Genomic DNA, 114553 nt, shown 5'->3' with positions numbered 1-114553 from the left:
CCTGAGAACATTGGGAGGCCGCAGGTTTATATCCTGCACGGATGCGCATATCGGCGAAATGCGCCGCCTGGTGATCAATTCCCGCACGGTTGAGGAAATCGGCTATATCGAGGATGGTGCTCTCAAATGCACGTCCTGGGGGAGCGAAAGCCGGGTCGTCAAGGAATTGACGCCGGATTTCGTCATAGACAAGGATATCAAGGCCTGGGTCGATGTGGTGCCGCTCGTCACCGGTGCCAATCCGATGAGTGTTGTGCAGGTCGGACCCTATAATGCTTTGGTTGACGCTGGCCGTCTGGTAGAGGTGCTGGCCGATCAGAGCGCCTCGGTTGTGATTACCGCCCCCAATGGCGCGGTTACCGCCACCCTGAATACACCGGATACGGATTTTACCGACAAGCTGGGCCGCGAGACAGCCAAAGGCACCGAGGGTGAAAGCATCTATGCTGTTCACAGCAAGGATGGCTGGACCGCTGTCGCCGTCAGTTCCACCAATGGTCTGTTCGGCCTGTTTACCCAGGAGCACTGGCTATTCCTGGCATTCGGCTCATTTGCAACAATTGTCATCATCGCCCTGGTCATCCGTATGTCGCGCAAGCGCCTGTCGCCATTGGGCGAGTTGGCGATTGCCGTGCGCAAACGTGAGTTTGTCGTTCACTATCAGCCGATCATCGAGCTTTCATCCGGTCTTTGCGTCGGTGCGGAAGCACTTGTACGCTGGCAGCGGCCTGATGGCACGCTTGTGCGCCCCGATCTTTTCATTCCGCTCGCCGAGCAAAGCGGCCTCATTCGTCCGATCACCGATCAGGTTATCGACGCGATTGGTCGGGAACTGGGACCGCTGTTTCGCAAGCACCGTTCCCTGCATGTTGCCATCAATTTTGCGGCCGACGATTTCAAGACCGGTCGCGTACTTGAAACGGTCGGGCATCGTCTTGGAAACCACGGTTTCGCCAATGATCAGATCTGGCTGGAAGCGACCGAGCGTGGCCTGATGGATATCGACGAAGCCCGCAAGACAATCGCCGAGGCGCGTACCCGCGGTTATTCGGTGGCGATCGACGATTTCGGCACCGGTTATTCCAGCCTGCAATATCTGCAGAGCCTGCCGCTCGATGCGCTGAAGATCGACAAATCCTTCGTCGATGCGATCAATCGCCAGACCGCTACCAGCGCGGTGATTGCGCATATCATCGAAATGGCGAAATCGCTCAGCCTGTCGATCATTGCAGAAGGCGTCGAGACCCGCGAGCAGGCCGAATACCTGCTCGATCATGGTGTCGAATTCTGCCAGGGCTGGTTCTATGCCAAGCCGATGCCGGCCGCCGATTTTATCGACTATGTCGAGACCAGCCTGCAGCGCCATGATAGCGGCGTGGTGATGCTGAGCCGCGCCAAGGCCTGAAATCGCGCACTTATCCCTGCCAAAAGGGGCGCAGCGCCAGTTCCGCGCCAAGCAGGCCTATACATATCAGAAAACCGCGGCGGAAGGCGACGGGACTGATGCGGTGTCGCAGTGTCTGCCCGGCCCACATGCCGACAAGTGCGGGTGCGATCGCCACCGCCGACAGGGCAAGATTGCCAAAACCAATGCTTCCATGCGCGGCAAGCCCAATGGACAGCCCAATGGTCGAGACGGTGAAGGACAGACCAAGTGCCTGCACGAGATCATCACGGGAAAGACCGAGCGACTGCAGATACGGCACTGCCGGCACCACGAAAACGCCGGTTGCGCCGGTGACAAGGCCGGTTAACAGGCCGACCATCGGCGACGCCCAGCGCTCGCTGGCGGGTGAGACCGAAAGCTGGCGACCGAACAGGGTATAGAGTGCATAGGCGATCAGCACGCAGCCGAGCGCACTGCCCGTCCAGGCGGTGTCGGCGCTGAGCAATTCGCTGGTCGGGATCGTGCCAATCAGGATAGCGACCATCATCGGCCAAAGGCGCCGTATGACAGTCGAAAGGTTTGGTCCAGAAACCAGTTGCCAGACATTGGTGACGAACGAGGGGATGAGCAGCAATCCGGCTGCCGCCACCGGCGAAATCAGCGCGCCCAGCAGGCCCATTGCAACCGTCGGCAGCCCCATGCCGGTGACACCCTTGACTAGGCCGGCGATCAGGAATGTGCCGGTGAAGGCGGCGAGAAAGGCAAGGGTCAGGTCGCTCATGCCTACTTATCTCACGCTGGCGCATCAGGGCTCAAGCCCGCTTAGCCATCCAACAGTTTGAGAAGGATCGAAGCATGTCGGTTTTCATGACCATCACGCCCGAAACCGTTTCACGCGGCTCTAGCGCCTTTGTGATCCGATGTTGACGTGATGTGTGCGCTGAAACCTTATTGCCGTCCGTTTCGTCTTCCAAATGTGGCGCATTGAAATTCATCGCGCGCCCCATGGAGAGGCACATGCTCGTGTTACGTCGAGTGTTAGATCAATTCTGCGAACAGAACCAGGTGTCGCTGGATGACCCTCTGGCGATCGTCGCTGCGCAGGAACTGCTGCGCATGTGGCAGGCCGGAGATCCGAGCGAAGCGGAGCTGGCGTCAGATCTGGCGCATCTGGTTGCTGCCCGCCATGCTGGTTCCATGCGGACATCAGCTGAAATGCAGTTCTAAAATGCCGATCCGGAACAAATATGCTTTGAGATCATTGTCTATTTAAGCACTTCGGTCGGCAAACAACATCAGTCAACGAAGGCTCCGGCACCCTGACCGAATTTACGGGGTTTTCACTTCAGCACAATTCTTTCGGCCCGCTTCTGGCGGGCCATTTCTTTTTGCACTCGTCTTTCATGGCTGGCTGGAAGTGCCTCTTGATGACAATCGCGTCACTTGCTAATTTGCGGAAAAATACCCTCGTTCCTTGGGGGCGTGTTTCGCGGAGGAGGACCCGATGCACGGTTTGAAGGCCATTTTTGGCCAGAACAGGGTGCGCCTATGACGTTGCAACCGATGGCGCATGCCGACCACGTCTATTCCAGTGCCGCCGGCAACGCGGCCGCTGCAAGTTCTCCCGTTGTCGCCTCATGGCGGCGCTGCATGGTCATGCACCATCTGGCACCGGAGGATGACCGTCGGCCGGTGCGACTAACCGAAACGCAGTTCCTGCGTGCCCGGCAGGCATCAGAGCGGCTGATTGCCGAGGCAACTGATGAACTCGACCGGCTGTTTTCCACGGTCGGCCGATCCGGCTGCTGCCTCCTTCTGACCGACAGAAACGGTGTGGCGTTGGAACGCCGGGGTGCCGCCGGTGACGACAAGGCTTTTCACGATCTCGGCCTGTGGACCTCTTCCGTTTGGACCGAAGCCAGTATCGGCACCAATGGCATCGGCACGGCGCTCGCCGACGAACGTGCCGTTTCGATTTTTCGCGACCAGCATTTCTTCTCGTCGAACATTCGCCTGAGTTGCACCACGGCGCCGATCCGCGATCATCGCGGGGAACTGGCCGCCGCACTCGATATTTCCACCTGCCGCGAAGACGTCAACGAAACGGTGTTGTCGATCATTTCGCAAACAGTGCGCGATGCGGCTTTACGGATCGAGCTCAATCTTTTTCGCTCCGCGTTTCCCGGCGCCCGTTTTCTTATGGTGCCGCAGGCCGCCCACAATGCCGCAGCGCTCATCGCGGTCGATCGCAACGACATGGTGATCGGCGCCACGCGCGCCGCGCGGATTGCGCTGAAGCTTGACGATATCCGCATCGCCGCCGGCATCCCGGCCGCCGATGCGCTGGACGAGAATGCGGCTGATGGCGCGCGCGACCTCGTGGAGGCAGAACGTGCCGCTCTCACGCGTGCGCTTTCGCGTGCCAACGGCAACGTCTCGCAGGCCGCCATAGCACTCGGCATGAGCCGCGCGACCCTTCACCGCAAGATGAAGCGTTTCGGCCTGCATTGACCTGAACGCCAATTGCCGCATTGCGGCAGGGTTTGTGCGGAGCGACTGTCGCAGGCGTGCGACACTGTGCGCCGCCATATCGGTTTGCCTTGCTTTTCGTCAGGCATGACGGAGCGCAAGTTTCCTCCCAAGCGCGGCCCTTGTGGTCGGTCGCGATTGTGAAGCTGGATATCAGGGAGGATAATTCCATGCTGCATCAGAAAATCGTAGAGTCGCCGTTCAAGCTGAAATACGGCAATTATATCGGCGGTGAATGGAAAGAGCCGATTGGCGGCAAATATTTCGACAACATTACCCCGGTGACCGGTGGCAAATTGTGCGAAATCCCGCGCTCCGACGAAAAGGACATCAACGCCGCGCTCGACGCTGCCCATGCGGCGAAGGACAAATGGGGCCGCACCGCGCCGGCGGAACGCTCCAACATCCTGATGAAAATCGCGCAGCGGATGGAGGACAAGCTTGAGGTTCTGGCGCAGGCTGAAACCTGGGACAACGGTAAGCCAATCCGCGAAACGATGGCGGCCGACATTCCTCTCGCCATCGACCATTTCCGTTATTTTGCCTCCTGCATTCGCGCTCAGGAAGGTTCGATCGGTGAGATCGACAACGACACTGTCGCCTATCATTTCCATGAGCCGCTCGGCGTCGTTGGCCAGATCATTCCGTGGAATTTTCCGATCCTGATGGCTGCCTGGAAACTGGCGCCCGCCCTTGCCGCCGGCAATTGCGTCGTCATCAAGCCGGCCGAACAGACACCGGCCTCGCTGCTGGTCTGGGCTGAAATCATCGGTGATCTCCTGCCGCCGGGCGTCTTGAACATCGTCAACGGTTTTGGTCTTGAGGCCGGTAAGCCGCTGGCATCCAGCCCGCGCATCGCCAAGATTGCCTTTACCGGTGAGACGACGACAGGCCGGCTGATCATGCAATATGCCAGCCAGAACCTCATTCCCGTCACGCTGGAACTGGGCGGCAAGTCGCCGAACATCTTTTTTGCCGATGTGGCCAACGAGGACGACGACTTCTTCGACAAGGCGCTGGAAGGCTTTGCGATGTTCGCGCTCAACCAGGGCGAGGTCTGCACATGCCCGAGCCGCGCGCTGGTGCATGAAAGCATTTACGACCGCTTTATGGAGCGGGCAGTGAAACGCGTCGAAGCCATCGTGCAGGGTAATCCGCTGGATAGCGCCACCATGATCGGTGCTCAGGCATCCACCGAACAGATGGAAAAGATCCTCGCCTATCTCGACATCGGCAAACAGGAAGGCGCGGAAGTGCTGACCGGCGGCACGCGCAACGATCTCGGTGGCGAACTTGCCAATGGTTATTACATCAAGCCGACCGTATTTGCCGGTCACAACAAGATGCGCGTCTTCCAGGAAGAAATTTTCGGGCCGGTCGTTTCCGTGGCCAAGTTCAAGGACGATGCGGAAGCGCTCTCCATCGCCAATGACACGCTTTATGGCCTCGGTGCCGGTGTGTGGACGCGTGATGGCAACCGCGCCTATCGCTTCGGCCGCGAGATACAGGCCGGCCGCGTGTGGACCAATTGCTATCATGCCTATCCGGCGCATGCGGCGTTTGGCGGCTACAAGCAGTCTGGTATCGGTCGCGAGACCCACAAGATGATGCTCGACCATTACCAGCAGACCAAGAATATGCTGGTGAGCTACAGCCCGAAAAAGCTCGGCTTCTTCTGACGATCGGCCTGAATTTGTCCTGCCGGGCTGCAAATGGCGTCTTCTGCGCTTCCGGTGCTCATGGACTTCAAGTCCACTCCGCTCCGGTTCTCGAAGCCACCATTTTCGCCACGGCGGGGCAAATTCCGGGCTCGATCGTCGGCGATCTGCTCCGACCCAGAGCCGCTGGCGGGGAAAAGGTGGCGGAGCGAAAGCGAGCCAGATGAGGTGCTGCGGCACCCGAAAGGCCTGTTGCCGCCCCGTCATCCAGAAAGGATTCTTATGGAAACCACCATCAACGGCGAACCGCGCGTCACCGCCACGCATGCAGCACTTGCTTTCATTACCGAAATCCAGGCGGATTACCCGGAGATCCTGTTTCACCAGTCTGGTGGCTGTTGCGACGGGTCTTCACCCATGTGTTATCCGGCGGATGATTTCATCGTAGGCGATCATGACGTGAAGCTGGGCGAGATCGGTGGCGTGCCGGTCTTCATTAGCGCCAGCCAATTCGAAGCCTGGAAACACACACAGCTGATCATCGACGTGGTGCCGGGCAGAGGTGGCATGTTTTCGCTGGATAACGGTCGCGAAAAACGGTTCCTCACCCGCTCGCGCATGTTCGGCGGTGGGGAGGCATGTACTGTGCCGGCCTTCCGGGCTTGATCGATACGACGACCCGGGGCGCCTCCTGACCCGGGCGGGACGACCGCAACGGAAAAGACAGCGGTTGATCGACATGCGGCTTCAGCGGGGGCCGTGTGGATGGCCCCGCTTATACCCGTTGCCGGTCGTCCCACGGCGTTCTAGTGCCCTGGATCGGGGTAGGGCTCAGCGCTTTCCCGCTGACAGGCAGAAGAATGCGCCTTGCGGATCAAGGGCCTGCACGATCCAGCTGCCGCCGGGCACTTCCACCGGTCCATTGACGATCTGGCCGCCGCCGGCCGTCACGCGCTCGATTGCCGCGTCGATCGCATCGACGATGAAATAATAACACCAGCAGGACATCGGCACGCCTTCCGGCTTCGTCATCATGCCGCCGGTCATATCACCGCCATGGGCGAACACACGATAAGTACCCATCGGGCCCATGTCGTAGTCGTTGTCCTTCGTCCAGCCGAAGATTTTTGAGTAGAATTCAAACGCCTCCTCACCGTTTCCGGCATAAAGCTCGCGCCAGCCAACATTGCCGGGATCGTAGGGGCCGAGTTCACGCGGCGGGTTTTCCGGCGGGATCGGTTTCATGATGCACAGAACCGCGCAGGACGGGTCCGCCACCACGGCAAAACGGCCAATGCCGGGAATATCTTCCGGTTCGCGCTGCACGCGTCCACCATTGGCGAGATAATCGCGGCAGGTCTCGTCAACATCATCGACAGCGACGTAACCCGTCCAGTTCGGAGGAATCTGGCCCTCCAGTTCCGGCGGGAAATGCATCATGCCGCCAATGCCGGGGCAATTGTCGCCCTCCCCCATCTCGAACAGGAAATAGGAAGGCAGATCGGGCATGGGAACCTGCGTCACCTTCCAGCCGATGACGGCGGAATAAAATTCACCGGCAGCACTCGTGTCCGATGTCATCAGTTCGGTCCAGATGAACTTGCCGTGCGTCTCGGATCTTGTCTTGGTAGCGGTCTGCAACATTGATCTCTCCTCCCGTCTGTCTGCGGGTCATCTTCGGTTCAAGCTCAGCGTATGCGCGTGTAATCCAGATTCTGAAATGTCTTCCAGCTGCCGTCCGGCTGTTTTGTTGCCGAGGTGAAAAGGCGGTGGTCGTCGTCCTGAAACACGATCTGCTCGCGATAATCGGCGGTTTTGCCTTCGATCTCGCAATCCGGGCCGGTCGTGTAGAGGCTGAGCGTCTTGCCGTCGGCTGAAAACTCGCCTTCATAGGTCCACAACATGCCCATCATCGAACCGAGCCATGTGCCGACATATTTTCCCTTGTCCGGGTCATAACCGACGGTGAGGATGGTCTTGGCGGTGCCGCCTGGCACATCACCTTCGCCTTCGGCAATATACCACATGCCATCCAGCGAACGGCATGTCTCGGTCCAGCGCGCATCGGGACCCGTGACCGATGATTTGACATCCCAGATGCCGACCATGCGGGCGAGTGCCAGATGTTCGGCCTGCGGTTTATACATGTAGGTTTCGCTCATCGTTCTCTCCTTTTTGTGGTTCGAGCAGGTGGGCGGTGTATCGGTGGGTTTTCAGGCCTTGCGGTGATAATGGGCTTCCATGAAATATTTCCAGGTGCCATCGGGTTGCTTTGCACTGGAGGTGAAGGTGCGGTGATCATCGGTCAGAAAAGTGATCTGCTCGCGATAGTCGGCCAAACCTTCGCCGCTCATCGACGGGCCGGTGGTGTAAAGGCTGAGCGTCCGGCCATCCGGCTCGACCTCGCCGTCATAGACCCAAAGATTGTCCATCATCGATCCCAGCCATGTGCCGACATATCTGTCCTTGGTGGCATCAAAGCCGAGGGTGAGCACTGTGGTGGCCGGGCCTCCGCCGCCCGGCATGTCGCCACGGCCTTCTGCAATTACCCAAATTCCGGAGAGTGAGCGGACAGTCTCCACCGACGGCGTATCGCCACTCATTTCCGAAGTGACGTCCCAGGTGCCGACCAGTCTTTCCAGAAACGCGTGTTCGGCGCGGGGCTTTGCCATGATCATGGTCATGTTTCTTCTCCCTTTTGTCCAGACTTTAAGCCGCCTCAATGGCAGCAGGATGAAGCCGTCGTGTCGGGTTTCTGCTCGTATTCGTCGTGGCGTTTGACGAAATTCATCGTCTGCGCTTCGTTGCGCCCGAGCGGGGCGCGGTCGAGCAGCATCAGCGTGCCGATTGTTTCTTCTGAACCACGGGCATAGGTGGAATAGGTGTGGAAGACGTCGCCGTTTTCGTTTTTGTAGAATGCCGACAGCCCCGGCAATTCTTCGTAACCTTCGCTCGGGGGGATTTCACGGAAATTATAGGTGATCTTATCCCCCTTCATGTCGTCTTCGGTGAAGGAGACATGATAGTCGAAATTGAAGTCGCTTCCGTTGGACGACAGCCAGGGAAAATGCCAGCCCATGCGTTTCTTGTAGTTTTCGATCTCGGCAAGCGTGCCGCGCGAGATCGCCACCAATGTGACATCGTGATTGCTGAGATGTGGCAGGGTGCCGTCAAAATGGTCGGCCATGAAGGAGCAGCCGACGCAGCCTTCTTTCCAGCCCGGACCAAACATGAAGTGATAAACGAGCAGCTGGCTGCGCCCATCGAACAGATCCGCAAGGTTTCGTTTTCCTGAAGGCGTATCGAAGGTGTAATCCTTGTCCACCTTCACCCAGGGCAGGGCCTGACGAGCGGCGCGTACCTTGTCACGCAGGTGTGTTTCTTCCTTTTCCAGTTCCAGCAGTTTCAGCCGCGCATCGTGCCATTCGTCGCGTGTCACCACGGCATTGTCGGGTTCGGTCTTTACGGAAACGGTCGCATCCATCATCGGGCCTCCTCTTCCTTGACAGATTACGTTGATATCAACATGATTATGCCATGCTGTCAAATATCGATTCGATCCCGTTCTCCACCACGCTGCATGTGCGCGACACCTGCCTGTGTCTTCATGTGCAAAGAGCGGCGCGGGCGCTGGCCCGCCGTTTCGATGTGGCGATGAAGCCGATCGGGCTGAACAACGGCCAGTTTTCGCTGATGATGTCGCTCAACCGGCCGGTGCCGGCGACGATGAAATCCGTCTGCGACCTGCTGGCGATGGACCGTACGACGCTGACGGCGGCGCTGAAAATTCTCGAACGGCGTGGGCTGGTGAAAAGCGAGGCCGATCCGAAGGACAGGCGCGGGCGGCTTCTCACCCTCACCGATAACGGCATGGCGATGCTGACGGCGGCGCTGCCGATCTGGACGCGGGTGCATGGTGAAATCGATTTGGAACTGGGAGAAGGCGGCGCCGATACGATCCGCCGTACACTTCTGCCAATCCGCTGAAAACACTGAAATAGCAGCATGTTCGCAGGTTCGCAGAAACTGTGAACAGTTTGTGTACGAAATAGTACATACATTCTCTTGCAATTTTGTCGCAGGCGGCATTATACCGCATGCGCGGGCTTCAATCTGCTCGCCGTTATTTGCGCAGGGGAGGGTGCAATTGGCGTCCACGAAGTCCTCGCAAGGACGCTCCCGACCCGCCGCTCGCTCAGTGAGCCGGCAAGCCGCCGGCGCTCCTTCGACTGAAGCAACGGTTAAGTGCAATTGATCCTGTTTCCCGCTCCTGATGCCGCCGAGGGCTTCGTTTGTAGACTCTGTCCTATCCAAAACTGGAGCTAGAGATAAAATGAAAGCCTCTCAGGGCGCCCTGTCCGCGATAGCCAAGGTCTGGCTGTTCGTGCTCGGTGCCGTTCTCGTTCTTGCGGGCCTGTTTTTCGCCGTTGGCGGAACTAAGCTCCTTTCACTCGGCGGCAGCTGGTATTTTCTGCTGGCCGGCCTCGGCCTCATCCTTTCCGGTGCGCTGACCATTTTGCGCAAGCCATCCGGCGCGCTTCTGTTCGGTGTCGTCACCATCGCCACGGTAATCTGGGCGGTCTGGGATGCCGGGCTTGATTTCTGGCCGCTGATCTCGCGCCTTCTCGCCTTCGGTGTCGGTGCAACCGTGATCGCGCTGTCCTTCCCGCTGCTGCGCAAGGCGGCCGGCAAGACACCCGCCACTCTGCCGTCCTTCGCCCTCGCGGCCGTCCTCGCTGTTGCGTCCGCTGCCGGTTTTGCCAGCATGATGGTGCCGCATCCGACCGTCGCCTTCACCGGCACGCCGGCCGCGCTGACGCCCGTCGATCCGGCGAAAGAGCAGAAGAACTGGGAAGCCTATGGCAATACGCCCGGTGGTTCGCGTTTTGCGGCACTTGATCAAATCACCCGCGACAATGTCGCCAATCTTCAGGTCGCCTGGACCTACAATACCGGTGATACGCCGATCAGCCCCGGCGGTAATGGCGCCGAAGATCAGCTGACACCGCTTCAGGTAGGCGACCGCGTGTTCCTGTGCACGCCGCACAACAATGTCATCGCCATCGATGCCGATACTGGCAAGGAAATCTGGAAAAACGAGATCAACGCCAAGTCGTCGGTGTGGATGCGTTGCCGTGGCCTTGCCTATTTCGATGCCACGCAGCCGCTCGTCCAGCCGACCGCTGACGGCTCGACACCGGTCACCCCGGCGATCGTTGCCGAAGGTGCGCTTTGCCAGCGCCGCATCCTGATGAACACAATCACTGCAGAGCTGATCGCGCTCGATGCCGACACCGGCGCTTTCTGCCCGGATTTCGGTATCAATGGCCGTGCCGATCTGAAGGTTGGTCTGGGGGAAGCCGCTGATCCGAGCTACGTTCTGACATCCGCGCCGACACTTGCCGGCACAACGGTTGTCGTTGGCGGTCGTATTGCCGATAACGTCCAGGTCGACATGCCGGGCGGTGTCATGCGCGGTTTCGACGTCATTACCGGCCAGCTGCGCTGGGCCTTTGATCCGGGCAACCCGGACATCACCAGCCTGCCGCCGGAAGGCCAGACCTATACGCGTTCGACGCCGAATGTCTGGGCCGCGATGTCCTATGATGCCGCGTCCAACACCGTGTTCATGCCGGTCGGCAGCCCGTCGGTGGATCTTTACGGCAAGACCCGCAGTGATCTCGACCACAAATATGGTGCGTCCATGCTGGCGCTCGATGCCACGACCGGTCGCGAAAAATGGGTCTACCAGACCGTTCACAACGATCTGCAGGACTTTGACGTGCCGATGCAGCCGTCCTTCATCGATTTTTCGAAACCGGATGGCACGACGGTTGCGGCACTGGTGTTCGGCACCAAGGCCGGCCAGATCTTTGTTCTCGACCGCGCCACCGGCAAGCCGCTGACGCAGGTGGATGAGGTTCCGGTCAAGCCGGCTAACATTCCGAGCGAAAAATACTCCCCGACCCAGCCGATGTCGGTCGGCATGCCGCAGATCGGCGCGCAGACGCTGACCGAAAGCGACATGTGGGGTGCAACGCCCTTCGACCAGCTTCTGTGCCGCATTGCCTTCAAGGGCATGCGTTATGATGGCGTCTTCACCGCGCCGGGTACCGATCTGGCACTGAACTTTCCTGGCTCGCTCGGCGGCTTGAACTGGGGCGGTATCTCCACCGATCCGACCACCAACACCATTTTCCTCAACGACATGCGCCTCGGCCTGTGGGTGCAGATGACGGAAGCAGCACCGACTAACGCCGTTTCCAACGGTGGCGAAGCGGTCAATACCGGCATGGGCGTGGTGCCGATGAAGGGCACGCCTTATGCGGTCAACAAGAACCGTTTCCTGTCGGCGCTGGGCATTCCCTGCCAGGAACCGCCTTTCGGCTCGCTGACCGCCGTCGACATGAAGACGCAGAAGATCAAGTGGCAGGTGCCGCTCGGCACGGTGCAGGATACCGGCCCGTTCGGAATCAAGATGGGCGTTCCGATCCCGATCGGCATGCCGACCATCGGCGGTTCGCTGGCCACCCAGGGCGGTCTCGTGTTCTTCGCGGCCACCCAGGATTATTACCTGCGTGCCTTCGACAGTGCGACAGGCAAGGAAGTCTGGAAAGCCCGCATGCCGGTCGGCAGCCAGGGCACGCCGATGACCTACAAGTCGCCGAAGACCGGCAAGCAATATGTGGTCATCTCGGCCGGCGGTGCCCGCCAGTCGCCGGATCGCGGCGATTACGTGATCGCCTACGCTCTGCCGAACTAAGTCTCGGTCGAAGTCGTGAAAAACAGATGCCCGGTGATGAGCCGGGCATTTTTCGTTGGGCGCTTACCGGGCCGGTGTCGCCACCTTGTGAACATCCTCGAATTTCAGCCCGAAACGCGCCAGATACTTTTTGAGCCGATCGGCATCGTTGGAGCTTTTTTTCTCCAGCCGGGAAATGGCAAAAAGCGCACGTCCGGCAGCGCTTGCGGAGGAGTGCTCCCGGCAGGTTTTCAGAACGGATGCCAGTTGCGCCATCTCGAACAGATCGAGATTGGCCACACGGTCGGACCCAAGAATGTCGAGCAGCAATGCGTCTGACGCTTCTTGTGGCATATCGAGCCCCCAGGCTGTTTTCAGGCGCAAAACCTCGTCACTGACCACGTCGACAGTGATGCGGCCCTGCGGCGCAAGCGTCGCCATGCGGGTGACGGAGGCGGAAAGATCGCGGAAATTGGCGCTCCATGCCGCTTCCGGTCCGGTGGCGAAGGTGAGGTAACGCTCGCGGGCCTCCTTGTTGAACGTCACATTCTGGCCCTCGCGTTCAAGAAAACGCTTCAGTTCGAAATCGAGATTGGGCTCGAGGTCTTCCTTGCGTTCACGAAGGGCGGGCAGCTGAAAGGTCCAGAGGTTTAGGCGCGCGTAGAGGTCCTCGCGAAAACGGCCCTTTTGCACTTCCACACGCAGGTCCCGGTTGGTGCCGGCGATCAGCTGAAAGTCGGCGGATGCCTCCCTGTCGGCGCCGACGGGTAGGAAGCGCTTTTCCTCGATGGCGCGCAGGCACATGGCCTGTTCGTCAAGGCCGAGTTCGCCGATCTCGTCGAGGAAAAGCACGCCCTTGTCGGCGGATTTCAACAATCCTGCTCGTTCGCCCGAGGAGCCGGTAAAGGCGCCCTTCACATGGCCGAATAAAGCCGACATGGCCTGATCGCCGCGTAACGTGGCGCAGTTCACTTCCACGAAGGGGCCGGTGACCTTTCGCTGCGCCTTTTTTAGCTCGTAAATCCGTTTAGCCAGTTGCGATTTTCCGGCACCCGTCGGACCGGTCAGGAAGACGGGGGCGGTGGAGCGCATCGCCACGCGTTCGATCTCGTCGATCATGCGGTTGAAGGCCGGATTGCGGGTGGAGATGCCGGATTTCAGGAAGGATGTTGCTTCGTCGCGCTCGGAGGCAAAACGGGTGGCGATCTCGTCGTATCGCGACAGGTCGAGATCGATGATGGCATGCGTGCCGGCATAATCCTGACCCGGCTCGCGATCCCGCGGCGGCGACAGCTGCAGCAGCCGCCCGGGGATGATGCGGGCTTCCGTCAGCAGAAACCAGCAGATCTGCGCCACATGCGTGCCGGTGGTGATGTTGACGAGATAATCTTCCGCATCCGGATCGAAATCATAGGCACGGGCGAAATCGCGTAGTTTTGTATAGACCTCGGAGAAATCCCAGGGGTCGGAAAAATCGATAGTGTTCAGGCGCACCTCGGTGGCGGGAGAAATGGTTTCGATATCGCCGACGACCGTTTGCGCCAGTCGATCGAAATTTGTGTCGTGGATCAGTTCGACGCGATCGAAAAACAGGCCTGGCTGTTGGGTAAGGCCGACATTCGGCCGCCAGCGGTTCCAGCGATCCTCGCGTTTGCCGATATCGAGGTTGCTTCCGAGAATGCTGATGGCGACACGGCGCTTCATGACTTATCCAAATTTATAAAATGTATATTCAGAGATAAGATACGGTGCATTGTGGAAATTGGCAATTTTTGTATATGTCGATAATGTCGATTTTTTATTCGATTTAAAATCAATGGGATAATAAGAATTTTTGGCTTGTTTCTCTGCTCTGACATCAAACTGGCACGCGTCTTGAAATGTATCTGGCAGAACCGAAACAAAGAGGTGCTGCCATGGTCAACAAGGCAATCTTCAAATCCTATCTCGGCAAGCTCTTGCCTGTCGCGAACACCGTCAACCACGAAGCTGCACCGGCCTATGCGCTGAGCGCTCGTGAGGCGCTCGCTCAGTACGCCGTCACCGGCACGTTCAACGACACCTTTTATGCCGGTGCCGGCGAGCAGTTGGATGGCGTGGTGAAGCTGGCAGCCGAAGTCGAGCCGGAGTTTCTGGCAAAGCTTGCGATCTATGCCGCCGAAAAGGGTCATATGAAGGACATGCCGGTCATGCTGCTGGCCATGCTTTCCGGCCTTGAAAGCGATGCCTTTGCCCGCGCCTTCCCGCGTGTGGTGAAGAGCGGCAAGATGCTGCGCGGCTTCGTGGCTGTCATGCGGTCCGGCACGACCGGGCGTAAATCGCTCGGGACGCGGCCGAAAAAGATGGTGCAGGCATGGCTGGAAAGCCGCACGGTGGGACAGCTTTTGCAGGCCATGGTCGGTAACGACCCGTCTTTGGCCGATGTGATCCGCATGGTGCACCCGAAGCCGAAGGATGTTGAGCGCGCGGCGTTTTACGCCTGGGCGATCGGCAAGCCTTATGACGTGGCGGCGTTGCCGGCCGAGGTGAAGGCGTTCGAAGCGTTCAAGCGGGATACGACATTGGCCTTGCCGCCGGTGCCGTTCCAGATGCTGACCTCGCTCGACCTGAGCAAGGAACAGTGGGCCGAGGTTGCGCTGAAAGGCTCGTGGCAGATGGTGCGCCAGAACCTCAACACATTTGCCCGAAAGGGCGTGTTCGAGGTGCCGGGTGTGGCTGAAAAGCTGGCGGCAAAGCTTTCCGACCCGGAAACGGTGCGGAAGGCCCGCGTGTTTCCCTATCAGTTGCTGGTCGCCTGGCAGATGACGGGGCACACGATCCCGTCGGTCGTTGCCGATGCGCTGCAGGATGCGATGGAGGCCGCAATCTCTACCGTGCCGACCTTCGGCGGCAATGTCGTGGTCTGCCCGGACGTCTCCGGCTCCATGGGTTCGCCCGTGACCGGTTATCGTCCAGGCGCGACCTCGATGGTGCGATGCATCGATGTTGCGGCACTCGTGGCCGCCTCCTTCCTGCGGCGCAACCGTTTTGCGCGGGTGTTGCCGTTCGAGAACCACGTGGTGCGCGTGCAGCTTAACGGTCGCGACAGCGTCATGACCAATGCCGCAAAGCTGGCAGCCGTCGGTGGCGGTGGAACGAATTGTTCCGCTCCGCTGAAGCTGTTGGCCGATGAAAAGGCCAAGGTCGATCTCGTCGTTTTCGTCTCGGACAACCAGTCCTGGATGGATGCGCGGGGCGGTGGCCAAGCCACCGGCATGATGAGCGAATGGGCGCGGATCAAGAGGCTGAACCCGGCTGCAAAGCTGGTCTGCCTTGATATCCAGCCCTATGTCCAGACCCCTGCAAAGGGCGCGGATGTGCTCAACATCGGCGGTTTCTCCGATGCCGTTTATGGTGCGATCACCAGCTTCGCGGCCGGAAAATCCGGCCCGGACGAGTGGCTGCGCCGGATCGAGGCGATCGATCTTTAAAAACGTCCTGCGCCTTTGTGAAAGGCGCAGGACACCGTGACGAATGCCGGATGGAACTACAGACTCCTAATCTCCATGTCGCGGGTTCGAATCCCGCCGGGTCCTCCAATTCATGGTCCCGTAGCTCAGCGGTAGAGCAGGCGTTCCACCACCTTTCGTCGTCACGGACGAATCTGAAATCGCATGGCGAATGCCGGAAGAAACTACATCGCTTTGATCCGAAAATGTTTCTTCTGATTTTTTAGTCGCCATGACCGGAATGAAAGAAATGAAGCGGCGAATGCCTGCGAAACTACAGCCCGTTACGCTTGGGCGGAGACATCCGCCTCACGTTTCGCAAAACCTCGTCGCCGCACTGATAAGGACAGAAATGGAAATGCATGGCGAATGCCTTGGGAACTACAGTCAATCCATAGGTCGCGGGTTCAAATCCCGCCCGGTTCGACATGATCGGCCGGTAGCTCAGCGGATAGAGCGGTGGAAAATGTTTCCAAAACACCTTGTCGCCATGACCTGATTTGAAAATACCGTGGCGAATGCCGGGGAAACTACAGTGGTAACCCGTAAGGGTCGCGGGTTCGAGGCCCGCACCGCAGATGCGCCGCAAGGCGTAGACGCGGAAGTTTCCTCAACACTGGTCGCCACGACCGGAATGCAGCGGCGAATGCCGGACGAAATTACAGCCGTCTACTCTACCGGGGTGGTCTGATGGGTTCGACTCCCTCATTGGCAGCGCTCTCTGGCACGAGCGGGGCCCCCCAACTTTTCGTCCAAACTCGTCGCCGCTGCTGGTTTTTTGAAGAAAAGTGTCGGGCGGAATATCCCGCCCGACAACGATGAATGAGATGAACAGAAGGACTGCAAACGCAGAAAAGAAGATGATTGAGATCGTAAGCGGACAGGATTTGATCGATGCAGGCATGCCGCAGGGCAAGTGGTTTCGCCCGGCGCTCGATGCCGCCAACAAGGTGCTGAGTGAAGGTGGTTCGATGGATGTGGCGATCGCCGCAGCACGCGCTTTCCAGCCGGCGCCAACTGTGCCGCTGCGACGGGAAGGCGATATCAAGATCTATTCGAACATCCGTGCCGAAAATGCCTTCGAGCACGAGAATGTCGAGAAGGTGAATGCGACTATGCGCGCGCTTGCTCGCACGCCTGTGGTGCGCGCCGCCGCCATCATGCCCGATGCCTGCCCGGCCGGTCCGGTCGGGACCATTCCGGTCGGCGGTGTCGTCGCCTCGGAAGCCATCCATCCGGGCATGCATTCGGCCGATATCTGCTGCTCGATGGCGATTTCCGTGTTTCCGGGTGTCGACCCGAAGGCACTACTCGACGCCATCCATTCCGTGACCCACTTTGGGCCGGGCGGACGCGCAGTTGGTCAGCAGATCAAGCCGTCGGAAGCGACGCTCGCTGCCTTCCATCAGAACCCGTATCTCACCGGTGCGGCGCTGAATGTCGGGATCGAGCATTTTGGAACGCAGGGTGACGGCAACCATTTCGCCTATGTCGGCACGATGAAATCGACCGGCGAGACGGCGCTTGTGACCCATCACGGTTCGCGTGCGCCGGGTGCCCGGCTTTATGAGCGTGGCATGAAGGTGGCGAACAAGTTCCGCGAGCTGCTTTCGCCGGAAACGCATCGCGAGAACGCCTGGATCCCGGCGGATACCGAGGAAGGCGACCAGTATTGGTCGGCTCTGCAGACCATCCGCCAGTGGACCAAGGAGAACCACTATATTCTGCACGACATGGCGGCGGAAAAACTGTCGGCGAAAGTGTCGGACCGTTTCTGGAACGAGCATAATTTCGTGTTCCGGAAGTCGGATGGTCTCTTCTATCACGGCAAGGGTGCCACACCGGCCTTCGATGGCTGGGCGGACGATGCGACCGATCTGACGATCATTCCGCTCAACATGGCGGAACCGATCCTGATCGTTCGTGGTTCGAATGCCGCACATGGCCTCGGCTTCTCGCCGCATGGGGCGGGCCGCAATTTTTCGCGTAGCGCCCATATGCGTCGCCTTGGTGAGGAATATGGTGCGGACCAGCGTGGATTGAGCCCGAACAACATGGCCGACATCATGGCGAAGGAAACCGCGGGTCTCGATGCGCGCTTCTTCTCCGGCAATGCGGACATGTCGGAACTGCCGAGCGCCTATAAGTCGGCTGCCAATGTGCGGGCGCAGATCGAACATTACGGCTTGGCCGAAGTGGTCGATGAGGTGATCCCGTTCGGCAGCATCATGGCCGGCGATTGGCAGCGTGATGCACCGTGGCGCAAGAAGAAGCGCCGTTGAAAGACAGGGCAGGGGGCTTACGCTCCCTGCTTTCCGTTTTGCGTATTTTAGAATTTGGAATTCTTCTAAAACATCCGCGTTGACCCTTTCATACCCCGTTCATTAAGTGGACTTGTTTTGTCATATTAATGTCGGGGGACATGATGCAGTATATCGTTGAGCCGGGGCCCCAGCTCGATCGTCACGCCGTGACGCGCAACGCAAAAGCCAGCATTTCACGTCGCACTATCGCTCTGGCCCTTGCCGGAACGGCCATCGGTTTTTCTCCTGCCGCCCATGCGCAGGAAGAGGAAGGAACCGTTCTTGAACAGATCGTTGTCACGGCCTCCGGCTTTGCCCAGAACGTCAAGGAAGCACCGGCCAGCATTACCGTCGTTTCGCGTGAGGATCTCGAAAAGGGCGCCTATCGCGACCTGACAGATGCGCTGCGCGAAGTTCAGGGTGTTGCCGTGACCGGCGTTGCCAATGAAAAGGATATCTTTATCCGTGGCTTGCCGGGCTCCTACACGCTGATCCTCGTCGATGGAAAACGGCAAAGCACGCGTGACGCTCGCACCAACGGCAATTCCGGCTATGAGCAGAATTTCATGCCGCCAGCCGCCGCCATCGAGCGCATCGAAGTCGTGCGCGGACCGATGTCATCGCTTTACGGCTCCGATGCCATGGGCGGTGTCATCAACATCATCACCCGCAAGGTTTCCGATGTCTGGTCGGGCAGTGTTTCGACCGATGCAACGATCCAGCAGCATTCGAAATTCGGCAATTCCGGCCAGGCGTCGTTTTATGCCAATGGTCCGGTCATTCAGGATACGCTGGGCCTGCAGATCTGGGGACGCGGCCTGACCCGCTCCGAAGACAGGTTCCTGAGCGGCACGACGTCGGCCAAGGAATTCGATCTCACCGGTCGCCTGTCACTGACGCCCAACGAATATCACGACATTATCCTCGAAGCCGGTCGCCAGAACGTGCGCCGCGAGGCCTCCGCTCCCAACACGCTGGCCGCCGGAGCGAATGGCACCTATAACCAGAACGGTCGCGATCACTGGTCGCTGTCGCATACCGGCCGCTGGGGACCGACGACCTCGGAATTCTCCATCCTGCAGGAATGGGCACAGCGCGAAAACTACACATTCAATCCTTCTCGTGATGCCTTCGTTCGCAATGCACGTGCGCCGGAAATTCGCAACACCGTCATCGACGGCAAGTTCACCACGCCGTTCGAAATGCTTGGTTCGCACACGCTGGTGACAGGTGGGCAGTATTTCGAAGCGCATCTACGTGACCAGAATCCCGGTCGTCGCACCGGCATGACGGAATCATTCTCCGCGACGCAATGGGCGATCTTTGCCGAAGACGAATGGCGCATCTGGGATGATTTTGCGCTGACGGCGGGCTTGAGAAGCGACCATCATGAGGAATACGGTTATCACCTCAGCCCGCGTCTTTACGGTGTCTGGAACGCCACCAACGACCTGACTATCAAGGGCGGCATTTCCACCGGTTTCCGGGCACCGGATATCCGCAGCATCGCACCGGGTTATGCCTATACGACAGGTGGCGGCGGTTGCTCCTATGGTCCGACCGGCACATGCGGCGTCATCATCGCCGACCCGAGCCTGAAGGCCGAAACCAGCACGAGTTATGAGATCGGTGCGCTTTGGGAGAATGGCGATATCAGCCTCGGTGCCACCTATTTCTACACCGATTTCAAGGACAAGATCGCCAATGCTCTCGTCACCGATGGCGCCGGCAATCCGGTGCGCTGGAGCGAGGATCCGAATTATCGCCTCTGGTATAACTACAATATCGATGACGCGATCATTCAGGGGCTGGAGCTGACCGCCACCTGGCATGCGACTGGAGATCTCTCCTTCCGCGGCAGCTATACCTATACCCATTCGGAACAGCAGACCGGTGCCTATGCCGGTTTCCCGCTGGCCCGCACACCGGAACATATCGCCAATGTCCGCGCCGACTGGATCACCCCGGTCGAAGGACTGGAGGCTTGGGTTTCGGTCAATTATCACGGCGAGGAAATCGCTTCGGGCGCGCGTATCGGCAGCAACGGCACGCCGGTGACCATCAATGGTGCTGCCGGCCGCAAATACGATCCTTACACGATGGTCGATTTCGGCGCGAAATACGCGGTCAACGACAGTGTCACGGTGAATGGCGCCATCTACAACGTCTTCGACAAGAAGGTGGAGCAGACCGACTTCAACACCACGATGGAAGGTCGCCGTTTCTGGTTGAGCGTCACCAAGACGTTCTGATTTTTCAAGTCAAAGCAAACGCGGAAAATGCTCCGCGTTTGCTTTTCCTGTAAGGCGTGCCGTTATCGCTGGCGGGCCGCCCAAAGTTCGACCGCCTGCGGCAGGCAATCTTCGAACTTCGCCTGCGGGTCACCCGTAAGCGCCAGGAACGCCACTGCCGCCGTCTTCTGAATGACGGCTTCGGCCCATTCGTCACGCGCTGCGCCGGACCAGATCGCCTGCCAATATTCACGCTGGGTCAGCATGCCGCTCGTGCCGGGCCTAAGCTTTTTTCCGGCCGGCACGGTAATGTCCGCATCGACGCCGGATGCCATGCGAAAAATCTTGACCATGCGACCGGGCGTATACTCCGCCACATCACGCACCGAACCGATCAGCGCAATATTGGGCAGGTCGAGATGCCGCGCCACATCGCGGTAGAGATCGCGGCGGGATGATTGCGAGGCGCCAAGGATCGAAGCCTTTGCGCCCAGCGGATTGATCAGGTGAATGGCGGAATGCAGCGGATTGCGCATTTCGAACATGGCATGCAGTCCAAGCAGGCTGCGCGTCTGCGGCGCCAGTGAACCGAGCGGCGTGAAGGCAATACCGCCTGCGGTCAGCGCCGCACTTGCGTCTGCAAGCGTCAGGCAAACCGGAATGCCCGCATCCTCTGCCGCCATTTCCATCTTTCCGCTTTCCGGACCGCTGCCGTAATGGCCATGCAGAAGCACTTTATGGCCGGCCATCGCCACCAGTCGCGCCGCGTGCAGAAACCATGGCGCGGTGCGCACCTTTGGCGAAACATAGGCCGGCCAGTCCAGGTCCGGTCGCGTGAATTTTGCGGGGATTGCCATCGTGTTGCGGATGGCCTCGGCAAAACCGGCCAGTTCGCTGGCGCTGGCGCCGCGATAGTGGATCGTCATCAGCAGCGCACCGACCTGCAAGGGATCAGCCTGACCATCAAGGATGAGGGCAAGCGCATCGCGCGCCTCATCCTGTGTCAGCGGTCGGCTGCGTCCGGGGCCGGGTGCCGTCGTGGCAATGTAACGCGCCAAACGCCGGTGCGGATCGGCGTTGTCGCCAATCGTCGCGATACGGACAGCAAAGTGGCGGGGGGTCGGTGCCGCTTCGAGCTGATCGGCGGGCGTAACGGACAGAGGCACGATGTTTGCTCGGGTTTCGACTGCCCATTCATCAGGGGAGGGCGGAGACGCTACTGTCGCAGGCTCGGGCGGGGTCGCAGCAAGGTTGAACGCTGGCTCCAATGGCGTGCTGCCGTTCGCGGCCAGCAATAATTCCGTTTCGGATGCGTGGCCTCTCACACGCAGGCGCAGGGATTCGGCAAAAGGTGTCGGGCGCATGCCCTGGCCGGTGCGGATGAAGATCGGATCGTCATACAGCTTGCGCAGTTCCGCAAGCATGCGGCTGACGGCAGAGACCTGCAATTTCAGGCTTGCGGCGGCACGGCTGACACTGCCCTCTCGCAGCAATGCATCAAAGGCGACCAGCAGCTTGACCTGGTTGAATGCGCCCGCGCCGCTGTCATCCACTTTTCTACCGAGGCTGCGCTTGTCGCCTGCCATGCCTTTTGCCCCGCCATGCCTGCCGTTTTGCACGATGCGCAATTTAGACCGTTTCTAAATGACATCGATTGACCCGTCAGCTCTCCCTACATAAGTGTACATAATTACTCAACTTAGATTTTAACCGATAACAGAGCCTTGATCCGCACTGACATCGGCCACGACAGGGGAACCTTGATGACGACGATGAAGCGGCCTTTCCGGCTTGCCATGGCCTTGATGGCCACGGCCATTTCCTTCGGATTTGCAGGCGAAAGCGCCAGAGCTGCCGACGTCACCATCAAACATGCCAAGGGCGAGGCGACATTTTCCGAAGTGCCCAAGAAGGTTCTGACCTTCGATCTTGCGGCACTCGATACGCTGACGGCTTTAGGCATCGAGGTGTCCGGCGTGCCGGCGGGCAACAAGCCGGCTTATCTTTCGAAATATGCCAGTGAGAATGTTGCCAAGATCGGTACCTTCTTCGAACCGGATTATGAGGCCGTCAACGCCGCCGAGCCGGATCTGATCATCGTCGCCGGTCGCTCCAGCGCCAAGTTCGACGATCTTGCCAAGATCGCCCCGACGATCGACCTGACCGTCAGCGCAGAACAGTTCTTGCCGCAGGCACAGGAGAATGTTCGCACTCTCGGCAAGATTTTTGGCAAGGAAAAGGAAGCCGAAGCCCTGCTTGAAAAGCTGGCTTCTTCGACGGCTGACCTCAAGGCAAAGGCCGGCCAGCAGGGCAAGGCGCTGCTGGTGCTGACCACCGGCGGCAAGATGAGCAGTTATGGCCCCGGCTCGCGTTTCGGCATGCTGTTTTCCGATTACGGTTTCGTGCCGGCCGAGGAAACCGGAGCCAAGGGCACGCACGGCAATCCGAGCTCCTATGAATACATTTTGGAAAAGAACCCGGACTGGCTGTTCGTGATTGATCGCGATGCCGCCATCGGTCGCGACGGCGCTGCCAGGAAGATGCTCGATAACGAAGTTGTCGGCCAGACGACAGCCTCGAAGAACAATCACGTCGTTTATCTGGATCCGGTTGCCTGGTATCTCGTTGGCGGCGGCATCACGGCGATGCAAAACACCGTCGATGACCTTTCAAAGGCAATCAGCACCAACTGACGTTTCATCCATCCACGCCAGCCGCTGAGTGAACCGCGCTGCCCCGCGCGGTTCAACCTTTTCCGGATTGCTCGATTTGCCGCCAAAACTGTTTCTGCCCGCTCTGCTTCTGACTGTCCTTCTGGCCTTGGTGAGCCTTTTCGTCGGCGTGCGTGATGTTTCGCCGTTCGACCTGTTCTCCGGCGCCGCGGATCAGCGGGACCTGATGGTGCTTCTGGCAAGCCGGGTACCGCGCACCATTGCTTTGGTGCTTGCCGGTTCCGGCATGGCCATTGCCGGCACGATCATGCAGATGCTGGCCCGCAACCGTTTTGTCGAACCGTCCACCGCCGGTACCGTGGAATCCGCAGGCCTCGGCATGCTGACGGTTCTGCTGATCGCACCGGATATGCCGGTGATCGCAAAAATGCTGGTGGCGGCGGCCTTTTCCATGGCCGGCACTGCGCTGTTTCTTTCCATCCTGCGTGCCATTCCGCTGCGCTCGATCCTGATGGTGCCGCTGGTCGGCATCATGCTCGGTGGCATGATCAGCGCGGTCACCACCTTCTTCGCCTACCGTTTCGATCTCCTGCAATCCATGGGCGCCTGGGCAAGCGGCGATTTTTCCGTCGTTCTGCGCGGGCGTTATGAAATCCTCTGGGTCGCGTTTGCCCTGACCATCGCCGCCTATGTCGCGGCCGATCGCTTCACGGTTGCCGGCATGGGCGAGGCTTTTTCCAGCAATCTCGGCCTCAACTATCGCAAGGTGATGACCTTGGGCCTGATCATCGTGTCGATGGTGACCGCCTGTGTCGTCGTCACCGCCGGTGTCGTGCCGTTTCTGGGCCTGATCGTCCCCAACGTCGTCAGCATGATCATGGGCGACAACCTGCGTCGCAGCCTGCCGTGGATCGGCCTGTGCGGTGCGGCGCTGGTGCTCGTCTGCGACATCATCGGCCGGGTCATCAATGCGCCTTTCGAAATCCCGGTCGGCGCGGTGCTCGGTATCGTCGGTAGCCTGTTCTTCCTCTATCTGCTGATCGGGAGGCGCAATCGTGTCGCCTGAAGCCTTGCGTAAAACCTCACTGGTCACGCTGGCCGTTCTTGCGGCGCTTTCGCTTGTCGCCGCGATTGCCTTCATGACATGGGGTGCGCGCGGAAGCTGGTCATTCGTGCTGAGTTTCCGCGGTACGCGCCTGATGGCCATCCTTGTCGTTGCTTATGCGATCTCGGTTTCGACAGTGCTGTTCCAGACCATTACCGGCAACCGCATCCTGACGCCGTCGATCATGGGTTTTGACGCGCTTTACGTCCTGCTCCAAACTGTGCTGGTTTTCACGCTCGGCGCGGCCGCCACCTCCGCCATCGATCCGCGTTTGATGTTCATCATAGAAGTCGCCGCCATGGTCGGCTTTTCACTTCTGCTGTTTCGTTCTCTTTTCTCAGGCCACGCGCAGAACCTGCATCTTCTGGTTCTGGTGGGCATCGTGCTCGGCGTGCTGTTTCGCAGCCTGTCCGGTTTCCTGCAGCGGATCATCAATCCGGATGATTTCGTGGTGCTGCAGGACCGGATGTTTGCCAGTTTCAACGTCACCGATGGCACGCTCGTCGGCGTTTCGGCGGCGCTGGTTGCCGTCGTGACGGTCTTCATCTGGCGCATGCGCGATACGTTCGATGTCGTGGCGCTCGGCCGGGACATGGCGATTTCGCTGGGGCTCGATTATCAGGCGGCCACAACAAGAATCCTGATCCTTGTCGCCATCCTGATCTCGGTCTCGACGGCACTTGTCGGGCCGGTGACCTTCTTCGGCCTTCTCGTCGCCAATCTCGCCTATCTGATCATTCCGGCCAGCCGGCACCGCTACACGTTACCGGCGGCGGTTCTGATTTCCGTCCTTTGTCTGGTCGGCGGCCAGACCGTTCTGGAACGGCTCTTTGCCTTCGACACGGCGCTGTCGATCATCATCGAATTTGCCGGTGGCCTGTTCTTCATCCTCTTCCTTCTGAAAGGACGCAACCGATGATCGAGGTTTCCGGCGTCAGCAAATCCTATGGCAAGACTCTTGTGGTCGATGGCGTCACGCTCGCTTTGCCGAAAGGCGGGCTGACGTCGATCATTGGTCCCAACGGCGCCGGCAAATCGACGCTGATGTCGATGATTGCCCGCCTGCTGCCGATGGATGCGGGCACGGTGATAGTGGACGGTCTGGATGTCACCAAGGTGTCGGGGGACGTGCTGGCAAAGCGGCTTTCCATCCTGCGCCAGGACAATCATCTGACCGCCCGCCTGACGGTGACCGATCTCGTGACCTTTGGACGTTACCCTTACAGCAAGGGCCGCCCGACGCTGCAAGATCGGGAGCATGTCGAGCGGGCCATCGATTATCTGGGGCTTGGCGATTTCCGCCACCGTTTTCTGGATGAGCTGTCCGGCGGCCAACGCCAGCGCGCCTTTGTCGCCATGGTCCTGTGTCAGGACACGGATTACATGCTGTTCGACGAACCGCTCAACAATCTCGATATCAGCCATTCGGTGGCGATGATGAAACTGATGCGCAAGTCGGCCCGCGAACTCGGCAAGACCGTCGTTGTGGTCCTGCACGATATCAATTTCGCGTCCTGTTATTCCGACCACATCGTCGTCATGCGCGATGGCAGGCTTTTCCTGCAAGGGTCGCCGACGGATATCGTCCGACAGGAAGTCCTGTCGGAGATATATGCCACCGAGTTTCGGGTGCACGAACTCGACGGCAATCGCATCGCCACATTTTATTAGGGTCGCTCAGCTTTCCTCATCGGATTTGCGAGCCTGCATCAGTCTTGCCTGTCGCAGCTTTTCGGTCTTCTGCTCGCGTGCAGTTGCTTCCGCCTCGATGATTCCGAATGCGACCTGGTTGGTCTGTTCGAATTTGGCAAGTCTATCAGCCAGTGCCATTTCCATACCTCATTTTTGCCGCCCACTCATTAACTAGGGCAGATATGCGGCAGGCCAACCCAAAATTTTCGATGGTACGGTACCGTGCAGCTGCTGAAATGGGGCGCGGGTCAATCCATAGCGCCCGAAACGCTCCACTATTCTCCGATGCGGCACTCGAGGCTGCGCCGCTTGAGCGAATGGTCTTGCTTAAGCCGATGCCAGTCCATATTCCAAATGCTGGCTTTTCAGACCGGATAACAAGTACGCATGAAAGTTCTGATCGTTGATGACGAAGCGCTGGCGCGCGACGAGTTGAAATCCGTCCTCGCAGATCAGGCCGATATCGAAATCGTCGGCGAGTGTGCCAATGCCATCGAAGGCATCGCCGCCATTAACCGCCTGTCGCCAACCGTCATGTTCCTCGATATCCAGATGCCGCAGGTCAGCGGTCTGGAAATGGTCGGCATGATCGACCCGGAAAAGATGCCGCAGATCGTTTTCCTCACGGCTTACGAGGAATATGCGGTTCGGGCATTTGAGGAAAACGCCTTCGATTATCTGCTGAAGCCCATTCAGGAGGAGCGGCTGCAAAAGACGCTTGACCGGTTGCGCAAGGCAAAAGCGGTGCACCAGGATCGGTTGCTCGAAATCGTGCCGCCACTGCGCCACATTCCCTGCACCGGCCTCAACCGCATTCGTCTGATGAAGATCGAGGATGTCGAGGCAATCTTTTCGCGGCCGGGCGGCATCTATGTCATCGGTAATGACGGCGCCGAGCATTTCACCGAACTGACTTTGCGCACGCTCGAGGAACGCACACGGTTGATCCGCTGCCATCGGCAATACATGATCAATCCCGAGCATATTCAGGATATCGCGCTGGCCGAAAACGGTGCCGCCAATATCCTAACCATCGGTGGGCGCTCCATTCCCGTCAGCCGCCGTTTTCTCGGGCCATTGAAAGAACAACTCGGCATTCTCTGACATTGCCAAAAACGAAACCCGGCGCATGTGTGAAACATGCGCCGGGTTTTGAGGCTTAGGGAGGAATGTCAGCCTCAGGGAAGCTGGTTACTCCGCGGGTGAAAGTGCGAGCCTTTCAGCCTCGCCGTTCCGGCCCGTGCGCAGCATGTCCTTCCATTTGAACATTGCGGCAACCAGAACGATCACACCGAGAACCATCATGATGATCGACAGGATGGCGTTGACCGGGTTGTAGCCCTTGGCTGCTTCGTTGAGGTAGACGTTGGCGATCATCCAGTAGCCGGCATAGTTCACCGTGACGAACAGGTAGGCGAGCGGGATGAGGCAGGTCAGCATGTAGATGCGCTTGGCCGAGATGCGCAGGATGATCGTTGCGCCGATGGTGAGGCCAAGCGAGGCCATCATCTGGTTCGAGACACCGAACAGGGCCCAGACCGAGTTGATATCGCCCGAGTTGAGGAGATAACCCCAGAGAAGGCAGGCGACGATGCTGGCGAAGATCGAGCCGGGTAGCCAGTTGATCTGCTTCATCGGAGCCCAGAGGTCACCAAGAATGTCCTGGATCAGGTAACGGGCAACACGGGTTCCCGAGTCGATGGCGGTCAGAATGAAGACGGCCTCGAACATGATGACGAACTGGAAGAAGTAGGCGGCCAGCGTCTTGAACCAGGGAATGCTGGTGAAGATCTCGGTCATGCCGACGGCGAGCGTTACGGCGCCACCGGTGCGGCCTGCGAGATCCATGCCGATTGCCTGTTCGAGACGCGGCAGATCCTGAACCGTCATGCCGAGCGTGGCAAAAACCTCCGGCGATGCGTTGATGGCAAAATAGTCGGCCATCGGAAGTGCCGTTGCGGCGATAAGGGCTAGCACGGCGACGAGGCATTCGACCAGCATCATGCCGAAGGCGACGGGGCGGATATCGCTCCACTTGTCGACCAGCTTTGGCGTGGTGCCCGAGCCGATGAAGGCGTGGAAACCCGAGATAGCACCACAGGCGATCGTGATCGAGATGAACGGCCAGACAGGGCCGGCCAGAACCGGGCCGCCGCCATGGATGAAGTCGGTGAGGGCCGGCATCTTGATTTCGGGGTTGATGATGACGACGCCGACGACGAGAGCGGCAAACACGCCGATCTTGAGGAAGCTCGACAGATAACCGCGCGGGGTGAGCAGCAGCCAGACGGGCAGGGCGCTGGCGAGAAAAGCGTAGATCGGCAGCATGATGCCGAGCGAGCTATACTGGAAGGTAAACCACTGGCCGAGCGCCGATTCCTGCACGTAAGGGCCGGCGAAAACCGAGGCGAGGATGGCGAAGAGGCCGACATAGGTGCCGATCTTCGCATTGCCGCCCATCTTTTCATACAGGCCGACAGCCATGGCGATCGGGATCGTCATGAAGACGGCGAATGTGCCCCAGGGGTTGCGTTCCAGCGCATGCACCACGACCATCGACAGGCCTGCCATGGTGATGGTGATGATGAACAGCATGGCAAGGCCGGTGCACCAGCCGGCGACGGGCCCAAGCTCTGCCTTGGCGACTTCCGACAGCGACGAACCCTTGTGTTTCATCGAGGCGAACAGCACGACCGTGTCATGCACCGCGCCGCCGATGACGCAACCGACCAGCAGCCAGATCAGGCCGGGCAGGTAACCGTATTGGGCGGCGAGAACCGGGCCGACCAGCGGGCCGGCGGCGGCGATGGCCGCAAAATGCTGGCCGGCATTCACCCACTTCTTGGTGGGCACGTAATTACGTCCGTCGGCAAGCGTGTGCGACGGGGTGACTTCGGTATCGCTGACGCCGAGAACCTTGCGAACGAAGAAGATACCGTAGAACCGGTAGCAGATCGCGAGGATGCAGGCGGTGCCGATGACCATTGTCAGGGCGTTTGCCATGGTCTTGTCCCTCCTTAGGATGAGAGGAGGCTACTCTCGAGGCGAAAAGGCGGGAGGGGGTGTTTGGCTGAGTGGCGCTATCACGGCGTGAGCGGTCGATAATCCGGGGTGAGCGGTGGAGCGTTTTTGCAGCCGGCCGGGCTATCCCCAACCGGACATGACACAGGTCAAATTTCGCTGGAAACGCAGGGCATTAAACGATTAGATTTTTGTCAATTCCAGCACGGATTCGTAGGGCGTATGATGGTGCGTATCGACCATTGGCACGCGCAGGCTGATGCGGGTGAATACATCGCGCTCCACATCGACATGCATGCCATAGGCATCGCCGAAATAACCCTTGGTGCGCCGGTGGACGATATTCATGCCAAGCCCGCCATCGCCGCCCGGCTTGCGCTTAAACAGGCCGGCATTGTCGGTAACGGAAACCAGCATGTCGTCGCCTTCGCGCCGCGCCGAAATGGTGATCCGTCCTTCGCCGATCAGCTGCGATGTGCCGTGCTTGATGGCGTTTTCGACAAGTGGCTGCAGCGAAAAGGCCTGCAGATGCACCTGGGCCAGCTCATCCGGCACATCGATCTCTATCTGCAGGCGCTCCTGAAAGCGCGCCTTTTCGATCTGCAGATAGGCGTTGACGTGTTCGATCTCGTCGGAAAGCGCCACCACGTCGCTGGTGCGCTTCAGGTTCTTGCGGAAGAACGTGGAGAGGTTCTGCACCAGTTTGCGCGCCTCGGCCGGATCGATGCGGATGATGGCTGACAGGGTGTTCAGCGTGTTGAACAGGAAATGCGGATTGACCTGCGCATGCAGGAGCTTGATTTCCGACTGCGACAGCATTTGTTTCTGGCGCTCATAGCGACCTGCGAGAATCTGCGCCGACAGCAGCCGCGCGACACCTTCGCCGAGCGCGCGATTGAAGGTGGAAAACAGTTTTGTCTTCGGCTCGTAGAGCTTGATCGTGCCGATCACGGTGTCGTCCTCTCCCTTCAGCGGAATGACCAGCGAGGCACCCAGCCGGCAGTTCGGATCGATCGAGCATTGATAGCTGACCTCATTGCCATCGGCATACATGACCTTGTTTTCGGCAATCGCCTCAAGCGTCTGAGCCGAGGTGATCTCGCGGCCGGGCAGGTGGTGATCGGCGCCGATGCCGATGAAGGCGAGGATCTTTTCGCGGTCGGTGATGGCGACGGCCCCGACATTCGCTTCCTCATACAGAATGCGGGCCACTTTGGTGCTGTTTTCGGCGTTGAAGCCGTTGCGCAAGACACCTTCGGCGCGTTCTGCGATCTTGAGCGCCTTGCCGGAAAAGATAGTCGAATGGGTTTCGAATAGTTTTCGCCGGTCGCCGAGGATGTTCATGAACATGGCCGCACCAACCGTGTTGGCGACGATCATCGGTAAGGCGATGGTCTCCACCAGATGCATGGAGTTCACGAATGGCTGGGCGACGACCAGAATGATCGACATCTGCACGATTTCGGCAAACAAGGTTACGCCCGCAATCAGCAACGGCTTGAACAACAGGTCTGTCCGGCGATGACGCAGCAGATAGCTATGCACCAAACCGCCAATCAGACCTTCAGCGGTGGTGGAAATGGCGCAGGCGAGAGCGGTATAACCGCCCAGCGAATACCGGTGCATGCCACCCGTCAGCCCCACCGCCAGCCCGACCAGCGGCCCGCCAAAAATGCCGCCGAGCACGGCGCCGATGGCACGTGTATTGGCGATCGCTTCATCGATGTGGAGGCCAAAATAGGTGCCCATGATGCAGAACATCGAGAAGATGACGTAACAGGCCACTTTGCGCCAAGGACGCACCGTCACCTGCATCAGCGGCAGGAAAAGCGGTGTCTTGCTGAACAGATAGGCGATCACGAGATAGACGCACATCTGCTGCAAAAGGCCGATGACGAGATTGGTCCAGCCGAAGCTCATGATCTGCCTTTACCCCATAGGGAAACGAGAAGGCCGAACGGCCATTCGATCAGCTCGCCCGCAGCGTCGATGACCCGCAACATCGCCACCGAGATGCCGACGGGTGCGCAGCAGCTTCCGCGGGCCTCAAGGCAGTCTTGCAGTTGCAAAGATCGGGCGGAGTTTTGCTTTCCGTTCGCGATGTCTGTTTGCTTCTTTGGTCGCACGCCTCTGTCTCGATTTGTTGCCACATGGACTGTCATGATATCGCCGTTCGGCTCCAGACATAGCGCATATCCGTCAAATCGCGCATGTGGCAATCCGTCTGCCGTTCCATCGATCGCAAGGAAGGGTGGAAGAGGCGCTTGACCCATCGATCCTGCTGTCATAGCCTCATCGCATTCACCAGGGGTGTCCCGTCAAGGGGCTGAGATTCTGCTATCGCGCGCAGTGACCCGTTGAACCTGATCCAGTTCATACTGGCGTAGGGACGGTGCAAAACGCTGCGAATGCAATGAATCCATCTCCCGGATTCCGTTGATCGGCGTTCTTCCATCTTTCCGGCTCTAGGACTGGGTCTCCAACCTTAACACTTGGAGCCTCACGATGAATATTGCCGCCAAACCGCAAAGCCCGACCGTCACTTCGGGTCCTTTTCAGGCCTCCACCAAAATCCATGTTGCGGGACAGGCCTATCCCGATCTGCGCGTGCCGATGCGCGACATTGCCCTGCATCCGACCGCCGGCGAACCGCCGGTGACCGTTTATGACAGTTCCGGCCCATACACCGATCCGAACCATGTCGTTGCCATCGACAACGGCCTGCCGCGCCTTCGCGAAAGCTGGATCGCGGCCCGTGGCGATGTCGTCCGGTATGATGGTCGCCACGTCAAACCGGAGGATAACGGTTTTGCCACCGGCGAACGGCTGACGCCGGAGTTTCCGGTTCGTAATGCGCCATTGAAGGCGAACGCGGGCCAGGCCGTCACCCAGCTTGCCTATGCCCGCGCTGGCATCATCACGCCGGAAATGGAATTTATCGCCATCCGCGAAAACATTGGCAGGCAGGCGGCGAAGGAGGCATTGCTGAGGGACGGCGAGAGTTTTGGCGCGCACACGCCGGATTATATCACGCCGGAATTCGTGCGCCGCGAAGTGGCCGAAGGCCGCGCCGTCATCCCGGCCAATATCAACCATCCCGAAATCGAACCGATGATCATCGGCCGCAATTTTCTGGTCAAGATCAACGCCAATATCGGAAATTCGGCCGTCACCTCTTCCATGGCGGAGGAGGTCGAAAAGATGGTCTGGGCGATCCGCTGGGGTGCCGACACGGTGATGGACCTGTCGACCGGCCGCAACATCCACAACATCCGCGACTGGATCATCCGCAATGCGCCGGTGCCGATCGGCACGGTGCCGCTTTACCAGGCGCTGGAAAAGGTCAACGGCATTGCCGAGGACCTTTCCTGGGAGGTCTATCGCGATACGCTGATCGAACAGGCCGAACAGGGCGTGGATTATTTCACCATCCATGCCGGCGTGCGGCTTTCCTATATCCACCTCACCGTCAACCGCGTGACCGGCATCGTTTCACGCGGCGGCTCGATCATGGCCAAGTGGTGTCTGCATCATCACCGCGAGAGCTTTCTCTACGAACACTTTGACGAGATCTGCGACATTGCGCGTGCCTATGACGTGACGTTTTCGCTGGGTGACGGCCTGCGCCCCGGCTCGATTGCCGATGCCAATGATGCCGCCCAGTTCGCAGAGCTGGAGACGCTCGGGGAGCTGACCAAGATCGCCTGGGAAAAGGATTGCCAGGTGATGATCGAGGGGCCGGGTCATGTGCCGATGCACAAGATCAAGGAGAACATGGACAAGCAGCTGAAAACCTGCGGCGAGGCGCCGTTCTATACGCTTGGTCCGCTCACCACCGATATCGCGCCGGGTTACGATCACATCACCTCCGCAATAGGTGCTGCGATGATCGGCTGGTTCGGCACCGCCATGCTGTGTTACGTCACGCCAAAAGAACATCTCGGCCTGCCCGACCGGGATGACGTGAAGACCGGCGTCATCACCTACAAGATCGCTGCCCATGCCGCCGATCTCGCCAAGGGGCATCCGGGCGCGCAGATGCGTGACGATGCCTTGTCTCGTGCGCGCTTCGAATTCCGTTGGGAGGACCAGTTCAACCTCTCGCTCGACCCCGACACGGCGCGTAGTTTCCACGACGAAACCCTGCCCAAGGATGCGCACAAGGTCGCGCATTTCTGCTCCATGTGCGGCCCAAAATTCTGCTCGATGCGGATCTCGCACGATATCCGCGCCGAGGCCCAGAAGGAGGGGCTGGAGGCGATGGCTGCAAAATACCGTGATGGTGGCGATCTCTACATGCCGGTGGCGAATGTGGCGGGAGAAGCCTGATGTCTCTCTTTCTCGTTAAAGGGGCCGGCGTTGCCGGCCTTGCCGTCGCCTATGAACTTCTCCGTCGCGGCGAAGATGTTGATATCGTCGATTATCAGGACACGGTGGGGCAGGGTGCTTCTTTTTTCGCCGGCGGCATGCTCGCTCCCTATTGCGAACGGGAGGCGGCGGAAGAGGTCGTGCTGACACTCGGGCTCGATGCCGCTGACTGGTGGGATCAGGTCGTGCCGGGTGCGGTTATTCGAAATGGCACGCTGGTGGTGACGCAGCCGCGCGACATCACCGATCTTACCCGTTTTGCCAGTCGTACGACGGGTCATGTCTGGCTTGATCGAAACGAGATTACCGATCTCGAACCCTCGCTTTCCGGTCGTTTCGAAAAGGCGCTTTTCTTTGAAAACGAGGCGCATCTCGATCCGCGCCGGGCTTTGACGGGGCTGGCCAAGACGATCCGCAACCTGGGTGGCCTCTTCCACTTGGGCTGGGGGCCGTCGCCGAAAAAGAACTATACCGCCGTGCTGGATTGCACCGGCCCGGCGGCGATCCCGCATATTCCCGGCCTGCGGGGCGTGCGTGGCGAAATGCTCTATCTGGAAACCGGCGAGGTTACGCTGTCGCGACCGGTGCGCATGCTGCATCCACGCCACCCGATCTATGTCGTGCCGCGTGACGATCACCGTTTCATGGTCGGCGCAACGATGATCGAGACGGAGGATGACGGCCCGATTTCGGCACGCTCGCTGATGGAACTCTTGAATGCTGCCTATGCGCTGCATCCGGCGTTTGGCGAGGCGCGGGTGGTGGAAACCGGTGTCGGCATCCGCCCGGCCTTTGCCGACAATTTTCCGCGCGTTGTGGAGACCGGTGATGGGCTGGCGATCGCCGGCATGTATCGCCACGGTTTTCTGCTCGCCCCCGCCATGGCGAAACAAGCCGCAATCCGCCTTTCCAACGGTGCCGCTCTCCGCGAGGAGATGATCGCATGAATTTTATCGTCAACGGAGAAGCGCAGGTTCTGGAGACCGTTACGCTCGCCGACCTGCTTGAAGCGCTGGAATACGAGGGCGAATGGCTGGCCACCGCCGTCAATGGAGACCTCGTTCATCGCGAGGATCGTGCCGATACGCACCTCGCAGACGGTGACCGGATCGAAATTCTTTCCCCCATGCAGGGAGGCTGAGCCATGTTGAAACTCTACGAAACCGAATTGTCCTCGCGCCTGCTGCTTGGCACGGCGCGTTATCCGTCACCCGCTGTTTTGTCCGAAGCGGTGAGAAGGTCCGGCGCGGGCATCGTCACCGTCTCGCTCCGTCGGGAAACCTCGGGCGGCAAGGCCGGTGGTGCGTTTTTTGAACTCATTCGAAATCTCGGCGTTCGCATTCTACCGAACACGGCCGGTTGCCACAGCGCATCGGAAGCCATCCTGACAGCCAAGATGGCGCGCGAAGTTTTCGGTACGAACTGGATCAAGCTCGAAGTCATTGGTCATCACGACAGCCTCCAGCCGGATGTTTTTGAACTGGTGGAAGCGGCGCGTATTCTCACCGACGAAGGCTTTTCCGTTTTCCCCTACACGACCGACGATCTGATCGTGGCCGAAAAACTGCTGGCTGCAGGTTGCCGGGTGCTGATGCCCTGGTGCGCGCCGATCGGTTCGGCGGCGGGCCCGCGTAACCCGTCAGCGCTGACCGCCATGCGGGCAGCCTTTCCCGACATTCCGCTGATCGTCGATGCTGGTCTTGGCCGCCCGTCGCATGCGGCCACGGTGATGGAACTGGGATACGACGCCGTTTTGCTCAACACGGCCGTCGCCAATGCGGGCGATCCGCCCGCCATGGCCGAGGCTTTCGCCAAGGCGACGGACGCGGGAAGGCTCGCCTATCTCGCCGGCATGCTGGAACCGCGCGACATGGCGGTGCCCTCGACGCCGGTCATCGGCAAGGCGGTGTTTTCATGAAGCTCGATCCTTTTTACCTCATCGTCGATAGTGCGGACTGGATCGAGCGGCTGGTGCCGCTGGGTGTCAAGCTGGTGCAGTTGCGCATCAAGGACATATCGGAAACCGAACTCAGGCAGCAAATCCGCAGGGCAAGGGCAGTGTGCCTTGCCTATGGCTGCCAGTTGATCGTCAACGATTACTGGCGGCTCGCGATCGACGAGGGATGTGATTTCATCCATCTCGGTCAGGAGGATCTTGTTGACGCCGATCTTGACGCAATTCGGCGCGCGGACCTGAAGCTCGGCGTCTCCACTCATGATGTTTCCGAACTGGAGACGGCGCTTGGCGCAAAGCCGGATTATGTGGCGCTCGGTCCCGTCTGGCCGACGATCCTCAAAAAGATGAAATGGCAGCCGCAAGGTATCGAGCGGGTGTCCGACTGGAAACGGCGCATCGGTGCTCTTCCACTTGTTGCGATTGGTGGTATCACCGCCGAACGCGCGCTGCTGGTTCTCGATGAAGGGGCGGCAAGCGCTGCAGTCGTTACCGACATTACTCTTAACGCCGATCCCGAGGCCCGAACCCGGCAATGGCTGGCCGCGACCGCGCCATGGCGAAACCGGCAAGAGGTGCCGGCATGACGGCGATCGCACTCACTATTGCCGGTTCGGATAGCGGCGGCGGTGCCGGCATCCAGGCGGATTTGAAGACGTTTTCAGCGCTTGGTGTCTATGGCGCAAGCGTGCTGACGGCGATCACGGCGCAGAGCACGCTGGGTGTCTCTGCCGTAGAGGATGTGTCCGCGTCGATGATTGATGCGCAGATGAAGGCGGTGCTGAGCGATCTTGATGTGAATGCCATCAAGATCGGCATGCTGTCACGAGAAGATACGATCCGAACCGTTGCCGATGGCCTGCAGCAATATGCGGGGCCGGTGGTGCTCGATCCGGTGATGGTGGCGACATCGGGAGACCGTTTGCTGCGCGATGATGCCGTGGCGGCGCTGAAATCACTGCTGATGCCGAGGGTGACGCTGATCACGCCAAACCTGTTCGAAGCGGCGATCCTGACCGGTTTGCCGGTGGCGGAAACGCATGCGGATGTCGTGTGGCAGGCGGAACAGTTGCGGATAGAAGGCGCGGCTGCCGTGCTGATCAAGGGCGGGCATGGTGGTGGCATCGATTGTGTCGATGTGTTGCTGACGGATCGGAACACGTTCCACGAGTTCCGATATCCGCGACTTCAAACGATCAACGATCACGGTACCGGCTGCACGCTTTCAGCCGCGATTGCCGCACAGCTGGCGCATGGCCATGACCTGCTGACGTCTGTCGCTATCGCAAAGGACTACCTGCATGAGGCACTGGCGGCAGGGCGGTTTTTGGCGGTCGGACATGGGCACGGTCCGGTCCATCATTTTTTCGCGCAGTGGCCGGCTCCGCGGGACCTTTCTCTGCAGACCGATCGCGTAAGCATGGGCTCGAAGGAACAGGCGGGAACAAAAGCCGGCTAAGCGCGGTTTCGTCGGGGTTCATGGAGATGTCCCGATATGCGTGTCGTAAGCCTAACCGCCGTCGCTCTGATCCTGTGCCTACCCGCTATCTCGCAGGCTGCAGAAGCCGATTACCTGAGGTCGATCGCCGGCAGCTGGAGTGGCAAGGGACTGGTGCTGACAAAGATCGGTGGGAGCAAGGTCAATGTTTCCTGCAGCCTGCAGGTGGGCTCCACGCCGGCCTCGCTCTCAATGAAAGGCCGTTGCCGCGGCCTGCTGGTTTCGCGCGGATTTTCCGCAGATGTCAAAACATCGGGCAGCCGTTATTCCGGCACCTATGTCGGACCAGCGGGACAGTCGTCCAGCCTGAGCGGCAGCCGGCATGGCGATACGGTCAATCTTGCCGTCACCTGGGCGCGGGTGGTGAATGGTGATCGGAGTGCCGGCATGACCATCGAAAAGCTGGGCACAAACGGCCTTCGCCTGCGCACCATCGACAAGGATGTGGCGACGGGTCGCTCCGTCGCCACCAGCAGTATCGAGTTCACACGGCGCTGAGTGCTTAAAGCGCCGGGCGCGACAGGCCCAGATGATCGCGCAGTGTCGAGCCGGTGTATTCGGTGCGGAACAGGCCGCGCTCCTGCAGGATCGGCACGACGAGCTGGGTAAAGTCCTCGAGACCTTCCGGGAAGAAAGGCGGCATGACATTGAAGCCGTCGGCGGCGCGACCGTCGAACCATTCCTGCATGCGGTCGGCGATTTCCACCGGTGTGCCGAGCACGATATGGTGGCCACGGCCGGCGGCGACGCGCAAGGCCAACTGGCGGATCGTCAGGTTTTCGCGGCGGGCGGCGGCCGTCAGCAGTTCGGCGCGGCTGCGCAGCTGGTCGGAAATCGGCAGGTCCGGCAGCGGGCCATCCGGATCGTAATCGGCAAGGCTGTGGCCCATGCGCTCTTCAAGAAGCGGCATGGCACTCTTCAGGTCGGTCCACTTGTCGAGTTCGGCCAGCTTTTCCGCAGCTTCCTTTTGCGTGCGGCCGATCACCGGCAGGAAGCCCGGCATGACGGCGACGCTGTCGGCGTGACGACCAAACTTTTCGACACGTGCCTTCAGGCTTTTGTAGAAGGCCTGTGCCTCGGGAAGGCTCTGTTGGGCGGTGAACACCACATCGGCAGTTCGGGCAGCGAGGTCCTGACCGGGGCCGGACGAACCGGCCTGGATGAGGATCGGATGGCCCTGCGGCGAACGCGGAATATTGAGTGGGCCTTTTACGGAATAATATTTGCCGTTGTGATCGAGCACATGAACCTTGGATGGGTCAGCATAGACGCCACTGTCCTTGTTCTTGATGAAGGCGTCGTCGTCCCAGCTATCCCAGAGGCCACGGACCACATCGACGAATTCTTCCGCCACGGCGTAACGTTCGTCATGTTCGGGATGCGATTTTGAAAAATTGTTGGCCGTGCGGGCGTAGGATGTGGTTACGATGTTCCAGGCGGCGCGGCCATGGCTCAGATGGTCGATCGAGGAGAAGGCGCGCGCCGTGTGATAGGGTTCGCCATAGGTGGTGGAAGCGGTGGCGGCGAGACCGATCTTGTCCGTCACCATGGCGAGCGCCGAGAGCAGCGTCAGCGGCTCGAAACGGGCGATCATCGACGGATGTGCATCAACCGCGCTGGTCAGGCCATCGGCCAGAAACACCATGTCGAATTTCGCCTGTTCGGCGATCTGCGAGACGCGGCGCAGAAGGTCGAAATTTTCGCTGCCGGCTTCCGCTTTCGGGTGACGCCAGCCGGACACGTGATGGCCGGCACCCTGCAGGAACAGGCCGAGATGGATTTGTCGCTTATCGCTCATGATAAAATCTTTCGTCAAATCGGGTTCTGGTTGAGCAGGGAGAGGAGCCGGGAAAGGTCGGCTTCGGTCTTCATGCTGCGGACAACGTCGGGGATATCGGCAAAGGCCGCATTGGCAGCGGTCGCGTCGCGGAATTTGTCGGTCGGATCGGTCACGCCCGGCAGGCCGTCGAAACGGCGGTTGATGGTGGTGCCGTCCTTGAGCGCGATATCCAGCACCACAAAGCGGGTTGTCGGGTCCGTCGACATGCGTGGTGCCGTCTCGTCATGGCGGCGGCCGGCGCGGGCGGCGAGCGCCATGATGCGGTCTTTGACCGGGCGTTCGTCAAAATGGTCGAGCCGGAGCGCGCCATCGATCAGGGCGGCGGAAAACACGTATTCCGGGCTGAAACGGGCCTCGATGCCGTTGGTCGGCTTGGTCACAACCAGTGCCGCGTCGGCACCGGGCGGATAGGTGAAGGTGATCGTTTCGATCTGCTCGGCGGTCAAACCTTCGCGGTGAAGGTCGATACCGAGAGAGGCGACCGGGTGACTGGCGGTGCAGCAGGGATAGGCTTTCAGCGTCAGGCCGGGCGATACGATCTGCCACGGTGCGCCCCAATCCTTGGCTGTCAGTTCCGGTTTACCTGCGTCGAAGGCATAAGCCGAATGAAAGCCGACCGGATTGTCGAGGAAATCCGGTGCGCCGCCAAAACCGGCCGCGGCCAGCCGTGCGGCCAGAAGGCCGGAGCGGGCGGCCATGCCGGCGTGATAGGGTTTCGTGTCGTAACCGAATTGCAGTCTGAGGCCCGATGCCTGCGTGGCGGCGATGCCGAGTGCGACGGCCGTTTCTTCCACCGATGCACCGGTGAGATGGCAGATCGCGGCGGCGACGCCGATCGGGCCAAGCGTTGCGGTGGCGTGAAAGCCGTTTTCGTAATGTTTGGATCCGAGCGAGAGGCCAAGCCGTGCCATCGCCTCAAGGCCGACGACGTGGGAGGCGACAAAGGCTTCGGCCGAAAATTCTCGTTCTGCGGCAAGAGCCAGCAGGGCTGGAATGATCACCGTCGTGGGATGGCCGCGCACGCTGGCGTGTACATCATCATAATCCAGCACATGGCCGGCATAGGCATTGATCACGGCTGCGACGAGTGCATCGGTTTTCCTGTCGCTGCCGACGAGAATGGCGTCGCCCGGCAGATCGGCGCCCACCGCCTTGGCGAGGACGCCGGTCGTGCGATCAGCCGCACCGGCAATCGTGCAGGCGAGAAAATCGATGATCGCGGTTCGTGCCGCTTCCATGGCCGCAGCGTCGCGGGTCGGATCGGAATTGACGATCGCGCTGGCGAAAGCGGTGGTGAGTGGTGCCTTGGCCATGGTCAGATACCCTCGCCGTCGCGCACCGCACCACGTCCGCCACCCGAAAGGCCGCCGACGAACTGGCGGATGCGCGGATTGTTGGTGGAGTGAAAGATCTGCTGCGGTGAGCCGTGGTCGACGATGCGGCCGTTTTCGGTGAAAACGACGGTGTCGCTGATCTCTTCGGCAAAGCGCATTTCGTGGGTGACGAGAATGCTGGTCATGCCGTCACGGATGAGGTCGCGGATGACCCAGAGAACCTCACCCACGGTTTCCGGGTCAAGCGCGGAGGTCACTTCGTCGAACAGGACGAGTTCCGGTTTCATGGCGAGCGCGCGGGCAATCGCCACGCGCTGCTGCTGGCCGCCAGAGAGCTGGCCGGGATAGGCGTCAGCCTTTTCCGACAGCCGCACCTTTTCGAGAAGCTCGCGGGCCAGTTTCACGGTCGCCGTCTTGTCGGCGCCGAGAATCTTTATCGGGGCCAGCACGATATTGTCGAGAACCGTCAGGTGTGGAAACAGATTGTATTGCTGGAAAACGATGCCGACGCGCTTGCGCAGCTGGATGCGTTCGCTTTCCTTGGTCAATTGGTCGACGCGGGTGCCGGCCACGGTGATCTTGCCGCTCTGCGGCGTCACCAGCGCGTTGATGCAGCGCAGGATGGTGGATTTGCCGGAGCCGGACGGACCGATGATCGAAACGGCGTCACCCTTGTTGATGGTGAGGTCGATACCTTTCAGCACTTGCGTCTGGCCGAAGGACAGATGCACGTCTTCCAGTTTCACGATCGCGGCGTCGGTAGATGCAGTCATGTCAAAAAATCCTTCAGCCCGCGTTGAAACGCTGTTCGAGGCGACGGGTCAGGCGGGCAATCGGGTAGCAGAGCGTGAAAAAGGCGGCCATCACCACGACATAGGCGATGATGGTGAAATCGAGCCGGCGCACGGCGGTGCTGGCATCGGTTGCCGCATGCATGAGTTCATGCACGCCCACCAGCGAGGCGAGCGACGTCCCCATGGCCATCGACGAGGCGACGTTCATCCATGGCGGCAGCGAGCGGCGCACGCATTGCGGCAGGATCACGTAACGCAGCGCCTGCAGGCGTGAAAACCCGAGGCCCTTTGTGGCTTCCCATTGCGTGGTGGGGATGGAGAGAACCGCGCCGCGGGTGATTTCGGCGATATAGGCGCTGGAGAGAATGGCAAGGCCGATCACCGCCTTCACCCAGTCCGGGAAAGGCAGGTAGTTGCCGAACAGCACGATCTCGAATGGAAAAATGTAAGTGGTGGCAAAGATCAGTACCAGCGCCGGTGCATTGCGAAAGATCTGCACATAGATCTGCGCCGGCAGGCGGACGAACCAGAACGGCGCCAGCTGCATCAGGCCGAGAAGCACGCCGGCCGTGGTGCCGAGTGTGACCGCGCAGAGGGTGATGAGGATGTTCATCGAAAAGCCGGAGGCGAGGTAGGGAATCCATTCCACCAGCTCCTTGCCGAGCGACAGATCGACCAGCGACCAGACGACTACCAGAAGCGGCATGGCCACGAACCCGACGTAACGCAGCACGCGGCTGCTCGTTTTTGTGGTCTTGGGTGTTTGTGTCACTGCCATGCTCATAGCCCATACCCCGGAATGGCGAGCCTGCGCTCCACCCATGAGCCGACGCGGGCGACGACAAAGTTGATCAGGCTGAAGAAGGCGAGAAGCACGATCATCATTTCAACGACATTGTCGCGCTGCGTCCACACCATGATCGAGGCATAGGTGATTTCACTGACCGCGATGGCATTGCCGACGGTAGTCGATTTGACGAGGCTGATCAGCCCGTTGACGATGGCCGGTAGTGATGACCGGAAGGCGAGCGGGATCTGCACGTAACGCAAAATCTCGAACTGGCTGAAACCCATGCCGCGCGCCGCCTCGATCATCGAGGAGGGGACTGCTTCGATGCCGCCGCGGATGGCTTCGGCATGCAGTGCGGCCACATGCAGGCCAACGACGGCAACGACCCAGAAAAACGGCGAGAGCGGATTGTTCTGCGCGCCGCCCACCATGTTGGAAACGACGGTGTTCAGCACCAGAAAGCTGAACATCAACTGCACGAGTGTGGGCGTGTTGCGGGTGAGTTCGACAAAACCGCGCACGGGCGCGGAAAGCCAAAGCCTGCCCGAGGTCAGGCAGGCTGCAAAGATCAGGCCGACAATCAGGCTAACGGGAATGGTAACGGCGACCAGATAGAGCGTGGTGATGAAACCGTCACGCCAGATCTGCGCCTCGTAACCCGTCGCCAGAAATTCGTAATTGAGACCCAGCCTGCCCATCAGATCGATGAACAGGCCGGTCAGGTTCATGTCCTGCATATGGCTTTACCGCTGCTTTCCGCTTACTTGGCGGAAAGCTTCTTGTTTTCTTCCTCGAGATATTTGGTGTTGAGCAGACGGTTTGCCTTGGCCAGCTCAAGCATCTTGCCGGAAGCGTGCAGCTTCTTGACGCTCTCGTCGATCGCCTTCTGGGTGTCCGCTTCGCCCTTGCGCAGCCAGATGACGCTGTCCGACGGGATCAGTTCGGTCGGGAACGGAATGGCGAAATCCTTCCACTCGTCGGCGCGGTCGACCAGCAGCAGGCCGACGGTTGCGCCGACATGGACAGCGGCGACGCAATTGCCGCCCTGCAGGGCAAGCAGCGATTCCGGCTGGCTCGGCAGGCCCTTGACGATGGCGCCATATTCTTCGGCGAGCGGCTGCGCATAGTTGGAGCCCTGCGAAATGCAGACCGGCTTGCCCTTGAGGTCAGCCCAATCCTTCAGGCCGCTATCCTTGCGCACCACGGCAGCACCACCAGCGCGGTCATAAGGGGTTGGGACGTAGTCCAGAACCTTGGCGCGCTCTTCCGTGTACTGCATGTTGGCAATGAGGATATCGACCTTGCCCTGCTGCAGGAACTGCACGCGGTTCGGCGGGGTCACCGTCACGCTCTCCAGTTCGACACCGAGATCGGCGGCCAGCGCCTTGGCGATGTCGACGTTATAACCCTTCTGCTCCTGCGTTTTCGGATCGATGAAGCCGAATGGCGCACCCGACAGGATCAGGCCGACGGTGAGTTTGCCGCGGCCTTTGATACGGTCCAGCGTGGCATCGGCAGACGCCTGTGTGGCGGCCAGCGTGGCGACCGAAAGGGCAAGTCCGAAAACGGTTTTGGTGATGGTCTTGGCAAACATCAGAAGGCTCCTTGTGTGGCCGTGACACTATGGGAGCGATGGGGGACTCACGAGCAAACCCATGCTTTCTTTCAGCCCTGTTTGAGAGCAGTGTTTTGTCAATTTGGGCGAAATTGGAAAAAATCAATTCCCTGTCGAGCATTTGGTGTGATGGTGTGCCGCGCCTGCAACCCTCGATATGGCACAAAAAACGCCCGGCTTTCGAGGGCCGGGCGCTGTCGTTTTTAAAGGGTTTCTGGCCTCAGTGCATCAGCAGGCGCGGCAGCCACATGGAGAACATCGGCACATAGGTTACCAATGCCATGGCGAGGAACAGCGCGCTGTAGAAGGGCAGGATCGATTTCATCACCTCGCCCACCGAGATTTCGCCGATGGCGCAGCCGATGAACTGCGTGGTGCCGACCGGCGGGGTGTTGAGGCCGAGCGCGCAGTTCAAGAGCATGACGATGCCGAACTGCACCGGGTCCATGCCGTATTGCATCGCGATCGGCAGGAAGATCGGCGTGCAGATCAGGATCGTGCTGGCCATATCCATGAACGTGCCGAGCAGGAACAGGATGATGTTGATCATCAGGAAGATGACGATCGGGTTGGTGGAAATATGCGCCATCAACTCGCCGGTCATGTCGGCGACGCCATAAAGACCCATGAGATACTGGAACATGGTCGACACGCCGATCAGGAGCAGCACGATGCCGGTCGTTTTCACCGTCTTGGCGGCCGCTTCCAGAAATGCCTTTAAGGTCATGGTGCGGTAGATGAAGAAGGTGAGCAGCAGCGTGTAGATGACGGCGATCGATGCCGATTCCGTCGCGGTGAAAATGCCGGAAATGATGCCGGCAAGAATGATCACGACGATCAGCATGCCGGGTGCCGCAGCGGCCAACGAGCGGGCCACGATGCGCCAGCCGGGGAACGTGCCGGCCGGATAACCGCGTTTGCGGGCGACATAATAGGCGGCGCCGAGATTGCAGACCATCAGGAGAAGAGCAGGCATGATGCCGGCGGCGATCAATGCTCCGATCGAAGCCTTGCCGCTGGCGGCCAGCGCATAGATGATCATGTTGTGGCTGGTCGGCATCAGTGCGCCGACAAGCGCCGCATGGGTGGTGACGTTGACCGCGTAGTCGGCGTCATACCCTTCCTTCTTCATCATCGGGATCATCACGGCGCCCATGGCCGAAACGTCGGCAACGGGTGAACCGGCGACGCCGCCGAACAGGGTGCAGGCGACGACGTTGGACATGCCGAGACCGCCGCGCACATGGCCGACCATGGCTTTCGCCGCGTTGACGATCTTGTCGGCGACACCGCCATGCAGCATCAACTCACCGGAAAAGATGAAGAAGGGGATGGCGAGGAACGAAAACACGTTCATGCCCGCCATCATCTGCTGGAAGCCGACCGCGACCGGCAGGCCTTCATAAAGAATGGTGCAGAGTGCCGAAAGGCCGATCGCGAATGCGACGGGAATGCCCATGACGAGAAAGGCGACAAAGGTGATGCAGAGAATTGTTAGTGCCATGACGGTACGACCTCCGCGCCACGGAAAATTGCAAAAATATGTTCGATGGAAAACATCACGATCAGCACGCCGGCAGCTGAGAGCGGGATGTAACGCACCGCTTCGGTGACATGCAGATTGGGCATCAGGTAGGGCGCCACCGACCAGCCCAGCCGCCAGCCGTTATAGGCCATGGCGGCGCCGAACACGCAGATGGTGCAATAGATGATAAGTTCCATGACGCGCTGCCAGCGATAGGGCAGCAGGACCGTCAGGGAATCGAGGGCGATATGCCCGGCGTCGCGCACGCCGACGGCCGCGCCGATCATTGTGACGTAGAGAATCAGCACGATGGCCATATTCTCCGTCCAGCTGGGACTGTCGTTCAGCACATAACGGCCGAACACCTGGTAGAAAACGATGGCCACAAGGGCCAGAAGGCCTGAAATGGCCAGTATCATGCCGGCCTTGGCAAGCGGCGCGTTAACACGCGTCAGCCATCCGGTCATGGGCGGCAGATGCACCGCGCCCGGTTCGATTTGAGCGTTCATGACATTCCTCGGAAGGGGAAGCAGCGCCCGGCTTTGGCGGGGCTGCTTCCGGTAGGAGCTATTTCGTTGCCTGGATCCGCTTGACGAGATCCTGCAGCTCGGGCGTCTTGGCGAACTGGTCGTAGACGGGCTTCATCGCGTCGATGAATTCCTGCTTGTCGGCAACGTCCTCGATGATGGCGCCGGCCTTTTCGACGACTTCTCTCGACTTGGTTTCGCGTTCATCCCACAGACGGCGTTGCTCGATGACCGAATCCTTGGCGGCCTTGCGGATGATCGCCTGATCTTCCGGTTTCAGCGTGTCCCAGATCGGTTTGGAGAACAGCAGCAGTTCTGGCACCATGGCATGTTCGGTGCGAGTGAAATATTTGGCCGCCTCGAAATGGTGCGAGGATTCGTAGGAGGGATAGTTGTTTTCCGCCGCATCGATGATGCCGGTTTTCAGGCCCGTATAAACTTCGCCCATTGGCATCGGCGTGGCGTTGGCATCCAGTGCCTGCACCATGGCGACGAACATGTCCGACTGCTGTACGCGGATCTTCATGTTCTTGAGGTCGGCCAGCGTCCTGATCGGCTTCTTGGTGTACATCGAGCGCGAGCCGCTGTCGTAGAAGGCAAGGCCGACCATGCCCTGTTTTTCCAGGGCCTTCAGCACTTCCTCGCCGATCGGACCATCGAGAACCTTGCGTTCATGCTCGGTGGAGCGGAAGATGAACGGCAGCGAGATGACGATGGTTTCCGGCACCATGTTGTTGACCACGGCGGCGCTGATGCGCAGCATGTCGAGGCCGCCGATGCGCAGCTGTTCGATCGTGCCGCGTTCGTCACCCAGCGCGCCGTTCGGGAACACTTTCACGCCCATCTTGCCGCCGGTGCGCTCCGACAGCAGCTTGCCCATGTACATGGCGCCTTGCACGGTCGGATAGTCGTTCGGGTGAATGTCAGCGGAGCGGAAATCGCGCGCCATGGCCGTCGAGCTCATCAGAATGCCGGCGGCACCGGCCGCGAGAAACAGCGAGCGAATGGTCTTCAAATTTACTTTCATTGTATTTCCTCCAGTACGATTTAAGTGCGACTTGAAATCTTCTGACCGGCCTTCCCGATTGCCGGATTACAGTCTCCCCATGTGAAGGCGCGCGACGCGCCAGTCAGCGCCGGCCGATCGAAAGAGCACCGGTCCGCGCCGGGGTGACGACATCGATTTTGATGGAAAAATTCATGTGGGCGTCGCTCCTCGTTCGACGTTCACATGGCTAGGACTGCGGTTTTTTATCGTCAATGTACAAGACGTCGCATCGGGACTGGCTAATATTGGAAAATATTTCCGCCATTTTTCGTTGTATGATGGCACCATCCATAAAAATCATGATGATGATTGTGATCGGTATGGTGCAGATGTTGTGATGATCATGCGTGATATCATCTCGAAATGAGTATGACGGTGAAATTGTCGCAGTTATATTGATGTAAATCTTGATTCTATATTTGATGAATGCCAAAACTGTTGTTGGGAAAGACATTCGCGCGTGAAGCCTGTTTTGCGCTTTAGCAAGACTTTTCGCGTGCTCGCGCCCGGACCTTGAACACACGTCATCGTGCTTCGTCTGCCCAGAATTCACGGCTGCCACGGCTTCTTTCGGCCCGGTTGCGCACTAGCTATAGAATGGCACCGGAACAGGTGCCGCGATAATGACCCAGACAGGAGGACATCGGTGTCGGATAACAAGGTGAAGACGAACGCATCCGAAGACGTATCGTTTACGGCGCCGCAGGACTGGCAGGTCCTTGCCGAAAAGGAACTGAAGGGATCTGCGGAAAAGCTCGTCTGGCACACTGCTGAAGGCATCGATATCAAGCCGCTTTATACGGCGGAAGATCTGCAAGGCGTCGACCATCTCGACACGCTGCCGGGGATCAAACCCTTCGTGCGTGGTCCACGCGCGACCATGTATGCGGGGCGTCCCTGGACGATCCGCCAGTATGCGGGGTTTTCGACTGCGCAGGAGAGCAACGCCTTTTATCGTCGCAACCTCGCGGCCGGACAGAAGGGCTTGTCCGTCGCCTTCGATCTCGCCACCCATCGCGGGTACGATAGCGATCACCCGCGCGTCGAAGGCGATGTCGGCAAGGCGGGTGTGGCGATCGATAGCGTCGAGGACATGAAAATCCTGTTCGACGGCATTCCGTTGAAGGACATGTCGGTGTCGATGACCATGAACGGCGCGGTCATTCCGATCCTTGCCTCCTTCATCGTCGCCGGCGAGGAACAGGGCTGTTCGCGGGCGGAGCTTTCCGGCACCATTCAGAACGACATTTTGAAGGAGTTCATGGTCCGCAACACCTATATCTATCCGCCGGAACCTTCGATGCGGATCGTTGCCGACATCATCGAATACACGGCAAAGGAAATGCCGCGTTTCAACTCCATCTCGATCTCCGGCTATCACATGCAGGAGGCCGGTGCGACGCTGGTGCAGGAACTGGCCTTCACGCTGGCCGACGGGCGTGAATATGTGCGTGCAGCACTTGCCAAAGGTCTGAATGTCGATGATTTCGCCGGCCGTCTGTCGTTCTTCTTCGCGATCGGCATGAATTTTTTCATGGAGGCGGCAAAGCTGCGCGCCGCCCGCCTTCTGTGGTCAAAAATCATGGAAGAGTTCGAGCCCAAAAAGCCCGGTTCGCTGATGTTGCGCACCCACTGCCAGACCTCCGGTGTTTCGCTGCAGGAACAGGACCCGTACAACAACGTCATCCGCACGGCTTATGAGGCGCTGTCGGCCGTGCTCGGCGGCACCCAGTCGCTGCACACCAATGCGCTGGATGAGGCGATGGCGCTGCCGACCGATTTTTCCGCCCGCATCGCCCGCAATACCCAGCTGATCCTGCAGCATGAGACGGGCGTTACCAAGGTGGTCGATCCTTTGGCCGGCTCCTATTATGTCGAGAGCCTGACCAGCGAGCTGGCCGAAAAGGCATGGGCGCTGATCGAGGACGTCGAAAGCCTTGGCGGCATGACCAAGGCGGTGGCCGATGGCCTGCCGAAACGGTTGATCGAGGAGGCGGCGACGCTGCGTCAGGCCAAGGTCGACCGCGGCGAAGAGGTCATCGTCGGCGTCAACAAATACCGTCTGGAAAACGAGGATGATATCGACATCCTCGCCATCGACAATACGACCGTGCGCAATGCCCAGATCAAACGGCTGGAAGAGGTGCGCCGCCAGCGTGATCCGAAGACGGTGGAACAGGCGCTTGCAGCCCTGTCCGAAGTCGCGCAATCCGGCAAGGGCAACCTTTTGGAAGCGGCGGTCGAGGCGGCACGGGCGCGCGCCACCGTCGGCGAAATTTCAGACGCGATGCGCCAGTCGTTTGGCGATCATGCGGCCGTGCCGGAGGTTGTCGGCGATATCTATGGTCCAGCCTATGCCGATGACCCGGAATACAAGATGATCGTCTCGCGTCTTGCCGATTACGGCAAAAGTGCCGGCAAGCCAAAAATCATGGTCGCCAAGCTTGGGCAGGATGGGCACGATCGTGGTGCCAAGGTGATTGCGTCGGCTTTTGGCGATATCGGTTTCGAGGTGCTTGCTGGTCCGTTGTTCCAGACGCCGGAAGAGGCGGCGGACATGGCGATTGCACAAAAGGTGCAGGTGGTCGGCATGTCGTCGCTGGCGGCGGGCCACAAGACGTTGGCGCCGCAGCTTGTCGAGGCGCTGAGAGCCAAGGGCGCTGAAAACGTCATCGTCGTGGTCGGTGGCGTCATTCCGCGACAGGATTACGATTATCTGATCGAAAACGGTGTCGCGGCCGTGTTCGGGCCGGGCACCAATGTGCTGGATGCGGCCCGCGCCATCATCGATCTGATGGAAGGCCGCTTGCGCAACCAGTAACTTTTGGCAGTGAGTTTTGGCCGGGCAGGCGCTACCGCCGCCCGGCCAACATTCCCGTCAGGTCAGCGAGAAATTGAAGGCAGGCGCGCCCGCCATGTCGATATCGAACTGGCCACCTTGCTTGAGCGGGATCGCGCCGCACAGCGTGCCGGTGGTGACCAACGTGCCTGCCTTGAGCAGGTCAGCCGGCCGCTCAGTCAGATTGGCGTAATCCAGCAGCCAGGTCAGCACATCGCCGGTCGCATGTTTTGCCGGGGCATCAAAGATACTGTCCGAACCCGAGCGGATCGAAAGCGCTGGCGTGCTGGAAGGTTCGAGAAATTCACGGCCGAGGTCCGGCCCGAGCACATAACCGTCATTGCCCAGGCGATCGACCATATAAAGCGGAAATGACACTTTTCCGGCCTCGAGCAGAACGGTCCAGACCATTTCCGCGCCGAGATGAACGGTGGCGATCGCGTCGAGGATGTCGCTTCGCTGGTAGGGTGTAGCTTTGACCGGCAGTTCCTTGCCGAGCCTGACCGCGATCTCGATTTCGAGCAGCATGTCCTTGCGCCACGACAGGGCCGCACCGGCGCTTTGTTCGATCAGCGGATGCAGGCGGGCCACGACCGGAACGCCGTCGGGTGAACGCGCCACCTTCCAGGCATTTTGCTTGTTGCCGTCCAGGGACACCCGTTCCTGCAGGTCCATCATCTGCGCCATAACGGGGAAACGAGCAAAGCTGCTTGTGGCAACTCGTTCACCGCTTTTCCGCAGTCGTTCCAGTTCGCGGATCACGCTATCGGCGTCCGCATCGGTCAGCTGTTCATTCGTCATCAAAGCACTCCCATAGCGGCGCCATGATTGCGGAGCCTGCCGCCAAGGTAAAGCCTTGCTTTGCCATCAACGGTACGCCGCTCAAGCCGTCAGGTGTTCAGATGTGATGGCACCGTCCCTGTCAGCGCGGTGATCCGGCGGCACGATTGCCTTGCGGCCGAGCATGAAGGTGGCAATCGCCAGGGCCGCGACGCTACCATGCACCCAATAGGCAAGGCTGTAGCCGCCAAGATCCGTCAGCCAACCTGCGGCGATATTGCTGGTTGATGCGCCGATCCCCTGAATGGTCATCACCGAAGCCAGCCCGACATTGAAACGGCCGGTGCCTGCCATGATCCGTTCGACCGCGAGCGGCGTGGCAATGCCGATCAGGCCGGCACCCACGCCATCGAGAATCTGAACCGGAAAGATCCAGTCAAAGCTGGTGAATGTTCCCGCAATCGCACCCCGTATCGGCAATGCGGTCAAGGCGACGATAAACACAAAGGATAGGCCGAACCGGCGGATGAGAAAGGGAGTGGCCAGCGCCACGGCGATCATCGACACCTGCGCCACGCCGGTGGTGATGGCCGTGGTGCGGAAAGGCGTACCGAGCTGCACGGAAAAATCCTGAGCGATCAGACGGCTGATCGGCGCATTGCCGAAATGAAAGATCATCAGGGTGATGGCGAGCATGATCAATCCGCGACTGGCGAAGACGACCGAAAAACCGGAAGGCCCGGGCGCGCCATCGTCCTGCTCAAGCCCGCGCGCCGCCTTGTGATCAATCGCACCGGGATCGATCATGAACACGGCGATCAGTGTCGCTACTGCGGTGATGATCATCAGGCCAATACTGCCGGCCATGCCGAACAGCACGGTTGCGGCATAGATGGCCGCCAGCGAGGCGACATTGCCCGCATGGTTCCAGAACTCGTTGGCGGATACCTGCCGTGTAAACCGTTTTTCGCCCACGAGCCCGAGCGTCAGCCCCATCAGGGCAGGGCCTATGATGGCGCCGACAATGGCGGTGGCCGATTGTCCGCCGAAGACGGAGAAATTGCCGGGTGCCATCAGGGTCCAAAGCGCTGCGGCCGTGACCAGCACGACCGGAATGCAGATCAGCATCCGTTTGTGGCGTGAACTGTCCACCCAGGCGCCGAACAGCGGCGTGGCGATCATGCCCAGCACGCCGCCGAGCGTGGCGACCATGCCGAGTGTCATCGGCGACCAGCCACGTGTGGCGAGAAAGCCGTCCAGAAACGGACCCAGTCCGTCACGGGCATCGGCGAGAAAGAAGTTTAGGAAAGCGAGGGCGATGATGGAGCGGCTGCCAAGGTTGGCGGTGGTGGTGGTCATGCCGAGAAATCCGGTGGCGAGGGTGCGCCTTAACGGCGCAAAACGCCTCCGGTTCCGGTGATATTCGGCGCTCTCCGCTTTTATCTGGCTTAAGCTATTCGGGGCGTCTAATTTGCGCTCCGATTCGCTGCCAGAGAAGGCGGCACAACCAAGCGCGCCGAAGGAGAATACGATGACGGACGCAAAGAGCGGCATTACGGGCCTGCGGCCGCATATCTCGGTCGTCGGCGTCGGCGGCGGCGGCGGCAATGCCATCAACAACATGATTTCGGAAAACCTCAGCGGCGTCGAGTTCATCGCCGCCAATACCGACGCTCAGGTTCTGGCAACCTCAAAGGCATCGCGCCGCATCCAGCTCGGTGCCCAGATTACCGAAGGTCTCGGTGCAGGCTCGCTGCCGGATGTCGGTCGTGCTGCAGCGGAAGAATCGATCGATGAGATCATGGATCATCTGGCAGGCTCGCATATGTGCTTCGTCACCGCCGGCATGGGCGGCGGCACCGGCACGGGCGCGGCTCCGGTGATCGCCCATGCGGCGCGCTCCGCCGGCATTCTGACCGTCGGCGTTGTCACCAAGCCGTTCACCTTCGAAGGTAACCGTCGCATGAAGACGGCCGATGCTGGTATCGAGGCGCTGCGTCAGGCCGCCGATACGGTCATCGTGATTCCGAACCAGAACCTGTTCCGCATCGCCAATGCCAATACCAGCTTTGCCGATGCCTTCATGACCGCCGACCGCGTTCTTTTCTCCGGTGTCGGCTGCATCACCGACCTGATCGTCAAGGAAGGCCTGATCAACCTCGATTTTGCCGATGTGAAATCGGTAATGAAGGGCATGGGCCGCGCCATGATGGGCACTGGCGAGGCATCTGGCGAAGGCCGTGCGCTGGCTGCCGCGGAAGCTGCGATCGCCAACCCGCTGCTCGACGATATTTCCATGAAGGGTGCACGCGGCGTTCTGATTTCGATTTCCGGCGGCTCCGACATGACGCTGTTCGAAGTCGACGAGGCGGCAAGCCGCATCCGCGACGAAGTGCAGGCCGAAGCCGATATCGTCGTTGGCGCGATATTCGATCGCAATCTCGATGGCCGTTTCCGTGTGTCGGTCGTTGCGACAGGGCTGGAAGGCGGCTTGCGATAACGCGGTTCCTGAACTTCTCAAATGACGGCGGCGCGAAAAATCGTGCCGCCGTTTTTTTGTCACATCTGGCCCGCGCAAACGCCTTTTTGTGTGGCTATTGAAGAGGTTTTTAATTGGCGCCGTTTACTGCGAAATAGGCATAAAATTCTCAAGCGTGACAAAAAATCATCAAATCGCTTGAGGTAAATTAAAATTGCAGGTATCCGTTTTCACGCAAATCGTTTTTCTGAAATTTTTGATGATGGCATGCCTATGATAAATTTCCGCGGTTCTTATTGGGCGCCGGCGTTGATCCTGTCTGCAGCATGTCTGTCAGGTTGTAACACGACCAAGGTCGAAGCCCCTGCTGTGGAGACCAAAAAAGCCGCGCCGACCCCGGCAAAGCAGGTCTATCACTACACCTCAAAAGACCGCGAATGCCTCAAGCGCGCTATGTATTTCGAATCGAAACGCACCAGCCGCAAGGGTTTCATGGCTGTCGGCACGGTCGTCATGAACCGCATGACCTCTGGAGCTTATCCCGATACGATTTGTGGCGTGGTTGCCCAGAGAAATCAGTTCGCACCGGGCGTGATGACGCGGACCATGGACGAAGCGACCGCACCGGATCTGGAAGGCGCCAGCGAGGCCATTCTGGCCGGCGAACGCCACCCGGACGTGAAGGATGCGATGTTCTTCCACACCAACGGTCTCAAGTTCCCTTACAAAAATATGAGCTATGTCACGGTTGCCGGTGGCAATGCCTTTTATGAGAAGCGCGGCCGTGACGGTGAATTGCAAACACCCGAACCTTTGCCAACCGGGAGCTACATGCTGGCGATGGCTGGCCAGAGCCTGGCCGCTCCTCAAATGGCATTGACCGAGCTTGCAAATGCTCCGGTGATGCAGAAGGCGCCGGTTCAAACCTCTGTTGAGGCGGCACCGAACGAAATTGCCGTACCGCAGGCTGCCGCACTTCAGGGCGATGTTTCCGCCTCGCCGGTGGCGCAAGATGCCGTGCCTGTTCCACGACCAGCCATGGCGACATCCGAACCGCTTCCGATGATCATTCCCGTGCCGGCGCCCAAGCCGCTTGCCGACAGCCAGCAAGCGGCATTGGCGCAACGGATGATGATATATCGCTGATCCGGTCAATCTCGACGCCGATAGCATGGATCGCGTTCTGCGGCCTGTCGTAGAACGACTTGTCTGTCCATTCGTCTGAGTTTTACCGACATGATCGCGTGCCGTCAGGTCAGGATCCGTCGGGGCATTCAGTCAGGTTTTCCGTCCGGGTATACGGATCCGCTCGCGGCTGTCACCTTATCCATGTCATACGTTTGTTGCACACGCTTGCATAAAAACGATTAGAGAGATGTGGAGTGGCAGGACGTGAGTCGGAAAGTTTTCGTCAGCGCGAAGGATGTTGCCGAACGAGCGGGTGTGTCGCGCTCCGCAGTGTCACGCACATTCACGCCGGGGGCTAGCGTCGCTGACGAAACGCGCAAGCGCGTCGTAGAGGCCGCGGAAGCGCTCGGCTATCATGTCAACCATCTTGCACGTGGACTGATGCGCAACGAAAGCGGGTTGGTCTGCCTGATCGTTTCCGAAATCGATACCCCCTATCGCGCCAATCTTATCCGCGAGCTCTCACGACAGCTTCAGAACGTTTCGAAGATCGCCATGCTGATCAATACGGATCGCGCCGATAAAAATGTCGATGATGCCTTGAGATTGGCCATCAGCTATCGTGCCGATGCCTCAATCGTCCTGTCGGGCATGCCGGACAAATCCATTACCGATCTTTGCGTCAAGAGCGGTCAGCGTCTCGTTCTGATCAATCGCGACGAACAGCGCGAAGGCGCTTTGATGATCAACCTGAATGATCGTGATGCGGCGCGCAGGGCATTCATCGCATTTCTTCGTGCCGGCTGCCGCAGCATGGCCTTTGCGAATTCCGATGCAGGGACACCGAGCCTTGTGGCGCGTGAGCAGGGATTTTGCGAGGCCGCCCGCGAGCATGGGGTCGAGGTCGTGATAGAACGCTTCGGGCCAACGCGGTATCAAAGTGGGGTCACATTGGCTCAACGGCTGCTCACCCGAGAAAAACGCCCGGATGCGATATTCTGCGCCAATGATCTGTTGGCCTGCGGGGTGATGGATACCGCGCGTCATCAGTTCAAGCTTTCGGTACCGGACGATCTTTGTGTGCTCGGATTCGATGATATCGAGCAATCCTCCTGGTCGTCCTATCACCTCACCACATTCGCACAGCCGGTCGAGAAAATTGCCCAAAAGGCTGTTTCATGGCTGGCCCAGCCAAGCCTGACCGATGATCATTCGTGCAAGCTCACTGCTGAACTGATCTGGCGCGGTTCCGTGAGGGGCGGATGAAGCAGACGAGGCCATTCCTCCGGTCTCGTCCTCTGTTTACGATATCATTGGATGCCTGATGGTGCGCGGATACCGGCAAGGATACCGGTATCCGCATCGACCACCCGGTGTCCGGGTTAAAAATCCCAGTCTTCGTCCTCCGTCGCCACCGCCTTGCCAATGACATAGGAAGAGCCGGAGCCGGAGAAGAAGTCGTGGTTCTCATCGGCATTGGGTGAGAGCGCCGAAAGGATTGCCGGATTGACCTTGCAGGCGTCGGCCGGGAACAGCGCTTCGTAACCGAGATTCATCAGCGCCTTGTTGGCGTTGTAATGCAGGAACTTTTTGACGTCCTCGGTCAGGCCGACGCCGTCATAGAGGTCTTCGGTGTATCTGGCCTCGTTGTCGTAGAGCTCCAGCAGCAGGTCGAAAGCAAAATCCTTGATCTCCTGACGTTTTGACTCCGGCAGAAGTTCCACGGCGCGCTGGAACTTGTAGCCGATGTAATAGCCATGCACGGCCTCGTCGCGAATGATCAGGCGGATCAAGTCGGCGGTGTTCGTAAGCCTTGCGCGGCTCGACCAGTACATCGGCAGATAGAAGCCGGAATAGAACAGGAAACTTTCGAGGAAGACCGAGGCGATCTTCTTCTTCAGAGGATCGCCACTTTCATACTGCTTCATGATCAGCGCCGACTTCCTCTGCAGGAATTCGTTTTCCTCCGACCAGCGATAGGCATCATCGACATCTGGCGTCGAGCACAGAGTGGAGAAAATGGAGGAATAGGAGCGCGCATGCACCGCTTCCATGAAGGAGACGTTGGAAAGCACGGCTTCTTCGTGTGGGGTGATGGCATCTTGCATGAGCCGCACGGCGCCAACGCCGTTCTGGATGGTGTCGAGCAGCGTGAGACCGGTGAAAACGCGGATAGTGAGCTGTTGCTCGTTCGGTTTCAGCGCCGCCCATGAGGGAATGTCGTTTGACAGCGGCACCTTTTCCGGCAGCCAGAAATTGCTGGTGAGCCGGTTCCAGACTTCAAGGTCCTTGTCGTCCTCGATACGGTTCCAGTTGATGGCACGAATGGCGGCGGCGGGCTTGACGGCGATGTTCATGGGATCGATTTCCTGAAGGATCACAGCGCACACGATACGCAGCCCTGCACTTCCGTGCCGGTCAGCGCCATCTGGCGAAGGCGGATGTAGTAGATGGTCTTGATGCCCTTCTTCCAGGCATAGATCTGCGCCTTGTTGATATCGCGGGTCGTGGCGGTATCGCGGAAGAACAGCGTCAGCGACAGGCCCTGATCGACATGCTGCGTTGCCGCCGCATAGGTGTCGATGATCTTCTCCGGCCCGATCTCGTAGGCATCCTGATAATAATCGAGATTGTCATTGGTCATGAAGGCCGCCGGGTAATAAACGCGGCCGATCTTGCCTTCCTTGCGGATCTCGATCTTGGACACGATCGGGTGGATCGATGAGGTCGAGTGGTTGATGTAGGAGATGGATCCGGTCGGCGGAACGGCCTGCAGGTTCTGGTTATAAAGCCCGCCTTCCATCACAGCGGCCTTCAGGTCCCGCCAATCGTCCTGTGTCGGAATATGGATGCCGGCGGTTTCGAAAAGTTCTGCGACACGCCCGGTTGCCGGCAGCCATTCGGCCTCGGTGTATTTGTCGAAATATTCGCCGGTGGCGTATTTCGAGTTTTCGAAACCTTTGAAGCTCTTGCCCTTCTCGACCGCTATCCGGTTGGAGGCGCGCACCGCGTGATAGGCAACCGTGTAGAAATAGATATTGGTGAAGTCGACGCCTTCTTCCGAACCATAAAAAATCCGTTCGCGGGCGAGATAGCCGTGCAGGTTCATCTGGCCGAGACCGATGGCGTGGCTGTCGTCATTGCCCTTGGCGACCGACGGCACCGAGGTGATGTTGCTCATCTCGGATACGGCGGTCAGCGCCCGGATCGAGGTTTCGATTGTCTGGCCGAAATCGCTGCTGTCCATGGCGTTGGCAATATTGAGCGAACCGAGATTGCAGGAAATGTCCTTGCCCATCTTGGCGTAGGAGAGGTCATCGTTGAATTCGCTTGCATCGCTGACCTGCAGGATTTCCGAGCAGAGATTGCTCATGGTGATGCGGCCGGCGATCGGGTTGGCGCGGTTCACCGTGTCCTCGAACATGATGTAGGGATAACCGCTTTCGAACTGGATTTCGGCGATGACCTGGAAGAACTCGCGCGCCTTGATCTTCTTTTTGCGGATGCGGCCGTCCTCGACCATTTCCTGATATTTCTCCGTCACCGAAATCTCGGTAAACGGCACGCCATAGACGCGCTCCACATCATGCGGCGAGAACAGGTACATGTCCTCGTTGTTGCGGGCGAGTTCGAAAGTGATGTCGGGTATGACGACGCCGAGTGACAGCGTTTTGATACGGATTTTTTCATCCGCATTCTCGCGCTTGGTGTCGAGGAAACGCATGATATCCGGGTGATGGGCATGCAGGTAGACGGCCCCGGCCCCCTGGCGCGCACCGAGCTGATTGGCGTAGGAGAAACTGTCTTCAAGCAGTTTCATCACCGGAATGACACCGGAGGACTGGTTTTCGATCTGCTTGATCGGCGCCCCCATTTCGCGAAGGTTGGTGAGCGACAGAGCCACGCCACCGCCGCGCTTGGAAAGCTGCAGCGCCGAATCATGTTGTCTTCGACGCGCAGGAGAAAGCAGGAGACGAGCTCGCCGCGCTGTTTTTTGCCGGCGTTGAGGAAGGTCGGTGTTGCCGGCTGAAAACGGCCGGATATGATCTCATCGACGAGATCGTGGGCGAGCTTCTCGTCGCCGCGGGCAAGCGCCAGCGCCACCATGCAGACACGGTCCTCGTAGCGCTCGAGGTAACGCTTTCCGTCAAAAGTCTTCAGCGTGTAGCTGGTGTAATATTTGAAGGCGCCGAGGAAGGTCGGGAAGCGGAATTTTTTATCATAGGCGTGGTCGAACAGGTCGCGGACGAAATTGAACGAATACTGATCCAGAACCTCCTGCTCGTAGTAGCCTTCGACGGTAAGGTAATCGAGTTTTTCTCGCAGGTTGTGAAAGAACACCGTGTTCTGGTTGACGTGCTGGAGAAAGTATTGCTTGGCCGCCTGCCGGTCACGGTCGAGCTGGATTTTGCCGCGCTCGTCGTAAAGGTTCAACATGGCGTTGAGGGCGTGGTAATCCAGCCCCGTTTCGGCCGGCTTGAGGGGCTTGTCGAGCACTAGCGTGTCCAAAATCGTTCCAATCCGTGTCTGACGTTATCGACATCTTGCTGCGTGCCCAGAAGCTCGAACCTGTAGAGAAAAGGCACTTGGCACTTTGCGGAAATAATGTCCCCGGCGATGCAATAAGCCGCGCCGAAATTGGTGTTTCCCGCGGCAATCACACCGCGAATGTTGGATCTGTTGTCCGCATCGTTAAGGAAGCGGATCACCTGTTTCGGCACGGCGCCCTTCTGTTCGCCGCCGCCATAGGTCGGAACGATCAGGACAAAGGGATTTGGCGCGCAAAGCATCTCGTCGCTGCTAATCGGAATGCGCCGGGCGGTCAGACCCAGCTTTGCCACGAACCGGTGGGTGTTTTCCGATTTCGTGGAGAAATAGACGATCTCACCCTCGGCCATGGTGCATCAGGCAAGTGCGCTGATCATGTCCGGCCGAAAGCCTGCCCAATGCTGCTCACCGGCAACCACCACCGGCACCTGCCGGTAGCCGAGGCCCTGCACCAGTTCATAAGCGTCGGCGTCGGTCGATACGTCGATGACGCTGTAATGAATACCCTGACGGTCGAGAGCGCGGGTGGTCGCGGTGCACTGGACGCAAGCGGGCTTGCTGTAGACTGTGATGGTCATGGTCGTTCCTTATGAAAAATGGGCATGGGTAAGCGTTCGGAGATCAGCCGATATCCGGGCGAAAACGATGGGAAATGAAGGTGTCGCTGATGATGGCTGAGCGTCAGACGCCCGTCATGCCAGCCCGTGCAGAAATGGCCCAGACCAGCATGGGGCTGCGGGCCGACGCGCCGACATTTTACCGAAACTCAAAAACATTAGACTTCACCCCGAAGCATTGAATACGGAGCATTGGGGGAAGCGCACACGCAGGATCATCCCGCACATATACGCGACCTTCCGGACACCCCGCCCGTGGACGTTTCGTGCAAGGCAGGTCTCCTGGCTTACGGGTCACGACATTCGCTCCGCCTTCCCAACGCTTTTGGCGTCAGTGGCCTGATTGATCGAATGCTCGCCGCTTACAGTTGCGGGGGCAGCTCCGGCATTGTGGCGCCCATCATGGGCTTCACGCACCGTATTCCCGTCTTAGCTTCCAAAGCGAATCGGAAGAACCTTGAACACTATATATAGTAGATGTGTTGAAAATTTCGTCAACAACTATGTCGCTCCGCCCCGGACAAAAGGCGGGGGGAATCTATGGCCGAGCTCCCGCATTGCTTTTTGGGCGAACTTTTTCACGCAAATTTATTTACGTATGAATCTTTAAATATTGACGCGCGTAAAATTTAGAACATATGATAATGCATCTGCCGGCAAGAGGAGGCCCGCTGGTGGATGTGTGCTCATAAGGCCTCAAGGACGGGGAGGAATGAATATGACCCTCAAGAATTTCGCAAAGACCCTGCTGGTTTCCGCCAGCCTTTCGCTTGCCGCCGTTGCGGCTCACGCCGAAGGCATCGGCGCTTCGCTGCTCACGCAGCAGCATCCTTTCTATAACGAGCTTGCCAAGGCGATCACCGCCGAAGCCAAGGCCAAGAACGTGTCGGTCGAAATCTCGATCGCCAACCAGGACCTGAACAAGCAGCTCGCCGACATCGAAGACTTCATCGTCAAGGGCGTCGACGTCATCATCATGTCGCCGGTCGACAGCAAGGGCGCTCTCGCAGCCGTTGCCCGCGCAGAAGCTGCCGGCATCAAGGTCATCACCGTCGACGTGCCGGTCGAAGGCGCCAAGGTTGCTTCCTATATCGGCACCGACAACTATGCCGGTGGCGTCAAGGCCGGTGAACTGATGGCCGAACAGCTCGGTGGCAAGGGCGAAGTCGCGATCATCGATTATCCGCTCGTGCAGTCGGTAGTGAACCGCGTCAACGGCTTCAAGGAAGCCATTGCCAAGCACCCGGACATCAAGATCGTATCGATCCAGACCGGCATTACCCGCGCCGAAGCGCTGGCCGTTGCCCAGAACATGCTGCAGGCCAACCCGGATATCGGCGGCATTTTCGGTTTCGGCGATGATGCGGCTCTCGCTGCTGCCGTTGCCGTCAAGTCGTCCGGCCTGACCGGCAAGGTCAAGGTCATCGGTTTCGACGGCATGCCGGAAGCCATCAAGGCAGTTGATGCCGATCCGGATTTCGTTGGCGTCATCCAGCAGTTCCCGGACCAGATGGGCAAGCTCGCCGTCGAAACCGCGATCAAGCTGAAGGCAGGCGAGGAAGTGCCGGCCGAACAGCCGATCGTACCCGGCGTCTACACCAAGAAGCAGTAAGTCCTCCCAAGACGCTCTGCGCATGAGGCGGTCTCCGTGTCGAGACTGCCTCCTCCGGTGGTCCGCTCCCCCAGGTGGGCCACCGGAAATCTGCAGGTCTTTCGAAGCTCTGCATGATCAGGAATAAGGAGCAGCTTGCGGCGCGATGATCGCGCGCGGCGCTCGTAGATAAGGTGACGCCATGGCAATTTCAGGCGACAACGTGATCCTCGAAATCAGCGACATGTCGAAGGAATTCGGCGCGGTCAAGGCACTGAAGAGCATGCAGCTCAAGGTTCGTCCCGGCCGTGTTCACACGATCCTCGGCGAAAACGGCGCCGGCAAATCGACACTGATGAAGATCCTGGCCGGCGTTTATCAGCCGACGACGGGATCGATCCTGCTCGATGGCCAGCCTTATGCGCCGACCAATCCGCAGGATGCCGCCAGGGCCGGCCTCACCATCGTGTTTCAGGAGCTCAGCCTCTGCAACAACATGACGGTTGCGGAGAACATTCTGGCGACGCGCGAGCCGTCTCGCGGCGGATTCATCAACGACAAGCTTTTGGTGCGCAAGGCGGCCGAACTGGTGAAGGAACTCGGCCTGCCGGTCTCGGTGACGGATCAGGTTGGCGATCTTTCGATCGCTCAGCGCCAGCTGGTCGAGATCGCCAAGGGTTTGAGCATCGACGCCAAGGTCGTCATTCTCGACGAGCCGACCTCCTCGCTCAGCGACAGTGAAGCCGAAATCCTGTTTCAGATCATTGGCCGCCTGAAGGAAAAGGGCGTCGCCATCATCTACATTTCCCACCGCATGGAAGAGATCATGCGGCTGAGCGACGACATCACCGTCGTGCGCGATGGCAGCTATATCACCACGCGCGACAAGACCGAGGTGACGATCGCGGAACTGATCGCGCTGATGGTCGGCCGCGACATGAACGAGATCTATCCGCCGCGTGACGTGGCCGCCCCCGCCAGCACGGAAAGGCCGGTTCTTTCCGTCAACGGCCTGTCACGTGGCGAGGAATTCGAAAACGTTTCCTTCGACGTGCGTCCCGGCGAAATTCTCGGCTTTTTTGGCCTTATCGGTTCCGGGCGCTCGGAAGTGATGAACACGCTGTTCGGCATGGCCCACGCCTTCGCCGGGACCGTTGCCATCGACGGCGCGCAGGTAAAAATCACCTCGCCGGTCGAGGCCATCGAACGCCGCATCGGTTTCGTCACCGAAAACCGTAAGGAAGAGGGCCTCGTTCTCAGTCACAGCGTCGAGAGCAATATTTCCATGGTGGCGCTGGATGGGTTTTCGAGCCTGTTCGGTTTCCTCAAGCGAAAGCGCGAGCGGGAAGCCGCCAAGGCCGAAGTTGCGCGCCTTTCCATCAAGACGGCCTCGCTCGATACCATTGCCGGCTCGCTGTCGGGCGGCAACCAGCAAAAAATCGTGCTGGCCAAATGGCTGCTGACCAAACCAAAGATGCTCATCCTCGATGAGCCTACGCGTGGCGTCGATGTCGGCGCCAAATTCGAAATCTACAAGATCATCCGCCAACTGGCGGCGGAAGGCACGGCAATCCTGCTGGTGTCCTCCGAACTTCCGGAAGTTATCGGCATGAGCGACCGCGTCGTCGTGATGAGCGAAGGCAAGGTGACGGCGATTGCCGATCCTGACCAGATGACACCGGAAAAGATCATGCACTTTGCCACGGGATTTGCATCATGAGTGACAAGAGCGCAGCCAGCGCCGCCTTCAAACAGGTCATGAAACAGTATGGCGGTATCTTTTTATCGCTGATCGTTCTGTGCGTGATCTTCTCCGTCACCAACGGACGTTTCATGTCGGTGGCGAACTTCTTGAACATCCTGCAGCAGGTGTCGGTCATCGCCATTGCCGCCTTCGGCATGACCTGGGTCATCCTGCTCGGTGAAATCGACTTGTCGATCGGCTCGATCATCGCCGTTGCCGGCATGGTCGGGGCGCAATGTTTCGCCTTCGGCATGAGTTTTGTGCCGGCGCTGATCCTGACGATTGCAGCCGGTGCCGTTCTTGGCCTCGCCAACGGCGTGCTGACGGCAAAATTCCTGCTGCCGTCCTTCATCGTCACGGTGGCGACCATGGGCATCTATCGCGGCATGGTCAGCTTGCCGACAAACGGCGCACCGGCGATGATCATGGAACCGAGCTGGACCGCCATCGGCACCCAGAGCTTTATCGGCATCCCGATCGTGATCTGGGTCGTCGCCGTGCTCTTCCTGTTCAACCATATCCTCTTGAGCAAGACAAAATTCGGTCGCCGCGCCTATCTGACCGGCGGCAACCGCGAGGCAGCGCTTTATTCCGGCATCAAGGTGGATCGCCTGAAGATCATCATCTTCATGATTTCCGGCGTCATGGCGGCAATCAGCGGTGTGCTGCTTTCCTCGCGCCTGTTCTCGGCGCAAACCAATGCCGGCATGAGCTATGAGCTTGATGCCATCGCCGCGGCCGTTCTCGGCGGCACCAGCCTTGCCGGCGGCGTCGGCACCATGATCGGCACGCTGATCGGCGCCCTTATCATCGGCGTCCTCAACAACGGCATGAACATGCTGTCGGTGCCTTACTTCTACCAGCTCATCGTCAAGGGCCTCGTCATCCTCGTCGCCGTCTATCTCGACGTGCGTTCGAAGCGCGCCAAGCAGTAATCAGCAGAGCAAAACAGCCATGTCGAAAATTCTCACCATCGGCGAAATCCTGGTCGAAATTGTCGCCACCAATCGCGGCAACGGTTTTCGCGAAGCCGTGCCGCTGATCGGCCCGTTTCCTTCGGGCGCTCCGGCCATCTTCATCGATCAGGTCGGTAAACTCGGCCAGGAATGCGCCATCATTTCGCGCGTTGGCGATGACGATTTCGGTTGGGTCAACATCAACCGCCTGACGGAAGATGGCGTCGATGTCTCCGGCATCGAAGTGTTAGCCATGGGCACGACCGGCAGCGCCTTCGTGCGCTACCGCGAAGACGGCGGCCGCAACTTTGTTTTCAACATCCGCAACAGCGCCTGCGGGGAAATCGAACTGTCGGACAAGACGCTCGCGCTCATCGACACCTGCACGCATATGCACGTCATGGGCACGGCATTGTACGCGCCAAGTGTCGTTACAAGCATCCTGACAGCCGTCGAGCGTATCAAGGCCGCCGGTGGCACCGTTTCCTTCGACCCCAACCTGCGTCCGGAAATTTTGGACAGTCCCGGCATGCGCGAAGCGTTGCAGACGGTTCTTTCCAAGACCGATCTGTTCATGCCGAGCGGCGAGGAACTGTTTCTGTTCGCCGAGGCGAAGACGGAAAAGGAAGCGGTTGCCGAACTGCTGGCCAAGGGCATCAAGGCCATCGTCGTCAAGCGCGGCGACAAGGGCGCCAGCTATTTCGACAAGGACACCCAGGTCGACCTTTCCAGCTACAAGGTCGAGGAAATCGACCCGACCGGTGCAGGCGATTGTTTTGGCGCCACCTTCGTCACCTTCTGGCTGAAGGGCATGCACCCGGCCGAAGTGCTGCGTTATGCCAATGCCTCGGGCGCCCGCGCGGTTACCAAGGCCGGCCCGATGGAAGGGGCTTCTACCCGCGCCGAACTCGACGCACTCATTCAAGCGCAAGGAAATGCCTGACATGCAACAGAGCTACCTCACCGACATCGCCGACTGGTACAATGGTTCTGGCGTCAAGGGCATTCCGTCGATCTGCTCGGCGCATCCGCTGGTCATCGAGGCCTCCATGCTGCATGCCATGAAGCAGGATGCCTATCTGCTGGTCGAAGCCACCTGCAATCAGGTCAACCAGGATGGCGGCTACACCGGCATGACGCCGGCCGATTTCCGCGCCTTCGCGGAAGAGATCGCGAAGAAGGTCGGTTTCCCGATCGAAAAGCTCATCCTCGGCGGCGACCATCTCGGCCCCAATCCGTGGAAGAACTTAGCTGCCGAAGAGGCGATGGCTAAGGCCTGCGTGATGATCGAGGCGTTTGCGCTGGCCGGCTTCACCAAACTGCATCTCGACACCAGCATGGGCTGCGCCGGCGAACCGGTCGCCCTGCCGGATGCTCTGACCGCAGAACGCGCCGCACGTCTTGCCGCCGTGGCTGAAGCCGCGCTGAAGGGCTCGGATGGCGTCAAGCCGGTCTATATCGTCGGCACAGAAGTGCCGATCCCCGGCGGCGCCATGGAAGAGCTTGATGTGCTCGAAGTCACCAAGCCGGAATCCGCCCGCGAAACCATCACCATCCACGCCAAGGCTTTTGAAGCTGCCGGCGTAACCGACGCCTTCTCTCGTGTCGTTGGCGCCGTCGTGCAGCCGGGCGTCGAATATGGCAACGAGAATGTCATCCCCTACGAGCCGGAAAAGGCCAAGGCGCTCAGCGCCACGCTGTCCGACATGCCGGGCATGGTGTTCGAGGCGCATTCCACCGATTACCAGACCCGCGAAATGCTGCGCCAGCTGGTGCTGGATGGTTTCGCCATCCTGAAGGTCGGTCCCGGCCTCACCTTTGCGCTGCGCGAAGCCTTTTACGGCCTCGACCAGATCGCCGAATTCCTGTTTGCCGGAAAACGTTCGGAAACGCTGATTGCCACCGTCGAACGTGTGCTGACGGCGGATCCGAAGAACTGGGACAAATATTACCACGGTTCGGAAGCCGAAAAGCATATCCAGCGCCATTTTAGCTACAGCGACCGCGTCCGTTATTACTGGCCGCAGCCGGAGATCGACGCTGCCGTCAAAACGCTATTCGACCTGCTGGATGGCGTCGAAATCCCCGAGACGCTGATCAGCCAGTATCTGACCGGCGCCTATGTACCGGTGCGCGACGGCAAGGTTCAGCCGAAGGCTCGTGAGCTCGCTCTTGCCGCCGTTGACCGCGTGCTGGAAGATTATTTCGAAGCCTGCCGCGCGTAAACGCGCGGCTTGCACCGGCGCAGGAGTTTTGATTGAACTGCGTCGATAATTTCAATCGATTAGCAATGCGGGTGGGACGCCAATGTCAGATAAACCCATCGGGGAGTCCATCAAGACGCCCATCAAGACGATGGAGGACTTTTCCGAGTTTGTCGGATTGTCCCGCCCGACTGTGTCCAAATTTTTCAACGACCCGAATTCGGTGCGCCCGAAGACGCGCGGCCTGATAGAGGCGGCGCTGAAGGAAAGCGGTTTCCGGCCGAACATGTTCGCCGTCAACCTCAATCGCCGTCGCAGCAATATCATCGGGATCATCATTCCAAATTCGACCGACCCATTCTACATGGCGCTGACACGCCGCGTCGAACTGATCGCCAACGCGGCGGGCTTCCTTGCCTTCGTGCTGTCTTCGGACGGCAATGCCGAAATCGAAGCGCGGGCCATCGAAACGCTGAAGTCGATGAATGTTGCCGGTGCTATCATCGCGCCGCTTGGCGTTCAGTCACAACATGAAACCCTGAAGGCGCTCGGAGAATCCATCGCGCTGGTTTACGTGGACTCTCCGCTCGACGAGACCTCGCCGTTTGTCGGGACCAATAACCGCCAGAGCTTTCAGCTGATCGTCGATTATCTCGTTCGCTCCGGTGAACCGCCCTGTTACCTCGGCATGCCGCCGGTCAACACCAATGCCGCAACCCGCGAAACCGCCTATGTGGAGGCGATGCGGCAATTGAAGATGGAGCCGATCCTTCTGGACACGGCCCATGACGGCAGCTGGGATTTCGAGCGTTTCGGCTATGAGGAAACAGCGCGGTTCCTCAACGCTGGCGGTTTTCCGACGAAAACCATCCTCTGCGCCAATGACCGCGTTGCCTTCGGTGCTATTTCGGCCGCCTATCAGCACGGCTTGAAGATCGGCCAGTCTGCCGGCAGCGATATCCGCATCGCCGGCCACGACGACCATCCGCTGTCGCGTTACGCCTGTCCGCCGATCACCACAGTTGCACAGAATTATAACGAGATCGGCCGTCTGGCGATGGATCTCCTGTTTCGCAAGCTGGATGAGTTGGAGGGCGCGGAAACAACGAAGGAGAGCGAACGTATCCTGCTCAACGCCGAAATCATGCTGCGGGAATCGGCCTGACGTTATCGACAGGCCGTTTGCAGTTACGGTGGCGTGCCGATCAGCCGCTCATATTCCTTTTCGCATTCGCCATAGACATCATGGGCAAAGGCTTCTAGCGCGACGCGGTCACGCACGATTATGACGCCGCGCTCGGAATAGATCAGCTTCTTGCCTTCCAGCATGTGAAGCGCGGTCGTCACGCTTGGACGGCGCACTGCCAGCATGATCGACAGGAATTCATGGGTCAGACTGATCTCGTTGCCATCAGTGCGATCGTGACACATCAAAATCCAGCGGGCCAGACGCTCATCGATATGGTGGACGGCGTTGGAGAGAGCAGTATAGGCGCTCTGCACCAGCAGGGACTGCGCGTAACGCGCCAGAAACGCATGCAGGATGCGGTCTTCCTCGAGGATTTTCTGGAAGGCTTCGCAAGGAATGCGATAGGCCTCGCCCTGAACCTGCATGAAGATCGAGTAAGGGTCCTGGCCAGCATCGAGCACCAGTGATGCGGGCGTCATGCCATCGCGACCGATCACGCCGATCTCGGTTTGCTGGCCTTCGGGTGACCGCGCCACGATGGAAGCGATACCGGCTTCCGGGAAATAGGCAAAAGGACAGGCTTCGTTGGGTTTTGAAAGCTCGAAAGCGCGCGGCAGATCCACCAGTTCCAGTTGATCGCGCAGCCGTCCAAAACTGTCGGCAGACATCAATCGGAGCAGGTTGTTCCGAACCATGTCTTGCCGAATCTCACCCATCAAACATTCCCGAATGCAGTGCTCTTTCGAAACGGCGACTGCCCTTCGTTGGTTCCATCTATGGTCATCGAATCCGGCAGGCAACCCGCTGGAACAGCTCGGTACGGTATCGGACACAAACAGATTATCCGCATTGAGAACGTTACATTAGTTCTCAACCTCAAATCGGCCGAGCTTATGCATGTTCCCCTGAACCGACCTGTCCTGCTTCTCGAAGATCAGCCGCTGATCGCACTCGATCTCGAAGATCTACTGCTGCAGGCCGGAATGCGGGAAGTGATATGCCTTCGGTCGGTGGAAGAGGGGCTTTCCTGGCTCGAGACTGCAAATCCCTCCGTGATCATTGTCGATTATCACCTGAGCGATGGCGCTAGTCTTTCCATTCTTGCATTGGCAAAAGAACGGCATATTCCCTGCGTCGTTCATTCGGCCGTGCCATTGCCGGATGATGGCGATCGAAATCTGATCGCAGGCATGCCATGGCTGGACAAGCCAAGTGATCCGGACGTTTTTGTCGAGACGGTGCTGGCCACGGCGCAATTGCAACACGTATAAGACGCTCAGCGGGAGCGAAAATCACCCAGCAGTCGAGCATACTCGTGTTCGCTCACTCCATATGCATCATTGGCGAAAGCTTCCAGGCCCTCACGATCGCGTACAATAATCGTGGCGCGCTGCGAATAGATCAGTTTTTCCCCTTCGAGAACATGCAACGCCGTCGTCACGCTCGGGCGGCGTACAGCCAGCATGATAGACAGAAATTCATGGGTCAGGGACATCACGTCGCCGCCCAGCCGGTCGTGGCACATCAGCACCCAGCGCGCCAGACGTTCGTTGACGGAATGCACGGCGTTGGACAATGCCGTTGTTGCTGCCTGCGCGCCAAAGACCTGCGCCCAGCGTAACAAAAGCGCATGCAGATGCGGGCGTTCAGCCATGAGTTCGTCGAGCTTTGTACGCAAAATCCGATAGCCGCGCCCATCCACCTGCATGACGACGCGATAGGGATTGCTGTCAGCGCCCAATACCGCAGATGCTGGGCTCATTCCCTCACGGCCAAAAACGCCGATCTCAGTCTGTTGTCCTGCGGGTGAAACAATGACGGTGGAGCCGATGCCATCCGTTGGAAAATAACAATAGACGGTTTCTTCTCCCGGAAGCGACAGTTCCAACTTCTGCGGCAACGCGATTTCCTCCAGCCAAGGCTGGAGAGCGGCGAGATCGTCGGCGTGAAGCGACGCCAGAAGGCGATTGGGCTTGGACATGGGATCAGTCCTTGTTTCGGTTCAGCCGGCCGGCAGATGGTTGTTCAATTCATATAACGCGGCAGGTTCGTATCGGTGCCATTGGTGGACGACGTGGGGGAGTTGTTTCCCAAGCCAAAACCATGGAAATCCGCAAAACTGCGATTTGCAAATGTTGCAGCATTTTCAGGTGGATCTGGTGCTCCGGTCGGTGTTTCTCCATCTTGCCCGTCCCATGGAAGAAATTTCTCGGTACGTGCGATCGAAGGAATGATTTGCGCTTCGACATATGCTGCCATGGGAGAATATTTTAAGCTGCGCTGCAGCATAATCTTGTGGCGCGTCTAATTTTCAAGGTTTGGCCGCCACTGTGTATCATCCCCGCGACCGACAGATTTCAGGATCCCGATGACCCACGTACTTGACCAGAAAGCGCTCGACACGCTGTTTGTTTCCGCGCGCTCACAGAACGGCTGGCTGCCCGGCGATGTGTCCGATGAAACGCTGAAAGAACTCTACGAACTGGTCAAGATGGGCCCGACGTCGGCCAATTGCTCGCCGGCTCGTTTCGTTTTCGTCAAAGGACCTCAAGCCAAGGAGAAGCTCAGGCCCGCTCTGTCTTCAGGCAATCTCGAAAAGACGATGGCTGCACCGGTAACGGTAATTGCAGCCTACGATGCCGAATTCTACGAAAAGCTGCCACAGCTTTTCCCGCATGCGGATGCGCGCAGCTGGTTCACATCCAGCCCGGCCGCCGCAGAAGAAACCGCTTTTCGTAACGGCACCTTGCAGGCCGCGTACCTCATTCTTGCCGCCCGCTCGCTCGGTCTCGATGCCGGGCCGATGTCCGGTTTCGACAAGCCGAAGGTGGATGCCGAGTTTTTCTCTGGCACAACCTGGAAATCGAACTTTTTGATCAATCTCGGACATGGCGATCCGGCAAAAGTCTTTGCCCGTCTGCCGCGCCTCGATTTTGCCGATGCCTGCCAGATTTTGGGAGAATGAGGGTGCAGGGACAGGCTATCTCACACGCCGTTGAAAACACAGAAGAGGCCCGCCGCGTGGAATATCGCGATGCCATGGCAAGGCTCGGCGCTGCGGTCCACATCGTCACGACATCCGGTGCTGCCGGCCGCGCCGGTTTTGCCGCTACCGCGGTCTGCAGCGTTTCCGATAGCCCGCCGACCTTGCTCGTCTGCCTCAACAAGACTTCAAGCGCCTATTGGCCGGTCAAGGGCAATGGCACGCTCTGCGTCAATGTCCTTGCCGATGAACATCGCGAGCTCAGCCGCCTGTTCGGTGGCAAAACGCCGGTGGAAGAGCGTTTTGCGGGCGCCAGCTGGACGGAACTGCCAAGCGGTGGTCTGGCGCTCGACGGCGCGCTCGCATGCTTCGATTGCGAGATCATCTCGGTGGCTGATGGTCACAGTCACGATATCCTGATCTGCCGCGTCATGGAGACGCAGATGCGTGAGGGCGGGAAGTCGCTGATTTACCTCGATCGTGATTATCGCATCGTCTGATCAGCCATCGAAGCCGAGGCTTTTCGATGCCGTCTGACCCGCGTCCAGCAGGATTCGCACATAGGTCGATTTACGGGCAGGATCGAAGCGGAACAGTGGAAAGGAAATGCTGATCGCCGCGATCGATCTGCCGAGATGGTCGCGTATCGGCACGGCCATGCACCGCACGCCAGCCTCGCTTTCCTCCACCTCTTCCGAATAACCGTCCTCGCGGATACGATTCAACTGGTCGCGAAGAGCGCCGACATCGGTGATCGTTTTCGGCGCCATCTTTTCAAAGCTCATCTTCGAAAGCCTGTCGGCAATCTCGGTTTCGTCTCGAAAGGCCAGAAGTGCCTTGCCGAGCGAGGTGCTGTGCAGCGGATTGCGTTTGCCGAGCGGCGAATTCATCGAGAGATTATAGGCGCTGTCGTATTTGTGGATATAGGCGACGCGCTGTTCGCGTTCGTCCATTACGCCGAGATTGATGGCCTCGCCGGTCTCGCGTGACAAAAATCCCATGGCGCGGTCGGCCACCTGCAGCAGATGTGTCTGGCCGCGCAAAGTGCGCGCGCCAAGCCCGAACAGCTTCAGCGTCAGACGATATTTATCGGTCTCTTCCTCCTGTTCCACATAACCGAGATCGACCATGGTCTGCAGCAGGCGGTGGGTGGTGGCCTTGGATGTCATTGCATGCTGGGCGATATCGGCCAAGCTCGATCGACCGTCATCCGCCAGTGTTTCCAACACCGAAAAGACTTTCAGCACCGCAGCCACATTATCGGGTTTGTTGCGAGAAGCGTCAGACATCACTCGTTCCAAAAAATATGAAATCGTATTCTGAAATTGTTTGAATGCGCTGTCAAGTCGCACCGTTTCTATCGAAAATGCCCTAATTGTCAGTGGTTTCGCGGACGAGAAATAGAAAATACGAAGGGCTATTGCATTTCATTTTTTTGTATGGTTCCTTTTTAAAAATGAAATCGCGTTTCGATTTCTTTGCTGGACGAGGAGGTCCGGCCACCTGGAGGGGTACTGCTTTGACGATGCATGCGCTGTTGCGACAGAAGGATTATGTGGCGCCGCGGAAAGAGGTGATGAGCCTGATCCAGCGGCTTGCCGACAATCTCGTCGCAATCGAGGACAAGACGGGCGAGTTCCTGCTGCGGCTGGACGATGGCCGGGTGATCGACACCAAGGGCTGGGCCGGCTGGGAATGGACCCATGGCATCGGCCTCTACGGCCTCTTCAATTACTGGCAGCAGACCGGCGACCAAAAGACGCTCGATATCATCACGTCATGGTTCGATGCCCGGCTTGCCGAAGGTACGCCGACCAAAAACGTCAACACCGTGTGCCCCTTCCTGACGCTCGCCTGCCTTTATGAGCTCAACCCCAATCCGGCGTGGAAACCCTATCTGGAGACCTGGGCGGAGTGGGTGATGCATGAAATGCCGCGCACGAGCGAAGGCGGTTTGCAGCACATCGTTTATAACAACGTCAACCATCAGCAGATGTGGGACGACACGCTGATGATGAGCGTCATGCCGCTCGCCAAGATCGGCCTGCTTCTCAACCGCCCGGATTATGTGGAGGAAGCAAAATATCAGTTCCTCATCCACACCCAGTATCTGGCGGACCGCAAGACCGGCCTGTGGTTCCACGGCTGGACCTTTGACGGCAACCATAATTTCGCAGACGCGCTATGGGCCCGGGGTAATTCCTGGATCACCATCGCCATCCCGGAGTTTCTCGACCTGCTCGACCTGCCGGAAGGTGATGCCTTCCGTCGCCACCTGATTTCCACGCTTAAGCGTCAGGCGGAAACGCTGGCGGAGTTGCAGTCGTCGTCGGGCCTCTGGCACACCTTGATTAATGACCCGCAGAGTTATCTGGAATCCTCGGCCGCTGCCGGATTCGGTTATGGGCTGATGAAGGCCGTTCGCAAGCGATATCTCGGCCCGGAATACCTGCCCGTTGCCCAAAAAGCGGTTCAGGGTGTCATCGGCCATATCGATGCGGCAGGTGAATTGCAGAATACGTCTTTCGGCACCGCCATGGGATCGGATCTCGACTATTATCGCCAGATCAAGCTGACGGCGATGCCTTACGGACAGGCGATGGCGATCCTCTGCCTGTCGGAATACCTGCGTTCCTACATCTGACGACTGGCCCGGTTTGCCGGGTTTCTCATGACCTTTGAAACGTCCTGGCTATCACGCCGGGCCGAAGCAATTTGCCTTATTCGGGAGAATTGGCCATGTCCGCGCAGTCCGTATCCGAAATCACACTGGCCTATGTCGGCGGCGGTTCGCTGAACTGGGCGCAGGTGCTGATGGCCGATCTTGTGCATGACGGGACGGTTTCGGGTGAAATCCGGCTGTTCGACCTCAATCTCGAAGCTGCCAGACGCAATGCGGCGATCGGCAACCGGTTGTCGGAGGCACATGGTCTTTCCATCCGTTACACGGCAAGCGAAACGATCGCTTCGGCGCTGACGGGTGCGGATTTCGTGGTCGTCTCCATCCTGCCGGGATCGTTTGACGATATGGCAAAGGATCTAGAACTGCCCGAAGCGGAGGGCGTCCTCCAGTCGGTCGGCGATACGGTCGGTCCGGGCGGTTTGGTCCGCGCCATGCGGGCCATTCCGACAATGGCGGAAATTGCCGAAGCCATTCGCGCCTATGCGCCCAAAGCCTATGTCTGCAATCTCACCAATCCGATGTCGGTGCTGACAGGCGCGCTTTATGCCGCTTTCCCGGATATCAAGGCTTGGGGCGAATGCCATGAAGTCACCAAGCTCCGACACATCATTGCATGGCTCGCCAACCGTGCGGAAGGCTCGATCCGTTACGGTTTTCGCGACGTGCAGGTCAACGTCCTGGGCATCAACCATTTCACCTGGATTGATCGCGCCTTTGTCGGTGGCCGCGACTGGCTGCAGGATTATCTGCGTTTTGCCGCTGAAAACCGTGAAAAGGGCTGGCGGGCAAAACCTCTCGACCCGGCTGACGAATTCCAGCGCTATTTCGAGGATATCAATCGGGTCAAGTTCGACCTTGCTGCCCGTTTCGGGATTGCCGCTGCCGCCGGCGACCGGCACCTCGCCGAATTCCTGCCGTCTAGCTGGTATCTTGCCCGCGCCAGTGAATGGGGATTTGGCCTGACGCCCGTGGATTGGCGTCGGCGTGATCAGGCGAAACGCCGCGAAGATGCCCGTATTGCCGAAGCCGCCAACGGCGTTCCCCCGCTGCGCCCCGCATCGGAAGAAGCACTGGTGGCGCAAATCCGTGCGCTTACCCGCGGCGAAACATTTGTGGTCAATGCCAACATGCCGAACACCGGGCAGATGCAGGGTTTTGCGCCGGGCACAATCGTCGAGACCAATGTCCTCTTCTCCGGACACGGCGTGCGCCCGGTTCATGCCGGCCGCCTGCCGGCCGCAGTCGAGGCGTTGGTGAGACCGCATGCGGAGCGCCAGAATGCCGTTCTGAAGGCGGTGCTTGCCGGTGACGTCACAGCGCTGGAAGGTCTGTTTCTATCCGACCCGCTGGTAACGCCTCTCGGGCAGGATCGTGCTGCGAACCTGTTCCGCGCCATGGTTGCCGCCACCGCTGAGCGCCTGCCGGACAATTTGAAGAGGTTGTCAGCATGAGTGGCGACGGTCGTCTTCTTGGCTTCTGGTATGTTCTTCCATACCTGATCGGCCTCATGGTCTTTACCGCCATCCCGTTTCTCGGGTCGCTCTACCTGTCATTCACCGATTACCGGCTGATGCAGGGCGCCAGCTTTATCGGGCTGGAAAACTATGCGGACATCCTGACCAGTGACCGCACATTCCGGCGCTCGTTCAATGTGACGATGCTCTATGTGCTGATCACCGTGCCGCTGAAGCTGGCCTTTGCGCTCTTCATCGCCGGCATCCTGAATTCCAAGCTCAAGGGTATCGGCTTTTTTCGGACCGCCTATTACGTGCCCTCCATTCTCGGCGGCTCAATCGCGGTGGCGGTGCTCTGGCGCTACATGTTCGCCGACACCGGCCTCATCAACATGATGCTGACCTCGATCGGTTTTGAAGCCATCAACTGGTTCGGCAATCCAGGAACTGCTCTCTTCACCATCACACTTTTGCGCCTTTGGCAGTTCGGCTCGGCCATGGTGATCTTTCTCGCCGCGCTGCAGTCCATCGACAAATCGCTTTATGAGGCTGCCGCCATCGATGGCGCAAAGCCGTGGCGTTCTTTCTTCGCCATTACCCTGCCGCTGCTGACCCCGGTCATTTTCTTCAACCTGATCATGCAGATGGTCCAGGCATTCCAGGAGTTCAACGGGCCTTATGTCATCACCCAGGGCGGGCCGCTGAAATCCACCTATCTGCTGCCGCTGTATATTTACGAAATGGCCTTCAAGAAATTCGACATGGGTTATGCCTCGGCCATCGCCTGGGTGCTGTTCGTTGTCATCATGGTGCTGACACTCGTCGCCTTCTGGTCGTCGAAACACTGGGTCTATTACGCCGGCGACAAGAGGAGCTGACCATGAGCGACAGTAACATTCACTCCGACAAGGCGATCGAGGATGCGGAAAAGTTTCTGGCCGTACAGAAGCGTCGCGAAACCGTAACGCTCGCCATTCGCTACACGATCCTGACTGTTGTTGGTTTGATCATGTTGTATCCGCTGATCTGGCTGATCGGTGCGAGCTTCAAGACCAATACGGAAATCTTCGCCGGTGCCGGCTTCATGCCTGTTAACCCGACGATCGACGGCTATGCCGAAGGCTGGCAGACCTCGACGCCCTATACGTTCGGCCGGTTCTTCTGGAATACGTTCCTGATCATCGCGCCAAAGACGATCTTCACAGTGATATCGTGCACGCTGGTTGCCTATGGCTTCGCCCGGTTCGAGTTTCCCGGCAAAAAAATACTGTTCGTGACGGTTATCGGCACGCTGCTTCTGCCCAATGTCGTCACCCGCATTCCGCAATATCTGCTGTTTCGTGATCTCGGCTGGCTGGACACCTACCTGCCGCTCTGGGTTCCTTCGGCGCTTGCCGGTGATGCCTTTTTCGTTTTCATGCTGCTGCAGTTCCTGCGCGCCATTCCGCGTGACATGGAAGAGGCGGCCCGGGTCGATGGCGCCAACAGTTTCCAGACACTGATCTATGTGGTCGTGCCGATGCTGGTGCCGGCGATGATCTCGGTGGCATTGTTCCAGTTCATGTGGACGATGAACGATTTTCTCGGACCGTTGATCTACGTCTCCTCGGTCGAAAAATTCCCTGTTTCACTGGCGTTGAAGCTGTCGATCGATACGGCCGAATCCTTCGAGTGGAACCGTATCCTTGCCATGTCGGTGCTGACGCTTCTGCCGTCGCTGGTCGTGTTTTTCGTGTCACAGAAATACTTCGTCGAAGGCATCTCTGCCGGCGGCGTTAAGGGGTAATACAATGGCTCAACTTTCCATCCGCAACCTCGAAAAGGTTTATAGCGGCACGCTGAAAGCCCTTCACGGCATCAATCTCGACGTCAAGGATGGGGAATTCATGGTTCTGGTCGGCCCGTCTGGCTGCGCCAAATCCACGACATTGCGCATGATCGCCGGCCTCGAAACAGTTTCGGGTGGGCACATTTCCATCGGCGACAAGGTGGTGAACAATCTCCCGCCGGGCGAACGCGGCATTGCCATGGTGTTCCAGAATTATGCGCTTTATCCGCATATGAAAGTGCGCAAGAACCTCTCCTTCGGCCTGAAACTTGCCGGTGAGAAGAAGGATGAGATCGCCCGCCGCGTGCAGGAGGTGGCGGAGGTTCTGGAGATCGAGCCGCTGCTCGATCGTCTGCCGAAACAGCTGTCGGGTGGTCAGGCGCAACGCGTGGCGCTGGGACGCGCGCTGATAAAAAAGCCGGAAGTTTTCTTGTTCGACGAGCCGCTCTCCAACCTCGATGCCAAGCTGCGTGCATCCATGCGCGTGCGCATCACCGATCTGCATCGCCGGCTCAAGGAGCAGGGCCAGTCTTCGACGGTGGTTTACGTCACCCACGATCAGGTCGAGGCGATGACCATGGGCGACCGTATCTGCGTCATGAAGGACGGGCGCATCATGCAGGTAGCCGATCCTGAAACGCTCTATGCAAGGCCGGACAATGCTTTCGTCGCGGGTTTCATCGGCATGCCGGAAATGAACCTTGTGGATGCCCGCGTAAGTCAGGGCGGAAGCGGGCCTGTCGTCACCTTCGGTGACCAGTCGATCCAGTTCGGCGCCAATCTTGCCGGACGGTTGGCCGCCGGTACGGATGGCGACGTCACGTTCGGAGTTCGCCCGCAGCATTTTCGCTTGGCCGTTCCGGAAGAGGATGCGCTTGCAGCCAAAGTCATCAAGGCGGATTTCCTCGGCCACGAGGTCGACGTGCATATCACTATCGGTGGCGAGCGCTTCACAGTCGTGTTGCCGGTGGAGGATTTCCGCAAGGCGGCCGTGGATGGCGCCCTTCGCATTCGCCCGGAAGAGGAACGGGTTTTCATTTTCGATCGCGCAAGCGGTCAGAACGTCAGCCTCGCCTGAGGGCGCTGCGGACGAATATGTCACCGATGCAGTGTTTCAGGAGGGAAACGCATCATGAGCAAGAAATCGATACTGGCAGCATTGTCTCTTTCACTCGCGACTTCCGTGGTCGCCACGAATGTCGCCTCGGCGGCGGACCTACGCATGTCATGGTGGGGAGGCGATGGGCGCCATGTCGCCACCCAGAAGGCGCTGGAATATTGCAGCTCGAAGACCGGCCACAAGGTCAAGGCCGAGTTTGCCGGTTTTGAAGGCTATCTCGAAAAGCTGACAACGCAGATGGCGGGCAGTACCGAGGCGGATATCATTCAGGTGGATTGGCCGTGGCTGTTCCAGTTTTCCAAGGAAGGTGAGGGTTTCGCCGACCTCAGGCAGTTCGCCGGAGAACTGGATCTGACCCAGTGGAACGAAAGTCAGCTGGCGCCCGCGATGATTAAGGGCAAACTCAACGGCGTGCCGGTGTCCGTCACGGGGGCAACCTATTATTTCAACGACGAAATCTACAAGAAGGCAGGATTGGAGCAGCCGAAAAGCTGGGATGATCTGGCCGCTGCCGCCAAGAAACTGAACCCGGAGGGGCTTTATCCGTTCGATAGCACTCGCGTCATCCTGATGCTGATGATCGAAGCCTTTGCGGCGCAGATTTCCGGCCAGGAATTCGTCAAGCCCGGCACCAATGAACTGGCCTGGACCGCTGATGATATTGCTGGTGCACTCAAGCATTACCAGTGGATGGTCGACAATGGCATCGTGCGTTCGGCCAAGGATGCGGCCGGCGTCGGCAATGTCGAAATTTTCGATGATCCGGCCTGGGTCTCCGGCAGGGTCGGAGGAACCTATTTCTGGGATTCGACCTATTCTAAATATGACGATCCGCTCACGGTCGGCAAGCTTATCCCCGCGGCTCCGTTGAAGATCGCGGGCGCGAAATCGGATGGTGTCTACAAGAAGCCATCCATGGTCTTTTCGATATCCAGACATTCGAAAGACCCAAAGGCGGCGGCGCAGGTCATCAATTGCCTGCTGAATGACAAGGATGCGATCCTGATCCTCGGAGATAGTCGCGGTCTGCCGGCCTCCGCCATGGCCAAGGCCACTCTGGAAGAAGCCGGAAAGCTTACGCCCGAGCGCCTGGAAGGGGCGAAAATCGTTGCTGATTCCACCGGTCCTGTCATGTCGCCGCTGATCGAGCATCCTTCCGTGCAGGAACTGTTCAAGGACGTTATCGAGCAGTTCGCCTATGGCCAGTTGACGGCCGAAGAGGCCGGCGAGGAAATCGTCGATGGCTTGACCAAGGCGCTGCGTCGTCTGTGATCAACACAATGGCCCATGTTTTCGGCATGGGCCATTGTCGCGTCGTCAGGAGCGTTGATCGCTTTGGTAGCGGGTGCGACGCTCGAACAGGCGCTGCCGATACCGTTCCTGGCTGGCGGCCAGGTGCGCCCGCATGGCATCACGCGCGGCTGGTGCATCACCGGCGGAAATCGCGTTCAGGATCGCCAGATGCTCGCGTTGAAGCCCAGCCTGATAGGTGAAGGACAGCACGTCTTCCGTGGCATAGGGTGAGGTCACGTCACAGGGAATGGTGCGGCTGCCGAGCGAATCCAGCACTTCTACGTAAAAAGCGTTATTTGTCGCCTCGGCAATCGCCCGGTGAAACGCGAAATCGGCGGTGCCGGTGGGCTGAGCCAGTTTCAGCAGGTGTTCGAATTCGAAAAACCGCTCCTGGATCTGCGCCTCCTGCGAGGCGCTGCGGCGGGTGGCGGCCAGTGCTGCGCTTTCCATTTCCAGTGCAATGCGCACCTCCAGCACATTCAGCGCATGCGAAATATTGCCCGACATATCCTTGACCGCGATCGACACGGCTGTTGACGAAGGTTGGTGTCCAAGCACGAAAATACCGGCTCCCTGCCGTGTCTCCACCAATCCGTCCGCCACCAGCGTCGCGATCGCCTCTCGAACGACCGTGCGGCTGACGTCGAAATTTTCCGACAACTGCGTTTCCGTTGGAAGTTTTCGGCCGATTTCCACCTGACCTGACAGAAAATCCTGTCGCAAAGACAGGACTATCCGATCGGACAGTTTTGGCCGGCGTGCCGTGCCCGGTTCTTTACCGCCAGATGTCGTATCAGAGTTTTTCATTTGGCCTGCTTCAAACGAAATTAGACAAATTCATGACAGTGATAGCATGACTTGTTTGCGAAAGCTCATATCGTTCCCGGATTTTTTCTGATCACCAATGAGACTGTAACGCAAGGTTTTTATAGAAAAACCAATATGGCAAACGGCAATTTTTCTTTTCTGACCGTTGTATGCGTTTCGTCAATATGTATGATGACTTCAACTTGAGGAGTTTTGGGAGATAACATGAGTCACACCGATTACACCAATCGCTTCGCCATCGACCCGATGACAGCTGCCGGCTTCAATACCGCGCAGCTGCGTGACCACTTTCTGCTGCCGCCGCTTTTCGTCGATGGCCGCATCCAGCTGCATTACACCAATTACGATCGCATGATCGTCGGCGGCGCCACTCCGACGTCGTCGCCGCTTGAATTGGAAACCATCAAGCCGGCCGGCACCGACAAGCTGCTCGCTCGCCGTGAACTGATCGCCGTCAATATCGGCGGCGCGGGCTCGGTTACGGTCGACGGCGAAAAGTTTGCCGCCGGCACGCGCGACATGGTCTATGCCGGTCTCGGTTCCTCGGTCACGTTCGCGTCCGACGATGCCGGCAACCCGGCAAAATTCTACCTGCTCAGCGCCCCGGCGCATTTCAAGCATCCGGCCACCAGCAATGAACGTTCGATCTTCCAGTTCATCCACCCGGAAGGCGCAAAGACCTGCCAGCTCGTCGTCGGCATGACAACGCTTGCCGAAGGTTCGGTCTGGAACACCATGCCCTGCCATATCCATGACCGCCGCATGGAAGCCTATCTCTATTTCGACCTGCCGGAAAAGGCGCGCGTCATCCACCTGATGGGTGAGCCGGATGAAACCCGCCACCTGATCGTCCAGAACGAAGAAGCGATCCTGTCGCCGGGCTGGTCGATCCATTCGGGGGCTGGCACATCCAGCTACACGTTCATCTGGGCCATGGCCGGCGACAATGTCGATTATACCGATGTCGATCCGGTCGCCATCGAAGACCTGAAGTGAGGAACGATCATGTCATCCAGTGATCTGTTCGTTTCGGCCGAAGGTGCCGAATGGGTGAACCCCGAGCCGGGCGTCACCCGTCGCATCATGTCCTATCTGCCGGAAATGATGATGGTGGAGGTGGTGTTCGAGGCCGGTGCGATCGGTGCGAAACATAACCACCCGCATATCCAGGCAAGTTATGTCGCAGAGGGTTCGTTTGAAGTCACCATCGACGGGCGTACCGAAACGCTCGTCAAGGGCGGCAGCTTCATCGTGCCGCCGGATCTGGTACATGGCGTGAAAGCGCTCGAAGCCGGCCGGCTGATCGACGTCTTCACCCCGCATCGCGCCGAATTCCTGAAGTGAGATAGTTGATGACCTTGTTCGATCTTTCCGGCCAGGTGGCCGTTGTTACCGGCGCCAACACCGGCATCGGCCAGGCGATCGCAATTGCGCTCGCCGAGGCCGGGGCCTCCATCGTTGCCGTCGGCCGCTCGTCGATGGATGAAACCGAGGCGGCGGTCAAAACTGCCGGCAGCGGTTTTCATGTCATCAAGGCGGATCTCGGCACGATCGAGCCTGTAAAGGGCATCGTCGCCGAAACGATTTCCACCTTTGGAAAGCTCGATATCCTGGTCAACAATGCCGGCATCATCCGCAGGGCTGATGCCGTCGATTTTACCGAGGAAGACTGGGACGCCGTCATCGACGTCAATCTGAAGACGGCGTTCTTCCTATCGCAAGCGGCTGGCCGCCACATGCTGGAGCGCGGCAGCGGCAAGATCATCAACATCGCGTCGTTGTTGTCCTTCCAGGGCGGTATCCGCATTCCGTCCTACACCGCCTCGAAAAGCGGCTTGGCGGGTTTGACGAAACTGCTGGCCTGCGAATGGGCGGGCAAGGGCGTCAATGTCAACGCGATCGCGCCGGGTTATTTCTCGACCAACAACACGACGGCATTGCGGGAAGACCCGGATCGCAACGAGGCCATTCTGGCGCGTATCCCGGCTGGTCGCTGGGGCACGCCGTCGGAGCTTGGCGGTGCTGCCGTGTTCCTGGCCTCGAAGGCTTCGGATTACGTACATGGCACGGTTCTGCCGGTTGATGGCGGCTGGTTGGCGCGCTGATTTTTTTAAGCGGTAAATCTCTATCTTCCGTCATTCCTGTGCTCGTCACGGGAATCCCGCCAGCCCAAGGCCTTGGGCTGGAAAGACTCTTTTGTCGCGCAGACGCGCGCCTGTTGGATCCCCGCCACAAGGGCGAGGATGACGGAGGAGAGGGGGAGTGTCTCAAAACGCTCCCGTTTCGTCGTTCAAGACGCCTGCAAATTCCGCGCTCGTGCCACCCATGCCGCACCCTCGCGGGCATGATGAAAACCGTTGGAAAGCGGTGCCGCCGGGTAAATCTTTTGCAAACCCGCAATCGCTTCATCCGCACCCATCACACCATCCAGCACAGCGCGATAAAGCCTTGCGACTTCCACCATGTTACAATCCTGAGGAGACAGGCGGAACGAGCGGATGCCGGCGGCAACCAGATCATCCAGTTCGCCGAGCAAAGACTGGCAGGCATGCGACACGGTCTGCACCCCGTTCAGCGTCAGGAATGACTGCCGGTCTAGCGTCTTCACTGGCAATCCGTCCGGCTCTTCGCCGCAGACGAACAGGCAGTTATCCTTGATCCGTCCCTTGGAGCGCGCATGTGCACAGCGCGCCGAAATGGCCAGCGGCATGCGGCCGAAGGCGAACACTTCGAAATCGATATCGGGACAGTTTTCGGCAATCTCCTGCACCGAAGCGAAGGGCAGTTCCGGCGGCAGACAGATCGTTTTGGCACCACGGCTGGCCAGAAGCCGCGCGGTCGGCGCGTTATAGACATTGATCAACGGGCTAATCGTATGCGGTTTGTCCTTCAGCACGGCCAGTGCCGAAAGATCATTGCCCTCCAGCATGTGGTCGCTCTCGGCAGCCATCTCGCGGATCTGCTTGCTTTCGCGCGCCAGCGTCACCAGTGACAGGGTGGAAAACACCACCTCCTTGCCCGCAGCTTCCAGCCGCTCCACCACTTCGGCGAGATGTGGCTCGATGAAATGCTGGCGTTTGGAACAGACGGTCTCACCGATCAACACGCGCTCGACCGGCGCTTCATCGGCAATGCGAAAATGGAAATCGCGCCACTTCGCGGCGTCCCACAGGTAGTAGACCGGGCCAAGTGTCAGGCCCGGACGTGTTCTCTCCGGCATCGCATTATCTCCAGCGTTTCTCGTAGGCGCCGGACGTGGTCTTTTGTCCTTCGCTCATGCTGCGCAACCGCGACAGAAGCGCGCCGCGCTGTTCCGGCGGGCTGTTCACAGCAGCCTTCATCACCTTCACCACTTCGGCCACATAAGCCTTGCCCCGCTGGCGCCCCTCGATCTTCAGCGCGCTGACGCCAGCCGCTTTCAGCGCTTCCAACTCGCCCATTACATCCAGTGAAACCGGGTCCTCGAAAGCGTAACCGCTGCTGTCGGCGATATCGAAACGACCCTTGCAAAGCGTCGGATAACCGGCCGCTTCGCCTTCCGGAAAACGGTTGATGGTGAATGCGCCAAGTTCCGACACAAGATCGCGGCCATCCTTGCGGTAGCGCACATGGCTTGCCGGTGAACAGACGCCGTTCATGTTGGGCGATTTGCCGGTGGCATAGGAGGAGAGCGAACAGCGTCCTTCCGCCATCACGCACAGGCCGCCGAACACGAACACTTCCATCTCGCAGCGGATGGATTTGCCGATGCGGGCAATATCGGCAATCGTCAGCGTGCGCGGCAGAACCACGCGTTTGGCATTAAATGTGTCGACGAGAAAATTGATGGCATCCGGGTTGGAGGCGGAAGCCTGCACCGAGACATGCAGCCGTTGCTCGGGATATTTTTCCGCCACATGTGCCATCAACCCGAAATCGGCAAGGATCAGCGCATCCGCCCCGCAGGCGATGGCATCGGCCGCGCCCCGGTACCAGATGTCTTCGGCACCTGCCCGCATAAACGTGTTGAGGGCAACAAAGGTCTCGCAACCCTTCTTTCTGGCGTAGGCGATGGCCTGCTTCAATTCCTCGCGCGAAAAGTTGAGGCCCGGAAAATTGCGGGCATTGGTTTCATCGCGAAAACCGCAATAAACGGCATCGGCGCCGGCATCCACGGCTTCGTGGAAGGCAGCCGGCGTGCCGGCGGGACAGATCAGTTCCATGCGGTAGCTTCTCCGCCAAGAGCGCGATTGCGGATTTCACCGATCACCCGGCCGGCCAGCGGCGCGAATGGGCCAGCAAGCCGGGCGAGATCCTTTGAAAGATCGATAGTGCTGGCATCGAGCGCGTTGCGCATGGCAAGCATCGCCTCCATGTCGCCGGTGACGGAAAGATCCCGCGAAAAGAACAGCGCATCGGCATCGCAACGCCCCTCCATCAAAGCCAGCAGCATGAACAGCGGTGCCTCGGTCACTGCGTCTGCGGCCAGCTCAGCTGTCTTGCGGGAAACGAAGATGGTTTCGCTGGCGGGTTCCACAACGAAGGCCAGTGGCACATCGGTGGGCAGAAAAGCGTAACGCTTTGCCTTGTGCTCACCCAGCCGCTCGAAAAGCCCTGGATGGGCCGTGCCGATGCGTTTGAACATCAGGCGACAGATGCGTTCAATGACGACAAGCGGAACGACGCCGAGCGGGCGAGTGAGGAGGGGAGGGATGAGTTGCATTGGGGGCGGACGTCTCCGGATCATTTCGCGCAAAAGCTAACGACCGTCGCGCAACATGTTTTTGAGCTAGGACAAAGACGGCACCAAAATCCGCCGCCAAAGAAGGGCGATGGCTCAGAACCCCGCTCCGCCCCGTTATCGCGACCTGCAGCATTTCGCCCTGGAACTGGAAAGTCGCGGCCTCCTGCAACGCATTTCCAGGCCGGTCAGTCTCGTGCACGAGGTAACGGAAATCCATCGCCGCGTACTGCATGCCGGCGGTCCGGCCCTGTGGTTCGAAAAGCCGGTGGATGCCGATGGAAGCATCTCCACCATTCCGCTGCTTGCCAATCTTTTCGGCACACGCGAGCGTATCGAGCTTGGTTTCGGGCTGGAGCCGGGAAAGATCGGCGATCTGGCGGAACTGCTGGGCGAGTTGAGAGAGCCACGTCCGCCTGCCTCGCTGAAGGAGGCGCTCGGCAAGTTGCCACTGCTGCAATCGGCTTTGTCGCTGGGCGTTCGGCAGGTCGCCTCTGCGGCCTGTCAGGATGTGGTGCTGCGCGGCCACGATATCGATCTGGCAAAGCTGCCGATCCAGTGGTGCTGGCCGGGTGAGCCAGCGCCGCTGGTGACATGGCCGTTGATCGTCACCCGCAGCCATGATGACCCTTCGGACGTCAATCTCGGCGTCTATCGCATGCAGAAGCTTGGGAGAAACCAGCTGATCATGCGCTGGCTTGCTCATCGCGGCGGCGCCAAACATCATCGCGAATGGCAAAGGCAGGGCAAGGATACGCCGGTCGCCGTGGTCATAGGCTCGGACCCGCAGACCATTCTGTCGGCCGTCATGCCGCTGCCGGAAGGCATGAGCGAACTCGGCTTTGCGGGTGTTTTGCGCCGCCGCCGCTCGCGCGTGGTAAAAGCCGTCAGCCAGCCGCTTCTGGTGCCCGCCAATGCGGAGATCGTCATCGAGGGCACGGTATCGGCCACCGAACTGGCGGATGAAGGGCCTTATGGCGATCACACCGGTTATTACAATTCCATCGATCGCTTTCCCGTCATGACCGTCACCGCCATCACCATGCGGCAAAAGCCGGCCTATCTCTCCACTTACACAGGTCGCCCGCCGGATGAGCCTTCGGTACTGGGCGAGGCGATGAACGAGCTTTTTGTGCCGCTGGTCAAAAAGCAGTTTCCTGAAATAGTCGATCTGTTTCTGCCGCCGGAAGCCTGTTCCTACCGCGCAATCGTGGTGTCGATCGACAAACGTTATGCCGGTCAGGCACGGCGTATCATGCTTGGCCTATGGTCCATGCTGCCGCAGTTTTCCTACACCAAACTGATCATCGCCGTTGATCCCGACGTCGATGTCCGCAGCTGGCCGGATGTGATGTGGGCGCTCGCCACCCGTTTCGACGCCTCGCGCGACATGGTGGTCTTGACCGACACGCCGATCGATTACCTCGATTTCGCCTCACCGAAACCGGGCCTCGGCGGCAAGCTGGGGCTGGATGCCACCAACAAGATAGGCCCGGAAACCGACCGCGAATGGGGCAAGGTTCTGACCATGGCGCCGGAGGTCGAACAGAGCGTCTCGGCCATGTGGAACGAGCTTGGCCTGGATATGCCGTGATGAGCGAACCGAAAAAACGTGTCGTCCTCGGAGTCTCCGGTGCATCCGGTGCGGCGATCGCGTTGCGGATTGGCGAACTTTTGGCAAGGCTGCCGACAGTCGAATTGCATCTCGTCGTCTCGGAAGCGGCAACCCGCACTTTTCTGCAGGAGGTGGGGCCGGATGCGCTGGTTCGTTTGATAGACCTCTGCCACCATCACCACCCGATCGAGGATATCGGCGCCTCCATCGCCAGCGGTTCGTTTCGCACGGCGGGCATGATCGTCGCCCCCTGTTCCATGCGCACGCTGGCCGGCATCGCTTCCGGTCTGTCGGATAATCTCCTCATCCGCGCCGCCGATGTGCATCTGAAGGAGCGCCGTCCGCTCATCCTGCTGACCCGCGAAACGCCGCTGCATCTCGGCCACCTGCGCAACATGGTTTCTGTCACCGAAATGGGGGCGACAGTCATGCCGCCGGTACCGGCGTTTTATCATCGGCCGCAGTCGGTTGGTGATATCGTCGATCACATTGCCCGGCGTGCCATCGATATGCTTCGCCTCGAAGAACTGCTGCTGGCAAGGGAATGGCAGGGCTGAACGTTATTCTTCCTGTCTGACCTGCGCATATTTTGCCCGCTGGTGGGCAATGAAGGCGCGTACGGCTGCCGAGCCTTCCGTCTTGCGATAAGCAACCGCCAGATCCGAACTTACACGGTTACGCAAAAGCTGCAGATACCTTACACCGGGCGATTGCAGACATGAGAGTGACTGCGGTCCGACCGCTGCGCCAAGCCCCACCGCCACCATGCTGGCAATGGTGGTGAAATCCCGGCCGGTCGCGCTGATATTCGGCTCGAACCCGGCCGCCTGACAGGCATCAAGCGTATTGAAATGAAAACCCACATCGGCCGGCTGGCGCGGGGTTATGAATGTTTCTGCCGAAAGCGCGGCAAGATCCACCTCCTCGACCGAGGCGAGCGGATGGTTTTCCGGCAGGGCGACCACAAGTGGCTCGCGCAGCACCGTCATCGTTACCACGCCGGCAGGCACGGAAACGGGCGGGCGGATATAGCCGAAATCCAGTTCGCCTTCGGCAATCTTGTTCAGCTGCATGCGCATTTCCATCTCGACCAGTTGCAGTTCGATATCGGGAAAGGCATTGCGGAAGGAGGAAAGCGATTCCGTCAGCACGCCGGCATAGGCGACGGACGCGACATAACCGATCGAAATTTTTCCCGTCTGCCCGCGGCCAACGCGGCGCAACTGCGCCAGCGCCGCATCTGTCTGCGCCACGATCTTGCGTGCCTCGTCAAACAGCATCTGGCCGGAAGGTGTCAGTTGCACCGCCCGTTTTCTGCGGTCCAGCAGAGGCAGGCCCACCAGCGTTTCGAGGTTACGGATCTGCTGGCTCAGACCCGGCTGGGCGATGCCGAGCCTTATCGCTGCCCGCTCGAAATTCCTCTCCTCCACCAGCGCTATGAAATACCGCAGATGCCGCAGTTCGAACTGTGCTGCCCGCGGCGTCTTCGGTGCTGCCATCTGTGAAATCTCCAGGGAATAAGCGGAACTTATACGACTGGAAAATTTCATAAGAGATAGTTCTGAAAAATGCACCTCCCGATTATTGGATCAAAGCGTCTCCGCGCTATAAAGGTGACAAAATAAGTCCAGATTGATGGTCCGGGCGCGCAGGCGCATGCGGACAATGTTTGCGGGGGCGCGCAATGATTCTTTCGAAAACCCACATGGTGCTCGCCGCATCCGTCGCTTTCGCCGGTTGCCTGAGTGCGGATGCCGCATTGGCGCAGGATGCCGCCGGCGCCACCACGCTGGCGCCAATCGTCGTCACCGGCAATGCCGGTGAAAACCCGAAAGGTGCCGTCAAGGGCTATGTGGCAAAGTCCAGTTCCACCGCCTCCAAGACCGGCACGCCGCTGATCGAGACCCAGCAATCCGTTTCGGTGATCACCCGTGACCAGATCGAGGCTCAGAATGCCCAGACCCTGGGCGAGGTACTGAATTATTCGCCGGGTGTCGTCGGCCAGCCTTATGGTTCCGATCCGCGTTTCGATTCACCGAGCATTCGCGGTTTCGATGGCCGCCAGTCACAGTTCCTCAACGGTCTGCGCCTGATGCGCACCTTCGGCGCTTCCTCTTTCGAAGTTTACGGTCTCGAGCGCGTCGAAGTGCTGCGCGGGCCCGCATCGGTCATGTACGGTCAGGGCAATCCCGGCGGCATGATCAACATGATCAGCAAGCGCCCTACCTTCGACAGCTTTGGTGAAGTGGGCGTGCAGGTCGGCAGCCATGAATATTACGGCACGTTCTTCGATGTCGGTGGCCCGGTCGCGGGTAGCGATACCTTTGCCTATCGCCTGACCGGCATGGGCCGCAAGGCTGGTGAGCAGACCGATTTTCTCGACAACGACCGTTATTTCATCGCGCCGGCGCTGACCTGGAAGCCGGATGAGGATACGTCGCTGACCATTCTCACCAGCCTGCAGCACGATAATCCGAGCACGCCTTCAGGCCTGCCGGCCGCGCTGACGTTGAATGCGACAAACTACAAGCTGCCGCGTGATTTTTATGTGGGCGACAAGGGTTTTGACCGCTCCAGCCGCACGCTTGCCAATATCGGCTACGAGTTCGAGCATCGTTTTGACGAAACATGGACGTTCCGCCAGAATTTCCGCTACTCCCATTTCGATTGGGAATATCAGGCGCTCAGCCTGTCACGCACTAACATGCTTGATCCGCAGACGATCAACCGCACCTCGCTCATGCAGGACGAGATGCTCAACACCTTCAACATGGATAACCAGCTGCAGGCCGAGTTCGCCACCGGTGGCCTGGAACATACGGTGTTGTTCGGTCTCGACACCCGTTATTTCGATAACAACACCCTTTCGGTTTTCGGTACGGCACCGGGTCTGAACATCTTCAATCCCGATTACAACCAGAGTTTCGTCATTACCCCGACATCGCGGACCGATGTTCATTCCGACATGACGCAGATCGGTCTCTACGTTCAGGATGAGATCGCTTATGAAAACTGGCACGCCACCTTCGGTCTGCGCCAGGATTGGGCACGTACGGACAGCCGTTCCACCAATCTCGCCGGGGTTACCACTGCCTATGACCAGCGTGACAGCAAGCTGACCGGTCGCGCCGGCCTGAGCTATCTCTTCGATAACGGCATCTCGCCCTATATCAGCTATGCCACCTCGTTCGAGCCGATCGGCCCGATCAACAGGGGCACCTCGGGTGGCGTGGTCGTGACCGCGCCGGGTGAGCCGACCACGGGTGAACAGGTCGAACTCGGCGTCAAATATCAGCCGGAAGGTTTTGACGGCTTCTTCACGGCAGCCGTTTATGATCTCAAGCAGCAGAACCTCGTCAGGACGGTTTCCCCCGGCGTGCAGGAACAGATCGGCGAAGTCCATGTACGCGGTCTGGAGCTGGAGGCTGTTGCCAGCCTTGCCGAAGGGCTCGATCTGCGCGCTGCCTATACCTACATGGATTCAGAGGTGAGCGACACGGAACTGCGCCCTGAAACCGTACCGGAAAATGCCGCCAGCTTGTGGCTCAACTACACGTTCCAGCCGGACACGGCGCTTGAAGGTCTCGGCATCGGCGTTGGCATGCGTTATGTCGGAAGCCGTTATGGCAATGCCGCGAATACGATCAAGATGGGTGCGAATATCCTGTTCGATGCGGCGCTGACTTATCAAAAGAACGGCTATAAGGCCTCGCTCAACATTCAGAACATTGCCGATGAAGAATACCTTTCCAGTTGCGGCACCTTTGGTTGCTATTATGGCGAAGGCAGATCGGTTATGGGGAAGCTCAGCTTCACCTGGTGAAAATTTGATGGCATGCCGATCTGATATGATGTCTTTCAACCGCCGCGGTGTCCTTCTGGGCAGCGCGGCGTTGCTGCTTGCCGGCCATGCAAAGGCTGCCGGAGCACCACAGCGCATTGCCGCCATCGACTGGGCCATGCTGGAAACCTCGGTGGCACTCGGCATCATGCCGGTTGCTGCCACCGAACTCATCCAGTTCCGCAAGGATGCGGTCGAGCCGGCAATTCCTGATGACGTCATCGATCTGGGCTTGCGCGGCTCGGTCAATCTCGAGCTTCTGCATCTCGTCAAACCGGACCTGATCCTGATCTCGCCTTTTTACACACGCCAAGAAGGGACGTTGTCCGCCATCGCGCCGACCATGTCGTTACCCTTTTATATCAAGGGTGAGCCGCCGTTCGAAAAGGCGTTGAACGCCGTGAGGGCACTTGGCGAAAGGCTGGGTCGCAGCGAAGAGGCAATGAGTGTCGAAGCGGATGTTCAGAAACAACTCGCAACCATGCGGCAGTCTCTGGCGGGTTTCGCCGATCGCCCGACCTATCTCGTCAATGTCGGCGATTCCAGGCATGTGCGTGTCTTCGGTTCCGACAGCATGTTCGGCGATATCCTTGTGCGCCTCGGTTTCAGAAATGCCTGGCCGGATCGTTCGCGTTTCACTTTCGCGGCGCCGGTGCCGATCGAAAAGCTCGCCGCTGAAAAGGATGCCCGTATCGTCATCATCTCAGATGTTCCGGTCGAGGCGCGCAGCGGCCTGCGTTCCAGCATGATCTGGAATGCTCTGGAGCCTGTGCGACAGGGGCGTGTGCTGCAATTGCCCAATATCGCGCCCTATGGTGGCGTCACGGCGGGCATGCGGTTTGCCCGCCTTTTCGCCGAGGCACTTCAGGCCGAAGGCGCGGCCCGATGAAACGTTTTGCCTGGATCTTTCCGGCCATCGTGGCCCTGTTCGCTGTCGCCCTTTTTGTGCATGAGGCAAGTTTGCGCCTGCCTTTGGCCTTGTGGGGCAAGATGTTCCTGTCGTCGGCATCGCTGTCGATGGACGAGATCATTCTGTTCTACGGTATCTTCCCGCGTGCGGGCGTGGCGCTTGTCGCCGGTGCCGCACTCGGCTTGTCCGGCGCGCTTTTGCAGCAATTGCTGCGCAACCCGATAGCCGATCCCTCCACGCTCGGCATTTCCGCCGGTGCGCAACTGGCCATCGTTGTCGCCACGCTGTTCTTTCCGGAGTTTCTGGATGGGCAGCGCACCTTCGTGGCGCTGTTCGGCGCTGGCACCGCTGCGGCAATCGTGTTCGCGCTCGCAGCGCGACGTGCCTTCGAACCGGTCACCATGGTCGTTTCGGGCCTCCTTGTCGGCGTTACCGCGGCGGCGCTTTCCGCCGCGCTGACGCTGGCACAAGGCGAATATCTGATGTCGCTCGTCACCTGGAACGGTGGTTCGCTTTCGCAGCAGGACTGGTCGGTGTTCCAGTCGTTGTCGATCGAATTCGTCATCGCGGCCGTTCTTTCCGCCTTGCTGCTGCGTCCGCTGCTCCTGCTTGGCCTGGGGGATGCCGGCGCCCGTTCGCTCGGTGTCAATCTCGTCGGCATCCGTTTCGCGGTAGCCACCGTCGCCACTGCCCTTGCCGGTTTTGTCGCGGCCGGGGTCGGGCTTGTCAGCTTTGTCGGTCTTGCCGCCCCGGCTCTGGTGCGCGGCATGGGTATCCGGCGGCCGGCCATGGTCGTCGCCGTGTCACCCGTTGCCGGTGCCTTGCTGTTGTTTCTGTGTGATGGCCTCGTGCAGTTCCTCGCATCCAGTGCCGGAGAAACCTTTCCGACCGGCGCCGTCACGGCCTTGATCGGCGGTCCGCTACTGTTGTGGCTGCTGCCGCGTGTGCGCACCGCCGATCTGCATGAAAAGTCGGCCTTGATCCCCAAGCCCCGGGTGCTCCGGCAGTCTTTGCCTTTTCTTCTGCTGGCAGGGCTCACGATCGTGGTTCTGGCGCTTGCCGTTGCCCGCGACGGAACGAGCTGGATGGTGCTGGACCTGACGCAAATCCGCGATCTCGCGTCATTGCGCTGGCCGCGCCTGCTGGCGGCCTCGGCTGCCGGTGGCCTGCTGGCGCTGACCGGCGCCATACTGCAACGCATGACGGGCAATGCCATGGCAAGCCCGGAAGTGATCGGTGTCAGCGGTGGCGCAGGTCTCGGCTTTGCCACTGCACTCACCTTCTGGCCCACGGGCGGGGCGCTGACGCAGCTTGGCGGAGCAGGGGCGGGTGCGCTTCTCGTCATGGTGCTGATGCTCGCTTTTGCCAGCCGTCGGCATCTTCCTGCCGACAAGCTGCTGCTCGCCGGTATTGCCATCGGCTCGCTCAGTTCGTCGGTGCTCGCCGCCCTGATGGCCATCGGCGATCAACGCTCCTGGCAAATTCTGGCCTGGCTTGGCGGTTCTGCTTCCACGGCAACGGCCGGTACCGCTATGCTGCTGGGGGGCATTGCCCTGGTCGGCCTTGTCGTTTCGCTGTTCTTCACCCGTTGGCTAACGGTCCTGCCGCTTGGCGCACCTGTTGCGCGTTCGCTCGGGGTCTCGGTGCCAATCAGCCGTGTCGTTCTTCTGCTCATCTGCGGCATGGCAACAGGCGCGGCTTCGCTGCTTGTCGGCCCCTTGAGTTTCGTCGGGCTGATCGCGCCGCATATCGCTCTTCGCGCCGGTTTCGTTCGCGCGGGTGATCACATGGCGGCCTCGTTCGTGCTTGGCGCTATCGTCATGGCCTTTGCCGATTTTGGCGCCCGCACCGCCACGTTTCCATATGAACTGCCGCTCGGCCTGTTCGCGGCACTGGTGGGGGCGCCCTATTTGATCTGGCTGGTGGCGCGCGGCGAGCGGTAAAGCGGCGCACTTCCGGTGACTAGCTAGCGATCGACGACCTTGTGTGCCGCACAGGCACGTCCGGATGATGAAGGGACGGTATGCGCGAAGGTCCGCTCTCCCCCTGATCCTGACGACAGTCCCGTAGCATTGAGGCAATCGTTATGATCTTGTTGCGCATCTGCGCCATGGCGGTCGTTGGCTCGACAAATCTTTCAAGCTGCCTCACGCGACAAGGCTGTTTTCCATCACTCCGATCAGGGCTCGCCGTTCACCAGTATGGACTGGGCATTGTTCCTGAAGCACCACAATCTGGTTCATTCCATGAGCCGACGCGGTAACTGCCATGATAATGCGGTGGCCGAGAGCTTCTTCTGAAGCGAGAGCGGATACGCCGCAAGGTCTACCGTTCGCGCGATGAAGCTCGCCTGGATGTGTTCGATTCCATCGAGATGTTCTACCGCCCAAGGTATAAACCCGTCAGGGACGGGATGCTGTCGCCCATCGAGTTCGAGAAGCAGCAGAAAATATAACCCGGGGGTGTCTATGAAACGCGTGGCTATTCAATTTTTTTGCTGTCGTCGCGCCAATGTGAATGACGATGCCCACATATGGTGTATGAGGCACCATGACCTCTGATTCCAAAATCTTTGTCGGCCTCAAGCCGATCCGCAAGAAAGCGGGACCCGCGCCAGCTACTACGGGGCCACGATGCCAATGGGACGGATGCGAAAAGGCCGGGACACATCGCGCGCCCGTCGGGCGTGATGGCGAGGGCCTCTATTTGCTTTTCTGTGTTGAGCATGTGCGGCTCTATAATGCCGGGTACAACTACGCGACTGGACAATCCGAGGGACCGACAGCGCGTTATCAGAAGGAAGCGGTGTCGGGTGCGCGCGTCACGCAAGGGCAGGCTGCCCGCGCGGCTACGGAAATGCCGCTGCCCTCGACGCAACGCTCGGGATCGGCCAAGGCAGTGAATGCTCGCAAAAACGCAGCAGAGCGCCAAGCGCAGAAAGCAGATCTGCAAAAACGCAAACTGAAGGTTCTGGAAGCGCGCGCGTTCGAAACGCTGGGTCTTGCCGAAGACGCGAGCGCAGAAGATATCCGCCGTCGCTACAAGGAAAAGCTCAAGATGCATCATCCCGATGCAAACCAGGGTGAGCGAGATACCGAGGGTCAGCTCCAGGCATCGATCGAAGCTTACAGGATCCTCAAGCTGAATGGTTTCTGCTGAACCTCACAGCGACGGCTGAGCGGTCCGCACATTTGGATTCCGATGGCGTATGCGGCGGTCGAGCCGGATAAGAAATCGCTGATGGCCAGAGCGGCTTCTCCGACATCCATCAAGGCCGTCGGCAAAGTCATCATCGAATGCATTTTTAAAGACATCGGACCACCCCGTTTGAAGGTCGAACGCAATTTTCGGTTGGGATGATCGCCCGGCGATAAAAAGACCGCTAGGTATCGCCACACTGGCTATCAACGTTGTCAAGGCGACCTCGGATGATCTGTCCGAAGCTGAACATATGCCCCAGGTATGAACCAAAGTTAATGGAGAGACAGGCGCTCGTTTGGCCGTGACTGGCCAAACTGATTGGCCAATTTCCGCTTCGCATCAGCGTGGTAACTCGGTGGGACGTCGCACACTTATTGGGGTCAAATCGCTCAATTCATGGGTAATAGAAACGACGCAACGGTTGTTTTTCAGCGGCCCGTGACGACATATGACGATTTTCAAAAAAAAGCGGTTCACAAAAATTCTAGATGCACTAATATTTCAGTGGAGACCTTCGCTGAGCGAATGCGGCTTGTCCGTCACTGGAGGGTGACAGACCAAGCCCATGTCGGCGGGAAAATGGAAACGGGGTGTCACAGCCCGCATGCAATCACCCGGGAGGAGTGGCATGAAGAGTTTCATCGGCAAACGAGCGATCGCCAGTGGCGTATCCCTCATCGTGCTTATCGTCATCGTGTTTTTCCTGTCGCGCCTGACGGGTGACCCCACCAATCTTTACCTGCCCATCGATGCCACACAGGAAATGCGCGACCAGTTCCGCCAGATGCACGGGTTCAACGATCCCCTTATCGTGCAGTTCGGCCGTTATGTGATGGACCTCGTGCAGGGCAATTTCGGCAATTCCCTGCGGCAGGCACGTCCCGCCATGGATGTCGTGCTGGAAGCTTTTACCTGGACGCTTTGGCTGGCCGTCATCACCATGGTGCTGGTCACCATTGCCGCCATCGTCATCGGATCGCTGGCCGCGTTCCGTGTCGGTGGCGTGTTCGATCGTATCGCCACCTTCTTTTCGCTGATCGGCGCCGCTGCCCCGGATTTTTGGGTGGCGATCGTCGCCATCGTCATCTTTGCCGTCAACCTGCATGTTCTGCCAACATCCGGCACCGGCAGTGTCTGGCACTGGGTGCTGCCGGTTGCCGTGTTGTTCATTCGCCCCTTCGGCCTCATCCTGCAGGTCGTGCGCGGTTCGATGATCAGCGTGTTGTCCTCGGCTTATGTGAAGACGGCGCGGGCCAAGGGCGTGCAATCCCGCTCCATCATCTTTGTGCATGGTCTGCGCAATGCCATGTTGCCGGTGATTACCGTCATCGGTGATCAGGCGGCCGCCATCCTCAATGGTGCCGTCGTGGTGGAAACCGTGTTCGGTTTTCCGGGCATCGGCAAGCTGATGATCGACAGCATTCTTCTTCGCGATTTCGCCGTCGTGCTGGCCGTCATCATGGTCTCGGCACTGGCGATTTTTATCATGAACCTGTTGATCGACCTTGCTTATGCGCTGCTCGATCCGCGTATCCGGTATTGAGCGATGACGATGACAGACACCCAGACTCTCACTGAGCGCAAGAAATCGAACGGACCCATCGCCCGCTGGTTCGCCATGCTGTGGGCTGACAAGTTCGCCTTTTTTGCCGCGCTCTTCCTGTTGATCGTCGTGCTCTGTGCGCTGTTCGGTCCGCTGCTGCTCGATGCGGTGGCGACGAAACAGAACCTGCGTGGCCGCAACGCACCGCCCTTCGATATCACGCGTGGCTGGCTTTATGTCCTCGGCGCCGATGCGCTCGGGCGTCCGCTGCTTGCCCGCGTCGTGGTGGCAGCACAAAACACCATGCTGGTGGCCGCTGCTGCCGTGCTTGCATCTTCGGTCGTCGGCACGGCACTCGGCCTGATTGCCGGGTATAGCCGGGCATCGGCTGCGCAATGGATCATGCGCCTCGGCGATGTCATCATGTCGTTTCCGTCGCTGCTCTTGGCGGTGATCGTGCTCTACATGCTGGAGCCGTCGGTCGCCAATATCGTGCTGGTTCTCGCCATTACCCGTATCCCGATCTACCTGCGCACCACACGCGCCGAAGTGCTGGAAGTGCGCGAGCGCATGTTCGTGCAGGCCGCAAAGGTGATGGGCGCGTCGCACTGGCGCATCGTCTTCTGTCACATCCTGCCGGTGATCTTTCCGACGCTGGTGACGATCGCAACGCTCGATTTCGCCTTCGTCATGCTGGCGGAATCCTCGCTGTCGTTTCTCGGCATCGGCATTCAGGCACCGCAGATCACCTGGGGCCTGATGGTGGCGCAGGGTAGGCCCTACCTCACCAATGCCTGGTGGCTGTCGTTCTGGCCGGGTCTGGCGATCATCCTCACCACCCTGTCGCTCAATCTTCTGTCCAACTGGCTGCGCATTGCGCTCGATCCGACGCAGCGCTGGCGCCTTGAAATGGGAGGTCGCAAACATGGCTGAACATCTGCTTGAAGTCCGTGACCTTTCGGTCGAATTCCACACGCTGGCCGGCACGGTAAAGGCCGTGCAGAATGTCAGCTGGTATCTGGATCGCGGCGAAACGCTCGCCATTCTCGGCGAAAGCGGTTCGGGCAAATCCGTGTCGGCGTCGGCGATCATGAACCTGATCGACATGCCGCCGGGAAAAATCACCAGCGGCACGATCCTCTTCAACGGTCGCGACATGCTGAAGATGACGGCGGAGGAAAGGCGGGCGATCAACGGCGCTAAGATCGCAATGATCTTTCAGGATCCGCTTGCTCATCTCAACCCGGTCTATCCGGTCGGCTGGCAGATCGCCGAAATGATGACAACACACGGCAAGCCGGGTGCGGAATCATCGGCGCGCGCACTTGAGCTTCTGAAACGTGTCGGCATTCCCGAGCCGGAAGCGGCAATGCGCAAATATCCGTTCCAGTTTTCCGGCGGACAACGGCAACGCCTGATGATCGCCATGGCGATCGCCTGCAAACCCGACATTCTCATCGCCGACGAACCGACGACGGCGCTGGATGTCACCGTACAGGCGCAGGTTCTGGCCCTGCTGGAAGAATTGCAGCGCGAAACCGGAATGGGTCTTCTGCTCATCACCCACGATCTCGGTGTCGTCGCCGAAATCGCCGATCGGGTGGTGGTGATGAATTCCGGCCATATCGTCGAGACCGGCAATGCCGCTGAAGTCTATCGCAATCCGCAACACGCCTATACGAAAAAGCTTATCGATGCCGCGCCCGGCAAGGGTGATATTCCGGCCGAGCGCGAACGGCAGGGCGAACCGCTTTTGAAGGCGGTCGGTCTGAAAAAGACCTATGGTGCTTTCCACGCCCTGAAGGGCGTCGATTTTTCGATCATGCCCGGCGAAACCGTCGCCGTGGTCGGCGAAAGCGGCTCGGGCAAATCGACTTTGGCGCGTGCCATCGTTCGTCTTGATGATCCGCAGGAGGGGCAGGTTTTCTATCGCGGCAACGATCTTCTGGCCATGTCGCCGAGAGAAGTGTTCGGCCTGCGCCGCGATCTGCAGATGGTGTTTCAGGACCCGACGCAATCGCTCAATCCGCGCATGAGCGTGTTCCGGCTGATCTCGGAGGCCTGGGTCATCCATCCCGATATCCTGCCCAAGGCCAAGTGGAAGGAGCGGGTGGCCGAGCTACTGGTTAAGGTCGGTCTCAAGCCGGATATGGCAGAGCGTTATCCGCACCAGTTCTCCGGTGGCCAGCGCCAGCGCATCGCCATTGCCCGGGCGCTTGCCATGGAGCCAAAGCTGATCGTTTGCGACGAGGCGGTCTCGGCGCTCGATGTTTCCATTCAGGCACAGGTGATTGCGCTCTTGGATGGCTTGCGCCGGGAGTTCGGCCTGTCCTATCTTTTCATTGCGCACGACCTGCCGGTGGTTCGCGATTTTGCCGATCGGGTCATCGTCATGAAGGCGGGCGAGATCGTCGAGGAAGGCACCGTCCGGCAGATTTTCGATGCGCCGCGCCATCCCTATACACAGGCGCTGCTTGCCGCGAGCCTCGATCCCGACCCCGAGGTTCAGGCCGCCCGCCGCAGCGCTCGTCGCATCAATGAAGGATTAGTTCCCGCATGAAACCCGATGTTCTCGTCGCCTATCCGCTCCGCAGCCAACAGATGGACATGCTGGAAGAGCGCTACACGCTGCACCGTCTGGACCTTGCCAAGGGGGAGGAGCGTGAGGCGGTTTTCGAAAAGGCCGGACCGGTTTGCACGGCGATGGTGGTAAATGGCCACGTCACGGTCGATGACACTTTCCTCTCGAAACTGCCGGCGCTGAAAATCGCCTCGTGTTCATCCGCCGGGTATGACCAGATGGATGTCGATGCGATGACGCGGCGTGGGATCAAGCTCACCAACACATCGGAAGTGTTGCTCGACGATGTCGCCGACATGGCGCTGCTGTTGATGCTGGCGGCCCGCCGGCGTCTGCCGCAGGGCGATGCCTATGTCCGCTCGGGTCAGTGGGGAGAGAAGGGCATGATGCCGCTGACCTCTTCCACCTATGGCAAGAAGGCAGGCATTGTCGGCCTCGGGCAGATCGGGCTTGCTATTGCAAAACGCTGCGAGGCGGTGGGCCTGACGATCGGTTATCACACCCGCAGCCCGAAATCCGGCAATGATTACGCCTATTTCGACGATCCGGTGAAGCTGGCTGAATGGGCTGATGTGCTGATCGCGGCAACACCGGGCGGGGCTGCGACCGAAGGCCTGATTTCCGCCGAGGTTCTCGATGCGCTTGGCCCGGCCGGCAGTTTCGTCAACATCGCGCGTGGTACGGTGGTTGATGAACCGGCTTTGATCAAGGCGCTGGAAGAGGGCCGCATCGCCTCGGCCGGTCTCGATGTCTATCTCAACGAGCCGAACCCGGATCCGCGTTTCGCCAAGCTCGATAACGTCGTGCTCTATCCGCACCACGCCAGTGGCACGGAAGAAACCCGCGAACGGATGGCGCAGCTGGCGGTCGATAATCTCGATGCGTTTTTTGCCGGCAAGCCGCTGCTGACCCCGGTGAATTGATCGGGCTATCGCGGAGGAAAGAAAGACCCCTCCCAACCCTCCCCACAAGGGGGAGGGCTTACCGCAGCCGTTCTGCCTAGATCCAATTGAGGCAGATGAGTGCTACAAATTTTCTCCCCCCTTGTGGGGGAGATGGCCGGCAGGCCAGAGGGGGACTTTGCTTCACGTTCATTATTCCCGGAGGCGGGGCAGGTAAATTCTTGCCTCAGATAAAGTAATGCGGAAATTCTTTCCGCATGTCTTCCACCTTGGCGACCGTGCGGCTCAGGTGTTGGCGGATCGCTTCAACCGCTGCCCGTTCGTCGCGGGCGGCAATCGCTTCGACAATCGCGTTGTGGCCATCGAGAATGCTGACGATTTTGCCCGTTTCCGGCAGGTGCAGGCGGCGAATACGCTCCAGATGGCCGGAGCGTTCGCGCACCAGCTGGTGCAGGTTGCTGCGCTTGACGCCGGCAAACAGGGTCTGGTGGAAAAGCTCGTCCAGTTCCTGAAAAATGGTGATCTGTTCGGGATCGTCCGCGACGGCGCGCTGCATCTTGATGATCGAACGGGCGCGCGTGATGATGGCCGGGTCGAGTTCGGGATCGCCGGCAAGGCGGCGGCAAACCTCGGTCTCCAGCGCCACGCGCAAAAAATGGGCTTCGTAAATCTGCAGCACATCGATGCGGGTGACGACGGTGCGTGACTGCGGATAGATGCGCACAAGCCCTTCCTGCTTGAGGAGTTGCAGCGCCTCGCGGATCGGCGTCTGGCTGACTTCGTAGGTCTCGGTCAGTTCGCCGCGCGACAGGGTTGTGTCCGGCGGCAGCTGGATGGTGATGATACGCTTGCGCAGGTCGTCATAGACGCGCTGCACCGTGCCGCCGACGGCAACGGGAAAACCGGGTGCTGGAAGGCCAAAGGTCGCGGCAAGCTGCGAATTCATGGGGCAAATCCTTTTCCGGCATTCTTACCGATGGCGGTGCTAATACACAAGAATGCAAAATTGCGATTGATATATGAGTCTAACTGAAATATTAGTTTGAAAAAAGGGTGCTGGCGGTCGTCTGTCGTTGCAACTTTGCGGCAGATGTCCGAACCGGCGAACAGCGGAGGAGGAAGCCATGTTCAATCCCGATAAACGTCTGATCCCTGCCCAGCCGCCCAAGGCTGGTTTCGCGGCCGGGCCGTCCAAACTGGATGCGATCCGCTCGGTCACACTCTCGCTTGCCTATTTGCCCCTGGCGCGTCCGATCAGCGACGCAAAAGTGCTGACGGGCCGGCAGAAGCCACTGACGCAGGTGGCTTTCCTGTTCTGCGAAATCACAACGGAGGCCGGCCATAGCGGTCTCGGTTTCAGTTATTCCAAGCGCGCCGGTGGTCCGGGGCTTTATGCGCATGCCTGCGAAATCGCCGACAATCTGATTGGCGAGGACCCGAACGACAATGCCCGCATCTGGGACAAGCTCTGCTGGGCCGGCGCTTCGGTCGGCCGCTCCGGCATCGCCACGCAGGCAATTGCCGCCATCGATATCTGCCTGTGGGACCTGAAGGCCAAACGTGCAGGTCTGCCGCTGTCCAAACTGCTTGGCGCCCATCGCGACAGCGTTGCCTGTTACAACACCTCGGGCGGTTTTCTGTCGTCGAGCGTTGAGGAAATCCGCGACGCCATCGATCATTCGCTGGCATCGGGCATTGGCGGCATCAAGATCAAGGTCGGTCAGCCTGACCCGATGGTCGATATCCGCCGCCTCGATGCGATTACCACCCATCTCGATGGCCGCGTGCCGCTGATGGTCGATGCCAACCAGCAATGGGATCGCACCACCGCGCTGCGTTTTGGCCGGCTGGTCGAGCCGCTCAATCTCGAATGGATCGAGGAACCGCTCGACGCCTACGACGCCGAAGGTCATGCGGCACTTGCGCGCGAACTGGCAACACCGATTGCAACAGGTGAAATGCTGGCCAGCGCCGAAGAGCATATGGCGCTGATCCGCGCCGATGCGGTCGATTTCATCCAGCCGGATGCGCCGCGCGTCGGCGGCATCACGCCGTTCATGCGCATCTGCACGCAGGCGGAAGCCAAGCGCATGCGGCTTGCGCCGCATTTCGCCATGGAAATCCATGTTCATCTCGCCGCCGCTTACGCCCATGAGCCATGGGTCGAACATTTCGACTGGCTGGCGCCGCTCTTTAATGAAGAGCTGGAAATCAAGGATGGCCGCATGATCGTGCCGGGCCGTTCCGGTCTTGGCTGCAGCCTGACAGGTCAGGCGCGCGACTGGACGGTCGAGACCCAAACTTTCGGTGGCTGACGGCCGGTTTTTTCCAAGGGCGCTGTAAGTGTTTCTTGGCATGGATGAAGGCGCGTCCGCATGCTAGGCCTTCGTCCGCACAATACAGAGGAAACCGAAGCCCAGTCTTCGGAAGGAGAGCATTGATGACCTGGACCCCAACGGGCAAACATTTTATCGCCGGCCAGTGGACGCCCGGCACCTCGACATTCAAGTCGGAACCTGCGCACGGCCCCGCGCATGATTTTGCCGTCGGCACCGTCGATCTCGTCGATCAGGCCTGCCGCGCCGCCGAAGCAGCCTTTGCCGCCTATTCGGCAAAATCGCGTGAAGAACGCGCCGTTTTCCTCGAAGCCATTGCCGAAGAAATCGACAAGCGCGGCGAGGCCGTCACCCTGATCGGTACGCAGGAGACCGGTCTGCCGGAAGGTCGCCTGAACGGCGAACGTGGCCGCACCACCGGCCAGCTGAAACTGTTTGCCGACCATATCCGCAAGGGTGCCCATCTCGATGCCCGCTTCGATGCCGCTCAGCCGGATCGCCAGCCGGCGGCTCGCCCGGAAATCCGTCTCGTTCAGCGTCCGATCGGCCCGGTCGCCGTGTTCGGCGCGTCCAATTTCCCGCTCGCCTTCTCCACGGCCGGTGGTGATACGGCTGCCGCTCTCGCCGCCGGTTGCCCGGTCGTCGTCAAGGGCCACTCCGCCCATCCCGGCACCGGTGAAATCATCGCCGAAGCCATTGCCGCCGCCATCGAGCGGACGGGCATGCCGGCCGGTGTGTTCAGCCTCATCCAGGGCGGTCGCCGTGATGTCGGCACCGGTCTCGTGACCCATCCGGCCATCAAGGCCGTCGGTTTCACCGGCTCGCTTGCCGGTGGTCGCGCGCTGTTCGACCTTTGCGCCCAGCGTCCTGAACCGATCCCGTTCTTTGGTGAACTCGGCAGCGTCAACCCGATGTTCCTGCTGCCTGCCGCCACCTCGGCGCGCGGTGAAGCGATCGGCAGCGGTTGGGCCGGTTCGCTCACCATGGGTGCCGGCCAGTTCTGCACCAATCCCGGCATCGCAGTTGTCGTCGAAGGTCCGGAAGCCGATAAATTCGTTGCCGCCGCCAAGGCCGGTCTTGAAAAGGTCGCGGCCCAGACCATGCTGACCGACGGCATCGCTTCGGCCTATCACGAAGGCGTCGAGCGCATGCGTTCCAGCAATGCCGTGTCGCCGGTTCTCAATGTCGAAAGCAATGGTCGTCAGGCCAGCCCGAACCTGTTCGAAACCACCGGTGCGACCTGGCTTGCCGATCATGCTCTTGGCGAAGAAGTGTTCGGTCCGCTCGGTCTCGTCGTGCGTGTCGGCTCGACCGAAGAGATGGTCAATCTGGCGGAAAAATTCGCCGGCCAGCTCACCGCCACCATGCACATGGACGACAGCGACCTCGGTCTCGCACAGGCGCTTCTTCCCGTTCTGGAACGCAAGGCCGGCCGCGTGCTGGTCAACGGTTTCCCGACCGGTGTCGAGGTGGTGGATTCCATGGTGCATGGCGGCCCTTACCCGGCTTCCACCAACTTTGGCGCCACCAGCGTCGGCACGATGTCGATCCGCCGCTTCCTGCGCCCGGTATCCTACCAGAATTTCCCGGAGGCCCTGCTGCCGGCAGATCTGAGAGACTGAACTTTTTGAGGAGGAGACAACCATGATTGCCCCGAACGACCTGCGAGAAATCATACGCAACGGCCTTCTATCCTTCCCCGTCACATCTTTCGACGCGGAAGACCGGTTTGCCGCAAAACCGTTCTCGGCACATCTTGAATGGTTGTCTTCTTACCCCGTCGCCGGCCTGATCGTGGCCGGCGGTACGGGGGAACTGTTTTCGCTGACGCCGGGTGAGGTCGTGGATGTGGTGAAGACCGCCCGCGCCGTTTCCGGTGATGCACCTGTCATCGCCGGTTGCGGTTATGGCACGCGGATCGCCTGTGATATGGCGAAGGAAATCGAAAAGGCCGGCGGTGACGGCATTCTGCTTCTGCCGCATTACCTCACTGAAGCACCGGCCGAAGGCATCGCCGCCCGCGTGCGCGCAGTGTGCAAATCCACCAATATGGGCGTCATCGTTTATAATCGCGGTCAGGCCCGCGTTTCCGCCGAACAGCTGGCGCAACTCGCCGACGAATGCCCCAACCTGATCGGTTTCAAGGATGGCACCGGCGACATCGACACCGTGCGCCGTGTCACCGTCGCGCTTGGCGACCGGCTTTCCTATATCGGCGGCATGCCCACACATGAACTGTTCGCGCAGGCCTATCGCGGGGCCGGCATGCCCACCTATTCGTCGGCTGTCTTCAATTTTGTGCCGGAAACGGCGCTGAAATTCCACGCCGCCTTTACCGCCGGTGACGATGCCACCTGCGAGCAGTTGCTGCGGGATTTCTATTACCCGTTTGCCCGCATTCGTGACCGCAAGGCCGGTTATGCGGTCTCCGCCATCAAGGCGGGGGTTCGCCTGCGCGGCTTCGAAGCCGGCCCGGTGCGCGCGCCGCTGGTCGATCTCACCGAGGAAGAGGTCGAAATGATGCGCGAACTGATCGCCTCGGCGAACTGAATTTTCGAATTGCCGGGCGGGTTCGTTTGCCCGCCCGGCCAATGCTGCGGGCGTCATGCAAAACACGCTCATGCATTAGTGTTTATGTGCCGTAATCGGGATTGCTGGCGAAGAGGAGCCGCCAGCAGGCCGTTGACAAAAAGGAATGCCATTCACTGCAAACCGCGCTTAACGCGCTTGGGAGGAGACTGACATGAAACTGCCCATCACAACTGCCTGCCTGTCCACGGCAATGATCGCCCTGGCCTGTAGCCCCGCCTTGGCGCAGGACGCCAAGAAGAACGTCACCGTCGTTCTGGCCGAAACCGTGGATGTGGTCGAGCCCTGTATGGCCGCCCGCCAGGACGTCGGCCGCGTTATCTCGCAGAACGTCAACGAAATGCTGGTCGAGTTCGATTACGCCAACAGCCAGCTCAAACCGCGTCTTGCCACCGAGTGGAAACAGATCAACGACGCGACCTGGGAATTCAAGCTGCGGCCGAATGTGAAATGGCATGACGGCAAGCCGTTCACCGCCAAGGATGTGCAGTTCACGCTGGAGCGCAACAAGAACAAGAAGATCACCTGCGAAGTCGGTGGCAAATATCTCGGCGGCACCGAATTCTCCTTCGAAAGCCCGGATGAAAACACCATCCGCATCACCACAAAACCCGCCCAGCCGATCCTGCCGCTGCTGATGACCGTCATCCCGATGGAATCCGCTGAGGCAACGCCTGCGGATGAATACACACGCAAGCCCATCGGCACCGGACCTTATACGTTCGATCAATGGACTGTCGGCCAGAATATCGTGCTGAAGCGCAACCCGAACTATTGGGGCGAGAAGCCGCAGGTGGAGCAGGCAACCTATCTGTTCCGTTCCGACAGCGCCGTTGCCGCAGCCATGGTTGAAGCGGGTGAGGCCGATATCGTGCCGGCCGTCGCCGTGCAGGATGCCACCAACAAGGAAACCGATTTCGCCTATCCGAACTCGGAAACAACATCGCTGCGCATCGATACGCGTGAAGCGCCCACCAATGATCGCCGCATTCGCGAGGCGATGAACCTTGCCATCGATCGGCAGGCCATGCTCGGAACGCTGTTCCCGGCCGAGGCCAAGATCGCCACCCATCTCGTGGTGCCGACCACGATCGGTTACAATCCGGATATCCCGGCCTGGCCTTACGATCCGGAAAAGGCAAAGGAACTGGTGGGAGCGGCAAAGGCCGATGGCGTGCCGGTCGACCGCGAGATCCGTATCATCGGGCGCAACGGGCAATATCCGAATGCCACCGAGACCATGGAAGCGATCATGGCGATGCTTCAGGAGGTCGGGCTCAACGTCAAGCTCGATATGTATGACGTATCCGTCTGGAACGGTTATTTTGTCGCGCCTTTCGTCAAGGACTCCGGTCCGACGCTGACCCAGTCGCAGCATGACAATGCCACCGGTGACCCGGTCTTTACCGCCTTCGTCAAATACGCGTCCGGCGGTTCGCACTCGATGGTGCGTGATCCGGCGGTCGATGACCTGATCTCCAAGGCAACCGCTGCCACCGGCGACGAGCGTGCAAAACTTTGGAAAGAGCTGTTTGCCAAGGTCAATACCGAGATCATCGCCGATATCCCGATGTTCCACATGGTCGGTTTTACCCGCGTTTCCAAGCGTCTGGATTTCAAACCGACGATCGCGACCAATTCGGAACTGCAGCTTTCGCAGATCCGCTTCAAGTGATCATGACCTGAATGAAGTGGGCCGCGTTTTTGCGCGCGGTCCGTTCCACTTCCGCAAACAGACCATGGATGTACCGATGCCGCTGATCGAACGCGCCGCCCTGACCGATTTTGCCCAAAACATGCTAACCCGCGCCGGCATGGAAGCCGACAAGGCGAAAGCCACCGCTGCCATTCTAGTGGAGGGCGACATGATCGGCCACGAAACCCATGGCGTCAGCCTTCTGCATTGGTATGTCGAGGCGCTGGAAGACGGTTCGCTTGCAAAAAGCGGCGATTATGAAGTGGTCAACGACCGCGGTGCCGCTTTCGTCTGGGACGGCAAGTCGTTGCCGGGGGCATGGCTTTTATCCGAAGCGCTGGATCAGGCCTGTGATCGTGTCGGCCAATATGGCGTCGTCACCGCCGCTATCCGCAACTGTCACCATACCTGCGCGCTCTCCGCCTTCATGCGGCAGGTAACGGAGCGCGGGCTGATCGTACAGATCTCGGTGTCGCACCCCGCTGCAAGCCGCGTTGCACCTTATGGCGGCACGAAACCGCTTTTGACGCCAAACCCGATGGCTGCAGGTTTTCCGACATCTGCCGACCCGATCCTGATCGATGTCTCTGCTTCGATCACCACAACGACAATGACGCAGACGCTGGCCAAAGCTGGTCAAAAATTTCCGGAGGCCTGGGCACTGACAGCCTCTGGCGAACCGACCGACGATCCGCGTGAGGTGACGGAGCATGGCGGCACGATGATGCCGCTTGGCGGGCAGTTGAAGGGTCACAAGGGTTTTGGCCTTGCACTGATCGTCGAACTGCTGGGGCAGGGGCTTTCCGGCAAGGGCCGCGCCAATGCGCCTGCCGGCATCTTTTCGCAAAGTGCCTTCCTGCAGGTCATCGATCCCGAATTTTTTGCAGGCCTCGATGCCTTCACAGCTCAATCGGACTTTCTGAGCGATGCCTGCCGCACCAATCCGCCGGCGGCATGGAACAATGGCCCGGTGCGCATGCCGGGAGACAGTGCCGCCCGCAAGCGCCGCGTCGCCCTTGAAAAGGGTGTGCCGGTGGGTGATGTCGCCTGGGAAAAACTGGGTCGCGACGCGCAGCGTCTGGACATCGATATTCCATCAGTATTTGCTTGAAAACATTCCGGAAAACGGATGGTCCGTCTGGTACAGGGTAAAACTATTGCGGCTTTTACCCTGCTTATCCTCTGGCGCGTTGCGGATAAGTCACAACCCCGGCCGCGAAACGGTCACAATTGGTTTTTTCCCGCTTGAAGTGTTGCCGCGTCAAACCTCGCTGATACTTATCGTTGAACCGATTCTTTTATTCAAGGATACGTGATGCGGAAGCTTGCGCCCTTCGTTGTTTTAGCTCTTTTGACCGCATGCGCCAGTCCTTCCGATGGCCCGGGCGCTGGCGCTTTTTACAATACCGTTGATCCCGTTACCAAAGAACGTGTCCCTGTCACCCGTCTGGCCGATGCGCCGATGGCGCCGCCGATCACGCAGCCGATGTCCTACGCGCCAACCGATCTCGGTCTCGCGGGCATGCGCTCGGGTGGTTATGTCGATCAGCGACTGCGTCGTGGCGATGTCATCGAGGTCACCATCCTTGATACCGGTGAAGAGGGCATGTTCTCCTCCACCCAGAGCAAGACGCTCAATCTCGGCAAGTTCACGGTCGATTCCGCCGGCACGGTCACGATGCCGTTTGTCGGCCGCCAGCGCGTGCTGGAATCCTCGCCGGAAGCGCTGCAATCGCGCATCGTCAGCGGCCTCAAGGGCTCTGCCGTTAATCCGCAGGCCGTCGTCACCGTGGTCGACAAGCCGTCGACCGGCTTCACTGTCAATGGCGATGTCCGCTCAGCTGGTCGTTTCCCGCTGACGGCCCGCAAGGAACGCGTGCTCGATGCTATCGCCCTTGCCGGCGGTTCGTCCTCGGCCCCGGGTTCTGCCACGGTCACGCTTATTCGCGGCGGCCAGCAGGCCAGCGCGCCGATCCAGCGCCTGATGAACGACAATGCCCAGAACGTCTATCTTCTGCCGGAAGATCAGATTTTTGTCGGCAAGGATTCTCCGACCTTCACCGCATTCGGCGCCTTCAAGAGCGTTGGCGAGTTCGAATTCGAGCCGGGCAAGCTGACGCTGGCGCAGGCATTCGGCCGCGCCGGTGGTCTTCTGGATGATCGCGCCAATGCCCGCAACGTTTATCTGCTGCGCAACGAAACGGTTTACAAGCCGCTGCCGAGCGCTGCTGAAAAGCAGAAGCTTGTCACCACCTACAGCGTTGCGAACAAGCCTGCCGTCTACCGCATCGACATGAAGGACATTTCCAATCTGGCGCTGATGCAGCGTTTCCAGATGGCAAAGGGTGACATGCTTTATGCCACCAATGCCGGCATGGTCGATTTCGCAAAACTCTTCACCATCTACCAGAAGAGTGTGGCAACTGCGGCTGCGCCGCTGCCGGGTGCGAACTGATCAAGACCAAACGACGCTGATTTCAAAGGCCGCCAAGCATCTGCAAGGCGGCCTTTGCATTTTCAGGCCTGTCTTGCGGTAGTGGCTGGGAAAGACGGCCGGCGAGGGCGTGAAGGTCGATCGCATCGGCATCGCCGCAGTTTCGCAGCATGAGAGACAGGATACGGCCTGCTGCAAACAGATCGGCGCGGTGATCGATCGCCACACCATCCTTCTGCTCCGGTGCCGCAAAGTCGGGATGACCGGCAAAGGCGATATCCAGATTTCGATGCGCCTCCCCGATACGCAGTGCGACGCCGAAATCGGCTATTCTCAAGTCTTCAGGCATTGGCCCTGTGAACAGGATGTTGGCGGGGGAAAGATCGCAATGCACGATGCCGCGATCATGGACGGCCGAAAGGCCGTCCAGCATGGCTGTCATGATCCGGCGGACGTCGTCGAGCGAGTTTATGGTCGATCGAAGTCGATCTGCGAGATTGTGTTCGCACCATTCCAGCACCAGGGCCGGGCGACCATCGTCCAGCCGCAACAGCGCCTGCGTGTGGACGATATGCGGATGACGCAAGGCCAGCCCGATTTCCGCTTCCTGCAACAGCATGCGTCGAGCGATCGGATCGTCCGAATGGTTGGAATGAACCGTCTTCACGGCATGCAGTGAGCCCAGATCACGATGGCGGGTGCGGGAAACTTCAGCCAATCTGCCACCAGCCGACCGTTCTTCGATAACGAACGTATTGCCGACGATCTCGACCGATGCTTCACGCAGGCGGCTGTCACCGCGATCCAGTGCGTCGCGCACGCGATCGGTAAGCATGCGACGATCCTCGTCGCTGCGTCGTCCGCCGTCATCGTGGACAAGGCTCTGCCAGAGGTCGGCAAAACGCTTTTGGATGTCGGCGAAACCCGGATTACCGGCCATTGCCATCCTTCACATCGATCACGACGGCGCTGAGGTTTTCGCGGCAATCGGCGATCAGGCCTTCCTGGATCAGCGTGTTGGCAATGTCGTCGATATCGCCGGACAGCAGGATTTCGGCGATACCCCGTTCGGGTATGACCCGCGACAGCGAATGGCTGCAAAGAAGAAAACGATCACCGGCCTGTAATTCATCCTGCAGAACTTCGGGTGAAAGCTGTGCCGCAAGCCCGATGGCGCGCGCAAGGGAGCGGCGAAGACCAACCGACACATGGTCGCGTGTGAGGCAGCGCATCATGCCGTCGCGCAGCAGATAGGCGCGCGCATCACCGGCCCAGATCAGCGCAAAACGATCCTCGACAATCCCGAGCGAGACAAGGCTGGCGCTCGGCGACTTGCGTCCCCAGGAGCCGCCGGTCGATTGCAGAACGCCATTGGCGCGGCCGAGCTTGCCTTTCATTTCCTGCACAAGGCTTTCGATCGTGTCCTGCGGTGCGGTATCGGCCAGCATGGCGATGGTCTGGCGGCTTGCCTCGACAGCCTCGTTGCCATCACCGACACCATCGGCCACTGCAAACAGGAAGGGTGTATGCTGTGCCAGAACGGCGTCGGCATTCAGGCTCAGACGCGTGCCGACATGGCTGGCCTTGTCGTGTCGCAGTCGAAAGTTACGATGTTCAGCAACCGGCTGGGGCGAAGGCTCTGGTTCTATCCTGTTGACATTGGCAGCGGCAGGCGGTTGCGGCTGCACCGAAGCGACCGCCGGCTCCCCCATTGGCTCGGCGAGCGGTTCGGCTTGCGAAGGTCCCGACGCTTCCATGCCTGCCATCAAGAGTTCCAGAAAATCGGTCGGCTGCGGTGCGCCACCACTGCGGAACCCCTTGTTCTGTCGATCAACGGGGTCCAAACGCCACCAGAGTGTGTCCGGTCGTTGACTTCTGCCGGCGCGCTGTTCGAAATGCTGGTCCGACGGGCGCAGGTGCCGAAGGCGTTTCAGACTGGCGGTAAACGTGTCCAGCTCAAAGTCGCGGCGGGAAACCGTTTCGGCAAGTGCTTCCAGCGCCAAAAACCATGTCTCATCCAGGCAGAGTTTTCGCGTGTCATCGGCAAATTCGTGCAATTGCGCGGTGATGACCAGCGGAAAACTTCTGCCCACCCGGTCGCGACTGGGCACGATGACGCCGGCAACCGTGACCGGCCCCCATACGCCACGCTCTGCAACAAACCGCCATGCGGGCATGTTGCGAAAAATCTGCTCCCAGTTTTCGCCGGCATGATGGTGTGCCTTGGCGATGCCGGCCTGCAACCAGGCATCAAGCGCATCCTGAACCGAGCGGCGAAGGCCGGTCGAGACAAAATCTCCGTGGCTTGGAAGCTTTCCAAAAAAGCCGATCCGGTCGGCCTCCATACTGACCGGATCGAGAGCGGAACGTGGCGGCATGATCGGCGTCCTCAGAACTGTGTCGGGCAGGAAAACGCGTTAAGCGCTTCCAGCCGGAACGGGTTGAGCACGGAGCCGAACTGCACTTCGAACTCGGCGGTTTTTCCTGCCTGCGTGAAGCGGGCGCGGAACAGGTCGTCACCTTCGGAGGTAACGTTCGCGCTGTCAAACAGACGGAACGGCGACCAGTCGCCATTCTCGGTGATCGCCTGCTGCCAGCCGCCGGGCTGGAAGGCAATGCGTGACAGATTGCTGGCGTCCGTCGAGGGCCATGCTATCGACTTTGCCTGCACCGGGCCGTGGAAATAGACGAGACGTTCCGCCTCGATTTCCAGCATCACGGCATTGGCATTGTCCGACAGCGAGACCGGCTTCACGTTGATGGCGATCGACGGGCCTTCGCTGCCAGCGGGGAAAAAGGCGCGGTGGATCTTGTCAGCGTTTTCGAACTGGGCGATCGCCTCGCTCGGAATGCTGGCCGCGCCAAACGTGCCCTTCCAGCCCCATGGCGACGAACTGGTGTCGACAAAGGCGGAAAGGCGCGTGTCGAAGAAGCTCTTGAACAGACCTTTCGGACCAAACAGGCGCACGAAATCCGTCATTGCCACATCGCGCGGCGATTCCCGCTCGAACGGGTAACGGCCGGTGATCACGTTCGAGCAATAGCTGGCACCTTCCGCCGCCCAGGCATCATTGATGCGGGCGCGTGCGGATTTCACCGCAAGTGAACCGACATCGGCGGCGACGCCGGCCATCCAGGCATCCACCGGATTGGGCAGGCGGCGGGCCTGCTGCAACAGGTCCTGGTTGGCATCGGTCAGTTGGCTGTCGACATCGAAGACCTTGGCGACTTCAGCTGAGGACGTGGTGGCGCGGAAGAGCTGATCCGCAACCTTCTGCAGCGCGGGCTGAAGCTGGCCGATCTGCGATTTCGGGCCATCGGCGGGTTGGCCGGGGATCGCGGCGGCAGCACCATCTGTCGGTTCGGCCAAGGCTTCGCGAAGGCCGGCATAAGGATCCGGCGCATTCGTGACACCCGCCAGTGCGGTAGATGAAACGGCGCTGCTTGTGGCAGCCGAGGCGATCTCGGTACCGGCATTGCGCAGATCCGTATTTTCCGCGATCGACCGTGCTAGCATTTCGACCGGGCTGACAGGCTTTGTGGCCAGCGTCTTGGTCGTCTCGGCGGCATCGTTGATTGTCTGCGAGGGTTTCACCCGCATATCGGTCAGAATGGTGGACCAGCGCTTTTCGAAATTGTCGAAATAGAGCTGCATCGTCGACTGGGTGATGGCCTCGATCGTGCTGCCCGCCGGGTTTTCCTCGTTGCGGACCCAGGTCTCCTCGATGGCGGTGCGGGCGGCATCCGACACTTTCGGCAGGACGACGCTGCGATAACCATTGCTGGAAAACAGGCCGGGAATGCCTTCACGAAGCGGCGCGCCGGAACTACGCTCGAAAGCCTGTTCACCGACCGGACCGAGTGACGTTCCCGGGTTCCAGGCCGGCAGCGCGCGTGACGCGCGATAATCGTTGAGGATATCGTAGGCGCGGTTGGCAAGGCTCTGGCTGCGGATGGTTTCACGCGCCTTGGCGATCAGATAGGGATCCAGAGCGATTGGCGGCAGAGTGCCGCGTGCCATGGCCGCCGCGTGGGCATTCAGCGATCTGCGGGCATTGGCACGACCATCGCCCGGATAAAGCGCGTTGAACATGTCCTGCGTTTCAAGCTCAACGAATTCCCGGTCCATCTGTCCAAGGCCGCCCAGCATGCCGTAGAGCTTGAGGGCGTTGAAGGTTTTCGCCACATCGCCAGTGCCGGCCATGTCCTTCTGCAACTGCACGAGAACACGTGGCAGAAGCAGCGCATTCAGCGCGCGCTGATAGGCATCGCGATGACGGCCGGCCACCTTGTCTTCCTGATCGAGACCAAAACTGACAGGCCAGACACGATCCTTGGAAAAATCGCCGGTGACCGCGGCCAGATTGTCCAGCGCCGGCATGATGCGCAGGAAATCCGCATCGGCAACATCACGCACATTGATGCCCTGCGCGAGTTTCTCATAGGCATCGATATGGTCTTCGGCGGCGGCAAGCGCGGCCTTGTTCTGGAAATATGTCGCTGTCCAGCTGGTCAGGACCACTGCGAGCACCAGCACAGCGACGGCATAGGACGCACGGCGGAACAGCAGCTGACGGCCAGACAGGCGTCGGTCGCGGGAGACAAGAGACGCCTCGTCGAAGATGACATCCTTGAACAGGCGCGAGAGGAAATAACTGCGGCGCGCACGGCCGGAGGTCGAAACCGCCGTTTCGTTCACCTGCGTGCCGGATGCGAAATAGATGCCGCGCAACAGCGGCGGCTCCACCAGCTTCGAGCCGGTGCACAGCTCGCTCATCACATCGTGCAGGCGTTCCTTCAGCGCCGCCAGTTCCGCCGGGAAACGGAAGATGCGGCCACGCAGTTCTGGATTCGGTTCCTGCTGCAGGCGCTCGATCAGCATCGAGCCGACACGTTCCTGCAGAAGCGTGAATTCTTCGGTGAAACGATCAGGAAGGTCGATCGTCTTGTAGCTCTCGTCGAGGCCGAATGTCGTGCCCCAGACCTGTTCGCGGTCCGACTTGTTGAAGCCGTCGAAAAATTCGACGAAACCGGTCAGGAGGTCCGCCTTGGTCAGCACCAGATAGACCGGCACGCGTGCCTGCAGCTTCTCGTCCAGTTCCGACAGACGCTGGCGGATAACGCGGATTTCCTCGCGCTGTGCTTCCGGGTCGCGGGTCAGGAGGTCGCCGATGGAAAGCGTGACCAGTGCACCATTGATCGGCTGCGAGCGACGGTACTTTCGCAGCAGGCCCAAAAAGCCTTCCCAGCCTGCCTTGGCTGATCCGTTCAGATCGTCCTGCGTAGTATATCGGCCAGCGGTATCAATGAGAATCGCTTCGTCGGTGAACCACCAGTTACAGTTACGCGTGCCGCCGATGCCCTGCACGGAATTGCTGCCCAGCGCATCACCAAGCGGGAATTTCAGGCCGGAATTGGTCAGCGCCGTCGTCTTGCCGGAGCCGGGGGCGCCGAAGATGACGTACCAGGGAAGTTCGTAGATATAACCGAACCGCTTCTTGCTGACGCGGCGAAGAAGCTGCAGCGCTTCCTTCAGGCGGTTGTGGATGTCGTTAACTTCAGCCTGCTGGCTGGCAGCGGCTTCCGATTCCGCATCGCGCTCGATGCCTTCGACAAGCTGCTTGTCGCGACGGCGGTCACGAATGACCGAATAGACCAGATAGGCAAGCCATGCGGCGATGATGGCGCCGATCAGGATGATGCGGTTGGTGGGGCTCGCCAGCGGCTTGAAGTCGCCATAGGCCGCCAGATAGCCATAGAACCAGATGACGATGCAGATCGCCGCCACCCAGATGACCGAGATGAACCTCCGCCCGACAAGGCCCGCATAGGCCTCGACATAGGAGCGGAGCGTGTAAAACATGCCGATCGGGTTCATGGCGAAAGGCCCCCTGCTGCCGGGTTGACCGGCATATTTCGAATATCAACTTCAAGAGGCGGCGAGGTGGCGCCCGCGCCGGTCAACTCTTCCTCGGGATCGGCCAGAACAAGAATTTCCGTGCGACGGTTCTTTTCACGGCCTTCCGGCGTGGAATTGCTGGCGATCGGATCCGCTTCGCCGCGGCCTTCGGCAATGATGGCGCCGGGTCCGGTAAAGGCGGCCAGAATGTCGGCCACGGATTTTGCACGCGCTTGAGACAGATGCCAGTTCGACGGGAACTGGATGGTTTTGATCGGCACATTGTCGGTATAGCCGACAACAACCGCGCGGAAATTTTCCTGTGCCAGCGCACCACCGATACGGGCGATCAGCAGGTTGAACTCGTCGCTGACCTCGGCGCTGCCGACATCGAAGAGACCGGCATTGTTGATGCGCACCAGTACACGGTTCTTGGCGGTTTCACGCAGCGACACGAGGTTCTGTTCGACTTCCGGCTGCAGGAAACGCATGAAGTTTTCGAGCTTGGTCGGTTTCGCCGGCACCAGTTCCGGCTTGACCGGCGGCGCCTTGATTTCCGCGATGATCTTCGGCGGTGCCTCTGGCGGCGGCGGATTGATGAGAATGCTGGGTGCGTCAGCTGGCGAAAGTTGCGCGAGTTGCTGGAAGGTATTGTCCGACGCGTTGTTCAGCGAGAAGGTGAAGAACAGATAGCCGAGGGCAAACACCAGCGCGAGCAGCGAAAGAAGCGTCCATAGCGCCACGGCGGTTCTGAGCGGCTTGTGTTTTGCCGAGACGCCCTTCCAGTGTGGTGAAAGCTCACGTTCGAACACGCCATACTGGCCAAGCAGTGTTTTATAGAGACTGTCGCGAATACGGCCGAGTTCGAGATTGCCGCGTGCGGACACACGCGTGCGGCCCTCGAAGGCAAGTGATAGCGACAGATAGATCAGCAGCAGCAGGTCCTTGTTAGCACCCGGGCTCTGGTGAAAATGGTCGAGAAGATCGAAAACGCGGTCGCCGCCCGTCACATCCATGTGGAAGGTGGAAACGAGGCCGGAGCGGGCCCAGCCGGCGCGCACGCCCCAGGGCTTGCTCAGCACAACGTCATCGACAGTCGCGCAGATGATGTAATGGGCGGCACGTGCGCGTTCCGGGCTGATGCGCGAACCGGCAAGATCGCGCTCATAACGGCCGACGGCTTCCACCGCCACACGGCGCAGTTGTTCCATGTCAGGCTGTTCGTCGGTGTAACGCAGCGCATGGGCGAGGTTCAGCAACGGCGCGGCCGAGCGCACCAGCGTCGGCACTTCCTCGCCGCCGAAGCGGAAATCGCGTACCAGCGTCTCCACTGACCAGCCGCCTTTCGGCAGCGGTTTCGGTGCAAGGTCGTCGATGCCGGGCGTGTCGAGCACGTCGTCCAGCATTTCCGCCATGCGAGCGGCAGATTGCTTTTTCTTTATCCCGTCTTCGGTCAGTTCGACGACGGTCGGCAGGTTCTGCCATTTTGATGCGGGTTCGTTGGTCATTCTCTAAGGGCCCACATTTCCATTTCGAGACCAGGGAAGTCGCCTGCAAGATGCAAGGCGATGGCGCCCGAGGTTTCAAGCTGCTTCCAGAGCGGATTTTTTGTATCGAGTTCGAAATAGATCGTGCCGGAACGGTAAGGCAGCTGACGCGGCAGAACCGGCAGCGGGCGTACCGGAATGCCCGGCAGCGCGACGTTGACGAGTTCGGCAATACGCTCGACCGGGCCAACCTTGATCTGCGAAGGCAGCTTGCGGCGAACATCTTCCGCCGACATTTCGGCGCGCACAGCCAGAACAAAACCGGCATCCTTGAGCAGCGAACGGTCGTTGATCGTGCCGACGCGTACGCCGTGACGACGCTCCGCGAGCTCGATCGAAACGGCCGCCTGTTCG

General features: G+C 59.5%; 102 protein-coding genes, 2 pseudogenes and 2 riboswitches (2 of these 106 cut by a window edge). Of the genes and pseudogenes, 63 read left to right on the top strand and 41 right to left on the bottom strand.

Going from position 1 to position 114553, the window contains the following annotated elements:
* Positions 1–1405 carry the 3' portion of an EAL domain-containing protein gene (locus GAO09_RS21905; protein WP_153357514.1) on the top strand. The gene continues 62 nt to the left of window position 1, outside the view, so 1405 of the gene's 1467 nt are visible here — the last part of the coding sequence; its start codon lies beyond the left edge, outside the window; the stop codon is at positions 1403–1405.
* A 10-nt stretch (positions 1406–1415) separates the two neighbouring features.
* Here GAO09_RS21905 and GAO09_RS21900 read toward each other — a convergent pair whose 3' ends face one another.
* On the bottom strand, positions 1416–2168 hold the full coding sequence (locus tag GAO09_RS21900) for a sulfite exporter TauE/SafE family protein (protein ID WP_153357512.1): 753 nt from the start codon (positions 2166–2168) through the stop codon (positions 1416–1418).
* Between the two features lie 236 nt (positions 2169–2404).
* Here GAO09_RS21900 and GAO09_RS21895 point away from each other — a divergent pair, with 236 nt between their 5' ends.
* From GAO09_RS21895 to GAO09_RS21880, 4 genes are all read left to right on the top strand, one after another.
* The gene (locus GAO09_RS21895; RefSeq protein ID WP_153357509.1) at positions 2405–2614 is read left to right on the top strand and encodes a hypothetical protein; all 210 of its coding nucleotides are present in this window, start codon (positions 2405–2407) and stop codon (positions 2612–2614) included.
* 321 nt (positions 2615–2935) lie between these two features.
* Positions 2936–3898, top strand: coding sequence for a helix-turn-helix domain-containing protein (locus tag GAO09_RS21890; protein WP_235938372.1), 963 nt, complete (start codon positions 2936–2938; stop codon positions 3896–3898).
* Between the two features lie 188 nt (positions 3899–4086).
* Positions 4087–5595 carry an aldehyde dehydrogenase gene (gene adh / locus GAO09_RS21885; protein ID WP_153357506.1) on the top strand — a complete coding sequence of 503 codons (1509 nt, stop codon included), beginning with the start codon at positions 4087–4089 and terminating at the stop codon, positions 5593–5595.
* A 261-nt stretch (positions 5596–5856) separates the two neighbouring features.
* Complete coding sequence (locus GAO09_RS21880) at positions 5857–6240, top strand: DUF779 domain-containing protein (protein WP_153357503.1); 384 nt, start codon at positions 5857–5859, stop codon at positions 6238–6240.
* Between the two features lie 165 nt (positions 6241–6405).
* Here the strand turns inward: GAO09_RS21880 and GAO09_RS21875 are convergent, their stop codons facing one another.
* The 4 genes from GAO09_RS21875 to GAO09_RS21860 are packed head-to-tail and all read right to left on the bottom strand — an operon-like array spanning position 6406 to position 9058.
* On the bottom strand, positions 6406–7218 hold the full coding sequence (locus GAO09_RS21875) for a VOC family protein (RefSeq protein WP_153357500.1): 813 nt from the start codon (positions 7216–7218) through the stop codon (positions 6406–6408).
* A gap of 44 nt (positions 7219–7262) precedes the next feature.
* Entirely contained in the window at positions 7263–7736 is a 474-nt protein-coding gene (locus tag GAO09_RS21870; protein WP_153357498.1) for a DUF1579 domain-containing protein, read from the bottom strand.
* A gap of 51 nt (positions 7737–7787) precedes the next feature.
* Entirely contained in the window at positions 7788–8252 is a 465-nt protein-coding gene (locus GAO09_RS21865) for a DUF1579 domain-containing protein (protein WP_153357603.1), read from the bottom strand.
* Between the two features lie 41 nt (positions 8253–8293).
* Entirely contained in the window at positions 8294–9058 is a 765-nt protein-coding gene (locus GAO09_RS21860; RefSeq protein ID WP_153357602.1) for a DUF899 domain-containing protein, read from the bottom strand.
* 56 nt (positions 9059–9114) lie between these two features.
* Between GAO09_RS21860 and GAO09_RS21855 the strand changes: the two genes are divergently transcribed.
* Both GAO09_RS21855 and GAO09_RS21850 read left to right on the top strand, forming a co-directional pair.
* On the top strand, positions 9115–9561 hold the full coding sequence (locus GAO09_RS21855) for a MarR family winged helix-turn-helix transcriptional regulator (RefSeq protein WP_209018791.1): 447 nt from the start codon (positions 9115–9117) through the stop codon (positions 9559–9561).
* Between the two features lie 346 nt (positions 9562–9907).
* Entirely contained in the window at positions 9908–12337 is a 2430-nt protein-coding gene (locus GAO09_RS21850) for a glucose/quinate/shikimate family membrane-bound PQQ-dependent dehydrogenase (RefSeq protein ID WP_209018787.1), read from the top strand.
* A 63-nt stretch (positions 12338–12400) separates the two neighbouring features.
* Here the strand turns inward: GAO09_RS21850 and rtcR are convergent, their stop codons facing one another.
* Positions 12401–14020 carry an RNA repair transcriptional activator RtcR gene (gene rtcR / locus GAO09_RS21845; protein ID WP_153357493.1) on the bottom strand — a complete coding sequence of 540 codons (1620 nt, stop codon included), beginning with the start codon at positions 14018–14020 and terminating at the stop codon, positions 12401–12403.
* 212 nt (positions 14021–14232) lie between these two features.
* On the opposite strand from rtcR, the gene GAO09_RS21840 reads away from it, so the two are divergent.
* From GAO09_RS21840 to GAO09_RS21830, 3 genes are all read left to right on the top strand, one after another.
* On the top strand, positions 14233–15786 hold the full coding sequence (locus tag GAO09_RS21840) for an RNA-binding protein (protein WP_153357490.1): 1554 nt from the start codon (positions 14233–14235) through the stop codon (positions 15784–15786).
* An 878-nt stretch (positions 15787–16664) separates the two neighbouring features.
* A complete protein-coding gene (locus GAO09_RS21835) occupies positions 16665–18086 on the top strand; it encodes an RtcB family protein (protein WP_153357487.1) in 1422 nt (473 codons plus the stop codon).
* A gap of 143 nt (positions 18087–18229) precedes the next feature.
* Positions 18230–20359 (top strand): TonB-dependent receptor domain-containing protein, encoded by a 2130-nt coding sequence (locus tag GAO09_RS21830; RefSeq protein WP_153357486.1) that lies wholly within the window; start codon positions 18230–18232, stop codon positions 20357–20359.
* A 62-nt stretch (positions 20360–20421) separates the two neighbouring features.
* Here the strand turns inward: GAO09_RS21830 and GAO09_RS21825 are convergent, their stop codons facing one another.
* Positions 20422–21924: a glycosyl transferase family protein gene (locus tag GAO09_RS21825; protein WP_153357483.1), complete on the bottom strand. Its 1503-nt coding sequence runs from the start codon at positions 21922–21924 to the stop codon at positions 20422–20424.
* A gap of 174 nt (positions 21925–22098) precedes the next feature.
* Between GAO09_RS21825 and GAO09_RS21820 the strand changes: the two genes are divergently transcribed.
* The 4 genes from GAO09_RS21820 to GAO09_RS21805 all read left to right on the top strand — a co-directional run bounded on the left by GAO09_RS21820 (position 22099) and on the right by GAO09_RS21805 (position 25786).
* Positions 22099–23031 carry a siderophore ABC transporter substrate-binding protein gene (locus GAO09_RS21820; protein ID WP_153357599.1) on the top strand — a complete coding sequence of 311 codons (933 nt, stop codon included), beginning with the start codon at positions 22099–22101 and terminating at the stop codon, positions 23029–23031.
* Positions 23032–23119: 88 nt separating this feature from the next.
* Entirely contained in the window at positions 23120–24076 is a 957-nt protein-coding gene (locus tag GAO09_RS21815) for an ABC transporter permease (RefSeq protein WP_153357596.1), read from the top strand.
* 4 nt (positions 24077–24080) lie between these two features.
* Positions 24081–25034 carry an iron chelate uptake ABC transporter family permease subunit gene (locus GAO09_RS21810; protein WP_235938387.1) on the top strand — a complete coding sequence of 318 codons (954 nt, stop codon included), beginning with the start codon at positions 24081–24083 and terminating at the stop codon, positions 25032–25034.
* Positions 25031–25786, top strand: coding sequence for an iron ABC transporter ATP-binding protein (locus GAO09_RS21805; protein WP_153357480.1), 756 nt, complete (start codon positions 25031–25033; stop codon positions 25784–25786). The genes GAO09_RS21810 and GAO09_RS21805 overlap by 4 nt, the downstream gene beginning before the upstream one ends.
* Positions 25787–25792: 6 nt before the next feature.
* Here GAO09_RS21805 and GAO09_RS29705 read toward each other — a convergent pair whose 3' ends face one another.
* The gene (locus tag GAO09_RS29705) at positions 25793–25945 is read right to left on the bottom strand and encodes a hypothetical protein (protein ID WP_209018792.1); all 153 of its coding nucleotides are present in this window, start codon (positions 25943–25945) and stop codon (positions 25793–25795) included.
* Positions 25946–26194: 249 nt separating this feature from the next.
* Between GAO09_RS29705 and btsR the strand changes: the two genes are divergently transcribed.
* A complete protein-coding gene (btsR, locus tag GAO09_RS21800) occupies positions 26195–26911 on the top strand; it encodes a two-component system response regulator BtsR (RefSeq protein WP_153357477.1) in 717 nt (238 codons plus the stop codon).
* 87 nt (positions 26912–26998) lie between these two features.
* On the opposite strand, the gene GAO09_RS21795 is transcribed toward btsR, so the two are convergent.
* The 3 genes from GAO09_RS21795 to GAO09_RS21785 all read right to left on the bottom strand — a co-directional run bounded on the left by GAO09_RS21795 (position 26999) and on the right by GAO09_RS21785 (position 31116).
* Entirely contained in the window at positions 26999–28810 is a 1812-nt protein-coding gene (locus tag GAO09_RS21795) for a carbon starvation CstA family protein (protein ID WP_153357473.1), read from the bottom strand.
* 201 nt (positions 28811–29011) lie between these two features.
* The gene (locus GAO09_RS21790; protein WP_153357470.1) at positions 29012–30748 is read right to left on the bottom strand and encodes a sensor histidine kinase; all 1737 of its coding nucleotides are present in this window, start codon (positions 30746–30748) and stop codon (positions 29012–29014) included.
* Positions 30745–31116 (bottom strand): hypothetical protein, encoded by a 372-nt coding sequence (locus tag GAO09_RS21785; protein WP_153357467.1) that lies wholly within the window; start codon positions 31114–31116, stop codon positions 30745–30747. Before GAO09_RS21785 ends, GAO09_RS21790 begins: the two co-directional genes overlap by 4 nt.
* Positions 31117–31124: 8 nt before the next feature.
* Positions 31125–31236: riboswitch (TPP riboswitch) on the top strand.
* Between the two features lie 97 nt (positions 31237–31333).
* On the opposite strand from GAO09_RS21785, the gene thiC reads away from it, so the two are divergent.
* From thiC to GAO09_RS21750, 7 genes are read left to right on the top strand one after another with little or no spacing between them, the layout of a single operon-like run.
* Positions 31334–33157 (top strand): phosphomethylpyrimidine synthase ThiC, encoded by a 1824-nt coding sequence (thiC, locus tag GAO09_RS21780; protein ID WP_153357465.1) that lies wholly within the window; start codon positions 31334–31336, stop codon positions 33155–33157.
* A complete protein-coding gene (thiO, locus tag GAO09_RS21775; RefSeq protein WP_153357462.1) occupies positions 33157–34143 on the top strand; it encodes a glycine oxidase ThiO in 987 nt (328 codons plus the stop codon). The genes thiC and thiO overlap by 1 nt, the downstream gene beginning before the upstream one ends.
* Positions 34140–34337 (top strand): sulfur carrier protein ThiS, encoded by a 198-nt coding sequence (thiS, locus tag GAO09_RS21770; protein ID WP_153357459.1) that lies wholly within the window; start codon positions 34140–34142, stop codon positions 34335–34337. Before thiO ends, thiS begins: the two co-directional genes overlap by 4 nt.
* 3 nt (positions 34338–34340) lie before the next feature.
* On the top strand, positions 34341–35114 hold the full coding sequence (locus GAO09_RS21765) for a thiazole synthase (protein WP_153357456.1): 774 nt from the start codon (positions 34341–34343) through the stop codon (positions 35112–35114).
* The gene (locus tag GAO09_RS21760; protein ID WP_153357453.1) at positions 35111–35737 is read left to right on the top strand and encodes a thiamine phosphate synthase; all 627 of its coding nucleotides are present in this window, start codon (positions 35111–35113) and stop codon (positions 35735–35737) included. The genes GAO09_RS21765 and GAO09_RS21760 overlap by 4 nt, the downstream gene beginning before the upstream one ends.
* Positions 35734–36609: a bifunctional hydroxymethylpyrimidine kinase/phosphomethylpyrimidine kinase gene (thiD, locus tag GAO09_RS21755; protein WP_153357450.1), complete on the top strand. Its 876-nt coding sequence runs from the start codon at positions 35734–35736 to the stop codon at positions 36607–36609. The genes GAO09_RS21760 and thiD overlap by 4 nt, the downstream gene beginning before the upstream one ends.
* A gap of 36 nt (positions 36610–36645) precedes the next feature.
* Positions 36646–37146 carry a hypothetical protein gene (locus tag GAO09_RS21750; RefSeq protein ID WP_153357448.1) on the top strand — a complete coding sequence of 167 codons (501 nt, stop codon included), beginning with the start codon at positions 36646–36648 and terminating at the stop codon, positions 37144–37146.
* A gap of 4 nt (positions 37147–37150) precedes the next feature.
* On the opposite strand, the gene GAO09_RS21745 is transcribed toward GAO09_RS21750, so the two are convergent.
* The 9 genes from GAO09_RS21745 to GAO09_RS21705 form a co-directional block, all read right to left on the bottom strand.
* The gene (locus GAO09_RS21745; protein ID WP_153357444.1) at positions 37151–38446 is read right to left on the bottom strand and encodes an LLM class flavin-dependent oxidoreductase; all 1296 of its coding nucleotides are present in this window, start codon (positions 38444–38446) and stop codon (positions 37151–37153) included.
* Positions 38447–38460: 14 nt separating this feature from the next.
* Positions 38461–39801 carry an MmgE/PrpD family protein gene (locus tag GAO09_RS21740; RefSeq protein ID WP_209018786.1) on the bottom strand — a complete coding sequence of 447 codons (1341 nt, stop codon included), beginning with the start codon at positions 39799–39801 and terminating at the stop codon, positions 38461–38463.
* 2 nt (positions 39802–39803) lie between these two features.
* On the bottom strand, positions 39804–40595 hold the full coding sequence (locus GAO09_RS21735) for an amino acid ABC transporter ATP-binding protein (protein ID WP_153357439.1): 792 nt from the start codon (positions 40593–40595) through the stop codon (positions 39804–39806).
* Between the two features lie 13 nt (positions 40596–40608).
* The gene (locus GAO09_RS21730) at positions 40609–41400 is read right to left on the bottom strand and encodes an amino acid ABC transporter permease (protein WP_410767739.1); all 792 of its coding nucleotides are present in this window, start codon (positions 41398–41400) and stop codon (positions 40609–40611) included.
* Positions 41397–42143: an amino acid ABC transporter permease gene (locus GAO09_RS21725; protein ID WP_153357433.1), complete on the bottom strand. Its 747-nt coding sequence runs from the start codon at positions 42141–42143 to the stop codon at positions 41397–41399. The genes GAO09_RS21730 and GAO09_RS21725 overlap by 4 nt, the downstream gene beginning before the upstream one ends.
* Before the next feature lie 23 nt (positions 42144–42166).
* Positions 42167–43000 (bottom strand): transporter substrate-binding domain-containing protein, encoded by an 834-nt coding sequence (locus tag GAO09_RS21720; protein WP_153357430.1) that lies wholly within the window; start codon positions 42998–43000, stop codon positions 42167–42169.
* A gap of 241 nt (positions 43001–43241) precedes the next feature.
* Positions 43242–44525, bottom strand: coding sequence for a TRAP transporter large permease (locus GAO09_RS21715; RefSeq protein WP_153357427.1), 1284 nt, complete (start codon positions 44523–44525; stop codon positions 43242–43244).
* Complete coding sequence (locus GAO09_RS21710) at positions 44516–45055, bottom strand: TRAP transporter small permease (protein ID WP_153357424.1); 540 nt, start codon at positions 45053–45055, stop codon at positions 44516–44518. The genes GAO09_RS21715 and GAO09_RS21710 overlap by 10 nt, the downstream gene beginning before the upstream one ends.
* A 58-nt stretch (positions 45056–45113) precedes the next feature.
* On the bottom strand, positions 45114–46088 hold the full coding sequence (locus GAO09_RS21705; protein WP_410767899.1) for a TRAP transporter substrate-binding protein: 975 nt from the start codon (positions 46086–46088) through the stop codon (positions 45114–45116).
* Positions 46089–46275: 187 nt separating this feature from the next.
* On the opposite strand from GAO09_RS21705, the gene GAO09_RS21700 reads away from it, so the two are divergent.
* Together GAO09_RS21700 and scpA are read left to right on the top strand one after the other, a co-directional pair.
* A complete protein-coding gene (locus GAO09_RS21700; RefSeq protein ID WP_153357419.1) occupies positions 46276–46488 on the top strand; it encodes a hypothetical protein in 213 nt (70 codons plus the stop codon).
* Between the two features lie 294 nt (positions 46489–46782).
* Entirely contained in the window at positions 46783–48942 is a 2160-nt protein-coding gene (gene scpA / locus GAO09_RS21695) for a methylmalonyl-CoA mutase (protein WP_324184928.1), read from the top strand.
* Between the two features lie 57 nt (positions 48943–48999).
* Here the strand turns inward: scpA and GAO09_RS21690 are convergent, their stop codons facing one another.
* Positions 49000–49761: a 2-keto-4-pentenoate hydratase gene (locus GAO09_RS21690; RefSeq protein ID WP_153357416.1), complete on the bottom strand. Its 762-nt coding sequence runs from the start codon at positions 49759–49761 to the stop codon at positions 49000–49002.
* An 81-nt stretch (positions 49762–49842) separates the two neighbouring features.
* Positions 49843–51099, bottom strand: coding sequence for an MFS transporter (locus GAO09_RS21685; RefSeq protein WP_153357413.1), 1257 nt, complete (start codon positions 51097–51099; stop codon positions 49843–49845).
* A gap of 172 nt (positions 51100–51271) precedes the next feature.
* Between GAO09_RS21685 and ftsZ the strand changes: the two genes are divergently transcribed.
* From ftsZ to GAO09_RS21670, 3 genes are all read left to right on the top strand, one after another.
* Positions 51272–52240 carry a cell division protein FtsZ gene (gene ftsZ, locus GAO09_RS21680; RefSeq protein ID WP_153357410.1) on the top strand — a complete coding sequence of 323 codons (969 nt, stop codon included), beginning with the start codon at positions 51272–51274 and terminating at the stop codon, positions 52238–52240.
* A 348-nt stretch (positions 52241–52588) separates the two neighbouring features.
* Positions 52589–53365, top strand: a complete 777-nt coding sequence (locus GAO09_RS21675; RefSeq protein WP_324184868.1) for a cell wall hydrolase — start codon at positions 52589–52591, stop codon at positions 53363–53365.
* Positions 53366–53611: 246 nt separating this feature from the next.
* Positions 53612–54613, top strand: coding sequence for a LacI family DNA-binding transcriptional regulator (locus tag GAO09_RS21670; protein ID WP_324184867.1), 1002 nt, complete (start codon positions 53612–53614; stop codon positions 54611–54613).
* Positions 54614–54729: 116 nt separating this feature from the next.
* Here the strand turns inward: GAO09_RS21670 and nrdF are convergent, their stop codons facing one another.
* From nrdF to nrdH, 4 genes and pseudogenes are all read right to left on the bottom strand, one after another.
* Positions 54730–55713, bottom strand: coding sequence for a class 1b ribonucleoside-diphosphate reductase subunit beta (gene nrdF / locus GAO09_RS21665; RefSeq protein WP_324184927.1), 984 nt, complete (start codon positions 55711–55713; stop codon positions 54730–54732).
* A gap of 11 nt (positions 55714–55724) precedes the next feature.
* A pseudogene (gene nrdE, locus GAO09_RS21660) lies at positions 55725–57784 on the bottom strand (class 1b ribonucleoside-diphosphate reductase subunit alpha).
* A 59-nt stretch (positions 57785–57843) separates the two neighbouring features.
* Positions 57844–58245, bottom strand: a complete 402-nt coding sequence (gene nrdI, locus GAO09_RS21655; RefSeq protein ID WP_153357401.1) for a class Ib ribonucleoside-diphosphate reductase assembly flavoprotein NrdI — start codon at positions 58243–58245, stop codon at positions 57844–57846.
* Between the two features lie 6 nt (positions 58246–58251).
* Complete coding sequence (nrdH, locus tag GAO09_RS21650; RefSeq protein WP_153357398.1) at positions 58252–58473, bottom strand: glutaredoxin-like protein NrdH; 222 nt, start codon at positions 58471–58473, stop codon at positions 58252–58254.
* A gap of 74 nt (positions 58474–58547) precedes the next feature.
* Here nrdH and GAO09_RS21645 point away from each other — a divergent pair, with 74 nt between their 5' ends.
* From GAO09_RS21645 to GAO09_RS21615, 7 genes are all read left to right on the top strand, one after another.
* Entirely contained in the window at positions 58548–58694 is a 147-nt protein-coding gene (locus GAO09_RS21645; protein WP_153357395.1) for a hypothetical protein, read from the top strand.
* 73 nt (positions 58695–58767) lie between these two features.
* Positions 58768–58987, bottom strand: a riboswitch (cobalamin riboswitch).
* Positions 58988–59230: 243 nt separating this feature from the next.
* A complete protein-coding gene (locus GAO09_RS21640; protein WP_209018785.1) occupies positions 59231–60124 on the top strand; it encodes a substrate-binding domain-containing protein in 894 nt (297 codons plus the stop codon).
* Between the two features lie 181 nt (positions 60125–60305).
* Positions 60306–61823 carry a sugar ABC transporter ATP-binding protein gene (locus GAO09_RS21635; RefSeq protein ID WP_153357390.1) on the top strand — a complete coding sequence of 506 codons (1518 nt, stop codon included), beginning with the start codon at positions 60306–60308 and terminating at the stop codon, positions 61821–61823.
* Positions 61820–62782, top strand: a complete 963-nt coding sequence (locus GAO09_RS21630) for an ABC transporter permease (protein ID WP_153357387.1) — start codon at positions 61820–61822, stop codon at positions 62780–62782. Before GAO09_RS21635 ends, GAO09_RS21630 begins: the two co-directional genes overlap by 4 nt.
* Before the next feature lie 19 nt (positions 62783–62801).
* Entirely contained in the window at positions 62802–63746 is a 945-nt protein-coding gene (locus GAO09_RS21625) for a tagatose kinase (RefSeq protein WP_153357382.1), read from the top strand.
* Between the two features lies 1 nt (position 63747).
* Positions 63748–65028, top strand: coding sequence for a D-tagatose-bisphosphate aldolase, class II, non-catalytic subunit (locus GAO09_RS21620; RefSeq protein ID WP_153357379.1), 1281 nt, complete (start codon positions 63748–63750; stop codon positions 65026–65028).
* Positions 65029–65158: 130 nt separating this feature from the next.
* On the top strand, positions 65159–66172 hold the full coding sequence (locus GAO09_RS21615; protein ID WP_153357587.1) for a LacI family DNA-binding transcriptional regulator: 1014 nt from the start codon (positions 65159–65161) through the stop codon (positions 66170–66172).
* Between the two features lie 23 nt (positions 66173–66195).
* Here GAO09_RS21615 and GAO09_RS21610 read toward each other — a convergent pair whose 3' ends face one another.
* On the bottom strand, positions 66196–66912 hold the full coding sequence (locus tag GAO09_RS21610; RefSeq protein ID WP_235938371.1) for a Crp/Fnr family transcriptional regulator: 717 nt from the start codon (positions 66910–66912) through the stop codon (positions 66196–66198).
* 60 nt (positions 66913–66972) lie between these two features.
* Here GAO09_RS21610 and GAO09_RS21605 point away from each other — a divergent pair, with 60 nt between their 5' ends.
* Complete coding sequence (locus GAO09_RS21605; protein ID WP_153357374.1) at positions 66973–67467, top strand: response regulator; 495 nt, start codon at positions 66973–66975, stop codon at positions 67465–67467.
* 5 nt (positions 67468–67472) lie between these two features.
* Here the strand turns inward: GAO09_RS21605 and GAO09_RS21600 are convergent, their stop codons facing one another.
* Entirely contained in the window at positions 67473–68177 is a 705-nt protein-coding gene (locus GAO09_RS21600; protein ID WP_153357371.1) for a Crp/Fnr family transcriptional regulator, read from the bottom strand.
* A gap of 44 nt (positions 68178–68221) precedes the next feature.
* Positions 68222–68455, bottom strand: a complete 234-nt coding sequence (locus GAO09_RS21595) for a hypothetical protein (protein ID WP_153357368.1) — start codon at positions 68453–68455, stop codon at positions 68222–68224.
* 109 nt (positions 68456–68564) lie between these two features.
* Here GAO09_RS21595 and GAO09_RS21590 point away from each other — a divergent pair, with 109 nt between their 5' ends.
* Positions 68565–69161, top strand: a complete 597-nt coding sequence (locus GAO09_RS21590; RefSeq protein WP_153357365.1) for a malonic semialdehyde reductase — start codon at positions 68565–68567, stop codon at positions 69159–69161.
* Positions 69158–69679 (top strand): flavin reductase, encoded by a 522-nt coding sequence (locus tag GAO09_RS21585; protein ID WP_153357362.1) that lies wholly within the window; start codon positions 69158–69160, stop codon positions 69677–69679. Before GAO09_RS21590 ends, GAO09_RS21585 begins: the two co-directional genes overlap by 4 nt.
* Here GAO09_RS21585 and kdgR read toward each other — a convergent pair whose 3' ends face one another.
* Positions 69680–70468, bottom strand: a complete 789-nt coding sequence (gene kdgR / locus GAO09_RS21580; protein WP_153357359.1) for a DNA-binding transcriptional regulator KdgR — start codon at positions 70466–70468, stop codon at positions 69680–69682.
* A gap of 287 nt (positions 70469–70755) precedes the next feature.
* Here kdgR and bglB point away from each other — a divergent pair, with 287 nt between their 5' ends.
* The 6 genes from bglB to GAO09_RS21550 all read left to right on the top strand — a co-directional run bounded on the left by bglB (position 70756) and on the right by GAO09_RS21550 (position 77536).
* A complete protein-coding gene (bglB, locus tag GAO09_RS21575) occupies positions 70756–71823 on the top strand; it encodes a beta-galactosidase BglB (protein WP_235938370.1) in 1068 nt (355 codons plus the stop codon).
* Between the two features lie 95 nt (positions 71824–71918).
* Positions 71919–73313: a family 4 glycosyl hydrolase gene (locus GAO09_RS21570; RefSeq protein WP_153357355.1), complete on the top strand. Its 1395-nt coding sequence runs from the start codon at positions 71919–71921 to the stop codon at positions 73311–73313.
* Positions 73310–74194: a carbohydrate ABC transporter permease gene (locus GAO09_RS21565; RefSeq protein ID WP_153357352.1), complete on the top strand. Its 885-nt coding sequence runs from the start codon at positions 73310–73312 to the stop codon at positions 74192–74194. The genes GAO09_RS21570 and GAO09_RS21565 overlap by 4 nt, the downstream gene beginning before the upstream one ends.
* Before the next feature lie 2 nt (positions 74195–74196).
* Complete coding sequence (locus GAO09_RS21560) at positions 74197–75102, top strand: carbohydrate ABC transporter permease (protein ID WP_153357349.1); 906 nt, start codon at positions 74197–74199, stop codon at positions 75100–75102.
* Positions 75103–75106: 4 nt separating this feature from the next.
* Positions 75107–76222 carry an ABC transporter ATP-binding protein gene (locus GAO09_RS21555; protein WP_153357346.1) on the top strand — a complete coding sequence of 372 codons (1116 nt, stop codon included), beginning with the start codon at positions 75107–75109 and terminating at the stop codon, positions 76220–76222.
* Positions 76223–76276: 54 nt separating this feature from the next.
* The gene (locus tag GAO09_RS21550; protein WP_153357343.1) at positions 76277–77536 is read left to right on the top strand and encodes an ABC transporter substrate-binding protein; all 1260 of its coding nucleotides are present in this window, start codon (positions 76277–76279) and stop codon (positions 77534–77536) included.
* A gap of 45 nt (positions 77537–77581) precedes the next feature.
* Here the strand turns inward: GAO09_RS21550 and GAO09_RS21545 are convergent, their stop codons facing one another.
* Positions 77582–78364 carry a FadR/GntR family transcriptional regulator gene (locus GAO09_RS21545; RefSeq protein ID WP_153357340.1) on the bottom strand — a complete coding sequence of 261 codons (783 nt, stop codon included), beginning with the start codon at positions 78362–78364 and terminating at the stop codon, positions 77582–77584.
* A 225-nt stretch (positions 78365–78589) separates the two neighbouring features.
* On the opposite strand from GAO09_RS21545, the gene kduI reads away from it, so the two are divergent.
* The 3 genes from kduI to kduD are packed head-to-tail and all read left to right on the top strand — an operon-like array spanning position 78590 to position 80490.
* Positions 78590–79381, top strand: a complete 792-nt coding sequence (kduI, locus tag GAO09_RS21540) for a 5-dehydro-4-deoxy-D-glucuronate isomerase (protein WP_153357337.1) — start codon at positions 78590–78592, stop codon at positions 79379–79381.
* Between the two features lie 9 nt (positions 79382–79390).
* A complete protein-coding gene (locus GAO09_RS21535; RefSeq protein ID WP_153357334.1) occupies positions 79391–79729 on the top strand; it encodes a cupin domain-containing protein in 339 nt (112 codons plus the stop codon).
* Between the two features lie 8 nt (positions 79730–79737).
* The gene (kduD, locus tag GAO09_RS21530; protein ID WP_153357331.1) at positions 79738–80490 is read left to right on the top strand and encodes a 2-dehydro-3-deoxy-D-gluconate 5-dehydrogenase KduD; all 753 of its coding nucleotides are present in this window, start codon (positions 79738–79740) and stop codon (positions 80488–80490) included.
* Between the two features lie 185 nt (positions 80491–80675).
* Here the strand turns inward: kduD and ubiV are convergent, their stop codons facing one another.
* The 3 genes from ubiV to ubiT are packed head-to-tail and all read right to left on the bottom strand — an operon-like array spanning position 80676 to position 83087.
* Entirely contained in the window at positions 80676–81605 is a 930-nt protein-coding gene (gene ubiV, locus GAO09_RS21525) for a ubiquinone anaerobic biosynthesis protein UbiV (protein WP_153357329.1), read from the bottom strand.
* A 4-nt stretch (positions 81606–81609) separates the two neighbouring features.
* Positions 81610–82587, bottom strand: coding sequence for a ubiquinone anaerobic biosynthesis protein UbiU (ubiU, locus tag GAO09_RS21520; RefSeq protein ID WP_153357327.1), 978 nt, complete (start codon positions 82585–82587; stop codon positions 81610–81612).
* Positions 82578–83087: a ubiquinone anaerobic biosynthesis accessory factor UbiT gene (gene ubiT / locus GAO09_RS21515; protein ID WP_153357324.1), complete on the bottom strand. Its 510-nt coding sequence runs from the start codon at positions 83085–83087 to the stop codon at positions 82578–82580. Before ubiT ends, ubiU begins: the two co-directional genes overlap by 10 nt.
* A 109-nt stretch (positions 83088–83196) precedes the next feature.
* Here ubiT and GAO09_RS21510 point away from each other — a divergent pair, with 109 nt between their 5' ends.
* Positions 83197–84699 (top strand): UbiD family decarboxylase, encoded by a 1503-nt coding sequence (locus tag GAO09_RS21510; RefSeq protein WP_153357321.1) that lies wholly within the window; start codon positions 83197–83199, stop codon positions 84697–84699.
* Positions 84699–85277, top strand: coding sequence for a UbiX family flavin prenyltransferase (locus GAO09_RS21505; RefSeq protein ID WP_153357318.1), 579 nt, complete (start codon positions 84699–84701; stop codon positions 85275–85277). The genes GAO09_RS21510 and GAO09_RS21505 overlap by 1 nt, the downstream gene beginning before the upstream one ends.
* 3 nt (positions 85278–85280) lie before the next feature.
* Here GAO09_RS21505 and GAO09_RS21500 read toward each other — a convergent pair whose 3' ends face one another.
* A complete protein-coding gene (locus GAO09_RS21500) occupies positions 85281–86219 on the bottom strand; it encodes a LysR substrate-binding domain-containing protein (protein ID WP_153357314.1) in 939 nt (312 codons plus the stop codon).
* 185 nt (positions 86220–86404) lie between these two features.
* On the opposite strand from GAO09_RS21500, the gene GAO09_RS21495 reads away from it, so the two are divergent.
* The 9 genes and pseudogenes from GAO09_RS21495 (at position 86405) to GAO09_RS21455 (ending at position 97719) form a co-directional block, all read left to right on the top strand.
* On the top strand, positions 86405–88543 hold the full coding sequence (locus GAO09_RS21495) for a TonB-dependent siderophore receptor (protein WP_153357311.1): 2139 nt from the start codon (positions 86405–86407) through the stop codon (positions 88541–88543).
* Positions 88544–88568: 25 nt separating this feature from the next.
* Positions 88569–89450: an iron-siderophore ABC transporter substrate-binding protein gene (locus GAO09_RS21490; RefSeq protein WP_235938368.1), complete on the top strand. Its 882-nt coding sequence runs from the start codon at positions 88569–88571 to the stop codon at positions 89448–89450.
* The gene (gene fhuB, locus GAO09_RS21485) at positions 89447–91414 is read left to right on the top strand and encodes a Fe(3+)-hydroxamate ABC transporter permease FhuB (protein WP_153357308.1); all 1968 of its coding nucleotides are present in this window, start codon (positions 89447–89449) and stop codon (positions 91412–91414) included. The genes GAO09_RS21490 and fhuB overlap by 4 nt, the downstream gene beginning before the upstream one ends.
* A 219-nt stretch (positions 91415–91633) precedes the next feature.
* Positions 91634–91926: pseudogene (locus GAO09_RS21480) on the top strand (IS3 family transposase); the annotation flags it as partial.
* 95 nt (positions 91927–92021) lie between these two features.
* Entirely contained in the window at positions 92022–92630 is a 609-nt protein-coding gene (locus GAO09_RS21475; protein WP_153357305.1) for a J domain-containing protein, read from the top strand.
* Positions 92631–93300: 670 nt separating this feature from the next.
* A complete protein-coding gene (locus GAO09_RS21470) occupies positions 93301–94215 on the top strand; it encodes an ABC transporter permease (RefSeq protein ID WP_153357303.1) in 915 nt (304 codons plus the stop codon).
* Between the two features lie 3 nt (positions 94216–94218).
* Complete coding sequence (locus GAO09_RS21465; RefSeq protein WP_209018783.1) at positions 94219–95148, top strand: ABC transporter permease; 930 nt, start codon at positions 94219–94221, stop codon at positions 95146–95148.
* Positions 95141–96775, top strand: coding sequence for an ABC transporter ATP-binding protein (locus GAO09_RS21460; protein ID WP_153357297.1), 1635 nt, complete (start codon positions 95141–95143; stop codon positions 96773–96775). The genes GAO09_RS21465 and GAO09_RS21460 overlap by 8 nt, the downstream gene beginning before the upstream one ends.
* On the top strand, positions 96772–97719 hold the full coding sequence (locus GAO09_RS21455; protein WP_153357295.1) for a 2-hydroxyacid dehydrogenase: 948 nt from the start codon (positions 96772–96774) through the stop codon (positions 97717–97719). The genes GAO09_RS21460 and GAO09_RS21455 overlap by 4 nt, the downstream gene beginning before the upstream one ends.
* A 205-nt stretch (positions 97720–97924) precedes the next feature.
* Here the strand turns inward: GAO09_RS21455 and GAO09_RS21450 are convergent, their stop codons facing one another.
* The gene (locus tag GAO09_RS21450; RefSeq protein WP_153357292.1) at positions 97925–98644 is read right to left on the bottom strand and encodes a GntR family transcriptional regulator; all 720 of its coding nucleotides are present in this window, start codon (positions 98642–98644) and stop codon (positions 97925–97927) included.
* A 178-nt stretch (positions 98645–98822) separates the two neighbouring features.
* On the opposite strand from GAO09_RS21450, the gene GAO09_RS21445 reads away from it, so the two are divergent.
* The 6 genes from GAO09_RS21445 to GAO09_RS21420 all read left to right on the top strand — a co-directional run bounded on the left by GAO09_RS21445 (position 98823) and on the right by GAO09_RS21420 (position 106774).
* The gene (locus GAO09_RS21445) at positions 98823–100013 is read left to right on the top strand and encodes an L-talarate/galactarate dehydratase (RefSeq protein WP_153357289.1); all 1191 of its coding nucleotides are present in this window, start codon (positions 98823–98825) and stop codon (positions 100011–100013) included.
* 125 nt (positions 100014–100138) lie between these two features.
* Positions 100139–101656, top strand: coding sequence for an aldehyde dehydrogenase (NADP(+)) (locus GAO09_RS21440; RefSeq protein ID WP_153357286.1), 1518 nt, complete (start codon positions 100139–100141; stop codon positions 101654–101656).
* Between the two features lie 22 nt (positions 101657–101678).
* A complete protein-coding gene (locus tag GAO09_RS21435) occupies positions 101679–102584 on the top strand; it encodes a 5-dehydro-4-deoxyglucarate dehydratase (protein WP_153357284.1) in 906 nt (301 codons plus the stop codon).
* 193 nt (positions 102585–102777) lie between these two features.
* Positions 102778–104298, top strand: a complete 1521-nt coding sequence (locus tag GAO09_RS21430; RefSeq protein ID WP_153357281.1) for an ABC transporter substrate-binding protein — start codon at positions 102778–102780, stop codon at positions 104296–104298.
* A gap of 76 nt (positions 104299–104374) precedes the next feature.
* Entirely contained in the window at positions 104375–105430 is a 1056-nt protein-coding gene (locus GAO09_RS21425; protein WP_153357278.1) for an Ldh family oxidoreductase, read from the top strand.
* Between the two features lie 204 nt (positions 105431–105634).
* Positions 105635–106774 carry a polysaccharide biosynthesis/export family protein gene (locus GAO09_RS21420; RefSeq protein ID WP_153357275.1) on the top strand — a complete coding sequence of 380 codons (1140 nt, stop codon included), beginning with the start codon at positions 105635–105637 and terminating at the stop codon, positions 106772–106774.
* Between the two features lie 22 nt (positions 106775–106796).
* Here the strand turns inward: GAO09_RS21420 and GAO09_RS21415 are convergent, their stop codons facing one another.
* The 5 genes in view from GAO09_RS21415 to tssK are tightly spaced (at most 11 nt apart) and all read right to left on the bottom strand, a layout consistent with a single transcriptional unit that may run on beyond the window.
* The gene (locus GAO09_RS21415; RefSeq protein WP_153357272.1) at positions 106797–107693 is read right to left on the bottom strand and encodes a serine/threonine-protein kinase; all 897 of its coding nucleotides are present in this window, start codon (positions 107691–107693) and stop codon (positions 106797–106799) included.
* Positions 107683–109131 (bottom strand): type VI secretion system-associated protein TagF, encoded by a 1449-nt coding sequence (tagF, locus tag GAO09_RS21410; RefSeq protein WP_153357269.1) that lies wholly within the window; start codon positions 109129–109131, stop codon positions 107683–107685. Before tagF ends, GAO09_RS21415 begins: the two co-directional genes overlap by 11 nt.
* A gap of 11 nt (positions 109132–109142) precedes the next feature.
* Positions 109143–112631 (bottom strand): type VI secretion system membrane subunit TssM, encoded by a 3489-nt coding sequence (gene tssM / locus GAO09_RS21405; protein ID WP_153357267.1) that lies wholly within the window; start codon positions 112629–112631, stop codon positions 109143–109145.
* On the bottom strand, positions 112628–114160 hold the full coding sequence (gene tssL / locus GAO09_RS21400; RefSeq protein WP_153357264.1) for a type VI secretion system protein TssL, long form: 1533 nt from the start codon (positions 114158–114160) through the stop codon (positions 112628–112630). The genes tssM and tssL overlap by 4 nt, the downstream gene beginning before the upstream one ends.
* On the bottom strand, positions 114157–114553 hold the final stretch of the coding sequence (tssK, locus tag GAO09_RS21395) for a type VI secretion system baseplate subunit TssK (protein WP_153357261.1). It continues 944 nt past the right edge of the window; only the last 397 of its 1341 coding nucleotides appear in the window; the start codon falls outside the window, past its right edge; it ends in the stop codon at positions 114157–114159. The genes tssL and tssK overlap by 4 nt, the downstream gene beginning before the upstream one ends.

The sequence above is a fragment of the Endobacterium cereale genome (genome assembly GCF_009617585.1).
GTDB classification, from domain to species: Bacteria; Pseudomonadota; Alphaproteobacteria; order Rhizobiales; family Rhizobiaceae; genus Neorhizobium; species Neorhizobium cereale.
The sequence above is the reverse complement of the archived record's forward strand: the minus strand, read 5'-3'. Positions and strand labels throughout refer to the sequence as shown.

What these genes read in the sequence shown, in the direction of transcription:
- GAO09_RS21900 (WP_153357512.1), bottom strand. Translation starts at nt 2,168, where the DNA reads ATGAGCGACCTGACCCTTGCCTTTCTCGCCGCCTTCACCGGCACATTC.
- GAO09_RS21895 (WP_153357509.1), top strand. Translation starts at nt 2,405, where the DNA reads ATGCTCGTGTTACGTCGAGTGTTAGATCAATTCTGCGAACAGAACCAG.
- GAO09_RS21890 (WP_235938372.1), top strand. Translation starts at nt 2,936, where the DNA reads ATGACGTTGCAACCGATGGCGCATGCCGACCACGTCTATTCCAGTGCC.
- adh (WP_153357506.1), top strand. Translation starts at nt 4,087, where the DNA reads ATGCTGCATCAGAAAATCGTAGAGTCGCCGTTCAAGCTGAAATACGGC.
- GAO09_RS21880 (WP_153357503.1), top strand. Translation starts at nt 5,857, where the DNA reads ATGGAAACCACCATCAACGGCGAACCGCGCGTCACCGCCACGCATGCA.
- GAO09_RS21875 (WP_153357500.1), bottom strand. Translation starts at nt 7,218, where the DNA reads ATGTTGCAGACCGCTACCAAGACAAGATCCGAGACGCACGGCAAGTTC.
- GAO09_RS21870 (WP_153357498.1), bottom strand. Translation starts at nt 7,736, where the DNA reads ATGAGCGAAACCTACATGTATAAACCGCAGGCCGAACATCTGGCACTC.
- GAO09_RS21865 (WP_153357603.1), bottom strand. Translation starts at nt 8,252, where the DNA reads ATGATCATGGCAAAGCCCCGCGCCGAACACGCGTTTCTGGAAAGACTG.
- GAO09_RS21860 (WP_153357602.1), bottom strand. Translation starts at nt 9,058, where the DNA reads ATGGATGCGACCGTTTCCGTAAAGACCGAACCCGACAATGCCGTGGTG.
- GAO09_RS21850 (WP_209018787.1), top strand. Translation starts at nt 9,908, where the DNA reads ATGAAAGCCTCTCAGGGCGCCCTGTCCGCGATAGCCAAGGTCTGGCTG.
- rtcR (WP_153357493.1), bottom strand. Translation starts at nt 14,020, where the DNA reads ATGAAGCGCCGTGTCGCCATCAGCATTCTCGGAAGCAACCTCGATATC.
- GAO09_RS21840 (WP_153357490.1), top strand. Translation starts at nt 14,233, where the DNA reads ATGGTCAACAAGGCAATCTTCAAATCCTATCTCGGCAAGCTCTTGCCT.
- GAO09_RS21835 (WP_153357487.1), top strand. Translation starts at nt 16,665, where the DNA reads ATGATTGAGATCGTAAGCGGACAGGATTTGATCGATGCAGGCATGCCG.
- GAO09_RS21830 (WP_153357486.1), top strand. Translation starts at nt 18,230, where the DNA reads ATGCAGTATATCGTTGAGCCGGGGCCCCAGCTCGATCGTCACGCCGTG.
- GAO09_RS21825 (WP_153357483.1), bottom strand. Translation starts at nt 21,924, where the DNA reads ATGGCAGGCGACAAGCGCAGCCTCGGTAGAAAAGTGGATGACAGCGGC.
- GAO09_RS21805 (WP_153357480.1), top strand. Translation starts at nt 25,031, where the DNA reads ATGATCGAGGTTTCCGGCGTCAGCAAATCCTATGGCAAGACTCTTGTG.
- GAO09_RS29705 (WP_209018792.1), bottom strand. Translation starts at nt 25,945, where the DNA reads ATGGCACTGGCTGATAGACTTGCCAAATTCGAACAGACCAACCAGGTC.
- btsR (WP_153357477.1), top strand. Translation starts at nt 26,195, where the DNA reads ATGAAAGTTCTGATCGTTGATGACGAAGCGCTGGCGCGCGACGAGTTG.
- GAO09_RS21795 (WP_153357473.1), bottom strand. Translation starts at nt 28,810, where the DNA reads ATGGCAAACGCCCTGACAATGGTCATCGGCACCGCCTGCATCCTCGCG.
- GAO09_RS21790 (WP_153357470.1), bottom strand. Translation starts at nt 30,748, where the DNA reads ATGAGCTTCGGCTGGACCAATCTCGTCATCGGCCTTTTGCAGCAGATG.
- GAO09_RS21785 (WP_153357467.1), bottom strand. Translation starts at nt 31,116, where the DNA reads ATGACAGCAGGATCGATGGGTCAAGCGCCTCTTCCACCCTTCCTTGCG.
- thiC (WP_153357465.1), top strand. Translation starts at nt 31,334, where the DNA reads ATGAATATTGCCGCCAAACCGCAAAGCCCGACCGTCACTTCGGGTCCT.
- thiO (WP_153357462.1), top strand. Translation starts at nt 33,157, where the DNA reads ATGTCTCTCTTTCTCGTTAAAGGGGCCGGCGTTGCCGGCCTTGCCGTC.
- thiS (WP_153357459.1), top strand. Translation starts at nt 34,140, where the DNA reads ATGAATTTTATCGTCAACGGAGAAGCGCAGGTTCTGGAGACCGTTACG.
- GAO09_RS21765 (WP_153357456.1), top strand. Translation starts at nt 34,341, where the DNA reads ATGTTGAAACTCTACGAAACCGAATTGTCCTCGCGCCTGCTGCTTGGC.
- GAO09_RS21760 (WP_153357453.1), top strand. Translation starts at nt 35,111, where the DNA reads ATGAAGCTCGATCCTTTTTACCTCATCGTCGATAGTGCGGACTGGATC.
- thiD (WP_153357450.1), top strand. Translation starts at nt 35,734, where the DNA reads ATGACGGCGATCGCACTCACTATTGCCGGTTCGGATAGCGGCGGCGGT.
- GAO09_RS21750 (WP_153357448.1), top strand. Translation starts at nt 36,646, where the DNA reads ATGCGTGTCGTAAGCCTAACCGCCGTCGCTCTGATCCTGTGCCTACCC.
- GAO09_RS21745 (WP_153357444.1), bottom strand. Translation starts at nt 38,446, where the DNA reads ATGAGCGATAAGCGACAAATCCATCTCGGCCTGTTCCTGCAGGGTGCC.
- GAO09_RS21740 (WP_209018786.1), bottom strand. Translation starts at nt 39,801, where the DNA reads ATGGCCAAGGCACCACTCACCACCGCTTTCGCCAGCGCGATCGTCAAT.
- GAO09_RS21735 (WP_153357439.1), bottom strand. Translation starts at nt 40,595, where the DNA reads ATGACTGCATCTACCGACGCCGCGATCGTGAAACTGGAAGACGTGCAT.
- GAO09_RS21730 (WP_410767739.1), bottom strand. Translation starts at nt 41,400, where the DNA reads ATGAGCATGGCAGTGACACAAACACCCAAGACCACAAAAACGAGCAGC.
- GAO09_RS21725 (WP_153357433.1), bottom strand. Translation starts at nt 42,143, where the DNA reads ATGCAGGACATGAACCTGACCGGCCTGTTCATCGATCTGATGGGCAGG.
- GAO09_RS21720 (WP_153357430.1), bottom strand. Translation starts at nt 43,000, where the DNA reads ATGTTTGCCAAGACCATCACCAAAACCGTTTTCGGACTTGCCCTTTCG.
- GAO09_RS21715 (WP_153357427.1), bottom strand. Translation starts at nt 44,525, where the DNA reads ATGGCACTAACAATTCTCTGCATCACCTTTGTCGCCTTTCTCGTCATG.
- GAO09_RS21710 (WP_153357424.1), bottom strand. Translation starts at nt 45,055, where the DNA reads ATGAACGCTCAAATCGAACCGGGCGCGGTGCATCTGCCGCCCATGACC.
- GAO09_RS21690 (WP_153357416.1), bottom strand. Translation starts at nt 49,761, where the DNA reads ATGACGAATGAACAGCTGACCGATGCGGACGCCGATAGCGTGATCCGC.
- GAO09_RS21685 (WP_153357413.1), bottom strand. Translation starts at nt 51,099, where the DNA reads ATGACCACCACCACCGCCAACCTTGGCAGCCGCTCCATCATCGCCCTC.
- ftsZ (WP_153357410.1), top strand. Translation starts at nt 51,272, where the DNA reads ATGACGGACGCAAAGAGCGGCATTACGGGCCTGCGGCCGCATATCTCG.
- nrdI (WP_153357401.1), bottom strand. Translation starts at nt 58,245, where the DNA reads ATGGCCGAGGGTGAGATCGTCTATTTCTCCACGAAATCGGAAAACACC.
- nrdH (WP_153357398.1), bottom strand. Translation starts at nt 58,473, where the DNA reads ATGACCATCACAGTCTACAGCAAGCCCGCTTGCGTCCAGTGCACCGCG.
- GAO09_RS21645 (WP_153357395.1), top strand. Translation starts at nt 58,548, where the DNA reads ATGAAGGTGTCGCTGATGATGGCTGAGCGTCAGACGCCCGTCATGCCA.
- GAO09_RS21640 (WP_209018785.1), top strand. Translation starts at nt 59,231, where the DNA reads ATGACCCTCAAGAATTTCGCAAAGACCCTGCTGGTTTCCGCCAGCCTT.
- GAO09_RS21635 (WP_153357390.1), top strand. Translation starts at nt 60,306, where the DNA reads ATGGCAATTTCAGGCGACAACGTGATCCTCGAAATCAGCGACATGTCG.
- GAO09_RS21630 (WP_153357387.1), top strand. Translation starts at nt 61,820, where the DNA reads ATGAGTGACAAGAGCGCAGCCAGCGCCGCCTTCAAACAGGTCATGAAA.
- GAO09_RS21625 (WP_153357382.1), top strand. Translation starts at nt 62,802, where the DNA reads ATGTCGAAAATTCTCACCATCGGCGAAATCCTGGTCGAAATTGTCGCC.
- GAO09_RS21620 (WP_153357379.1), top strand. Translation starts at nt 63,748, where the DNA reads ATGCAACAGAGCTACCTCACCGACATCGCCGACTGGTACAATGGTTCT.
- GAO09_RS21615 (WP_153357587.1), top strand. Translation starts at nt 65,159, where the DNA reads ATGGAGGACTTTTCCGAGTTTGTCGGATTGTCCCGCCCGACTGTGTCC.
- GAO09_RS21610 (WP_235938371.1), bottom strand. Translation starts at nt 66,912, where the DNA reads ATGGGTGAGATTCGGCAAGACATGGTTCGGAACAACCTGCTCCGATTG.
- GAO09_RS21605 (WP_153357374.1), top strand. Translation starts at nt 66,973, where the DNA reads ATGGTCATCGAATCCGGCAGGCAACCCGCTGGAACAGCTCGGTACGGT.
- GAO09_RS21600 (WP_153357371.1), bottom strand. Translation starts at nt 68,177, where the DNA reads ATGTCCAAGCCCAATCGCCTTCTGGCGTCGCTTCACGCCGACGATCTC.
- GAO09_RS21595 (WP_153357368.1), bottom strand. Translation starts at nt 68,455, where the DNA reads ATGGCAGCATATGTCGAAGCGCAAATCATTCCTTCGATCGCACGTACC.
- GAO09_RS21590 (WP_153357365.1), top strand. Translation starts at nt 68,565, where the DNA reads ATGACCCACGTACTTGACCAGAAAGCGCTCGACACGCTGTTTGTTTCC.
- GAO09_RS21585 (WP_153357362.1), top strand. Translation starts at nt 69,158, where the DNA reads ATGAGGGTGCAGGGACAGGCTATCTCACACGCCGTTGAAAACACAGAA.
- kdgR (WP_153357359.1), bottom strand. Translation starts at nt 70,468, where the DNA reads ATGTCTGACGCTTCTCGCAACAAACCCGATAATGTGGCTGCGGTGCTG.
- bglB (WP_235938370.1), top strand. Translation starts at nt 70,756, where the DNA reads ATGAGCCTGATCCAGCGGCTTGCCGACAATCTCGTCGCAATCGAGGAC.
- GAO09_RS21570 (WP_153357355.1), top strand. Translation starts at nt 71,919, where the DNA reads ATGTCCGCGCAGTCCGTATCCGAAATCACACTGGCCTATGTCGGCGGC.
- GAO09_RS21565 (WP_153357352.1), top strand. Translation starts at nt 73,310, where the DNA reads ATGAGTGGCGACGGTCGTCTTCTTGGCTTCTGGTATGTTCTTCCATAC.
- GAO09_RS21560 (WP_153357349.1), top strand. Translation starts at nt 74,197, where the DNA reads ATGAGCGACAGTAACATTCACTCCGACAAGGCGATCGAGGATGCGGAA.
- GAO09_RS21555 (WP_153357346.1), top strand. Translation starts at nt 75,107, where the DNA reads ATGGCTCAACTTTCCATCCGCAACCTCGAAAAGGTTTATAGCGGCACG.
- GAO09_RS21550 (WP_153357343.1), top strand. Translation starts at nt 76,277, where the DNA reads ATGAGCAAGAAATCGATACTGGCAGCATTGTCTCTTTCACTCGCGACT.
- GAO09_RS21545 (WP_153357340.1), bottom strand. Translation starts at nt 78,364, where the DNA reads ATGAAAAACTCTGATACGACATCTGGCGGTAAAGAACCGGGCACGGCA.
- kduI (WP_153357337.1), top strand. Translation starts at nt 78,590, where the DNA reads ATGAGTCACACCGATTACACCAATCGCTTCGCCATCGACCCGATGACA.
- GAO09_RS21535 (WP_153357334.1), top strand. Translation starts at nt 79,391, where the DNA reads ATGTCATCCAGTGATCTGTTCGTTTCGGCCGAAGGTGCCGAATGGGTG.
- kduD (WP_153357331.1), top strand. Translation starts at nt 79,738, where the DNA reads ATGACCTTGTTCGATCTTTCCGGCCAGGTGGCCGTTGTTACCGGCGCC.
- ubiV (WP_153357329.1), bottom strand. Translation starts at nt 81,605, where the DNA reads ATGCCGGAGAGAACACGTCCGGGCCTGACACTTGGCCCGGTCTACTAC.
- ubiU (WP_153357327.1), bottom strand. Translation starts at nt 82,587, where the DNA reads ATGGAACTGATCTGTCCCGCCGGCACGCCGGCTGCCTTCCACGAAGCC.
- ubiT (WP_153357324.1), bottom strand. Translation starts at nt 83,087, where the DNA reads ATGCAACTCATCCCTCCCCTCCTCACTCGCCCGCTCGGCGTCGTTCCG.
- GAO09_RS21510 (WP_153357321.1), top strand. Translation starts at nt 83,197, where the DNA reads ATGGCTCAGAACCCCGCTCCGCCCCGTTATCGCGACCTGCAGCATTTC.
- GAO09_RS21505 (WP_153357318.1), top strand. Translation starts at nt 84,699, where the DNA reads ATGAGCGAACCGAAAAAACGTGTCGTCCTCGGAGTCTCCGGTGCATCC.
- GAO09_RS21500 (WP_153357314.1), bottom strand. Translation starts at nt 86,219, where the DNA reads ATGGCAGCACCGAAGACGCCGCGGGCAGCACAGTTCGAACTGCGGCAT.
- GAO09_RS21495 (WP_153357311.1), top strand. Translation starts at nt 86,405, where the DNA reads ATGATTCTTTCGAAAACCCACATGGTGCTCGCCGCATCCGTCGCTTTC.
- GAO09_RS21490 (WP_235938368.1), top strand. Translation starts at nt 88,569, where the DNA reads ATGATGTCTTTCAACCGCCGCGGTGTCCTTCTGGGCAGCGCGGCGTTG.
- fhuB (WP_153357308.1), top strand. Translation starts at nt 89,447, where the DNA reads ATGAAACGTTTTGCCTGGATCTTTCCGGCCATCGTGGCCCTGTTCGCT.
- GAO09_RS21475 (WP_153357305.1), top strand. Translation starts at nt 92,022, where the DNA reads ATGACCTCTGATTCCAAAATCTTTGTCGGCCTCAAGCCGATCCGCAAG.
- GAO09_RS21470 (WP_153357303.1), top strand. Translation starts at nt 93,301, where the DNA reads ATGAAGAGTTTCATCGGCAAACGAGCGATCGCCAGTGGCGTATCCCTC.
- GAO09_RS21465 (WP_209018783.1), top strand. Translation starts at nt 94,219, where the DNA reads ATGACGATGACAGACACCCAGACTCTCACTGAGCGCAAGAAATCGAAC.
- GAO09_RS21460 (WP_153357297.1), top strand. Translation starts at nt 95,141, where the DNA reads ATGGCTGAACATCTGCTTGAAGTCCGTGACCTTTCGGTCGAATTCCAC.
- GAO09_RS21455 (WP_153357295.1), top strand. Translation starts at nt 96,772, where the DNA reads ATGAAACCCGATGTTCTCGTCGCCTATCCGCTCCGCAGCCAACAGATG.
- GAO09_RS21450 (WP_153357292.1), bottom strand. Translation starts at nt 98,644, where the DNA reads ATGAATTCGCAGCTTGCCGCGACCTTTGGCCTTCCAGCACCCGGTTTT.
- GAO09_RS21445 (WP_153357289.1), top strand. Translation starts at nt 98,823, where the DNA reads ATGTTCAATCCCGATAAACGTCTGATCCCTGCCCAGCCGCCCAAGGCT.
- GAO09_RS21440 (WP_153357286.1), top strand. Translation starts at nt 100,139, where the DNA reads ATGACCTGGACCCCAACGGGCAAACATTTTATCGCCGGCCAGTGGACG.
- GAO09_RS21435 (WP_153357284.1), top strand. Translation starts at nt 101,679, where the DNA reads ATGATTGCCCCGAACGACCTGCGAGAAATCATACGCAACGGCCTTCTA.
- GAO09_RS21430 (WP_153357281.1), top strand. Translation starts at nt 102,778, where the DNA reads ATGAAACTGCCCATCACAACTGCCTGCCTGTCCACGGCAATGATCGCC.
- GAO09_RS21425 (WP_153357278.1), top strand. Translation starts at nt 104,375, where the DNA reads ATGCCGCTGATCGAACGCGCCGCCCTGACCGATTTTGCCCAAAACATG.
- GAO09_RS21420 (WP_153357275.1), top strand. Translation starts at nt 105,635, where the DNA reads ATGCGGAAGCTTGCGCCCTTCGTTGTTTTAGCTCTTTTGACCGCATGC.
- GAO09_RS21415 (WP_153357272.1), bottom strand. Translation starts at nt 107,693, where the DNA reads ATGGCCGGTAATCCGGGTTTCGCCGACATCCAAAAGCGTTTTGCCGAC.
- tagF (WP_153357269.1), bottom strand. Translation starts at nt 109,131, where the DNA reads ATGCCGCCACGTTCCGCTCTCGATCCGGTCAGTATGGAGGCCGACCGG.
- tssM (WP_153357267.1), bottom strand. Translation starts at nt 112,631, where the DNA reads ATGAACCCGATCGGCATGTTTTACACGCTCCGCTCCTATGTCGAGGCC.
- tssL (WP_153357264.1), bottom strand. Translation starts at nt 114,160, where the DNA reads ATGACCAACGAACCCGCATCAAAATGGCAGAACCTGCCGACCGTCGTC.